The organism is Mycobacterium sp. 852002-51152_SCH6134967, assembly GCF_001667105.1.
Lineage (GTDB): Bacteria > Actinomycetota > Actinomycetes > Mycobacteriales > Mycobacteriaceae > Mycobacterium > Mycobacterium neumannii_A.
In genome coordinates this window covers 1-114782 of record NZ_LZIK01000070.1, presented here as the reverse complement: position 1 = coordinate 114782, position 114782 = coordinate 1, and the positions used below count along the sequence as shown (strand labels likewise).

Annotated in this window: 111 protein-coding genes and 3 pseudogenes; 44 read left to right on the top strand and 70 right to left on the bottom strand. The window is 65.6% G+C overall.

The window, feature by feature from the left end:
• Positions 1–31 precede the first annotated feature (31 nt).
• Positions 32–475 (bottom strand): DUF305 domain-containing protein, encoded by a 444-nt coding sequence (locus A5790_RS23910; RefSeq protein ID WP_064415687.1) that lies wholly within the window; start codon positions 473–475, stop codon positions 32–34.
• A 542-nt stretch (positions 476–1017) separates the two neighbouring features.
• Here A5790_RS23910 and ripC point away from each other — a divergent pair.
• Together ripC and A5790_RS23895 are read left to right on the top strand one after the other, a co-directional pair.
• Positions 1018–2130: a peptidoglycan hydrolase RipC gene (gene ripC / locus A5790_RS23900; protein ID WP_369829814.1), complete on the top strand. Its 1113-nt coding sequence runs from the start codon at positions 1018–1020 to the stop codon at positions 2128–2130.
• Positions 2131–2953: 823 nt separating this feature from the next.
• Complete coding sequence (locus A5790_RS23895) at positions 2954–3622, top strand: DUF305 domain-containing protein (protein WP_064415689.1); 669 nt, start codon at positions 2954–2956, stop codon at positions 3620–3622.
• 200 nt (positions 3623–3822) lie between these two features.
• On the opposite strand, the gene A5790_RS23890 is transcribed toward A5790_RS23895, so the two are convergent.
• Both A5790_RS23890 and A5790_RS23885 read right to left on the bottom strand, forming a co-directional pair.
• Complete coding sequence (locus A5790_RS23890; RefSeq protein WP_064415694.1) at positions 3823–4980, bottom strand: cell wall metabolism sensor histidine kinase WalK; 1158 nt, start codon at positions 4978–4980, stop codon at positions 3823–3825.
• Entirely contained in the window at positions 4980–5735 is a 756-nt protein-coding gene (locus A5790_RS23885) for a response regulator transcription factor (protein ID WP_064415690.1), read from the bottom strand. The genes A5790_RS23890 and A5790_RS23885 overlap by 1 nt, the downstream gene beginning before the upstream one ends.
• A gap of 116 nt (positions 5736–5851) precedes the next feature.
• Here A5790_RS23885 and A5790_RS23880 point away from each other — a divergent pair, with 116 nt between their 5' ends.
• Both A5790_RS23880 and A5790_RS23875 read left to right on the top strand, forming a co-directional pair.
• The gene (locus A5790_RS23880) at positions 5852–6085 is read left to right on the top strand and encodes a hypothetical protein (protein WP_064415691.1); all 234 of its coding nucleotides are present in this window, start codon (positions 5852–5854) and stop codon (positions 6083–6085) included.
• Entirely contained in the window at positions 6078–7592 is a 1515-nt protein-coding gene (locus A5790_RS23875) for a multicopper oxidase family protein (protein ID WP_064416757.1), read from the top strand. Before A5790_RS23880 ends, A5790_RS23875 begins: the two co-directional genes overlap by 8 nt.
• A gap of 86 nt (positions 7593–7678) precedes the next feature.
• On the opposite strand, the pseudogene A5790_RS23870 reads toward A5790_RS23875, so the two are convergent.
• Positions 7679–8127 (bottom strand): annotated as a pseudogene (locus A5790_RS23870) (NlpC/P60 family protein); the annotation flags it as partial.
• Positions 8128–8244: 117 nt separating this feature from the next.
• On the opposite strand from A5790_RS23870, the gene A5790_RS23865 reads away from it, so the two are divergent.
• From A5790_RS23865 to A5790_RS23835, 7 genes are all read left to right on the top strand, one after another.
• Positions 8245–8712: a hypothetical protein gene (locus A5790_RS23865; RefSeq protein ID WP_328586879.1), complete on the top strand. Its 468-nt coding sequence runs from the start codon at positions 8245–8247 to the stop codon at positions 8710–8712.
• An 83-nt stretch (positions 8713–8795) separates the two neighbouring features.
• Complete coding sequence (locus tag A5790_RS23860; protein WP_231987885.1) at positions 8796–9332, top strand: TlpA disulfide reductase family protein; 537 nt, start codon at positions 8796–8798, stop codon at positions 9330–9332.
• Positions 9329–9751 carry a BlaI/MecI/CopY family transcriptional regulator gene (locus tag A5790_RS23855; RefSeq protein ID WP_064412530.1) on the top strand — a complete coding sequence of 141 codons (423 nt, stop codon included), beginning with the start codon at positions 9329–9331 and terminating at the stop codon, positions 9749–9751. The genes A5790_RS23860 and A5790_RS23855 overlap by 4 nt, the downstream gene beginning before the upstream one ends.
• Positions 9748–10650 carry a M56 family metallopeptidase gene (locus tag A5790_RS23850; RefSeq protein WP_231987884.1) on the top strand — a complete coding sequence of 301 codons (903 nt, stop codon included), beginning with the start codon at positions 9748–9750 and terminating at the stop codon, positions 10648–10650. The genes A5790_RS23855 and A5790_RS23850 overlap by 4 nt, the downstream gene beginning before the upstream one ends.
• 303 nt (positions 10651–10953) lie before the next feature.
• Positions 10954–11736 (top strand): L,D-transpeptidase family protein, encoded by a 783-nt coding sequence (locus A5790_RS23845; protein ID WP_082681039.1) that lies wholly within the window; start codon positions 10954–10956, stop codon positions 11734–11736.
• Between the two features lie 163 nt (positions 11737–11899).
• Positions 11900–12289, top strand: coding sequence for a BlaI/MecI/CopY family transcriptional regulator (locus tag A5790_RS23840; RefSeq protein WP_064412531.1), 390 nt, complete (start codon positions 11900–11902; stop codon positions 12287–12289).
• Complete coding sequence (locus tag A5790_RS23835) at positions 12286–13227, top strand: M56 family metallopeptidase (protein ID WP_064412532.1); 942 nt, start codon at positions 12286–12288, stop codon at positions 13225–13227. Before A5790_RS23840 ends, A5790_RS23835 begins: the two co-directional genes overlap by 4 nt.
• Positions 13228–13648: 421 nt before the next feature.
• Here the strand turns inward: A5790_RS23835 and A5790_RS23830 are convergent, their stop codons facing one another.
• Positions 13649–14062, bottom strand: a complete 414-nt coding sequence (locus A5790_RS23830) for a DUF2752 domain-containing protein (RefSeq protein ID WP_231987882.1) — start codon at positions 14060–14062, stop codon at positions 13649–13651.
• 1246 nt (positions 14063–15308) lie between these two features.
• On the opposite strand from A5790_RS23830, the gene A5790_RS23825 reads away from it, so the two are divergent.
• The 5 genes from A5790_RS23825 to A5790_RS23805 all read left to right on the top strand — a co-directional run bounded on the left by A5790_RS23825 (position 15309) and on the right by A5790_RS23805 (position 20042).
• Complete coding sequence (locus tag A5790_RS23825; protein WP_231987881.1) at positions 15309–15740, top strand: hypothetical protein; 432 nt, start codon at positions 15309–15311, stop codon at positions 15738–15740.
• Positions 15741–15850: 110 nt separating this feature from the next.
• Positions 15851–16960: a PLP-dependent cysteine synthase family protein gene (locus tag A5790_RS23820; protein WP_064412535.1), complete on the top strand. Its 1110-nt coding sequence runs from the start codon at positions 15851–15853 to the stop codon at positions 16958–16960.
• A complete protein-coding gene (locus tag A5790_RS23815; RefSeq protein WP_064412536.1) occupies positions 16960–18219 on the top strand; it encodes an MFS transporter in 1260 nt (419 codons plus the stop codon). Before A5790_RS23820 ends, A5790_RS23815 begins: the two co-directional genes overlap by 1 nt.
• Positions 18220–18605: 386 nt before the next feature.
• Positions 18606–18905 (top strand): hypothetical protein, encoded by a 300-nt coding sequence (locus tag A5790_RS23810; RefSeq protein ID WP_064412537.1) that lies wholly within the window; start codon positions 18606–18608, stop codon positions 18903–18905.
• Between the two features lie 678 nt (positions 18906–19583).
• Entirely contained in the window at positions 19584–20042 is a 459-nt protein-coding gene (locus A5790_RS23805) for a rhodanese-like domain-containing protein (protein ID WP_231987880.1), read from the top strand.
• Between the two features lie 578 nt (positions 20043–20620).
• Here the strand turns inward: A5790_RS23805 and A5790_RS23800 are convergent.
• The 11 genes from A5790_RS23800 to A5790_RS23750 form a co-directional block, all read right to left on the bottom strand.
• Complete coding sequence (locus A5790_RS23800) at positions 20621–20947, bottom strand: metal-sensitive transcriptional regulator (RefSeq protein ID WP_064412538.1); 327 nt, start codon at positions 20945–20947, stop codon at positions 20621–20623.
• 176 nt (positions 20948–21123) lie between these two features.
• Positions 21124–21369 (bottom strand): YHS domain-containing protein, encoded by a 246-nt coding sequence (locus tag A5790_RS23795; RefSeq protein WP_064412539.1) that lies wholly within the window; start codon positions 21367–21369, stop codon positions 21124–21126.
• Positions 21370–21461: 92 nt separating this feature from the next.
• The gene (locus A5790_RS23790; RefSeq protein WP_064412540.1) at positions 21462–21674 is read right to left on the bottom strand and encodes a heavy-metal-associated domain-containing protein; all 213 of its coding nucleotides are present in this window, start codon (positions 21672–21674) and stop codon (positions 21462–21464) included.
• Positions 21675–21988: 314 nt separating this feature from the next.
• Entirely contained in the window at positions 21989–23380 is a 1392-nt protein-coding gene (locus tag A5790_RS23785; RefSeq protein WP_064412663.1) for an NADH-quinone oxidoreductase subunit N, read from the bottom strand.
• A 21-nt stretch (positions 23381–23401) separates the two neighbouring features.
• Positions 23402–24892 (bottom strand): NuoM family protein, encoded by a 1491-nt coding sequence (locus tag A5790_RS23780; RefSeq protein WP_064412541.1) that lies wholly within the window; start codon positions 24890–24892, stop codon positions 23402–23404.
• 4 nt (positions 24893–24896) lie between these two features.
• Entirely contained in the window at positions 24897–26636 is a 1740-nt protein-coding gene (locus A5790_RS23775) for a proton-conducting transporter membrane subunit (RefSeq protein ID WP_231987887.1), read from the bottom strand.
• 118 nt (positions 26637–26754) lie between these two features.
• Positions 26755–27057 carry an NADH-quinone oxidoreductase subunit K gene (locus A5790_RS23770; RefSeq protein WP_064412542.1) on the bottom strand — a complete coding sequence of 101 codons (303 nt, stop codon included), beginning with the start codon at positions 27055–27057 and terminating at the stop codon, positions 26755–26757.
• The gene (locus tag A5790_RS23765; RefSeq protein ID WP_064412543.1) at positions 27054–27617 is read right to left on the bottom strand and encodes an NADH-quinone oxidoreductase subunit J; all 564 of its coding nucleotides are present in this window, start codon (positions 27615–27617) and stop codon (positions 27054–27056) included. Before A5790_RS23765 ends, A5790_RS23770 begins: the two co-directional genes overlap by 4 nt.
• A 6-nt stretch (positions 27618–27623) precedes the next feature.
• Positions 27624–28553, bottom strand: a complete 930-nt coding sequence (locus A5790_RS23760; RefSeq protein ID WP_064412544.1) for a complex I subunit 1 family protein — start codon at positions 28551–28553, stop codon at positions 27624–27626.
• Positions 28546–29931: a hypothetical protein gene (locus A5790_RS26330; protein ID WP_231987879.1), complete on the bottom strand. Its 1386-nt coding sequence runs from the start codon at positions 29929–29931 to the stop codon at positions 28546–28548. Before A5790_RS26330 ends, A5790_RS23760 begins: the two co-directional genes overlap by 8 nt.
• Complete coding sequence (locus A5790_RS23750) at positions 29922–30266, bottom strand: NADH-quinone oxidoreductase subunit A (protein WP_064412545.1); 345 nt, start codon at positions 30264–30266, stop codon at positions 29922–29924. The genes A5790_RS26330 and A5790_RS23750 overlap by 10 nt, the downstream gene beginning before the upstream one ends.
• 806 nt (positions 30267–31072) lie before the next feature.
• On the opposite strand from A5790_RS23750, the gene A5790_RS23745 reads away from it, so the two are divergent.
• Positions 31073–31498: a BlaI/MecI/CopY family transcriptional regulator gene (locus A5790_RS23745; RefSeq protein WP_369829813.1), complete on the top strand. Its 426-nt coding sequence runs from the start codon at positions 31073–31075 to the stop codon at positions 31496–31498.
• A gap of 822 nt (positions 31499–32320) precedes the next feature.
• Here the strand turns inward: A5790_RS23745 and A5790_RS23740 are convergent.
• From A5790_RS23740 to A5790_RS23725, 4 genes are all read right to left on the bottom strand, one after another.
• Positions 32321–33274: an alpha/beta fold hydrolase gene (locus tag A5790_RS23740; protein WP_066850048.1), complete on the bottom strand. Its 954-nt coding sequence runs from the start codon at positions 33272–33274 to the stop codon at positions 32321–32323.
• Between the two features lie 199 nt (positions 33275–33473).
• Positions 33474–34844 carry a hypothetical protein gene (locus A5790_RS23735; protein WP_369829812.1) on the bottom strand — a complete coding sequence of 457 codons (1371 nt, stop codon included), beginning with the start codon at positions 34842–34844 and terminating at the stop codon, positions 33474–33476.
• Complete coding sequence (locus A5790_RS26325; RefSeq protein ID WP_231987878.1) at positions 34841–35074, bottom strand: hypothetical protein; 234 nt, start codon at positions 35072–35074, stop codon at positions 34841–34843. The genes A5790_RS23735 and A5790_RS26325 overlap by 4 nt, the downstream gene beginning before the upstream one ends.
• Before the next feature lie 249 nt (positions 35075–35323).
• Positions 35324–35983, bottom strand: a complete 660-nt coding sequence (locus A5790_RS23725) for a YcnI family protein (RefSeq protein WP_197696875.1) — start codon at positions 35981–35983, stop codon at positions 35324–35326.
• 1379 nt (positions 35984–37362) lie between these two features.
• On the opposite strand from A5790_RS23725, the gene A5790_RS23720 reads away from it, so the two are divergent.
• The 5 genes from A5790_RS23720 to istB all read left to right on the top strand — a co-directional run bounded on the left by A5790_RS23720 (position 37363) and on the right by istB (position 42519).
• Positions 37363–38082 (top strand): DUF1326 domain-containing protein, encoded by a 720-nt coding sequence (locus A5790_RS23720; RefSeq protein WP_064412550.1) that lies wholly within the window; start codon positions 37363–37365, stop codon positions 38080–38082.
• Positions 38064–38918 carry a phosphohydrolase gene (locus A5790_RS23715; RefSeq protein WP_231987877.1) on the top strand — a complete coding sequence of 285 codons (855 nt, stop codon included), beginning with the start codon at positions 38064–38066 and terminating at the stop codon, positions 38916–38918. Before A5790_RS23720 ends, A5790_RS23715 begins: the two co-directional genes overlap by 19 nt.
• Before the next feature lie 173 nt (positions 38919–39091).
• Entirely contained in the window at positions 39092–39658 is a 567-nt protein-coding gene (locus A5790_RS23710; RefSeq protein WP_064412551.1) for an MPT63 family protein, read from the top strand.
• Between the two features lie 336 nt (positions 39659–39994).
• Positions 39995–41713, top strand: a complete 1719-nt coding sequence (gene istA / locus A5790_RS23705; protein WP_008720624.1) for an IS21 family transposase — start codon at positions 39995–39997, stop codon at positions 41711–41713.
• Positions 41710–42519 (top strand): IS21-like element helper ATPase IstB, encoded by an 810-nt coding sequence (gene istB / locus A5790_RS23700; protein WP_006246577.1) that lies wholly within the window; start codon positions 41710–41712, stop codon positions 42517–42519. Before istA ends, istB begins: the two co-directional genes overlap by 4 nt.
• 48 nt (positions 42520–42567) lie before the next feature.
• Here istB and A5790_RS23695 read toward each other — a convergent pair whose 3' ends face one another.
• The 5 genes from A5790_RS23695 to merA are packed head-to-tail and all read right to left on the bottom strand — an operon-like array spanning position 42568 to position 46417.
• Entirely contained in the window at positions 42568–43446 is an 879-nt protein-coding gene (locus A5790_RS23695; protein ID WP_082961868.1) for a cytochrome c biogenesis CcdA family protein, read from the bottom strand.
• A 3-nt stretch (positions 43447–43449) separates the two neighbouring features.
• The gene (locus A5790_RS23690) at positions 43450–43974 is read right to left on the bottom strand and encodes a redoxin family protein (protein WP_064412552.1); all 525 of its coding nucleotides are present in this window, start codon (positions 43972–43974) and stop codon (positions 43450–43452) included.
• Positions 43971–44264, bottom strand: coding sequence for a hypothetical protein (locus A5790_RS23685; protein WP_006246581.1), 294 nt, complete (start codon positions 44262–44264; stop codon positions 43971–43973). Before A5790_RS23685 ends, A5790_RS23690 begins: the two co-directional genes overlap by 4 nt.
• Positions 44265–44295: 31 nt before the next feature.
• A complete protein-coding gene (gene merB, locus A5790_RS23680) occupies positions 44296–44955 on the bottom strand; it encodes an organomercurial lyase MerB (protein ID WP_006246582.1) in 660 nt (219 codons plus the stop codon).
• A 37-nt stretch (positions 44956–44992) separates the two neighbouring features.
• The gene (gene merA / locus A5790_RS23675; protein WP_006246583.1) at positions 44993–46417 is read right to left on the bottom strand and encodes a mercury(II) reductase; all 1425 of its coding nucleotides are present in this window, start codon (positions 46415–46417) and stop codon (positions 44993–44995) included.
• A 105-nt stretch (positions 46418–46522) separates the two neighbouring features.
• Between merA and A5790_RS23670 the strand changes: the two genes are divergently transcribed.
• The 3 genes from A5790_RS23670 to A5790_RS23660 all read left to right on the top strand — a co-directional run bounded on the left by A5790_RS23670 (position 46523) and on the right by A5790_RS23660 (position 49331).
• Positions 46523–46912, top strand: coding sequence for a heavy metal-responsive transcriptional regulator (locus A5790_RS23670; RefSeq protein WP_006246584.1), 390 nt, complete (start codon positions 46523–46525; stop codon positions 46910–46912).
• Between the two features lie 806 nt (positions 46913–47718).
• Positions 47719–48126, top strand: a complete 408-nt coding sequence (locus A5790_RS26320) for a four-helix bundle copper-binding protein (protein ID WP_064416756.1) — start codon at positions 47719–47721, stop codon at positions 48124–48126.
• 488 nt (positions 48127–48614) lie between these two features.
• Complete coding sequence (locus A5790_RS23660; protein WP_066850046.1) at positions 48615–49331, top strand: dihydrofolate reductase family protein; 717 nt, start codon at positions 48615–48617, stop codon at positions 49329–49331.
• A gap of 277 nt (positions 49332–49608) precedes the next feature.
• On the opposite strand, the gene A5790_RS23655 is transcribed toward A5790_RS23660, so the two are convergent.
• From A5790_RS23655 to A5790_RS23640, 4 genes are all read right to left on the bottom strand, one after another.
• Entirely contained in the window at positions 49609–53196 is a 3588-nt protein-coding gene (locus A5790_RS23655) for a DEAD/DEAH box helicase (protein WP_064416755.1), read from the bottom strand.
• A complete protein-coding gene (locus A5790_RS23650; protein WP_064412554.1) occupies positions 53186–53950 on the bottom strand; it encodes a hypothetical protein in 765 nt (254 codons plus the stop codon). The genes A5790_RS23655 and A5790_RS23650 overlap by 11 nt, the downstream gene beginning before the upstream one ends.
• 138 nt (positions 53951–54088) lie before the next feature.
• Positions 54089–54361, bottom strand: a complete 273-nt coding sequence (locus A5790_RS23645) for a hypothetical protein (protein WP_231987876.1) — start codon at positions 54359–54361, stop codon at positions 54089–54091.
• A gap of 477 nt (positions 54362–54838) precedes the next feature.
• On the bottom strand, positions 54839–56077 hold the full coding sequence (locus tag A5790_RS23640; protein WP_064412555.1) for a hypothetical protein: 1239 nt from the start codon (positions 56075–56077) through the stop codon (positions 54839–54841).
• Between the two features lie 102 nt (positions 56078–56179).
• Between A5790_RS23640 and A5790_RS23635 the strand changes: the two genes are divergently transcribed.
• Both A5790_RS23635 and A5790_RS25605 read left to right on the top strand, forming a co-directional pair.
• Positions 56180–56536, top strand: coding sequence for an MbcA/ParS/Xre antitoxin family protein (locus A5790_RS23635; protein ID WP_064412556.1), 357 nt, complete (start codon positions 56180–56182; stop codon positions 56534–56536).
• Entirely contained in the window at positions 56533–57099 is a 567-nt protein-coding gene (locus A5790_RS25605; RefSeq protein WP_082681036.1) for an RES family NAD+ phosphorylase, read from the top strand. Before A5790_RS23635 ends, A5790_RS25605 begins: the two co-directional genes overlap by 4 nt.
• Positions 57100–57249: 150 nt before the next feature.
• Here the strand turns inward: A5790_RS25605 and A5790_RS23625 are convergent, their stop codons facing one another.
• Together A5790_RS23625 and A5790_RS26445 are read right to left on the bottom strand one after the other, a co-directional pair.
• On the bottom strand, positions 57250–57399 hold the full coding sequence (locus A5790_RS23625; RefSeq protein ID WP_197696874.1) for a hypothetical protein: 150 nt from the start codon (positions 57397–57399) through the stop codon (positions 57250–57252).
• A 427-nt stretch (positions 57400–57826) separates the two neighbouring features.
• Positions 57827–59452: a DNA methyltransferase gene (locus A5790_RS26445; RefSeq protein ID WP_064412558.1), complete on the bottom strand. Its 1626-nt coding sequence runs from the start codon at positions 59450–59452 to the stop codon at positions 57827–57829.
• Between the two features lie 740 nt (positions 59453–60192).
• On the opposite strand from A5790_RS26445, the gene A5790_RS23615 reads away from it, so the two are divergent.
• The 3 genes from A5790_RS23615 to A5790_RS23605 all read left to right on the top strand — a co-directional run bounded on the left by A5790_RS23615 (position 60193) and on the right by A5790_RS23605 (position 63362).
• Positions 60193–60936 carry an MBL fold metallo-hydrolase gene (locus A5790_RS23615; protein ID WP_066850043.1) on the top strand — a complete coding sequence of 248 codons (744 nt, stop codon included), beginning with the start codon at positions 60193–60195 and terminating at the stop codon, positions 60934–60936.
• A gap of 122 nt (positions 60937–61058) precedes the next feature.
• Complete coding sequence (mbtM, locus tag A5790_RS23610) at positions 61059–62579, top strand: long-chain-fatty acid--ACP ligase MbtM (RefSeq protein WP_066850040.1); 1521 nt, start codon at positions 61059–61061, stop codon at positions 62577–62579.
• Between the two features lie 30 nt (positions 62580–62609).
• The gene (locus A5790_RS23605) at positions 62610–63362 is read left to right on the top strand and encodes a S9 family peptidase (RefSeq protein WP_066850062.1); all 753 of its coding nucleotides are present in this window, start codon (positions 62610–62612) and stop codon (positions 63360–63362) included.
• Here the strand turns inward: A5790_RS23605 and A5790_RS23600 are convergent, their stop codons facing one another.
• Positions 63363–64334, bottom strand: a complete 972-nt coding sequence (locus A5790_RS23600; RefSeq protein WP_066850030.1) for an NADPH:quinone oxidoreductase family protein — start codon at positions 64332–64334, stop codon at positions 63363–63365.
• Between the two features lie 145 nt (positions 64335–64479).
• On the opposite strand from A5790_RS23600, the gene A5790_RS23595 reads away from it, so the two are divergent.
• Positions 64480–65448: an alpha/beta fold hydrolase gene (locus A5790_RS23595; protein WP_066850027.1), complete on the top strand. Its 969-nt coding sequence runs from the start codon at positions 64480–64482 to the stop codon at positions 65446–65448.
• On the opposite strand, the gene A5790_RS23590 is transcribed toward A5790_RS23595, so the two are convergent.
• The gene (locus A5790_RS23590) at positions 65449–66819 is read right to left on the bottom strand and encodes a flavin monoamine oxidase family protein (RefSeq protein WP_066850024.1); all 1371 of its coding nucleotides are present in this window, start codon (positions 66817–66819) and stop codon (positions 65449–65451) included.
• A gap of 28 nt (positions 66820–66847) precedes the next feature.
• Here A5790_RS23590 and A5790_RS23585 point away from each other — a divergent pair, with 28 nt between their 5' ends.
• Positions 66848–67828: a TIGR03617 family F420-dependent LLM class oxidoreductase gene (locus A5790_RS23585; RefSeq protein WP_197696877.1), complete on the top strand. Its 981-nt coding sequence runs from the start codon at positions 66848–66850 to the stop codon at positions 67826–67828.
• Positions 67829–67868: 40 nt separating this feature from the next.
• Positions 67869–69365, top strand: coding sequence for an NAD(P)/FAD-dependent oxidoreductase (locus A5790_RS23580; protein ID WP_066850018.1), 1497 nt, complete (start codon positions 67869–67871; stop codon positions 69363–69365).
• A 9-nt stretch (positions 69366–69374) separates the two neighbouring features.
• Here the strand turns inward: A5790_RS23580 and A5790_RS23575 are convergent, their stop codons facing one another.
• Positions 69375–70139, bottom strand: coding sequence for a helix-turn-helix domain-containing protein (locus A5790_RS23575; RefSeq protein WP_066850015.1), 765 nt, complete (start codon positions 70137–70139; stop codon positions 69375–69377).
• 33 nt (positions 70140–70172) lie between these two features.
• Between A5790_RS23575 and A5790_RS23570 the strand changes: the two genes are divergently transcribed.
• Positions 70173–70547 carry a DUF4345 family protein gene (locus A5790_RS23570; protein ID WP_197696873.1) on the top strand — a complete coding sequence of 125 codons (375 nt, stop codon included), beginning with the start codon at positions 70173–70175 and terminating at the stop codon, positions 70545–70547.
• Between the two features lie 40 nt (positions 70548–70587).
• Here A5790_RS23570 and A5790_RS23565 read toward each other — a convergent pair whose 3' ends face one another.
• Positions 70588–71700, bottom strand: coding sequence for a hypothetical protein (locus tag A5790_RS23565; RefSeq protein WP_066850011.1), 1113 nt, complete (start codon positions 71698–71700; stop codon positions 70588–70590).
• The gene (locus A5790_RS23560; protein ID WP_066850008.1) at positions 71700–72833 is read right to left on the bottom strand and encodes a phosphotransferase family protein; all 1134 of its coding nucleotides are present in this window, start codon (positions 72831–72833) and stop codon (positions 71700–71702) included. Before A5790_RS23560 ends, A5790_RS23565 begins: the two co-directional genes overlap by 1 nt.
• 43 nt (positions 72834–72876) lie before the next feature.
• On the opposite strand from A5790_RS23560, the gene A5790_RS23555 reads away from it, so the two are divergent.
• Together A5790_RS23555 and A5790_RS23550 are read left to right on the top strand one after the other, a co-directional pair.
• Entirely contained in the window at positions 72877–73479 is a 603-nt protein-coding gene (locus A5790_RS23555; RefSeq protein WP_066850005.1) for a TetR/AcrR family transcriptional regulator, read from the top strand.
• Between the two features lie 5 nt (positions 73480–73484).
• Positions 73485–74165 carry a PIG-L deacetylase family protein gene (locus tag A5790_RS23550; protein WP_066850002.1) on the top strand — a complete coding sequence of 227 codons (681 nt, stop codon included), beginning with the start codon at positions 73485–73487 and terminating at the stop codon, positions 74163–74165.
• 213 nt (positions 74166–74378) lie between these two features.
• On the opposite strand, the gene A5790_RS23545 is transcribed toward A5790_RS23550, so the two are convergent.
• The gene (locus A5790_RS23545) at positions 74379–75152 is read right to left on the bottom strand and encodes an enoyl-CoA hydratase (RefSeq protein WP_066849999.1); all 774 of its coding nucleotides are present in this window, start codon (positions 75150–75152) and stop codon (positions 74379–74381) included.
• A 78-nt stretch (positions 75153–75230) separates the two neighbouring features.
• On the opposite strand from A5790_RS23545, the gene A5790_RS23540 reads away from it, so the two are divergent.
• Together A5790_RS23540 and A5790_RS23535 are read left to right on the top strand one after the other, a co-directional pair.
• Positions 75231–76685 (top strand): FAD-dependent monooxygenase, encoded by a 1455-nt coding sequence (locus A5790_RS23540; protein ID WP_066849996.1) that lies wholly within the window; start codon positions 75231–75233, stop codon positions 76683–76685.
• Positions 76682–77287 (top strand): TetR/AcrR family transcriptional regulator, encoded by a 606-nt coding sequence (locus tag A5790_RS23535; protein WP_066849993.1) that lies wholly within the window; start codon positions 76682–76684, stop codon positions 77285–77287. The genes A5790_RS23540 and A5790_RS23535 overlap by 4 nt, the downstream gene beginning before the upstream one ends.
• Here the strand turns inward: A5790_RS23535 and nuoN are convergent.
• The 17 genes from nuoN to A5790_RS23450 all read right to left on the bottom strand — a co-directional run bounded on the left by nuoN (position 77284) and on the right by A5790_RS23450 (position 94317).
• On the bottom strand, positions 77284–78858 hold the full coding sequence (nuoN, locus tag A5790_RS23530; RefSeq protein ID WP_066849990.1) for an NADH-quinone oxidoreductase subunit NuoN: 1575 nt from the start codon (positions 78856–78858) through the stop codon (positions 77284–77286). The two genes, A5790_RS23535 and nuoN, sit on opposite strands and share 4 nt — an antisense overlap.
• Positions 78855–80420 (bottom strand): NADH-quinone oxidoreductase subunit M, encoded by a 1566-nt coding sequence (locus A5790_RS23525; RefSeq protein ID WP_369816185.1) that lies wholly within the window; start codon positions 80418–80420, stop codon positions 78855–78857. Before A5790_RS23525 ends, nuoN begins: the two co-directional genes overlap by 4 nt.
• The gene (gene nuoL / locus A5790_RS23520; protein WP_066849987.1) at positions 80417–82297 is read right to left on the bottom strand and encodes an NADH-quinone oxidoreductase subunit L; all 1881 of its coding nucleotides are present in this window, start codon (positions 82295–82297) and stop codon (positions 80417–80419) included. The genes A5790_RS23525 and nuoL overlap by 4 nt, the downstream gene beginning before the upstream one ends.
• A gap of 7 nt (positions 82298–82304) precedes the next feature.
• Positions 82305–82604, bottom strand: coding sequence for an NADH-quinone oxidoreductase subunit NuoK (nuoK, locus tag A5790_RS23515; protein WP_066849984.1), 300 nt, complete (start codon positions 82602–82604; stop codon positions 82305–82307).
• Complete coding sequence (locus A5790_RS23510; RefSeq protein ID WP_066849982.1) at positions 82601–83371, bottom strand: NADH-quinone oxidoreductase subunit J; 771 nt, start codon at positions 83369–83371, stop codon at positions 82601–82603. Before A5790_RS23510 ends, nuoK begins: the two co-directional genes overlap by 4 nt.
• Positions 83368–83913: an NADH-quinone oxidoreductase subunit NuoI gene (gene nuoI / locus A5790_RS23505; RefSeq protein WP_066849980.1), complete on the bottom strand. Its 546-nt coding sequence runs from the start codon at positions 83911–83913 to the stop codon at positions 83368–83370. The genes A5790_RS23510 and nuoI overlap by 4 nt, the downstream gene beginning before the upstream one ends.
• Positions 83906–85147, bottom strand: a complete 1242-nt coding sequence (nuoH, locus tag A5790_RS23500; RefSeq protein ID WP_066849978.1) for an NADH-quinone oxidoreductase subunit NuoH — start codon at positions 85145–85147, stop codon at positions 83906–83908. The genes nuoI and nuoH overlap by 8 nt, the downstream gene beginning before the upstream one ends.
• Entirely contained in the window at positions 85144–87534 is a 2391-nt protein-coding gene (locus A5790_RS23495; protein ID WP_066849976.1) for an NADH-quinone oxidoreductase subunit G, read from the bottom strand. Before A5790_RS23495 ends, nuoH begins: the two co-directional genes overlap by 4 nt.
• Before the next feature lie 51 nt (positions 87535–87585).
• Positions 87586–88902 (bottom strand): NADH-quinone oxidoreductase subunit NuoF, encoded by a 1317-nt coding sequence (gene nuoF / locus A5790_RS23490; protein WP_066849973.1) that lies wholly within the window; start codon positions 88900–88902, stop codon positions 87586–87588.
• Positions 88899–89762, bottom strand: coding sequence for an NADH-quinone oxidoreductase subunit NuoE (gene nuoE / locus A5790_RS23485; RefSeq protein ID WP_066849970.1), 864 nt, complete (start codon positions 89760–89762; stop codon positions 88899–88901). The genes nuoF and nuoE overlap by 4 nt, the downstream gene beginning before the upstream one ends.
• Positions 89759–91120, bottom strand: coding sequence for an NADH dehydrogenase (quinone) subunit D (nuoD, locus tag A5790_RS23480; RefSeq protein ID WP_066810329.1), 1362 nt, complete (start codon positions 91118–91120; stop codon positions 89759–89761). Before nuoD ends, nuoE begins: the two co-directional genes overlap by 4 nt.
• On the bottom strand, positions 91120–91836 hold the full coding sequence (locus A5790_RS23475; protein ID WP_066849968.1) for an NADH-quinone oxidoreductase subunit C: 717 nt from the start codon (positions 91834–91836) through the stop codon (positions 91120–91122). Before A5790_RS23475 ends, nuoD begins: the two co-directional genes overlap by 1 nt.
• On the bottom strand, positions 91833–92387 hold the full coding sequence (locus tag A5790_RS23470) for an NADH-quinone oxidoreductase subunit B family protein (protein ID WP_015305533.1): 555 nt from the start codon (positions 92385–92387) through the stop codon (positions 91833–91835). Before A5790_RS23470 ends, A5790_RS23475 begins: the two co-directional genes overlap by 4 nt.
• Entirely contained in the window at positions 92378–92752 is a 375-nt protein-coding gene (locus A5790_RS23465; protein ID WP_064394376.1) for an NADH-quinone oxidoreductase subunit A, read from the bottom strand. The genes A5790_RS23470 and A5790_RS23465 overlap by 10 nt, the downstream gene beginning before the upstream one ends.
• A 166-nt stretch (positions 92753–92918) precedes the next feature.
• Positions 92919–93320: a response regulator transcription factor gene (locus A5790_RS23460; RefSeq protein WP_064394377.1), complete on the bottom strand. Its 402-nt coding sequence runs from the start codon at positions 93318–93320 to the stop codon at positions 92919–92921.
• A gap of 15 nt (positions 93321–93335) precedes the next feature.
• Entirely contained in the window at positions 93336–93869 is a 534-nt protein-coding gene (locus tag A5790_RS23455) for a YceI family protein (RefSeq protein ID WP_066849966.1), read from the bottom strand.
• A gap of 55 nt (positions 93870–93924) precedes the next feature.
• Positions 93925–94317, bottom strand: coding sequence for a nuclear transport factor 2 family protein (locus A5790_RS23450; protein WP_066849958.1), 393 nt, complete (start codon positions 94315–94317; stop codon positions 93925–93927).
• A 48-nt stretch (positions 94318–94365) separates the two neighbouring features.
• Between A5790_RS23450 and A5790_RS23445 the strand changes: the two genes are divergently transcribed.
• Positions 94366–94992 carry a class I SAM-dependent methyltransferase gene (locus tag A5790_RS23445; RefSeq protein ID WP_066849954.1) on the top strand — a complete coding sequence of 209 codons (627 nt, stop codon included), beginning with the start codon at positions 94366–94368 and terminating at the stop codon, positions 94990–94992.
• 55 nt (positions 94993–95047) lie between these two features.
• On the opposite strand, the gene A5790_RS23440 is transcribed toward A5790_RS23445, so the two are convergent.
• The 11 genes from A5790_RS23440 to A5790_RS23390 all read right to left on the bottom strand — a co-directional run bounded on the left by A5790_RS23440 (position 95048) and on the right by A5790_RS23390 (position 105040).
• The gene (locus A5790_RS23440; protein ID WP_066849952.1) at positions 95048–95401 is read right to left on the bottom strand and encodes a DUF6285 domain-containing protein; all 354 of its coding nucleotides are present in this window, start codon (positions 95399–95401) and stop codon (positions 95048–95050) included.
• Complete coding sequence (locus A5790_RS23435; protein WP_066849949.1) at positions 95398–96369, bottom strand: phosphotransferase family protein; 972 nt, start codon at positions 96367–96369, stop codon at positions 95398–95400. The genes A5790_RS23440 and A5790_RS23435 overlap by 4 nt, the downstream gene beginning before the upstream one ends.
• Complete coding sequence (locus A5790_RS23430; protein WP_066849946.1) at positions 96366–97604, bottom strand: acyl-CoA dehydrogenase family protein; 1239 nt, start codon at positions 97602–97604, stop codon at positions 96366–96368. The genes A5790_RS23435 and A5790_RS23430 overlap by 4 nt, the downstream gene beginning before the upstream one ends.
• 20 nt (positions 97605–97624) lie before the next feature.
• The gene (locus A5790_RS23425; protein WP_066849943.1) at positions 97625–98245 is read right to left on the bottom strand and encodes a TetR/AcrR family transcriptional regulator; all 621 of its coding nucleotides are present in this window, start codon (positions 98243–98245) and stop codon (positions 97625–97627) included.
• Positions 98246–98251: 6 nt separating this feature from the next.
• Positions 98252–99160 carry a hydroxymethylglutaryl-CoA lyase gene (locus A5790_RS23420; protein WP_066849940.1) on the bottom strand — a complete coding sequence of 303 codons (909 nt, stop codon included), beginning with the start codon at positions 99158–99160 and terminating at the stop codon, positions 98252–98254.
• Positions 99157–100362 (bottom strand): CaiB/BaiF CoA-transferase family protein, encoded by a 1206-nt coding sequence (locus tag A5790_RS23415; RefSeq protein WP_066849937.1) that lies wholly within the window; start codon positions 100360–100362, stop codon positions 99157–99159. The genes A5790_RS23420 and A5790_RS23415 overlap by 4 nt, the downstream gene beginning before the upstream one ends.
• Entirely contained in the window at positions 100359–101588 is a 1230-nt protein-coding gene (locus A5790_RS23410; protein ID WP_066849935.1) for a S9 family peptidase, read from the bottom strand. The genes A5790_RS23415 and A5790_RS23410 overlap by 4 nt, the downstream gene beginning before the upstream one ends.
• On the bottom strand, positions 101585–102691 hold the full coding sequence (locus A5790_RS23405; protein ID WP_066849931.1) for a homogentisate 1,2-dioxygenase: 1107 nt from the start codon (positions 102689–102691) through the stop codon (positions 101585–101587). The genes A5790_RS23410 and A5790_RS23405 overlap by 4 nt, the downstream gene beginning before the upstream one ends.
• A gap of 88 nt (positions 102692–102779) precedes the next feature.
• Positions 102780–103169: a nitroreductase/quinone reductase family protein gene (locus tag A5790_RS23400; RefSeq protein ID WP_064394389.1), complete on the bottom strand. Its 390-nt coding sequence runs from the start codon at positions 103167–103169 to the stop codon at positions 102780–102782.
• 14 nt (positions 103170–103183) lie between these two features.
• Complete coding sequence (locus tag A5790_RS23395; protein ID WP_066849929.1) at positions 103184–104347, bottom strand: acyl-CoA dehydrogenase; 1164 nt, start codon at positions 104345–104347, stop codon at positions 103184–103186.
• Positions 104348–104482: 135 nt separating this feature from the next.
• A complete protein-coding gene (locus A5790_RS23390) occupies positions 104483–105040 on the bottom strand; it encodes a TetR/AcrR family transcriptional regulator (protein ID WP_066849926.1) in 558 nt (185 codons plus the stop codon).
• 310 nt (positions 105041–105350) lie between these two features.
• On the opposite strand from A5790_RS23390, the gene A5790_RS23385 reads away from it, so the two are divergent.
• Both A5790_RS23385 and A5790_RS23380 read left to right on the top strand, forming a co-directional pair.
• Entirely contained in the window at positions 105351–106328 is a 978-nt protein-coding gene (locus A5790_RS23385; protein ID WP_066849921.1) for an esterase family protein, read from the top strand.
• Positions 106329–106392: 64 nt separating this feature from the next.
• Positions 106393–107034, top strand: a pseudogene (locus A5790_RS23380) (zinc-binding dehydrogenase); the annotation flags it as partial.
• Between the two features lie 91 nt (positions 107035–107125).
• On the opposite strand, the gene A5790_RS23375 reads toward A5790_RS23380, so the two are convergent.
• From A5790_RS23375 to hisN, 3 genes are all read right to left on the bottom strand, one after another.
• Positions 107126–108340, bottom strand: coding sequence for an acyl-CoA dehydrogenase family protein (locus A5790_RS23375; protein WP_066849918.1), 1215 nt, complete (start codon positions 108338–108340; stop codon positions 107126–107128).
• A 22-nt stretch (positions 108341–108362) separates the two neighbouring features.
• Positions 108363–109754, bottom strand: coding sequence for an acyl-CoA dehydrogenase family protein (locus A5790_RS23370; RefSeq protein WP_066849915.1), 1392 nt, complete (start codon positions 109752–109754; stop codon positions 108363–108365).
• A gap of 96 nt (positions 109755–109850) precedes the next feature.
• A complete protein-coding gene (gene hisN, locus A5790_RS23365; RefSeq protein WP_066849912.1) occupies positions 109851–110645 on the bottom strand; it encodes a histidinol-phosphatase in 795 nt (264 codons plus the stop codon).
• A gap of 23 nt (positions 110646–110668) precedes the next feature.
• Between hisN and A5790_RS23360 the strand changes: the two genes are divergently transcribed.
• Positions 110669–111025 carry a hypothetical protein gene (locus A5790_RS23360; protein ID WP_066849909.1) on the top strand — a complete coding sequence of 119 codons (357 nt, stop codon included), beginning with the start codon at positions 110669–110671 and terminating at the stop codon, positions 111023–111025.
• Between the two features lie 32 nt (positions 111026–111057).
• Here A5790_RS23360 and A5790_RS23355 read toward each other — a convergent pair whose 3' ends face one another.
• A complete protein-coding gene (locus A5790_RS23355) occupies positions 111058–112422 on the bottom strand; it encodes an FAD-dependent oxidoreductase (RefSeq protein WP_066849906.1) in 1365 nt (454 codons plus the stop codon).
• Between the two features lie 164 nt (positions 112423–112586).
• On the opposite strand from A5790_RS23355, the gene prfB reads away from it, so the two are divergent.
• Positions 112587–113693 carry a peptide chain release factor 2 gene (prfB, locus tag A5790_RS23350; protein WP_066849904.1) on the top strand — a complete coding sequence of 369 codons (1107 nt, stop codon included), beginning with the start codon at positions 112587–112589 and terminating at the stop codon, positions 113691–113693.
• On the opposite strand, the pseudogene A5790_RS26555 reads toward prfB, so the two are convergent.
• Positions 113673–113750, bottom strand: a pseudogene (locus A5790_RS26555) (hypothetical protein); the annotation flags it as partial. The gene prfB and the pseudogene A5790_RS26555 overlap by 21 nt on opposite strands.
• Between A5790_RS26555 and A5790_RS23345 the strand changes: the two are divergent.
• Positions 113713–114663 (top strand): mechanosensitive ion channel family protein, encoded by a 951-nt coding sequence (locus tag A5790_RS23345; RefSeq protein WP_369829815.1) that lies wholly within the window; start codon positions 113713–113715, stop codon positions 114661–114663. The pseudogene A5790_RS26555 and the gene A5790_RS23345 overlap by 38 nt on opposite strands.
• The last annotated feature ends 119 nt before the right edge of the window (positions 114664–114782 follow it).

Genomic DNA, 114782 nt, shown 5'->3' with positions numbered 1-114782 from the left:
AACACAAGATGACGAGAAGTTGCGGCATACATCAGTAGCGGTCGAGGATCCGCTTCATTTCTTCGATCTCTGCTTGCTGACTGCGCACGATCTTGTCGCACAAGGCGATGATCTCAGGATCGGTGATTTTCGATTCCTGACATACCAGGATTGCGCGCGAGTGATGCGGAATCATTGATTTCAGGAATTGCTCGTTACCGACGAATGTCTCCGTGCGTCCCAAGGCGAACGCACCTAGAAACATCACTGCCAGCGCCGTGTACATAGCTATGTTGAGCCGGGTGTTCCCGAACATCCCCGCCATCACAATAAGCATGACGACTCCCATCGCGGCCACCATGATCAGCGCCATGTAGAAGTTGCTCAAGTTGAAATAGAAGTGATCGATAGTCCTGATCATCGACATCGTCAGCACGAACATCAGGATGAGGCTCGCTGCCATCGTGATACCGAACCTGACGTACGGCCGGTTCATAGGTGTTCTCCTTCGTTTACAAGTACAGGTCTCAATGGCGGTCAAAGCGCCGTAGGTCGAAGCGATAGCCGCGCTCGAGAACCCATACCCACTTGAGGCGCCTGTACGCGGATGATCCAAGGGCTACGGTCGAGATCTTGCCCTGGCTCTTTGGGTGTGCCGCGCGGTAACTGCTGAAGCGGCGTCGCAAGATGCTGATCGCGCCGACAAACCCGTCGTCTCTCCCGGCCGTGTCGTAGACGGTGGCAGACGATGTCATTGTGGCTGCTGCGTATTGATGGCGGACCGAAGGCTCGCGCCGTGAGCAGGGATGACTGACTGGTAGAAGGCAAGCGGGCCTACAGCGGCGGCGAAGATCGTCGAACGTCCGGCACCGGGTTGGGGGCCTGCTGTACATCACATCGTCTGAAACCCGCTACGCCGCGGGGTGCGTAACCCGAATTCTGACCATTGCATGGACAAGTTTGATGCCGTTTCGTAACCTATTCGAGACCTACGTACTTTCACCGGACTTCGGCTTGCCGCTGTAGAGGATCGTTGCTTTGTCACTGGACCATGTAGAGCGCATGGGTCGGCGGTGTGGGCGTGCGCTTGCCGGGGCTTTTGTCTCTCTGGCTTTCTTGGGTTCGATGGTGACTGGCGATGTGAGCGCAGATCCAGCCGCCGACGCGCTAGCCAGGCTAAACGAGTTGTCCCGCACGGCCGAACAGACGACTGAGGCGATGCATTCGGCGCAAATGGAGCTCGACGCCAGATTGGCTGCCCAGCGGGCTGCCGAGGAGCGCAAGGCCGCCGACGAGGCGGTGCTGAAATCGGCCAAGGCTGAGCTGACTGAGTATCAGGGCGCCGTCGACAAGGTTGCGGCCACCATGTATATGGGTGGCCGGCCAGATGGTGTATCAGCGATGTTGACCGCCGATTCTCCGCAACAGCTGATTGATCAGCTGGCGCTCGAGCAGGCGATGGCCACTGAGATGACCGACCGGATGCGGGCTTTTCAGAAGGCCGACGAGCGGGCCGTGTTGGCGGCCAAGGCGTCAGCGGCATCGGCCGAAGCGGCCCGTGCCGCGGCGGAGCAGGCGGCCGCGGTCCGCGCGCAGCTGCAGTCCAAGCAAAGCGACCTGCAGCGCCAGATCGCCGCGGTGAAGGCGCAGTACGACGCTTTGACTCCCGATCAGCGCACCGTCTTGGCCGATCCCGGTCCGCCGCCCCCGCAACTGCCGGCAGCACCGGTACCAGCTGACCTGGCGATTGTCGCCATGCCCGGTCAGCCGCCCGTCCAGAACGCCGTGCCGCCGGCGGCGCCTGGCGGTGAGGGAACTGCTGTGGTGCAGGCAGCGTTGTCGCGGGTGGGCTCGCCCTACTCGTGGGGCGCGACCGGGCCGAATGCCTTCGACTGCTCGGGACTCATCAAATGGGCCTTTCTGCAGAACGGTAAGTCCCTGCCGCGGTCGAGTCAGGCGCTGGCCCAGGGAGGTCAACCGGTCGCGATCTCAGACCTGCAACCTGGTGACATCGTGACGTTCTACTCCGATGTCTCTCATGCCGGCATCTATATCGGTGACGGGATGATGGTGCACGCCTCGACCTACGGCACACCGGTGAAGGTAGCGCCCATTGCGAACGCTCCAATCCACAATGCGCGCCGCTACTAGCAGCGCGATAGTCAACCGGGGAAGAAGTCGGCGGTGCGCTGAGTCCATGTCTTGACGTCATCGACGCTGCCGGGATGTGCATTGTCGAGTCGGGGATCAACTGCGCCAGTCGCTCTGCGGTAGACACTGAATGCAGCGGATCGATGTCCCACGCAAGGATCAGAGTGGGATGCGACAATGCGGCGAGTTTCGCCGGTTCAGGCAGGTCGGATTGCCCCACTCCGCGCAGCGCTGAAACACCACAGCATCGTCAACGTCCGGAGTGAACTTCGCGTGCGGATACTCGGCGAAAATCGGTAGCGGCGCCGCCTCCACCTACTGTCGACGCCACGCGGCGGCGCCGAGGTCGTCGATGAGATCAGCCGTGTCGAGGTACCACTGGCGGAGCTGGTCGGGGCCTGGCTCCCACGCCACGGGAGGAATGAGAAGAGCCAGTCGCCGGAACCGATGCGGTGCCGCCGGCGCTGCATAGAGTATCGCGGCTGCGCCCAAGGGAGGAGCCGGCGAAGTCGGTCGGTAGTCGGCGGGACCGGCCACGGCCGGCCCGTCGCTCCGTCTGCCGTGGTGTTGGGTATATGCCAACCGCCGGAAGGATCGCTTGTACCCTGCCCAGCGCGATGGGCTTGTCTGGGCCGAAGTCCGACGTGGCCAGTGGTCTTTACCGATTCTTCATCGAAAATCGAGCCGACCCTTAAGTCTTGGCTCCACGCTGGTAGCGCAAGAGTGGACAGCCCGCAGCCAGGTATCAAGGCGATGCGGTTACGCCCCGCGGATCGTCCACAGGGACAAAACATCAATTTTCATGACTACGAAAGGAATCGGTGTGCACCCTAAGCGGCTAGTTACCTTCGCCGCCGCTGCGGTCGCGGCCACGGTGATTTTGAGCGCCTGTAGCAACGACAATCCGCAAGGCGAGCAGGACATGGCGTCGATGACGACCACGGCGGCCGCGACGCCGTCACCGTCAGCACCAGCGGGAGGTGACACTGCGGCGCCGTCCCACAACGACGCGGACGTCGCGTTCGCGCAGGGCATGATCCCCCACCACCAGCAGGCGATCGAGATGACCGACATGCTGCTGGCCAAGCAAGGCATCGATCCCCGGGTTGTGTCGCTGGCCAACCAAATCAAGGCGGACCAGGGCCCCGAAATCCAACAACTCCAGGGCTGGCTGGCCGACTGGGGCATGTCCACGACGACGACATCGCCGGGCAGTGGCATGCCTGGCATGCCGGGCCACGACATGGGAGACATGAGCGGTGAGGGCATGATGTCTGCACAGGACATGGCCGCGCTGCGTGACGCTCAAGGTGTCGAGGCCAGCCGATTATTCCTGACACAGATGATCGAGCACCACAGAGGCGCAATCGCGATGTCGCAGACCGAGGTCGACAGCGGTCAGTTCACGCCCGCAATCGAGCTCGCACGCAAGATTAGCGCCTCGCAGCAGCAAGAAATCGACGCGATGCAACAGCTTCTCGGATCGCTGTAGGGCCGGGCCCGGGCCGGGACGAGAACTTTCCCCGTGCCGGTGTGCTGTCCTTCCTACACTGACAACGCTTCGGCGCGGGCGCTGCTCGACACGGCGCCGATCAGCGCCGTTGACCGCGAGAAGCGTGCACACGGCGCCGTAGAGCGCTGCTGCAGTTGTGAAAGCTTCGCCTGGCCTAGCTCGCGCGGCTGTGTGCGCGTTCAGGGTGCGCGCTCCAGCGCGCCGGTGTGCGGTGCAGCCGTACTGCGCCGCAGCGGAACTGCAATTGTAAACGTGGTCCCGGTGCCCGGGCCGTGACTGCTTGCGCTGATGTGGCCACCGTGTGCCTCAACGAGCGTCTTGGCGATGGCCAACCCCAGCCCGGAGCCCCCGTGGTCGCGGGTGCGGGCTGCGTCAGCGCGGTACAGCCGTTCGAACACGTGTGGCAAGTGCTCGGCGGCGATGCCTTCGCCGGTGTCGGTGACGTGCAGCACGAGTCGAGGGCCATCGGTGTCGGCATGCACCTCGACCCGCCCGTGCGGCGGGGTATGCCGTAGCGCATTGTCGAGGAGGTTCGTCATTACCTGGGCCAGTCGCTGTTCATCGCCCCACAGCGGCGGCAGCTGGGCCGAAGGCAGATGCGTCGCCAGCGACACCTGCTTGGCACCATAGCGCTCGCGGAGGGCGGCCGCGGTCTTGGCGATCAGCCCGGCGACGTCGATGTCGGCGAACGCCAGCGACGTCGCGCTTTCCTCAACCTGCGCCAGGCCGGCGACGTCCTCGGCGAAGCGGACCAGTCGCTGGATCTGGTCGCGCAGCATCGCGGTGATGTCGGAAGTCAGCGAGCGCACGCCGTCCTCGATGGCCTCGGTGTAGGCCTGCAAGACCGATATAGGGGTGCGTAGTTCGTGGGCGAGATCGGCGAACAGCTGCCGCCGGCTGGTGTCGACGGCCTGCAGCTGGGCTGCCATTTGGTTGAAAGCTTGCGCCAGCGAGTCGAAGTCCTCACCGAGGTGCGGCGGTGATACCCGGATCCCGTAGCGGCCCTCGGCGACCGCTGTGGCCGCCGACGCCACTTCAGTGATGGAGCGCTGAAATCTGCGGCTGACGTACCAGCTGACCGCGAACGCGACCAACGCCGAGACGGCAACCGCGCCGCCGACCGATAGCGCGGTGGCGTACTGATAGGCCTGGTCGGCGTGGAACTCTTCGGCGGAACCGGCAGCCACGCCGGCTTGGTGTAGGTGTTCACGAAACAGCGGGGGCCCCACGATTGCGGCAACCACCCAGGTGGTGATGGCGCCGGCCAGCAGCACCATGGTTTGAGCGATCAGCAGCCGCATACCGATGCCGGGCCGCCGACGCTTCGGCGTGGCCATCACTGCCCGCTTCCCATACGGTATCCGACACCGCGAACGGTGATGACGTAGCGCGGTGCAGCCGGGTCGTCGCCCAGCTTGCGTCGCACATGGCCGATATGGACATCAACGAGGTGTTCGTTACCGACCCAGGGTCCCTCGCGCACGGTCTCCAGCAGCTGCCGGCGGCTCATTACCACGCCCGGGCGCGCCGACAGGGCGACGAGTATGTCAAATTCGGTGCGGGTCAACAGGATAGGTTCATCATCCAGAGATACTTCCCGCGCCGCCACGTCGATACGCAACGGCCCAAACGACAGCGGGGCCGGTACGTCGCCGCCGCGGTCGGTTTCGCGCTCGGGGGTGGCGCGCGGGCGCCGAAGCATCGCGCGGATGCGTGCCACCAGTTCGCGTGGGCTGAAGGGTTTGGCGACGTAATCGTCGGCGCCGACAGTGAGTCCCACGATGGTGTCCATTTCGGTGTCGCGGGCTGTGAGCATGACCACGTAGGCGTCGGAGAAGGTGCGCAGCTGGCGGCACACTTCGAACCCGTCCATGCCGGGCAGCCCGAGGTCGAGGATCACCACGTCGGGGTCGAAGTCGCGGGCCACGGCCACCGCATCGGGACCGTTGTCGACGATGCGGGTGGTGAAGTGCTCGCGATTGAGGTAGCTGGCCACCACCTCAGCCAGCGCGGCCTCGTCATCGACCACGAGCGCCCGGTAGCCTCGTCCATCCTCACCCGAGGGCACTGATGTGTTGCTCATGGAGTTCATGGTGCCGGGTCACCGCTGCGCGGTGATGGCCCGCGGCATTCTTCAACGAACCTTCACACGACCCTTATCGTTTCGGCGGCTTGCGGCTCGCATGCTGGTCAGCGAAGGAGGCCGCTATGAGTATGGGATGGGCGCCCGTGGCGTTCGACGCCGCCGGGGACTGGCAGCTCTGGCTGGCGCTCACCGGTGTACTGGTCTTGTGTTGGGGGCTCGTCGTTGTCGCCACGGCGACGTTGTTCGGCGCAGCGGGCGGTCGCCAAAGTCGCCGAGTCGTCACCTCCGATCGGGGTGTGCGCGGCGACAAACCCGGACAAGATGAGTCGCGACAGGGGCGTGCGGGTCATGGCTGACGTGCGCGGGCAGTGGAGTCGGCGAAGCTTTCTTGCCGCAACGGTGGCGGCCGGGGCGACTCTGGCTGCGTGCTCGCGCGGCAGCAGCGTCGTCGTGCCTAATAACGCGGTTGCCGGCGCGGAGGCACGCCGCCCGCACAGCGGGCGTACCGTGTCGGCCACGCTCACCGCGGATCGCACGGGTGTAGATCTCGGCGGCACGGTGGCGGAGACGGTCTCGTATAACGGCACGGTTCCGGGCCCGTTGGTGCGTGCGTCGGTGGGTGACGAACTGGCCGTCACCGTGCGCAACCGGCTCGACCGCACCACGTCGGTGCACTGGCATGGCATCGCGCTGCGCAACGACATGGATGGCGCGTCGCCGGCCACACCGGACATTGCCGCCGGCCGTGATTTCACCTACCGGTTCTCCGTTCCATATCCAGGCACCTACTGGGCTCATCCGCACACTGGACTGGACGCTGACACGGGCTTGTACTTCCCCGTCATCGTCGACGACCCCAACGACCCGGGCAGCTATGACGCCGAGTGGGTGGTCATGCTCGACGACTGGACCGACGGCGTCGGATCGAGCCCGGCCCAGATCTATGACGGGCTTCGCAATTCAATGGGCGGACACGACATGCCCGGGATGGGCGACATGCCCGGCATGTCCGGAACGGGAACCGTTCCGGGGGTTGGGGGAGCGGGCAGCAGCACACTGCTCGGTGGCGACGCCGGAGATGTCAGTTACCCGTACTATCTGATCAACGGGCGTATTCCGCAGGCCGCCAGCAGGTTTCGTGTCAAGCCTGGTCAGCGTGTGCGGATTCGGCTGATCAACGCCGGCTCGGACACTGCCTTTCGGGTCGCGTTGGCCGGGCACAAATTGACGGTGACCCACACCGACGGCTTTTCGGTCGTGCCCACCGACGTTGACGCGGTGCTGATCGGGATGGGGGAACGCTACGACGTGGTGGTCACCGCGGGCGATGGCGTCTTCCCGCTCGTCGCGGCCGCGGAAGGAAAGAACGCGTCGGCACGGGCACTGTTGGTCAGCGGGGCGGGTTCACCACCGCCCGCCGACTATGCGCCTGCGGAGCTGCGGGGTCGTGTCGGCACCATTGACATGTTCGGCGCTGCGCCGGGTGCGGCGTTGCCGGCTGCGCGCGCCGACGTGGAGCTGCCGGCCGATCTAGGCGGGTCGATGATGCTCTACGACTGGACGATCAACGGTCTGCGGTTCGCCAACACCCGGCCATTGGAAGTTCGTGAGGGGCAACGCGTCACGCTTTCGTTCAAGAACACCTCGATGATGTGGCATCCCATGCATCTGCACGGCCACACCTTCGAGGTGCTCACCACCAACGGGCGTCCCGGCGCACGCAAGGACACCGTGATCGTGCTGCCCATGCAGCAGCTGCGCGTGTCGTTCGTCGCCGACAACCCCGGCGAATGGATGCTGCACTGCCACAACACCTATCACCAGGAAGCCGGGATGATGACCAGCCTCAACTACATCGGCTGACCGCCCCTCGGTACCAGCCTGGTGGTGGCACCTCACAGCCACGCGCGGCGGCGAAGGGGATAAGACGGCCTGGCCACCTGAGGGTGTCAGTACTCGATGAGCCGGGTGACGTAGAGCATCATGCCGCTGGTACGTACCGGCGAGATCTCAACGACCGACCCGGTGTAGGGCGCTTCGATCATCTGCCCGTTGCCGAGATACATCGCCTCATGCTGGCTTGCATTGGGCCCGTAGAAGTTCAGATCGCCGCGTTGCATTTGTGAGGAGGGGATCTTGCGTCCGGAGTTGTGCTGCGTCCCGGAGTAGTGCTCCAGTTTGATGCACACTCCGGCGAAGGCGTACAGGATCAGCCCGGAGCAGTCGAAATCCGACGGTGTTGGCGCCCTGGTCGATACCGCGGGAGGGACCGCCGGCGTTGCCGCCGCCCCAGGAATAGGGCACACCCAGCTGCGACGTGGTCCGGCGGATCACGTATTCGACTGCCTGGCTGCCATACCCGGGGGATGCGCCCGTTGGTGAATCCAGGGTCGGCGGGGGCGGAGGCTTGCCGACCGGACTATCTACTATGGCAATTAGTACTAAGCTGTTGATGTTCTCGCTGAGCGTTCAGGATGGTGATCATGCGATGCTGCGCCGGATGCAATTTCGGCAGGTGACCGTGGCAGTTATGGCCGCAACCATCGTCGCGCTGCTCACGGGGGTGCCCAGTTCGCTGCTGCCCAACCCCGTTTTCGTGCGCATGACCCCGGCGCCGTGGTGGAGCTATGCGGTGTGGGTTCTCACCGCGGTACTCAGTGGAGTCCTGGTCGCCACCTATGTCCGTCACCGGACAGCAGGGTCCTTCTCTGCTGGGCGGACCGCTATCGTGGCCAACGTCGGATCTGTGCTGGCGGTGGGCTGCCCGGTGTGCAACAAGCTCGTGGTGGCCACTTTCGGGGTCACTGGGGCCCTTACCCTGTGGGCGCCGCTTCAGCCACTGATCGGGGCCGCTTCGCTTGCACTTCTGGGTTGGGCATTGTGGCGACAGCTGACGACATCGCTGTCCTGGCCCGTTCGCGACGACGACGCGCTGTTGCCGACCACCGCCATGGTGCTTGCCGCGCCGGAGCGTGACATCTAACGGTGCGGCGTCGGCTCTTTGTCTTGCTGGTTGCTGTGGCGGCCGCTATCGCTGGTGCCGTTGTCAGTCACGATCCGGTATCTGTGCCGGCGACACAGCGGCTGTCGATCGGCGAGGTGAAGTTCGCACAGACAGCTGCGGCCGAGGCCGGCGCCGCGCCATGCCCCGCCCCGAACCGCGGGGCGTCTGCGGTGCCGACACTTTCCGGGGTGATGGCCCGCTGTCTAGGATCCGCGCAGCCCGTGGATGTCGGCACGGCCGTGTTCGGTACGCCGACGCTACTGAATCTGTGGGCTTCCTGGTGTGCACCCTGTCGTGAGGAAATGCCGGTGCTCGACGCCTACAACAACGTCACCGGCGCCGTGCAGGTCATTGGCGTCAACGTGCGCGACCGGTCGTCCTCTGCTGCTGCCCTGGTCCGCGACCTGCGCATCGGCTATCCATCGTTCACCGACGCCGATGAGGTGGCCGGCGCGTTGGGAGCACCCCAACTGCTGCCGCTGAGCTACCTTGTCGGTACCGACGGATCTGTGCGCCGACTGCCGATGGTCGTCTTCCGCGACGTCGACCAAGTCCAGAAGTCAGTCGCCTCCGCCCTCGGCGAAACGCACCAACGATGACGGCCCGCAAGACAACCAGGCGGACATCGCAGCGCACACCATCGCCTCAGGGACGCCCCTCACCCGGGCTGGGCGAATTAAAGCCGCGATTATGGAGGTGTTCTGGCGCCGACGATGTGGTGCGAGTCCGCGACGTTCTCGATCAACTCGAACCGGCCCGCCAGCTCGCCTATACGACCGTGATGACGGTCATGGATAACCTATACCGCAAGGGCTGGTTGAGCCGTGAGCTCGACGGTCGCGCCTACCGCTACCAAGCCACCCGAGACCGCATTCAGGCGGCCACCGACGCGTTGCGCGAGCTACTGGCGGACAGCGGCGGCCCCGCTGCGGCCCTGTTGCACTTCGCGCGCAGCGCCACCACTGCGGAGACGCGGGCCTTGAGCCGCGGGTTGAAGCAACGGGGTCGGCGGCGGTGACCGCGGTGCTGTGGTGGACCGTCGGCGGAATCGCCATCGGTATCCTCGCGCCACCGATCTTGCGGGCGTTGACCCGGCGCGGTACCGACGCGGCAGTGCTGTTGGTCTCGTGGGGACTGCTGGCGTGTGTCACGCTCGCGGCAGTCGCGCTGCCGGGGCTGGCCGTACTACTGCACCGGTGTTGGCTCGCCCTGCACAATGATCCGCCCGGACAAGTGGACACCGTCGCAGGAATCCTCAGTGCTGCCGCGTTGAGCATCGCCGGCATTCGCGGAGGTTGGCAGCTGAGCCGCACCGGCCGGCATCGACGTCGCTTGCATGCCAAACACGTCGAGCTTGCCTGGTTGCTGACCGGCCGCGGCCCGCACGCCGGCGCGGTGCTGTGGCTGCCTGCCGGCGAGCCGCTGGCCTACAGCCTGGCTGGTAGCCCGCCGCTGGTCGTGATGAGCACTGGACTGCGGCAGTGCCTCGACAGTGCCGCGGTTAGCGCCGTCGAAGCCCATGAGCGCGCCCACCTACGCCGGCATCATCACCTGATGATCGCCGTCGCCCAAGCCGCCGCAGCCGGATTGGGATGGCTGCCGCTGATGCGTCACTCTCCGTCATTGGTGCGCGCATGGGTCGAGTTGGACGCCGACGCACATGCTGCCCGCTCCCACGGCCACCTCGGTCTGCACCGCGCGTTGAAGACGCTGCAGAGCGCGCCCGCGCCGGCGACCGCGCTGGGCATCGCCAGCGACTGCACCCAGCTGCGGCTGGCTCGGCTGGCGGGCAGGCATTCATCTGTGGGCCGCTTCGCCGGACTCAACGCGGCCTGGGGCGCAGCGCTAATTCTGGGCATGACCACGCTGCTGACCTTTGCCGCTCTGACAGGGCTAGTGTCCTGCACGGCCGGCTGACGTCGCACCGTCACCACACTGTGTGACATCGACACTCGCCGCGATTAAGACAGCCTGGTCTTGATCGGCGTGGGACCGGCGTCGTTGAGATCGCGTCGCTCAGTGGCGCGATGTCATGCGATCCGCGAGTCAAGCGACAGGCCAAGACGCGCGGCATTGGCCGCGCCCGCGCTTGCGGGACCACGCCAGAGCGGTTCGATGGCGCGACGTCGCCGCAGCCGCGGAAGCTGGAGTCCATTGCCGTAGCAGGCTGTGCACGCGCTGACCAACGGTGCACGTAGTAGATACGTAAGATGATTTTAGATTCGCATTGCGGTGAAGGGAGGCTTCGTGCACGGCACTCTTCGGGGGCTGCTGACGGTGGCCCTGGCGGCTGCGGCGGTGGTGCTGGCGCCACCGCCGGTGGGGTCTGGGTCGGCCAAAGCATGGGGCGTGGACCCCTCAGTGGAGATGCTAAGTCCGGCGCCTGGTCAGGTGGTAGGCGTTGCTCACCCAGTGCTGGTGGGATTCGGTCGCTCAGTTGACGACCGCGCCGCAGCCGAACGCAGCATCACGGTGTCGGCGTCGCGACCGGTGAAGGGTCAGTTCACCTGGCTGACAGATCGTCTCGTGGAGTGGGTTCCGCGGGGCTTCTGGCCCGCGTATTCGACGGTGACGGTTGCAGTCGGGGGCTTGAAGACCGAATTCAGTACCGGAGCGGCGGTGGTGGCTGTGGCCGATATCTCGGCCTACACGTTTACGGTGAGTATCGACGACCAAGTCGTGCGCGAAATGCCGGCGTCGCTTGGTAAGCCCGGCTTTGACACCCCGGTGGGGACGTTCAAGGTGCTGGAGAAGCAGCGCAGTGTGGTCTTTGATTCCCGCACGATTGGGATTCCGCTCGACGACCCCGAGGGCTACCTGATCGACGGGGAGTACGCCGTGCGAGTGACGTGGGGCGGTGTCTACGTGCATTCGGCGCCCTGGTCGGTCGGTTCGCAGGGCTCGGCCAATGTCAGCCATGGCTGTATCAATCTCAGCCCGGAGAACGCCGAATGGTATTTCAACACTGTCAAGGTTGGCGACCCGGTGATTGTGCAGAGCTAGCCGATGCTTGTGTGACAGGATTTTCGGCGCCACCCTCTCGGGCCGACGTGCGATGGCCGTTTCGCCAAACCCGGACACGTTCACGCCGCCATCTGCGGGTCACAGCATGGCCTAACAGGCTGCACCAGGTAGGCTCTGCAACGACATTCCTGGAGGCTAAACGGTGCGTGTACGAGGATTCGGCGAGCTGGAAGCCGTCGTGATGGATCGCGTATGGAATCACGATCCCGAGATGGTAACGGTGCGCGACATTTTCGAAGAGCTTTCGACCGAGCGTCGTATTGCCTACACCACGGTGATGTCCACCATGGATAACCTGTTCACCAAGGGGTGGCTGGAGCGCGAACGCGATGGCCGGGCCTACCGGTATTGGGCCACCATGACCCGTGAAGAACACAGCGCCCAGTTGATGCGTGACGCGCTCGACGGTGGAGGCCGCTCAGAACTGGTACTGAGCTACTTCATCGAGCAGATCGGCCCCACGGAATCCGAGCGGCTCAGGGAAGCATTGCGGCGACTGGCAAGGCGATCGAGCAGGGCCAAGAAACGGTGAACGTCGCGGCGTGCCTGCTGCTCTACAGCCTGGCGGTGATCGTGGCAGGGCCACCGGTGTTGGTTTTTCTCACCCGTGGCGGGCACGCTCCCAGATGCGGAGTCGCGGCGTGGTTGATCGCAATCGCCAGTGTCTTGCTGAGCTGGCTGACAGTTGTGGTGCTCGTGATTGTCGATGTGGTCGCGCACTGGCACGAAGGCGGCTCTTTCGTTGTGTCTTGCGTCAGGTTCCTGTGCGATCTCGCTGCGGGTAAGGCAGGTACAGCACCACAAATGATCCTGCTGGCTTCAGCGGCTGCCGTGGTGGGCGCCGTCGCTGTTATCGGTATCCGGTTCGTGCGCGTCCTTAGGCGGCTACGTGAGCATGCCTCCGGGCACGCAGAAGCTGTTCGGCTGGTGGGCCGGCCGACCGGCGAACGCGACGTGTATGTCGTCGACGCCCCCGAACGCACTGCGTATTGCGTGGGAGGAAAGCCTCCCGCGATAGTCGTCACCACCGCGGCCGTAGGAGCTCTAGGAAAGCGGGAGCTAGCAGCGGTGCTCGCACACGAGCGAGCTCACCTTGATGGCCGCCACCCCAGAATTCTCACGGCGCTGCGCGGCTTGGCGTTGGTTTTTTCCTGGCTGGGACTGATGACGCGTGGTGCCACCGAGGTATCGCGGTTGTTGGAAATGTGCGCCGATGATGCTGCTGCGCGCCGGCACGGCAAGGCTGCCCTACTGGCCGGGCTGATGGCTCTGGCTGCGGGAGCGCCGGCCGCCGCGCTGGGCGCGGCCGATATCGCCGTATTGAACCGTGCTGAGCGCCTTGCCATCCCGGCTGCCCACCATGTCCGCGTGCGTGCGCAAGCCGCGCTCACGAGCGCTACGGCGATGATGGCGATCGCGCCGCTGGGCACACTTATACTCGGTATTTCCGGGGTCCTTGTGTGCGGCTAGGTGGCTGTCGGCGCGTTTGCGGTTTCCCACCCTTCGCGTCGTGGACACCGACGGATCTCGCCGGTAAGGCAGAGGCCACACTCTGTCGGCGAGGTCTGCGCCACGGCGCTCTCAGCGCAGTGCGGTGTGGGAGAGGCCCGGTCGGTGTGGTCGGCCGAGCCTGCGTTGATGTCGGCCGAGTTCATCTGACAGACCGGCGTCCCCTATTTTGCCTAGTACTGAGCAGCTACGCGCACTGAAGCGCGTGCTCGACAGCTGACCGGCGATATGTGCGCGCACGACACGTGCGCGCTCGGCAGCAGTGCTCGCCGGCAGATCCCGACAATTGCGGCATTTCGCCGGGCTCAACGACGGCTGTCGACCCGAAGCTGGCTGGGCCGACCTACATCCAGCAGTGGCCGCCGTTCGCGGTTCTCCCGGGTCAGCCGCCCATCCATGGCGCTGTCAGCAGCGCCACGTTGGACTGCTGATGGACCTGCAGCGCGATCAAAACCACCACGGCGATCGCGATCACTGAGCGGCGGGGCATCTGGACGTGCACCCAGCGTCCGGTCCACCACCCCGCGGCGCCCCGCAAGACCAAGCCGGCCGCCGCAATCAGCAGCAGGGGAGCGGCGGGGTTGTAGCTCAGCGCCGCCGTCCATTGACCGTGCGTGGTCAGATACACCGCGCGTGTCGCGCCGCAGAACGGATCCATGATTCCGGCGTAATGCAGCGGACCATGGATGTCGACTGGCGGGACGCCGAGCGTGGCGAGCACCATGGCTCCGAGTAAGCCGGCCAGTGCCAACCACGTCCACACTGCCGACTCCGGTTGCCGCGCCGCCAGCGACACGGTGAGCCACCTGCTTGGACGAGCGGCCGACGAAGTGGTGAAGCCCATATGGTCTCCCGCGGTTCTGGACTTCTGCCATGCTACGAGTCCCCTCAGTGACAGCACCAGCGGCGCGCGGGGCCGCATCGAGACCGTAGTCGACCAGCGCGTAAAGCATGCAACCACAAGGCTTTCCGCCTCCAGCAACAGCGCGCCGGTGTCCGAGTGGGGAAGCCAGGCGCGTCCGAATGGTGCGGAGCGTCCGATGGTGGTGGGCGGGCAGCTGGTTGCGGTAGTCGTGGCCGTGCGCGTGATCAGGAGAGTGCCCAATTCCCACGGAAAGTCGGCGCCGACAAAGTGGATTGCGTCGTACAAGTGCCTGGCCTGGACCTTCGAGGAGACCACAATTCATCGACAAGCTGCCAGCGGTGTTAGCGACGCGGGCGCCAGGCGACCTTGCTCATCGCCAACAATCCCTACCGCCGGGGCCGCAACCGGCGCACCGCCGAGCACCGGCACAGGGTTGGCACCCATACCCGAGGGCACCGGGATATCGCCACCATCGTGCCACCGATGATGACAGCAACGGGGGAATGCCATCGAGGCGGCGTGAGCCGCCTGCGGCGGTGATCCAAACGGATAGTGCCCGCAGGGGTGGACTGTCCATAGCGGCAGTGGGCGCCGAAGCGGCAGTGTCTGGCGGGATTCCTTACCCAGAGTCATTCCCTTCGACCGCGCTCAACCAGGCCGACTGGCGGCCACCACCCACATGTCCCAACCGCAGAGGACCGGATCCGAGGATAAGTTAGCTGAATCACGGATGCCCTGACCGCGACGATCAGCATCTACCGGTCAGAAGTGTGCCGTGAGGTTTAACGACTTGCCCTGTTCAGAGGTGCTTGAAGACACTCACACAGCTTGCCGAGGCACATGGATCGGCTCGGCGCCGAGCCGATCCCCCTGTTACTTTTGTGGTTGCTGATGCCAGTGTGATAAGCGTCGACTGAACCTAGGACGCGACGGCGGGCCGGCAAGGCGTCAATGTGGGCGTTGTTTGAATATCTGGAATAGCAGAGCACATGAGCTGCACTTATCGGGCCGACAAGGTGGTGTGGCAGAGCTCATTCAGCGAAAAGAACTGCCCCACTGAGACAGTCATCCACATCACACAATGGGTGTGGTTTGGTTTGAACCGTCGAATCGCGACTGAATAACAACACGGACTCGACTTAGGGACCTACGGAGTATGGCCGTACAAGCTGCTACAGTGGGCGACATTGTGAGGTACCACGACGCTCCCACGAGAAGGCGACTGCGGTCGGCGGTAACGCTGGCTGTCGTTTTTTGGGTGCTGCTTGTCGGCAGTAAAGCGGCGTTGCCGTGGTCGGGCGGTCTCGATGATCACCCGCCTCACGCGCCTCACGCGCTGGTGACGACGACGGCAGATGACTTTGCTGCCGTGATGGATCACCCGCACTTACGAGAGTCGGTGGCGTGGTCGCCGGAGATTCTTTCCGCCGCCGTGGTGCCACGGATCGCCACCCTGTTAGTGGCTTTGGGCATGTTCATTGCCGTGGCCGCGGCCTGGTTGTACGGCGGTCACGGGATTTGGGCGGCGGTGCGCGGCCCGCCGCGTGGCATCGGCCATGTCGCACCGGGTCGCCAATTGCTGACCCGCTTCTGTATTTCACGGCGCTGATTAGGCAGCCCAGACCGACCGCGCTCAGGCGGCACGGCCGGTCGCTCACTGCTGCCCATCGTCAGCTGCCGCGCAGTCAAGTCGCGGCTCCAAGCAGAAGCGACACTCATATGAACCATGTCCTATCCGTCCATTCCACCGACCTGCACTTTTCACACCATCGCACGTTGGGCCGAAACCACCGCCTGGCCACCATGGTGGGACACACGCCTGTGCTGCGGATATCGGCGCCCTTCAGTGACGATGAGCGCGGCTTCTGGGCCAAGCTCGAGGGATCCAATCCCGGCGGCATGAAAGACCGTCCCGCCATGCACATGGTGGAGCGGGGTCGCGCCCGCGGCGATCTGCGACCGGGGGCCCGGATCGTGGAATCCACCAGCGGCACTCTCGGTCTGGGGCTGGCCCTGGCGGGTACTGTGTACGGCCACCCCGTGACACTGGTCGCGGACCCAGGAATGGAGCCGATCATGCACCGCATGCTGTCGGCCTACGGCGCCGAAGTCGAGGTGGTAAGCGAACCCCATCCAGAAGGGGGCTGGCAGCAGGCGCGCCGTGATCGAGTCGCTGAGCTGCTCGCCGTGCACCCACACTCCTGGTATCCCGACCAGTACAACAATCCCGACAATGTCGAGGCCTACCAGGGCCTGGCGCTGGAGCTGATTGCCCAGCTCGGCGATATCGACGTGCTGGTGTGCTCTGTCGGCACCGGCGGTCACTCCGCCGGGGTCGCACGGGTGCTACGTCAGTTCAATCCCCATCTCAAATTGATCGGTGTGGATACAGTCGGTTCGACCATTTTCGGCCAGCCGGCGGCGACCCGATTGATGCGGGGACTGGGCTCGAGCATCTACCCGCGGAACGTCGATTACGACGCCTTTGATGAGGTGCATTGGGTGGCTCCTGCTGAGGCCGTGTGGGGCTGCCGCACACTGGCGGCGACACACTATGCCACGGGCGGTTGGAGTGTCGGCGCAGTCGCGCTGGTCTCTGGCTGGGTGACCAGAACACACCCGGTCGGCACAACGATCACCGCCATCTTCCCCGACGGGCCGCAACGCTACTTCGACACCATCTACAACGACGACTACTGCCGCCAACACGATCTTTACGGTTGGCAACCGCCCGACGAGCCCGATATCGTCGCTCACCCATTCGAACGGGTGGTCAGCTCATGGACACGCTGCCTCAACGTGGTCGATCCAGTGCGGAGTGAGCACTGATGGTGGCTGGGCTCAGGCAGTTCACCAGCTTCGGATGGCCCAGCCGGATGCTGATGATCAATCAGTTCGGCATCAACTTGGGCTTCTACATGCTGATGCCCTACCTGGCCGGATACCTAGCCGGGCCACTGGGTCTGGCGGCCTGGGCGGTCGGTCTGGTTCTGGGCGTGCGCAACTTCTCCCAACAGGGCATGTTCATCGTCGGCGGTACGCTGGCCGACCGGCTTGGCTACAAGCCGCTGATTGTCGCCGGCTGCCTATTGCGCACGGCTGGATTCGGGCTGTTGGTCGTAGCACAGTCATTACCCGCCGTTTTGATCGCTTCGGCGGCCACGGGTTTCGCCGGAGCGTTGTTCAATCCTGCGGTGCGCGCCTACCTTGCTGCGGATTCCAAAGAGCGCAGGGTCGAAGCATTCGCCATGTTCAACGTGTTTTATCAAGCGGGCATTCTGGCGGGCCCGCTGGCAGGACTGGCCCTGATGGTGACGGACTTTCGCATCGTCGCCGCTGTAGCGGCCGCAGTGTTTGCCATGCTGACCGTGGTGCAGCTTTTCGCATTGCCGCAACACAGCGCCGAACCGCCCGCCGAGAAGACCGCGATACTCGATGACTGGCGCATCGTGGTGAGAAACCGGTCATTCCTGTGGTTTGCGGCCGCGATGATCGGCTCCTATGTGTTGAGCTTCCAGGTCTACCTGGCCTTGCCGCTGCATGCTGCCGTGCTGGCTCCGCAACATGAATCAATGCTGATTGCCGCAGTGTTCGTCGTCTCCGGGACCGTCGCTGTCACGGGGCAGTTTCGCATCACGCGATGGTTCTCCGCCCGCTGGGGTGCCGGACGGTCGCTGATGATCGGCATGCTCATTCTTTCTGCCTCGTTCCTGCCGCTGCTCGTTGTCCCCACCAGCGGGCGCTTCGGTTCCGTTGCCGCCGTCGTGGCGTTGCTGGTCTCGGCCGGGCTGCTGGCCGTCGGATCGGCAGCCGTCTTCCCCTTCGAGATGGACACAGTGGTGTCCTTGTCGGACAACCGCCTCGTCGCTACGCACTACGGTTTTTACAACACGATTGTCGGAATCGGCATTCTGGCCGGCAACCTGGCCACCGGCGCACTCATGCAGGCCGCTCGTGATGCCGGTGCCGACGAATTGCTCTGGGCCGGATTGGCTTTGGTTGGGTTGGCGGCGGCACTAGCGCTGCATCGACTCGATCGCCGCGGGCATCTAGTGCCCCGGACAGCACTGGCCGATGCGGCGCGATGATGAGATTTCGAGTCGACGAACGCAAGATGTGACTCCAAGCCCGTGCATCGTGCACTTGCACGACAAGGGTGACCAATCGGCTCTCAGTCGGGGCTAGCGATTCGAGGTAACACCCGCCGTTATCGCCGGAGCTGGGAACGCTTTGGTCGTCTCCGGCATTTGCTGAGCGGCGCCCGGCGCGCCAGTTGGAGTGCAGGGCTGAGACGCGGACTAGCCCGATGCTGCCTGCATGAAAGACCCTGCAACTCAAAGCTTTAACCTGTTACCAAATCGTGGCGCGTAAGGCTTGGCATGTGTCTGTAAGCAGGTACCCTAGAGTCATATACGCATTAGCTACGTACTGAGCGCGACCATAAAACGTCTTGGTACGCGAAGGGAGATCAACCGTGAAGAAATCCGCACTGGTGACCATCGCACTTTCAGCTCTCGCGACAGCCATGATTGCCGCAACAGAGCCGGCCGCTGCAGCACCGACCGGGCCCGGCTCGGTCCAGGACACAATCAACAGACTGGAAGGAAACGGCTACAAAGTGATCCTCAACAAGGTCGGGTCAGCACCGTTGGAGAAGTGCACGATCAGCGGCGTGCGCCCAGGCCGAGAGGTCACCGAGTTTCGACAGAACCGGCGCGATCAGCTCGTCGAGCGCGTCCTGTACGAGACCGTGTACGTCGACGCTTCCTGCTAAAGCAGCGGGCGGGGTGTCTTTTCCGGGTCGGCGCCACCCCGCCCTGTCGAATCCACTTCGCCGAACCCGTGACGGCCTCGCCTTGTGCCTAGCGAAAAGTGTGGGGTGCCGACGATGTGGGCCGCTCGCACGTTGATGCACTGATCCGTCATCAAAGATATTGGCCACCAAGGCAACTGCTGGACCACCCAACGGCTGCGGCGATCGTGTCATCGCAGCGCCACTGCTTGCCGCGGCGCCGAGCGGTGTTACCAGCCGTGTCGACGCGTCGCCGACTGAACCGGCATGACCTCGTCGCTTCAGATGCCCGGACACCTCGTGGTCCGCGGGAGGCCGTACGCCATGAAGGCCAGCGCTTATGCGCAGCAGGTGCGGTCGTTTTTCATAGCACGCCGACGCCTGGTGTTGGCGCCAAGCGCGCACATCAGCGCGCACTTGGCGGCCGCACGCACCGCAGGGTGCCGGGCAACGCGCACCAGCGCCCGCTCCGGCTTGACCTCGTTACTCATCCCAGTCTCCTCTCCCGCATCCTATACCCTGCCAGGGTATAGGCGGGATTCGTCTCGCGTACAGGGGACGGCCACCCTGCACGTGTGTGCTTTGATCCCAGGTCAGCGCCGCCAATGCCGAGTCATGGCCCAGTTCTGATCTACTATCACACTTAGTACGCTCAGTCAGGTGGTGTCGTTGATCCGTAATCTCTGCGCCCGTGTGGCCATCGTCGGTGCGGTGCTGACCTTGGCTGGGTGTTCTACTCCCGCCGAACAATTGACGCCGTCGGCGGCACTGCCGTCCGCAGAACAGGCCGACACTGTGCCACACGCACCGCGCTCAGTCGGACCGAGCGAATTTGCGGAGGCGATTGCCGCGCCCGAGCGGGTCACCATCAATGTGCACGTGCCCTACGAAGGCGACATCACTGGCACGGATCTCAGCATTCCGTTCGACCAAATCGAGACCAGCATCGGCAGGCTACCGTCCGTTCGCAACACTCCGCTGGCGGTCTACTGCCGCACCGGACGGATGAGCACAATCGCCGCCACCACTTTGGCCGACCTTGGGTATCACGACGTGGTGGAGTTAGCAGGTGGAATGCAGGCGTGGCAACAAAGCGGCCGTGAGCTCGTCCGGCGCTGACCTTCTGCGCTTCTGCGGATGAGGAGTCGGCATTTTCGTATTTCACCGGGCGTCTGAGTCGTCTCTACGTCTGTATCGATAGGAGCCCACCGGGGCCACGAGGCCTCGGGCGCCTTGGCCAGCTGTGAACGTGGCTGCCAAGCCCATTAGCTGCCATTGGCATTCCCAGCGTTCCTCAAGAAGCTCATCTATCAAAGAGGTGTCGGGGCGGCCACCGAGCCTGCGAATGGCCGCGCTAACCGCGCTGAGCAGTTCTAGTTGGCGGTCGATGGCTTGCAGCCTTCCCACGTCGCTCCGTTCGCTGGACCGGCGGACTGCGGCGCTGACGGCACGCGCCCGGATCTACGGTTCTGGTACACAGATGCTAGTCGATTGGTGCTTGCGATCGGCGCGATTCCTCGGTTGGCACGACCGCAGTCAGCGCAGATGGCCCAAAGCCCAATGCGGCTCTCGTCGACTCTGAAACCTGGGCGTATCGCCGGTATTCGGGCGCCTGGCGTGATGATGGCCAGCGGCCGCGGCGATGGTAGGTCATGACCGCACGGGGCTAGCCCGTCGAGGGAAGGGTATGCGGCGATTCACGATCGCACGAGTCGATTGATGGCGTCGGTGGCCTCTTTGATCTTAGCGTCGGCGTCATCGCCGCCAGCATGCGCGGCGTTGAGCACGCAGTGTTTGAGGTGGTCGTCGAGCAGGCCGAGCGCCACTGCCTGCAAGGCCCGGGTCAGGGCGCTGACTTGGGTGAGGATGTCGATGCAATATTGCTCGTCGTCAACCATGCGGTGCACGCCGCGCACCTGTCCTTCGATGCGCTTGAGACGATCAAGGTAGCGGTCCTTGTCAGTGATGTAGCCATGTCGCGGCGGCGCCGCCGAGGGTTTGCCTTCGGCTGCCGATGTGGGCATGTGTTCCTCCCAGTGGTGTGGCCGAATTTGACGTTCGGGACAAAAGGGCCCGCGCTTAACACCGGATATCTGGGCGTCGCAGGTTCAGAGACATTGTCGCAGGAATTGTGACGATGGGTGATTCTCGCCACGCGCGCCCGCGCGGGGCGCCGAGCCACCCATCGCCGATAGCTGGCTTATGCTGCAGCGTATCTCGCTGGGTCGGCGTCGAACTTGGGGACGCATCCAGCGCAGCACAACCAGTAGGTACGCCCAGCGTACTGGCGCACCCAGCCCTTGGCTTCGGCTTTGGCCTTGGCCACGAACCGCCCAGGCATGACCGGGCACTCGGCGGCGTCGACGCCAGGATCCACCGTGTCGTGGTCGTGGTCGTCGCGGTGGTGATCGTCGCTGGTGCCGGTGGCAGCACGGTGATCTGTCATGGTCGAGGATGTCCTTTCAGGTTCGGTCAGAAGTCCGGGCAACGGTCGCCAACGTGCGGTTCGGCTGTCCCAAGATTTTTAGCGGCGATAAGTCATCCGACGCGCGCCGCGGTGTAGCCAGCTTCGTCGACGGCGGCGAGTACAGCCGCGTCGTCGACCGGCTTAGCGCTGGTGACGACCAGCTTGCCGGTAGCCGCACTGACGTCGACCTGCTCGACACCGTCGATCTGGCCGACTTCCTCACGCACCGACATCTCGCAGTGCCCGCAGGTCATTCCTGTGACCTCATATTCGCTGGTGGCCATGAATTACGCCTTCCTTGCTAGCTGTGAGCAACGACTGTGTTAACAGCGCCTTTCGCCATGCGAAGGCGCCAACCGACAGTCACCTGCTTGTGCACATGACGCGCCTCCTTGCATACCCGGGCGGGGTAACCACACATAGAGACAATATACCCCTGGTGGGTATTCCACCAGGGTGGTCATTCGCCCTCTTCGCACAGCCGACGAACGGATGTCCGCTGGAATCGGGTTGGCGACGCCACGTGGATGATCGCCTGCAAGGATTCCGCGTTTTGTGTGGCCTCATGGCGCGGAGCAACGCCCTGTGTCGACGCGGGTCAGGTGACTAGTTGCCATACCGGTCCGGCGATGATGCCCAGAAGGAGGCTGAGCGTGGCGGCCGACACCGCGGCGCGGGTGGGCCAGTGCTGGGCCGCCGGTTTGTCGGCATCGCCGGTCTCGTGGGGACGCCCGAAGGCGGGGATGATCCAGCGTAGGTAGTAGAACAGGCTGACCAATGTGTTGACGAACACCATGACGGCCAGCCATGCATACCGGCCGTCCCAGGCCGCGGTGGCCGTGGTGACCTTGCCGATGAACACCGCGGTGGGCGGAGTCCCCACCAGACCGAGCAGCGCCACGACCAGCGCCCCCGCCAGCCACGGGTGACTTCCCGCCAAGCCGCGGTAGGAATCGAGATCGTGGCACCCGGGCAGCGCCGCGGTGACCGCGAACGCCGCAATGTTGGTGACGGTATAGCCGACTAGATAGAACAGCAGCGAGGGCAGCGCCAACTCGCTGCTAGCCGCGACGGTGATCGGCACCAGGAGATAGCCGACCTGGCTGACCGTGGACCATCCCAACAGCCGACGCGGGTCCTGTTGCCAATAGGCGGCTAGATTACCCAAAGTCATGCTGGCGACGGCAAATACGCCGATCAATACCGGCCACGCCAGGGTGTCGGGCAGCACGGTGGTGAGGCGGTACAACGCCACCAGAGCCCCGATCTTGGGAATGGTGGTCAGATACGTCGCCGCCGTGGCGTTAGCGCCCTGCGCGGCGTCAGGCACCCAAAAGTGCGCCGGCACACCACCGGCCTCGAACATCAGGCCCGCCAGCACACCGACCACTCCGGCGGCGACCGCTATCGTCGGAGCGCCGCCCAGGACCATCGCCAGCTGCGGGTAGCGCGTCGCGCCGGTGAGGCCGTAGAGAACCGTGACGCCGAGCATCAGCAGGATCCCGAACAATGCGCCCATCAGATAGGCCTTCATGGCGGCCTCGGCCGCGGCGGCCGAGCGGCTCAACCCGATGAGACCGTAGAGCGGGATGCTGGCCAGGAAGTAGCCGGCCACCAGCAACAACAGGTCGTCTGCGCCTGCCAGCACCAGGACCCCGGTGCTCGAAAACATCAGCAGCGCATATGTTTCGGCTTCCCGCGGCGAGGACCGCATCTCAGCGCCGGCCACCGCCCATATCAACAACAATCCGGCTGCACAGGCGATCCGTGCTACACCGGTGGCGGTGTCGACGGAAAACGCGCCCTCGAAAGCCATCTGATCCGGGCCGACCATCTGCACCACTGCGACGCCGATAACACCGACCTGCACCGCGGCCGCCATGACGCCGACCCACCACTGCCGCTGCCGGGGCAGAAACGATCCCGCGATCAGCGCCACCAGACCGGCGCCGAACATGAGCATCTCCGGCCCCATTAGCAGTGGCCGCATCGCCGCCTCGGGATTCACGGATTATCTCCCGACGAGCGCGACCAGCGCTGTCGCGGCGGGTTCGATGAGGTCCAGCAGCGGTCTGGGCAGTAGGCCGATGGCCACGCTGAGCACGAGAAGGATTGACACCGAAGCGGTCTCAGGGACCCGCAGGTCAGTGAAGTCGACAGCATGCCCACGCGTGGGACCGGTGAAGACGCGTTGCAGCGCGCGCAGAAACAGCGCGGCGGTGATCAGGATGCCGGGCAGAGCCAGCGCCGTGACCGGAGAGGCGGCGATGCTGCCGGCGAAGATCTGGAATTCGGCGATGAAACCGGAAAACCCCGGCAATCCCAGTGAGGCGAACGCGCCCACGGCGAACAGCGCGGCGAGTTTGGGCGCCGGGCCGGCCAGTCCGCCGTAGGAGTCCATGTCATAGCTGCCCGCCCGGTCGTAGAACACCCCGGCGAGCAGAAACAGGGCGGCCGTGATCAGGCCGTGGCTGACCATCTGGGTGACCGCACCGACTACCGCGACCTCCCGCGCGTCGGCGGTGCCCGCCGCGGTCAGCCCGGCAGCGCCGACGGCCATCACGATGTAGCCCATGTGGTTGACCGAGGTGTAGGCGATCATGCGTTTGAGGTCGTTTTGGGCCAGCGCGACCAGCGCCCCGTAGATCACCGATACGACCCCGACGGCGATGATGGGCCACGCCCACTCGCGCCATGCCTGCGGCAGCATCGGCATTGCGATTCGCACGAACCCGTAGGTGCCCATTTTCAGCAGCACCCCGGCGAGCACCGCCGACCCGACGGCGGGCGCATCGGTGTGCGCCGGCGGCAGCCACGTGTGGAAGGGGACGGTGGGTGTCTTGACCGCCAATCCGAGCAGGATCGCGGCCAGCACCAGGCTGCCCGCCAGCGGGCTGCGCGCCAACGGTGTGGTCGCCGCCAGCTCGACCATGTCGAAGGTGTGCGGGTCGGCGGCGATGTAGAGGCCGATAAAGCCCACCAGTAGCGCCAGCGATCCCAGGAATGTGTAGAGGAAGAACTTCAGCGCCGAGCGGGTCGCGTCGCCGTGTCCCCAGCCGGTGATGACGAAGTACATCGCCACGATCGACAAATCGAAGAAGACGAAGAACAAGATCAGATCTGCGGCGACGAACAACCCAAGGCTGACGCTTTGCAGGAACAAGAACAACGCGGCCTGCAGCCGGGGCCGGTCCTCGTTGCGCAGCCCGTAGATCGCGCAGGCCAGGAAGATCACCGCCGTCATCACCACCAGCGGCAGCGATAGACCATCGACGCCGATGTGGTAGCTGCTGTTGACGCCGGGAATCCAGGGGACCTGCTCCTCGAACGCCAGCTCGTTCGGCGCCGGCGCGTCGTAGCGCGCCCAAACCCCGACAATGAGCACCAGGTCGATTGACGTGACCACCACCCACATCACGTTGGCGGTGCGGCCGGCTAGCCGGGATGCGGCCAGTAGCACCAGCGCAGCGGCTAGCGGCAGGAACACGATCACACTGAGCATCAGGTCACCTCGCCGTCACGATGAGTACGAAGCCGGCGACCAATAGCACTCCGGCGGCCAAGTAATAGTGATGCAGCTGGCCGGTTTGCGGTCGGCGCGTCAGCTGAGCGAACCGTCCCACTCGCGCGGCTACCGCTTCCACCGCGCTGTCCACACCACCGATGTCGATGCGAGCGGCCCGACCCGCCGCGCGCAACACCGCGATCGCCCCGGCGTCGACCACCCGATCGAGCACCTTGTCATCGAATCGGGCTGCCACCCGGGCGGCAGCCATTGTCGGGGCAACCACCAGCACATTCGCCGCGCGTTGCAGCCCCAACCAGGATGCGGCCCAGCGAGGTTCGGGCACGCCCCAGCGTGCCACCACCGCCACCACGATCAGCGCAAGGACGGCCGAACCGAGCAGCTCGGCCACGCCGGGATGACTGATCGGCTGCTCGCCGTCGAGGGCACGCCCAATGATGGACCCAACCGGTGGCAGGGCCAGCACTCCCGCTACCACCGCCCCTGCTGCGAGAACCACAAGAGGCGCCTTTTCGAGACCGGTGAGCCGTCGTGGGACGGGTCGGGCCGCCGCGGTCGGCGGCCCGGCGGTCTCCTCGGTCGAGGGCAAAGCCCACATCACCACCAGCATCTTCGCCGCATACGCCGCCGACAGCGCCGAGGCCAGTAGTCCCAGGCCGTACAACACGGGGGAGTGCTGCGCGGCAGCGGCCAACACCGCATCCTTGGTAGCCCACAACGACAGCGGCGCGATCCCCGCCAACGTCAGTGCCGCGATCGTCGCCGACCACCCCACCACCCGCCAGCGCCGCGCCACACCGTGCAAGTCGTCCAGACGCTGGGTGCCCAACAGCGACAACCAAGCGCCCGCGGCGAGGAACAAACCGGCCTTGGTGGCGGCGTGCGCCACCAGGTGCGCGGCGCCCCCGCCGACGGCGGCCACCCCGGCGGCCATCACCACGAATCCCAGCTGCGCTGCGGTGGACGCGGCGAGCAGCTGTTTGATGTCGCGCTGGGCGACCGCGACGGCGCCGAGCATCACTGCGGTGATAACGCCCACCCATGCCGCCGCGGTCGCCGCCCAGCCGGTGGCGGCCAGCAAGGGTTGCGTCCGCAACAACAAGAATCCGCCCATCGCCACCATCGCCGCCGAATGCAGCAGGGCGCTAACAGGACTGGGACCCGACATCGCCCGCGACAGCCAAAAGGAGAACGGCAGCTGCGCCGCCTTGCCGAGCGCCGCCACGAGCACGCCGAACGCCATTACATCGCGCCACCCACCCTGGGCATCGGCGAAACTGTTCAGCGCCATCCCAGCGCCGCCGGCCAGCGCGGCACCCGCGGCCAGATACAAACCCAGATCGGCGGTGCGGGTGGTCACGAACGCGGTGAGCCCATCGGAGACGCGGTATTGCTCGCGCCACCAAAACCCGATCAGGGCATAGGACGCCGCCCCCATCATCTCCCAACCCAGCAGCAACGTGGGCAGCGTCGCGGCGGTCACCGTCAGAATGGCGGCCGCGGCGAACACCAGCATCAACCCGTGAAATCTGCTCCGCGCCTGGCGGATGCTCCCGGCAGAAAACATCAGCACCAGCAACGTCGCGGTGGTGACCGCCGGCAGCACGGTCGCGGCGAGCGCGTCGACCCGAAGACCCAATGGCGCGCCCGCCATGAACGCCACTTGCACCGACGGCCGCGCGACGGCCACCACGACCGACACAGCGACGCACCCGAGCATGCTGGCCAAAGAGATCACGTTCACCCACCGATCGTCGCGGCGGGAGATCAACACAACGACTCCCACCGCGGCCGGCGCAGCGACCAGCAGCCACAGCAGCGCCGAGATCACGGGCTGCTCATCGGGAAAGGTCGCTTGCCATGTCGGTCATGTCAACACGACGCTCGCGGTGCAGCGCCGTGGCCACCGCGAACCCCATCGCCATCTCCACCGTCATGGCGGCGATGACCACCAGCAGCAGCACCTGGCCGCTGGGTGCGGGCATCACGAACCACCAAAACCCGGCGGCGGCAAGGATGATCGCGTTGATCATCAACTCCAGGCCCATCATCACCATCACCACAACTTGCTGAGACAGCGCACCGTAGAGCCCGACGCTAAAAATCGCTGCCGCTACCAATAACACCGTCTGCAAGGTCATCGATCGACTCCCCCGGGCTGCGGGTCACGTGCGGGCCGGCGTTTGAGATCGTCACCGAAACGGTCATAACGAGTACGGGCGGCCGCCAACACCACCCCGGCGACGATCGTGGCGACCATCACCGGGCTGATCACCACCATGGTCAGCATGTGCGGGCCCATCAACGCCTCGCCCAGTGCCATGGTGACGTCCGGCGGCGGCTGGCCCTGCCGGGCGGGCCAGTCGATCAGCGCAATCCCCGAAGCCAGGAAGACAAAGGTGGCCCCGGCAGCGACTAGTGCGCGGCGGTTGTCGTGAACCATGCTCATCGGCATCAGCGCCGGGTTCATGCCCATGAACATGACCATGTAGACCGCCATCACCGCCATCTCCATCACCATCATCAAGATGGTGACCACGCCGATGTAGTTCTGCTGCAGCAGCACAACTGCGACACCGACCGCAATGAACGAACTCGCCAGCGCATATGTTGCGCGCGCCATCGAATTGACCCAGAACACCGCGGCACCGGCAGCGACGGCGATGACCGCGAGCAGCCAGAACACGATATGAACAATCATGGTGTGTCAACTCCTCCAGATGGCGATGAGCGCCACCACTAGGTCTTGGGCCAAAACGGCTGGCAACAACACGACCCAGCCGACCTCCATGAACTTGTCGGGTCGCAGTGCTGGAATTGTTCGGCGCAGCCATACCAAGACGCTCAGCAGCGCAAGGGTTTTCACAACTGACCACATCCAGTCCGGCAGCAGCGGACCAGCACCGCCGCCGAGAAACATCGGCACGGCGAACGCCGCGCCCGCGGCCAACAGCGCATAGCGGCCTGCCTGAAACAGCAGCCGGTCTACGCCCGACAGCTCGGAGGTCACGCCACCGGCGATGTCGGCCCCCAGCGCCGGCGCGAAGGGGCCCCCTACCGAAAAAGCGACCACCCCAAGGCAATACACCACGAATGCGACGGGCATCCACACCACGAACCACACGCCGTGCTGGGCGTTCGCCACGTCACCAACCCGCAGGCTACCCGCCGCTACGGCGGGCGCGACCAGGGCGAACATCAACGGCAACTCATAGCCCAACGCGTGGGCGAGGAACCGATAGCCACCGATCAATGCGTGCACCGAATTAGGGCCCCAGCCGGCCAGCCACACCAGCGCCCACATCATCACATCCATGGCGTTGAACCACACCACGCCGACCTCGATATCCAGCAGCGTCCAACGGCCCAGCGGCACAACCACAATCATCAGCAGAGCGACCACGATCGGGCCGGCGCACCCGATGCGCCACAGCAGCGTGTCGGCAGCCACCAGGGTCCGGCGACGCTGACGCATCAGGCGGGCCGCCTCAAACAGCGGTGCGGCCACCGCGCCGCTCGCGCCGTCGGCTCGTGCGGAAAGAGTGCTGTCCAGGCTCGCCGCGAACAGGACGAGCACGGCCAACAGGGCAGCGGCCGCCAGCGCCCACACGCCACTGACTGTCGTCACCTCAGGCATGCTGACCCCGCTCCGAGGGTGACAGCTCGATACCTAAACCGGCGACCACCAGCCGTGCCGTGGCCACGTCTAAACCCTCGACCAGATCGGGCAGTATGTCCTTCACGGCGCCGTGGGGCACGTGCAACTGGGGCGCATCGGCCTCGTCTCTAACCGCACGTTGCACCACGTCGAGCCTTGTGAGCAGCCGATCGTAGGTATCTCCGGCCAGAGCCGCGGGCATTCCATATCGGTCGATGTCATCGACCGCGATTGGGGCGAGATCGCGCAGCGCCCACCGCAGCACCCGGGAGCGGCGCACCACGGTGGCCAACGCGTCGGCCTGCTGGCGGGCGGCGCGGCTGTCGACGGTGTCACCCAGCAGCACCTCGCGTAGCCGTCGTGCGCGCCCCGCCGCGCGAGGCCAGCCGGCCAGTACCAAGAGGTCGACGATATGGTCGGTGTGGCGGGCTGCCTGCATCCAGCTGCTCAGTAGCGGCTGCGGTTGTTCGTTGGAGGCGGCGCCCATCATCTGAGGCTGAGCCGCAGTGATGACATCGCCCTGCAGCGCGCAGCGCAGCACCAGCCCGGCTGGCCAGTACGCGAGGAACGGACCCAGCCGCACGTGCAGCTCGTCCATCTCCAAGCCGTCGCGGTCTTCACCGCCCTGGGCCAACGCGATTCCCGCCGGAGCCATTTCCATATCGCCGTGGTCCATGTGGTGACCGCTGTGGCCCATATCGTGATGACCATCCTCGCCGGGGTCACCGTGTGCGCCGCGGTCGTGGTGCTGGTGTGCGCTGTGGTCAGCCGGCTCGTGGCTGTTCTCCTCGGGATGGTGAAGATCTGAGCCGCCGTGCGGTGAAGCGTCACCTTGCCCTTTGTGGTGATGGGTTGCGTGGTCGTCGCTGCCGTCGTCTCCGTTCGCATCGTGGCCGCCGTGGGCTGTTTCGGAGGGGGCACTGTCGGCCGGGCGGCCGTGCCCGGCGGCGCTGTGGGGCATGTGGTGACCTTCGGCGCCGGCGTCGTGCTGAGGCATCGGTGCGGCGGACTGTATTCGGTCGCGGGCATCTGTGCGCTGCCACTTGGTGTCGACAAGGACGCCGGCCGCGCGGTCCAGTTGCGAGCGCGTCGCCGACAGATCTCGGATGACGACCCGAGCGCGGGGGCCTGGCAGCTGGTCCCAGAGGCGATCGATGAGGTCGGCGAATTCATCGTCGACTGCGGTTCCACAGACCGCCAACACGTCGGCGCCGGCCGGTGAGACGGCTTGCCGCCATCCGCGCGCAGCGATCAGGTTCTGTGTTGCGGCGCGAAGCGCCCAATTGCCTGGCAGCTCGGCGATGAACACATGCGGACGCCGGGCGGCGTACTTGGCCAGCCATCGATTCAGGTCCACCGCAGCGCACCCTCTCGCCATGCCCAGGCGACCGCGACGAGCAGCGCGGCCAGAAACAGAAACATCTCGATGACCGCGGTGGCGCCCATCTCGACGACGACGACCGCCCAGGGATACATGAACAGCATTTCGACGTCGAAGGCCAGGAACACTAGCGTGGCCAAGTACCAGCGGACGTGATAGCGCGACAACGCGTGCTCCTCGGGTAGCCATCCAGACTGGAAGGGCAGCGAGACCAGCGGTCTAGACGACACGGCCGTAAATCGGTGGGCAGCGTAGAGACTGGCCACCCCACTGACGGCGACCAGCAAGACCCCCGTCAACCCGGCATACATACGCACCTCCGGGGTTCGCGATGTCCGAGCCGCGACACGCAATGATTGGTGACGCCCTCTAGACATACCCCGAAGGGGTATCTGAAAGCAAGGGAATGCTGACCGTCAGTTCGCCCTCCGGAAAGGAGCGCACGAAGCCGAGATCCTGCTCGAGCTCGAAGGCGAGAGCCGTATCCGGTCACGGCCGTGGAGACAGCCTGGAAACCTGGCTTTGACGAAGAGCACGACCAGCCGGCCAACCTGTGCACCTGCCATCGCGAACAAGTTCGTCGTGTTCATGCTGTGCGCGCCCGAGGTGCCCGATGATGACGTTCCAGGATAAAGACGAGATCGGGACGCAGGCGCAGTTGCGCCACCCCGCGGCCGCCAGCTGAGCAGGTCACGTCAAATTTCTGTGTCACTGATACTTTCTTCGCTACAGCGGTCGTAGTCGTCGAAGTGAGCTGAATGTTGACCGACGCGTCCGGATAATCCCGCGCTAATCGCACCACCGCGCCGCGATCGGCGCGGTGGCATCGGCATCGCGTTCCCGACAGAGGAAGAAGCCGGCGTCAGCTCCACCCGGTTCGGTACGGTCGGTGGTTCCATAATCTCGGCGAGACGTCAGCGGGCAGCATGGTCTGCCCACTAGGTCTCGTTGACCGGGGAGATCCTCGAACCGTCTCGCTTACCAGGGGAGGTTTCGGACCCGCGCCCATGCCGCCGCGGACGTTGAGCCTTCGAATTGGCCCTCGGTCTCCGCACCGGATAAAACGGCATTACGCTGTGAGTACGTAGACATACGCATTCCGCCGAAGGGGCGCACCATGCGTGACACAGGCTCGACAGGGACAGCCGGGAGGCCAACGGTGCGCGCACGCGGATTCGGCGAACTCGAAGCCGTCATCATGGAGCGCATCTGGAACCGTGGACCCGAGACGACCACGACGGTGCGAGAAATTTTCGAGGAACTAGCCGCAGAACGCGACATCGCCTACACCACAGTGATGTCCACGATGGACAACTTGCATAGCAAGGGCTACCTGGCTCGCGAGCGTGACGGCAAGGCCTACCGGTATTGGCCAACCTTGACTCGGGAGCAACACAGCGCAAGCCTCATGCGGCAAGCCTTGAACTCCGGCGGCCAACCAGACCTGGTGCTCAGTTACTTCCTTGAACAGATCGGCCCCCAGGAGTCGGCGCGCCTACGCGCCGCGCTACGACGACCCAGGAAGCGAGCAGCCAAAGGCTGAGTGGCCGGCTCAGAAGCGAATCGGTCGCCGGGCGCATACGCCAACCCCGGGCGTGATCCGATACCTGAGCACGTCCAACGACGCACCATGCCTCACTCCAGCCTCGTCCCTCGACGTGGCGTTGCCAGTTCATGTGCCACGACCGACCTTCTCCGAGCTAGCGGCCGACTACAACTTGTCGCCGATGACATGCTCTGCATCGGAACTGCAAGACCAGCGACTAGATCCAGTATGCGGCTCCGCGCGCGGCCGAGCGGCAGATCGAGACGCGTTGGCCGCCTTTGAAGCCGGCGATCTGGCGGGGGGGAGGAGTCGCAACCCCGCCAGATCTCCGCCGCGGTTGCCACGCCGCGCAATCTGGTTATCGCAGCAAGTGAGCGACCCGTTAGCGACAAGAGTTGGATTTGTCGGACCTCTAATGGCCAATGTCGAGATTAGGCATCTCGGCGCAATGGTCGAAGGTATGCACCGGTGCAGTACTACTCGCCATAGTAAGTAGTCGGCCGGCTGCACGCATGGCGAAGCCGCTGACAGTCCGAACATGCGTGATTGCAGTAAAGGCAGATGTCTGCCCTGACCGCGAAGTCAACCGTCGCTGTCGAGCCGCAGAGGCTGCGGTGAATCTGGTCGCGTCCGTGCCTCGCCGCCACAAGGAGTTGGCATCTTAGCCCGCTGCCGATCCGCAGCGTTCGCACTGTTCATCGTCGCCGCTCTGCTGACCGGAACCGCCCGCCTGGATCGCCAGAGACGACGGGTCCCAATGGTGACTGGCACGCAGGTGAATATATCCCCAGCCGACCATGTTGAACAGGACCGTCGCGGTCACTGTCTCGGGCCAGAAGCTGCTCGCCGCAGCGTGATTGGACTAGCAATCCACGGATTGGTCACAGAGAAGAGCTGATTAGGGGTACATGTCCTTCCCCAATTCGTTGCCCCCTGGCTGCATCGATTGGCACGAAGAGCCGACAGCGGATCAACGTGAGCCCGATAGGTTTTGAAGGAAGTCGTGGATGGGGGGGCGAACGCCTGCCCCATGTCATCGGCTGTGCTCAGGGCCCGGGACATCCTGACAGGTGCCATGCGCGCATTTGGGATCAGCTTGCTGATGAGGTGAGCAAGCGCGACCGGGTGCCGGTCATCGTCGCCTGGGATGATCAGCACGGGCGTTGTGATGGCCGCGAGTTCGTCGGGCGACTGGAATGCTCGATCGTGGCCGATTGCCGCTGCGGCTGCGACGCTGGCTGCATGGGCTCGCGGGATCGCATCGCGGACGAGATTGGCGATGAGCGGCTGCAAATGCGGCAGGTACAGTTCCCATCCGGCTTCGATGCCGTGGGCGCGGACGCGGTCGGCGAACTCGTCCATCATCGCCGTTTCGGTAGCCTTTGCTTCGTCGTCCTCAATGTCTTCCGGACTGATCACCACAGTGCACCAGATCCGGTCGGGATGCTTGGCACAGGCCCGAAGCGCAATGGTGCCTCCTAGGCCCGCACCGATGAGTCCCGCCGTTTCCACGTCGACGGCATTCATGAGCGAGATGACGTCCTGCACGTACTGATCCCATGTGTGGCGTTCCTGGTCCGCGCAGATGGAGCGCCCGTAGCCCCGGATGTCGGGCAGCACGACGCGATAGCGGTCGGTCAGCTGCTCGGCCAGGGGCTGCATGCTGTGGTGATCAGGACCCCCGCCGTGCAGCATGATCAGAAGTGGTCCCTCGCCCATGCCAGCCGCGTGGAGCCGCCACCCGTCGGAGCCGATGTAGGTCAGTTCTGTCATCGTCGGACCATCGTCAATCTTCTTCTAGATCATGGGGGATTGGGGCTCTGATGACAGGAAGTGTGATGGAGGCGCCAGGTCGGTAATGAGTTACGGCGACAGCTTGCCAGCCAACGAGGTGAAGCTGTCAATGTTGGGTGTTGTCAGTTGCCCGGTGCGCGGCCCGAGATAGCGCGCCGCAAAGGTGGATCCTGCACGGTCACCCACCGAACAACAGGAACAAGCCGGTCAAGGTGTAGGCGACCATCGTGGCCATCATCGCGAGCTGTCCGGTCAGTTGATGGCCCACAGGCAGCGCACGCAACGCCTGATCGTGAGCGGAAACCACGGCGACCACATGCCCGATGACAACGCACGACACCTTGATAGTCCACAGCACCGTGGGATTCAGCGAAAGAAAGTACTGCACATCTTCGGAATCCAGCCCCAGCAAATGCCAGCCTCTGCCCAACGGATCTGCCAACCGCACGATCGTCTCCTGGCCACGCTCCACCAGGTACGAGAGGTAGTGCGCGAAGATGTATCCCACCACAATTGGGATCAGACAGTGAGCGAGTCGGCCCGGTAACTCGCGGCGCTGCTCACGGCTCACACCACCGGTTGCACGGGCAGCAACCGTAAACGTCCCTCCTACAACGAAGACGAAGAGCAACAGACCCAGGGTGCGCAACACCGCGCCCCCCGTCGACTCCGCCACGAGTGGGATGGCCGCGGCATTATTGTCGACGAAATTTCGGAAAGTCTGTGACTGCGAGAAGCTGTCGAAAGCGGTGGAGCCCAGCAGCACCGCCATCACGGCGACCGTGCCCGGACGCACCGGCATGGTCGGCAGATGATCGAGCGGATTCCCCACCACTAGGCGACCGGTCGCAGGGTCTCGCCGAAACGGCGCCAGCCGCGAGACCGTCACACTGTACACCTCAAAGGGGTCGGCCCGCGCGAACCACGTCGAACCGAAAACTGCTGCGCCCAAGAACATCACGACGACATAGGCGAGAATCCAAGTCTTGATCGCTGTCAGCGAGCCAGGGTCGGGGCTCGCCAACTCCAACCACACAAAGGCGAACAGGCCCAGCACTGCTGGCCAGTAGCCCATGCCGGACGGATACCCTCGGCGAGCATCGCTGGTGACCCGGCGGCGAGAGCCGATGCTGACGAGCCGCCACACAGTGCGCACGGGCGAGATCAACCGCCAAATCGGGCCGACGACAATCGATACAGCGACCAAACCCACCCACAACAGCACATAGAACGTGCCTGGAAGCGCGTTGCTGCTATCTTGTGGCCCCCATATCGCCGCCACCGCGACCCACACTGTGAAGACGAGGGCAGCCGCCGCGACGATCCACCGGACGACCGGATTATCAACGGTTCTCGATACCCACGCCGGTAAGACGCTGCCCGGCTTGGCCGGGTCAAATCGCGGAGTTCTCCACGCGACGATCACCACAGCGAACGTGAACACCAACGCCCACACGCCCGCAATTAGTGCGTACGACAGGGGCACCGGCAGATCCGTCGATCCACCTACACCGTGCGCTAGGAACGTCACAGCGGTCTCGGGCATCAAGGCTTGACTTCGATTGTGACGACCGTGCGGTGCAGCTCGTGCAGCTCCACATCGACACGCCCAGGAACTCCGACCATGAACTCGAATCGCTGACCCGGGCGTGCTTCCACGTCGAAGGTGCGTTCCGGAACCGAGTGGACATGGATGCTGTCGACGGCATCACTGCTGACCTCGAGCACGATCGGTTGACCGACCACAGCCTCGGCTTGGGCGTTGACAGGTGTGACCACCCCCTCGGCGATCGTGACCCCGATGACCGTTCCGGCCAGCGCACCGGGTGAAGATGTCGTGACAGCCCCTGTCGGGCCACGAAAGGAGGGAGACCCTGCGGGTAAGGGCGAGGCCGACTGATTTGACCCGCATGCCGTCAGAGCAACGATCACAGCCCCAACCGCCGCAGTCAGCAGAACACTGTGCTTCATATGAAAAATTCAGTCCTGTCGTGATTCACCTGGATTAGCTGCTGTGGTTTGCCTGCATCAGGTGGTGGACGGTTCACTCGCTGCAGAAGACGCCTCGGATGTCGCCGCATTCGGCGCAGCCGATCGTCGAGCGGCCCGGTCGATCGCAAACACTCCGAGTGCGAGTGCGACAACGGACAAGCCTAGCGCCGTCCATGCAATGACGGGAAGCAGATCGCCGCCCCCACTCGCCGCGGCCGGCGCTGCTCCGATGGTCACACTCGGGGCCGGAAACTCCGGATCGCTACCCTCAGGCGCCGGCTGCGTCCACTCGTCGGCTGTGCCATCGGAGAAGGTCTGAACGGTGGGCAGTGCCAAGGTGGCGGACTCCGGCATCGGGCCGGCATCCAGGCCGAACTCGACGAACTGCCCCGGAAGAATCCCGGGACCGGTCGCCGTCCAGGTCACCGAACTGACCACCTCATGCACCGGCGTGCCATCGTCTTTATAGAGGGGCGGGTCGATCTTTCGCTTCGTGGACGCGACTTGCCAGCCCGGCACCGGCTGCACCAGCACGGTCCGCAACTGCACGTCGTCGGGAATGCGCACTTCCACCTTTGTGGTGGCCGCAGTACCGGACTCTGTCGGCACTCGCAACGTGATGAGTCCGAACTCTCCCGGCCCAGCCCCATCGAGATAGGCATCGATATGAGCGGCGGCAGAGGGACTTACAAGCACAGCCACCACCGCACTGACCGAGAAAGCTCCGACAATACGTAGCAGGTATCTAAGCACGGCACCTCCATGTCCGCGGGCTCACAGGCCCTCAGCTGACTGGTCAACACAAGACGGCCATCGCGGCACACCTCGAACCGCCCGAACTTGCAGCGCCCAGCTCAAGTACTGATCAAGCTCAGTACGTATTAGGTCCCGAGAACGATAACAGCCGACATATGCCACCGCAGGTATTGATCACATGGGGAATGTCGGCCGGAACGCTCCACGTCGACGGCTTACCGGTTGATGCTAGCTCCAGCAAATCGAGTGAGTGCCCACATGCGAAGTTGGCGGAAGCGACGCGGGGACCGCGAATGCATGCTGATCCGGCCTTGTATCGGGTCGCCACCTCGAGCAACCAACATCGCACACTCAAGTGGATGCGAAGAATTCCCTAGTGCTTAATGTCGGTCAAGTGGCGGTCGGCCGAGGAACGCAAGCGCTGCGTCTTACCGAAACCGAGCCGCCTCGATTCCATCCTGGTTGGTGTCTGTGAAACGTCGCCTCGTACATCCTGAAACCCTTCGTAGGGCGAGCGGACAGATGCCGCTCGAGATCTGACCGCGACCCAATCGAAGATCTGAGATTCCCATCGAAAGGCGGTCGCCGAATCGCGGAAACCGCACTGACTCATCGGTTGTTGCGCGTAGTTGGCGGCCGGGCCTCACTGGTCCCCAGGGCGACTCGTGGCCTGAAGTGGCCTAAGCGACGCGAAGGGCAGCACCGGTGCGGGTGAACGTTCACTTAGAACCGGAAGCGGCTCGCCTCAGCGACTTTGGGCTGCCCCGCACGGGTTTGTCGTATACAAGGGCTTACTGCTGAGATTGGCGACGTAATGGCCGAACCGCCGTCCGTCGCACGCGAAGAACATTGCACATCTACGGACTTTGATAGTATTTGACTGCGGCTGGGGCGTCGACCCCACCCCTAGCTGGCGTCGCCGCCTCAGTCGCCCACTGTCAACCAGCAGAAGCCGTTGGCATGGGGCCAACCCGCCAAATCCAAGTGAAGGCTCTGACAAGGCAACGACCCTTTGCGGCGCCCATGGCCAACAGCACGTTCACCCTAGGGCCTTAAGGCGAGTGCGTAGGGCCACCGCGAACACGAACGAAGAGGATTTTGACTCGACGCTGCCAATGGCAGGCCCTTGAGTAGCCGATGCCATAGAGCTGCCCAATGGTGACCTGTCGGCCATTCACCATGATCAGACAAGCCACGGACGACGAGGTCGAAGGTACCTCGTCAATACCCCCAGGGGGTACTTGCGGGGAGGCGGCCGGAGAGCTACCCTTTCGTCGTCCCGGGCATTACCCCCCGGGGGTATATGGGAAGGAGTTCTGATGACTACAACATCGGCCACGGTTGACTGGCATCTTCGTGGTGACTGGTTCGACGTATGCAGCTGCAAGCTCCCCTGCCCGTGCAGCTTCGCACAGGAACCAACCCACGGCGACTGCCTTTTCACATTGGTTTGGCATATCCGAGAGGGGCACTTCGGCGGGGTGGACCTCACCGGTTTGAACGTGGTTTCGCTCGGCGAGTTCACCGGCAATATGTGGGTCGGCGACCCCGACGCCATGATGAGGTTGATGTTCTATATCGACTCCAGCGCCGACACCGCCCAGCGCGATGCCTTGGAGCGGATTTTCACCGGCAAGGAGGGCGGCTGGCCGGCCGAATTCGCCAGTCTCATTGAAGATCTTCGGGCCATTGAGTACGCACCCATTACGTTCGAGGCAGCCGATGACCTCGCCTTCTGGCGCGCCGAAATCCCGGGAAAGGTCGACCTACGTGTGGCTGCGTTGACGGGACCGACCTCGGACCCTGATCGCCGTGTGACCACCGCCAACGCGCCTGGTGCCGAAGTCGGGCCCGGCCAAATCGCAACCTGGGGGGTTGTAGAGCGAGACCACGCTGTGGGCTTTGACTGGTCCCACGATCACCGCGGCGGTTCGAGCAAGCATTTTCCCTTCGACTGGCGGCCCAACAGCGCAGGCGAATCCACGGTCACGGCAGAAATCACTTCGGACAAGGCGTCCTCATGCCAGTGCCACGCCTGAGCGCTGATACCGCCCGAAGCATCACCCACCGCCGGGTGGCCGCCCAGAACCTCGACCGTCCTGGGCTGGCCGCCGGTGGCTCAGCCGCTCCACCCGGCTTCGACTACGCGTGGGCTAAGGCCACCGGCGGCGCTTTGACGTCGGCGCAACGCCGCCAGCTGCTGACACCGCTGGCCCATGTCGTGGTGTCCCACGCGATCGGACGGCTTCGAGTGGCGCTGGGTTGGCGCGGCGCTGGGGGCATCGACCTCGACCGTATGCGGTGGCCGGACTCCCAACTGGCCAGAGATGCCGAACAGCAGGCACGCGAGGAGCTTTCACCTCATATGCTCCAACACTCGTACCGCACGTTTCTGTTCGGGCTTGCACTTGCCGCCCTCGATGACGCACCGGTCGACCACGAATTGGTCTACGTCGCCAGTCTGTTGCACGACCTGAATCTCGAGCAACCGACACCCGGCCATTGCTTCGCCGTCGTCGGCGGCGAGCGCGCCGAGCAGTTCGCGCTTCAACGTGGTGTCTCATCCGAGCGGGCGGCGGCGATCGGCGCCGCCATTTCTGGGCACATCACCGTAGGCGCGGCCGGTAATCTGGCCGACCCAGCCGGGTTCGTCTCGGCAGGGGCATTCGTCGACGTAGCCGGGGTGCGGCTACACGAACTACACCCTGCATGGGTCGAGCAGGTACTGCGACGGCATCCCCGGCTGGGCTTTCGAGGCCATCTCCTCACGGCCTTCGCCGCCGAGGCGGCCGCCGTTCCCGATGGACGCATCCATTGGTGCCTGCGCTACGCCGGCTTCAAACCTCTTGTGCGGCTCGCGCCGTTCGCGGAGTAGCAACAACGGCTTACCCGGTTCGGCGGCGCTGCCACACCGAGGACAATCGTATAGCAAAGCCATCGCCGCCCTCACCTACTATCTAACTACATAGATCATCGCCTAGGCTGCCGCATATTGCTTGCGCGATCTGAGCGGTCAACCACCGCACAAACCTTCGAAAAGGAGTTACGATGCGACGACATATCCGGCTCATCACCGCGGTCCTGGCCGCGCTCATGGGTGTGGCCACAGCGGTGGCGGTACCCGCCTCAGCCCGCGACCACGCCCACCATCAGTTCGGGACGCCTCAGCAACTTGTCGACGCCGGCGGCGCCATCGTGCAGGAGTGGACTGTCACGGGTTTGCAGAGATCAACGGCCGCGCTTCCGGGATACGCTGCGCGGGGCCAGATCTGGGAAGCCACTGCTACAGTGCGGGCGGTCACCGGCACTGTGACGCCAATCATCCCGAACCTCCACGCGGTCACCCCTGGTGGTCAGAGGTGGCCGGTGCTATGGCAGATCGCCAACCCGCAAGGACTCCCGGGCGCAACGTTGGCGCAAGGTCAAACTGCTAGCGGGAAAGTCTATTTCGACGTCATCGAAGCAGAGCCAATGGCCGTGATCTACGACAACGGCAGCGGTGAACCGCTGATGTGGTGCTGTGCTGACGGCATGACGATGCCTATGCCGATGGACAACTGCCCCATGTGCGCGACCATGAGCCAACCCTGTCCACACTGCCGCGATGCGATGTAGCCGGCGCGCCTGCACAACCACAGTCGCGACGGCGAGCCGGTCAGCAGTTCCTCGCATCTCGCACCATCGAGACGTCCGAGACGGAACAAGCGGCTTGATCCAGACCATCTCACCAACAACTTCTTTCTGCGGCCTCACCGAATCGACATTCATCTGGTCCCCGGACAGCGCCTAGTCGTGGCGGTGACAGTCTGATTCGGGACCAGTGTGACGGTCTGATTCGGGACCCACCCGGGCTTCGGCGTGGCGTCGTGACGGCTTGATCTGGACCCACTTCCGTGGCGTCAGGAGGACCCGCATCCAGCGGTCCTCGCGGCACCGGAAGTGGGTTTCGGGATGAGGGTGCGTGTGGAACTGTTCGCTGCGATCCGTCGGGACGCCCGGGTCGAGGGCATGTCGATCCGAGCGCTCGCACGCAAGCACCAAGTCGGACGCGGCACCGTTCGCCGGGCCCTCACGTCCGCGGAACCACCGCCGCGGAAGACCCCGGTGCGTTCCTCGCCCCGGTTGGATCCGTTCAAGTCGGCCATCGACGACATGCTCCGCGCCGACCTTGAGGCGCCGCGGAAGCAACGGCACACCGCCCGCCGGATCCACGTCCGCCTCATCGAGGAACACGACGCCATTGAGGTGTCGTACTCGACGGTTCGCGACTACGTCCGCATCCGCCGCACGCAGATCGGCCTCGAAGCTGGCCGCCGGGTCGAAGTCATGATCCCCCAGGAGCACGCGCCAGGCGCAGAAGCAGAAGTCGACTTCGGCGAGCTCTACGTCATCCTGGCCGGGGTGAAGACGAAGGTCTTCCTCTTCACATTCAGGTTGAGTTACTCCGGGAAGGCGGTGCACCGGATCTACGCCACCCAAGGCCAAGAGGCGTTCCTCGAGGGCCACATCGCCGCGTTCAACGAGATCGGCGGCATCCCCGCCCGGCACGTCCGGTACGACAACCTCACCGCCGCAGTCACCCGGGTCGTCAACGCGCGCGGTCGTGAGCGGGTAGAGAACGACCGCTGGGTGCTGTTCCGCTCTCACTTCGGGTTCGACGCGTTCTACTGCCAGCCGGGCATCGCCGGGGCACATGAGAAGGGCGGTGTGGAAGGCGACGTCGGCCGGTTCCGCCGCCAGCACCTCGTGCCCATGCCCGTCGTCGACTCGCTCGACGAGCTGAACGAGAAGGTCCGTGCCTTGGACGCCGCCGACGACCGCCGACGGATCTCGTCGCGGATCCGGACCGTCGGCGAGGACTTCGCGACCGAACGCGAGAACCTCGCGCCGCTCCCGGTCGAGGGGTTCGACCCCGGGCTGATGCTGAACCCGATGGTCGACCGCTCCGCGATGATCACCGTCCGCATGGCCCGGTACTCCGTCCCGGCGCGGTTCATCCACCGCCGCGTCCGCGTCTCCTTGCGCGCATCCGAGGTCGTCGTGTTCGACGGCCGACTCCAGATCGCCCGGCACGCCCGCGTCATCACAAGGGGTGGCCAGTCGGTGAACCTCGACCACTACCTCGAGGTGCTCAAGGGTAAGCCGGGCGCATTGCCAGGCTCCACCGCGTTGGCGCAGGCCCGCGAATCGGGGGCGTTCACGCCTGCGCATGAGGCGTTCTGGGCGAACGCCCGCAGGCGGCTCGGGGATGCGGTCGGCACCCGGGAACTGATCGACGTGCTCCTACTGCACCGCGCCATGGCCGCCGACGAAGTCGAAGCCGGGCTGCTCGCCGCAGTGAGCGTCGGTGCAGTCTCAGCTGATGTGGTCGCGGTCGAAGCACGCCTGCACACCACCCTCGCAGCGCCCACCGGGGCCAGTTCAGACCGTCATCCCGTTGCGCAGCCCAGCGATGGCGAACGACGAGATGGCGACGCCAAGCGCAGCCGGAAGGTCGTGTCCCTCACCGAACGCCTGCTGCTCGACCCGGCCGCGGTCATCGCCGGCCTCCCGCCCGACACCCGGCCGCTGCCGTCGATGGAGAAATACCAGCAACTGCTCGGCCGCCGCACCGGCACCGACCACCACCCCGACCCGATGAGTCCCGATGAGAGCGGAGCACCCCGATGAGCACAGTCACCAGCGTGACCACCACCTTGCGCCGCCGCCGCGGCCTGACCGAGGAAGCCGCCGTAGCGGCGGTCGACCAGGCCTGCCGGAGGCTCCGGCTCCCGACCATGCGGGCCCTGCTTGGCGACGCGGTCGCGGCGGCGAACAAGGACCAGTTGACCTACACCGGATTCCTCGCCGAGCTGCTCCTGGCCGAGTGCGACGACCGCGACCGTCGGTCCACCATCCGGCGCGTGAACGGCGCCGGGTTCCCGCGGAGCAAGTTCCTCGCGGACTTCGACTTCGACGCCAACTCGAACATCAACCCCGCCACCATCCACCAGTTGGCGACCGGCGAGTGGGTGCGGAAGGGCCAGCCGCTGTGCCTGATCGGGGATTCCGGCACCGGCAAGTCTCACCTGCTCATCGGCATGGGGACCGCAGCCGCGGAAAAGGGATTCCGGGTAAAGTACACCCTCGCCACGAGGCTGGTGAACGAGCTTGTAGAAGCAGCCGATGAGAAGCAGTTGGCCCGCACGATCGCTCGTTACGGCCGCGTCGACCTGCTCTGCATTGACGAGCTCGGCTACATGGAACTGGACCGCCGCGGCGCCGAACTCCTCTTCCAGGTCCTCACCGAGCGAGAGGAGAAGAACAGCGTGGCAATCGCGTCCAACGAGGGCTTCGCCGGCTGGACCAAGACCTTCACGGACCCGCGCCTGTGCGCGGCCATCGTCGACCGCCTCACCTTCGGCGGCAACATCATCGAAACTGGTACCGACTCCTACCGGCTGGCGTCGACCCGGTCAGGGAACGCGTCGCGGTGACGCAATCAACCGAGCCTGTTTCGTGCGCACGCCGCACCCGGTGGGCTGTCACTGCGTGCTGTCCCGCGTGGTCATCGGGCGCCCCCGAAGGATCCGGCGGCGTCGCTGGAGAACCCCGAGCGCCAGCACTACCAGCGCAGACGCGGCAGCGAGCGCGCCGATGAGTGTCGCCCGTGTCTGGATCCAGCTGGAGACCACCGCGGAGACGTCAGTGAGTCCGCCACCACGGCCCGCGGCGACCGGGGCGTCGCTGGTGGCCGCCGGGTACCAGTACCAGGCCAGATAGGCGCCGGTGAGCAGCAGGACGACAGCGGTGACCCGTGGGCCATGGCGGGCCAATCGCGCGACGTGGGGGGTGAGTCCGCTGCCTGCCGCGGCGGTGGCCAGGGCGAGCAGCAGCAGGACGGTCGCCGAGCCAGCAGCGTAGACACCGAAGACGAGCAGGAGCCCGGCATAGCTGTAGGTGGCCTGCGCCTGCGCGATGACCGCGAGGATCACCCCGAACGTGCACGACAGCGAAGCCAGCGCGTAGCCGACCCCAAACGCAGCCATCCGGGCAGTGGGTGGGAGTCCCGCGGCTGCCCGGCCGGGGATCCGAGGCACCCGCACCGAGACCGAGCGTCCGGCTAGCATCCACAGGCCGAGAACCACCAGCAGGATGCCGACGGCCAGGCCAAGCGACGGCGCGGCGCGAATCAGCCCTCGGGCGCCGGCGCTGACTACCAGGCCAGCTGCCGCGAGGGTGCCGGCGAACCCCACCGCCAACACGAGACCGGCCCGCAGCGCCCGCAGCAGCCGCACCGGGACCGTTGAGGCATCGGTGTCGCCGAGGGTGTGGGTGATCCAGGCCGGGAGTAGCGCGAACCCGCACGGGTTCACGGGCGCGACCATGCCGGCCGCGAAGGCGAGGGTGAGCAGTCCGCCCATGGGTCAGGCTCCGGCCTTTGCCAGTTCGGCGGTGATCGTCGCGGCGTCGGGGTCGGTGGCGCGGAAGGTCACCGTGCCGTCGGCGTCGACGACGATCAGGGTGGACAGAGCGGCCACCTCGAATCGCCGGGAGAGTGCCGCGCCATCGTCGATTGCGGCCGGTACGTGTTCGGCGTCGACGGACTCCATGAAGCCGCCGATCAGGGCCTTGGATTCGCCGGGGTCCATGTCGACGGCGAGGAAGCTTGCCACGGTGCCGGCGTTCTCGGCGGTGGTGGCGGCCTCGCCGAGGGACCGGACGCCGTTGACGCATTCGCCGCACCCGACGGAGAAGAAGAACACCGCGGTGGGCTTCCCGTTGGCGGGCAGGCTGATCTGCTGGCCATCGACGCTGGTCACGGTGGCGGGTGAACCGGAACCGGCGGTCGCGGGGTCGGCACTGTTGCCGCAGGCGGTCAGGGTCAGCGATCCGGCGGCGAGTACGGCGGCGATCGAGAGCGCGGCGTGGTGGCGGCGGGTGATTCTCATCGGTTCTGCTCGTCCTTCGGGTCGACGTTTTCGTTGGTGGGCATGGGCGGGCAGCAGCCGTGGCCGGCGGTGCCGCCGCCGCGGCGGGAGATGGCAATCAGCGCGAGGATCGCCAGGGCGATCCCGGCGCCGATGACCCACGGGTTGCGGAGGAACGCGCCGATACCGGCGATCGCGCCACCGGCGATGAGGATGGGGAGCAGGGCGCAACAGGCGACCATGAGCAGCGCGGCGCCGGCTCCGAGGAGCAGGCCGCTGCCTCCCGGGCGATCGTCGTGGTTGGACATCATCGGTGTTCTCATTCCCTTCAGTGGGTATGGGTCAGCAGCAGCTGTGGCTGTCGTCGGCCGCGGCGGGCGCCTGGAGGCGGTTGAGCAGGCCGGTGGCGAGGGCGGCCCCGATCCGGCACGCCTCGGCCACCGGGACCACCTCCGCGCCGGGGTGCTCGGCCAGCCAGCCCGCGGCGTCCTCGGGGGAGGTGAAGTAGTGCACCTGGTTGCAGAAGGAGGAACGGATCGAGGTGATCTGCTCCGGGTTCACCAGCGACACCACCGCGGTGGGCGGATCGACGCTGGTTGCACCTTCTGTGGGGTCGACGTTGACCCGAACCGGCTCGCCGCTGACCGGGGAGGCCGACTCCACCTTTGCCGGGCGGTCCAGCAGGGCGGGGAAGATCAGCGTGTCCAGCGCACACCAGGTGTAGAGCTCCTCACCGGCCACGGTGAACCGGTGCGGGGTGGGGCGCAGGGTGAGGCCCTGGCCGATGATCCGGCCCTGATCGTCGTACTCGGTGTCCGGCACCGCCGCGAGACCGCGCCGTACGTCATCGAGGGTGCGGCTCGCAGCCGCGGCGAGTTGCTCGACGGTGACGGGGTCGCCGTCGACGAGCAGCCGCAGCAGCGGGATCAGCAGGCCGGCGTCAAGGCCGGTCTCCTCGGGTCGGGTGAGTCGTTGGGGCAGTTGGGTGCTGAGGTCCGACATCGCGGATGCCTCCTTCGTTGAGTGGGGTGGGTGCGGGTCAGGCGCAGCAGGAGAGCTTGGAGACGTCGGTGGTGAAGGCCTTCGCGACGATCCGGATGCCCTCGGTCATGGTCAGGTAAGGCGCCCAGGCGTCGGCGACCTCGGCGATGGTCTTGCCGATGATGTGGACGCCCGCGGCGGCCAGTTCGCCGGCGTCCTTGGCGACCGCGGTCAGGCCGAGGATCTCGCCGGTGTCGGCGTTGGCGACCATCTTGATGAAGCCGCGGGTGTCCCGGTTGACCAGCGTTCGCGGCACGTATTCCAGCGGGAGCACCCGGCAGTCGCAGCGGATCCCGGCCGCGAGGACTTGGGCCTCAGTCATCCCGACTGCGCCGATCGCGGGACTGGTGAACGTGACCCGGGGCAGCCGCATGTAGTCCACCGACCGCTCGGCGTCGGTGAAGGCGTTCTCGGCGACCACGGTGCCGTGGTGGGCGGCGACATAGACGAACTCGGGGTGCCCGGTCACGTCACCGGCCGCCCAGATCCGCGGGTTGGAGGACTGCAGCTGGTCGGTGACCACGATCTCGCCGACCTCGCCAGTCTTCACCTCGACCGCGTCGAGGTTGAGCCCGTCGGTCACCGGTCGGCGGCCGAGAGCGACCAGAACCTCGTCGGCGCGGAACTCCTGCGCGCCACCGGAGACGTCCGCGGTCACCACCACCTGGCCGGTGGCGGCGTCGCGGGTCACGCGGGTCGGGACCGCTCGGCGGACCACCCGGATGCCCTCATCGGCGAAGACCTCCTGCAGCGCCTTGGAGACCTCCGACTCCTCCTTCGACGCGAGCCGGGACCGAACCAGCAGGGTCACCGTCGACCCGAGCCGGGCGAACAGCTGCGCCTGCTCCAGGGCCACGTAGCCACCACCGAGCACCAGCAGCGAGTCGGGGACCTCGGTCAACTCCATCGCCGTAGTCGAGGTCAGGTACCCGGCCTCCTCCAACCCTTGGATCGGCGGGGCCCAGGGACGGGACCCGGTGGCCACCAGGTACTGCGCTGCCTCGATGGTCTCGACGCTGCCATCCGCCGCGGCGACCTCGAGCAGGGGCGAATCCGGAGTGCCGGCGAACGCGGCGTTGCCGCGGCGGACCTGCCAACCGTAGGAGTCGGCGACGTCGACGTACTTCTCACCCCGCAGGGCCTCGACGAGATCCTGCTTTCCGCCGATCAGGGCCGGCATGTCCACCGCGCCCGCGACGCTGGCGATGCCCGGGAACCGGGTCGGCGCGTCCGCGGCCACGTGCCGGGCCTCCGCGGCTGCGATCAGTGCCTTCGACGGCACGCAGCCGGTGTTCACACACGTGCCGCCGAACGTGCCACGCTCGACCATCACCACCGACTTGCCCAGAGAGGTCGCACGAATGGCCGCCGCGAACGCACCGCCGCCGGATCCGATGATCGCGAGGTCGTACCTGGTCTGCATCCCGATTCCTCCCAGAACTGTTGGGAAACGCTCCTGATGCAGCGATACTGGACCTTCCAGTAAAGGGGAAGGTCAAGCGAGACCTGCGACACGATGGAGGCCGGGATGCGGATCGGAGAACTCGCCGAGGCGGCAGGCACGACCACCAAGACTCTGCGGTTCTACGAAGAGCAAGGGCTGCTGCCCCCGGCCGAACGCACACCGGCCGGCTACCGCGACTACACCCCCGACGCGGTCAGCCGGATCGACTTCGTCCACCGCGGCCAAGCGGCCGGGCTCACCCTCGCCCAGATCAAGCAGATCCTCGACATCCGCGACCACGGCCAAGCTCCCTGCGGCCACGTACGTGACCTGCTGGACGCGCGCCTTGCCGACATCGACGCGCAGATCGCCGACCTCACAACACTTCGCGACAACGTGGCTGCGCTCCGCGACGATGCAGCCCTCCCAGAGCCCGAAACCTGTAGCCCCGATCAGGTCTGCAGATACCTATAGCCCTCGCCACTCGGCAGTGACCACCGAGACCAAGGGCGTGATTAGCCGGTGCCAGGTGGGTCCCAGTCAGGCCGTCATCGTGGTCCCAGATCGGGTTGACACAGCCAGCCTAGTCGACTGTACCGACTTCAGCTGCGCATTAATGGCGGAGTCGTGTGCTTCTCATGGCCATTTGCATGCGTCGTTGGGCCGCGGCTCGCTGTGGCCAGGTGGGTGACAACTAATTGGGCAGTAGGGGAGACCGCCCACTGGATGGAGCTGGTCTCCGGCGCGGGCACCCGGTGTGTCGGGAGTTGTGAGGTACCGTCGCCCTTTCCTCTCGAGCCATTTTTGTGATTGCAGTGGCGATCCCGTAGTCGACAGCTTGATCTCAACCAGTACGCGGCCACGTACCACTTTCACGATTCTGACTCTGACTCATCGCTAGCGGCGGCACTTCCTTACGCCTGTCAGCTCGCTGACGAGGCGGCCCGAAGCTCGAAACCGCATACACGGCTGGCGGCGGCAATGCTCGTTGCGGCCCTCGACAGCTTCGCCAGAAGTGTTAGGCGACCAGTTTTTGCATAACCGTGGTGATACTAACGAAGTCATCGGGGCCTACGCCGACGACCACGCGACGCCCGACCGGCACATGGATTGAGGCGGCACGGTGCCGGCCCGTCTGTAGCGACGGCGAGCCATCCGCACATGACTTATCTGTCCGCGATTCATCTCTACGGGGTTCAACCGTAGATCGTTGGGTATGCGGCTGGTGCCCTACGTTGACGCGTTCGGCACAACTGTTGCGATGGATCGGAGGAGAATTAATGAGCAGCGCAGCGAGAATGCTGGAGACCTACCCTCAAGACCTCGGTGAGGTCGATCGGGCGGCGCTGGCGAAGTGTATCGACGCATGCGGTGACTGCGCGCAAGCTTGCACCACTTGTGCTGACGCCTGTCTGAGTGAGGATTCAGTGCAGGAGCTGACCAAGTGCGTTCGTACGAACCTCGACTGCGCCGACATGTGCGCTACCACGTTGCGCGTCTTGTCCCGACACACAGGGTATGACGCGAACCTCACCACCGCGATCCTCGAAGCGTGCGCCTCGGCCTGCCGTTCCTGTGGTGACGAGTGTGAAAGCCATGCCGGCCACCACGAGCACTGCCGGATCTGCGCAGAGGCATGCCGGGCGTGTGAGCAAGCATGTCGGGAGCTGCTGACGTCACTGGGTTGACGCGGCAACACGACAGCGCCGGCACGACAGCTGGGCAGCTCACCCGGTCGGGCATGCGTTCCATGGATACGCGCTACGGAGTCCTTGCTGCGATGGCCTAAGCGTTTCACGCATGACACAACCAGTTGGAGGGAGTTTGTCATCAGCGCCGTCCCGGCTACGAGTGCAGACATACACTGCGTTGCCGTCAGTGCGGTAATGGCAGGTGGTCTTGTCGAGCCGACAGCCCAACACCGAATCAATCTGCAGGGCCGGGCGCAACAACCGCGCACTAATGCGCCGATATGGAAAGCCCCGAGTGTGGGGTACCTTGTCCACATGCCGGCAGACGGCTGGTGGCTGACGCGGATTACGCCGGAATGTAGCCTGCAGTACGAAGCTGCGAGACCGTCGTCTTGATGTTGCCGCCGTCCTACCAGGTCGAGTCACCAGGCGCATGCATTGCCGTCCCAGCGTTCTGTCGGTGAGCCGGCGAGCCAAAACTGTGAGTGGTTGACCTCGACGGCTACATCGTCGACGAGGCCGACAACCTGGACTGGTTGACCTCTCGTGATGTCGACCAGACGGGGCCATTCAACTACGACGAGTTCATCGCGACCATCGGCACGGTGGTGATGGGATCGGCGATCCAAGAGCGGATCATCGCCATCCATCCGGGCCCGTGGATGCACGAGCAGCTGTCATGGGTGCTGACGCGACGACCTGACATCGTCGCCGACGGGCATTCGGTGCAGACGTTCGACGGCGACGTCACCCGAGTTGCATCCCAAGCTGGGTGTCCGCGGCGTCGGGTAAGGACGTCTGGTCGGGTAAGGACGTCTGGGGTGGTGGTGGGTGGCGGTCACATCGCCGCGCAGTTCGTCTCGGCCGGACCCGTCGACGAGATGATCGTCAACTACGCGCCGTGTTCGCTGGGCGCGGGTTTGCGGGTGCTGCCGGTGCGCTCAAAGTGGGTGCTGGTCGACTCGGCGGTCAATCGGGAGTTCCTCTGCGCCCGGTGGCATAGGGCCCGAGGATCGGCCAAAGTCTTCGGCTGCTGTCGTTTGGTGCGCAGGCCGCCGGGTAACCACGGCGGATTCACACCATTTCGACAATTCAGGAAGGCGGCAGCCTGGTGTTCATTCACAACAAGGGCGGAATGTTCGCCGCGGCTGTCCGGATTCACAGCGAATAGCGGAACCACATTCGTTCGCAACATTGTGTAACCACAAAGTCGTTGAATGCGGCGTCTCATGGATAATAGAGATTATCCATGCGCTCAGGATGCGCTGGGCGGCAACTGGATTGGGACGCGAGCCGCTCGAAACGTCTGTGAGACCTACCGATATATTGCTGCGCAGCTTGCGCGAGTGTGTTCTAAAGTATTGATACTGTGAAGTGGCCTGGAAGGCAGGATAAATTAGTCAGGACTGACCCCTACCTCGGCGGATAGTCTTTACCGTTCTGGACAGAGCGCTCTGCTGTGCTTCTAGATTTTTGTCGTCAGCTACTGCGATGGGTCGGGGCGAGGAGATCTCGCGGACCTCGGTAGTGCAATTTAATTCCTGAAGAACCCGATAGCCGACGGGCGTGCAGAACGCCCTGCCGATGTGGATTGATGTCGACCATCGCTTCGCCTAGAGCGTCAAATCCTGTGGACCACAGAGCGATCCTGCCCGGACCAGCGTCTGTTACGCGCAACCACGCACCCGCCTCTGGGATAGTACTGCGCCAAGCAACTTCCTCAACGCTCTCGACATGGAGTGCCCAACTATTCGAGCGCAGGCGGTCGGCGCGGTTCACAAACTGCTTCCACGCGGCGTGCGACTCAACGGTTGGCCAGTCCGGTGATTCGGTGAGGTCTGGGTCTAACTCTCGGATCCAGTCGCGCATCTCGGACGATGAGCTGAAGGTCGCCTCGGAGTCGGTTACCGCAGCGATCGCCGCGGCGCGGTGGTCGAACCCGGACCGGATGAGCACCGATGCCGACCGGTTGAACGTTCCAGTCTCGATGGCCGTCAGAGCGGTACCGGTAAGCGCTGTGGCGACTATATTTTCGTGAGCAGTCTCGTAAACGCGGGCGGCCTCCATACCCCAAACAAGTCGGTACACGACGTCTGCTTCGATGAACTGCGCAACTTCGACAGGATCCTCACCGAGAAGACCCAGAGGCGCTCCGCTCAGCCAGTGAACAAGGACCGGCTGCCATATGAGCGACGTCTCGGGCTTGAACTCGCTCACGGCAAAGAGGATCGTAGCGATCTCGAGAAGGTTGCCTACCGCAGCGTCGGTGTCGTTCTTTTCGATCGCGTTCTCAGCGTGAAAGATCAGTTCAACGACTCGAGCTGCGGCTAGTCCAAGCTCGTACCCAGACGCCGCACCCAGCCCCGCGAGGTACCAGCCGCGGCGCTGAGCCGCCGTTGAGTTGCTCCACACAAATCGGGCGCGGCTGCTCACGAGTTCGCGTAATGCGTTGGCCGCCTGCTGATTCTCGAGTCGATTGAGCTGACGCTCCCACAGGGAATCCCGCAGCGCATCAGCGATGAGTTGCGTCACTTCATCTGGATCAGACTCGTCTTCGCCACCGATGCTAAGCAGCGCGGTGTCAAGCAGGGCCAGGCTTGAGGACCACGTCTGCTCGGCAGTGTCGCGCACCTCGGTGTCCTCACCAAGGATGACAGGGAAGGCCCAGTCGACCCCTCCGGTGAGGTAGTCGATGAAGGTTTGCAGCTGAGGAGAGCCTGCCGCTGCGTGCATCCGCCGGACTAGGTTTTCCGCCACGGTGATCAGCCCTGAACGCAACGACTTGCCGGCGTCTCCGACAGTCAGGTCGAACCATTCGCGTCGATGGCGTGGGGTCGGCTCGTAGCGGGGGTAGAGCACCAAGCCCTCGGTGTCGACGAACGCTCGACCAGCCCGCCCTATGACGTTGGCGAATTCGGACCCCGTGAGCAGAGCTCGCCCTCGGCGGATGCCGTGAAAGAGCACGACCGATGCGGACAGGTTCAGTCCCTGGGCCAGGGTGGGAGAGGCGACGGTCACCTTGATCACTCCGCGGTGCAGAAGTCGTTCGACCTCGCGGCGGAACGGCCCGGGCAGTGCCCCATGGTGGATGGCGACACCGACCCTGAGACATCCCAGGATCGGATGGTCGGCACCGAACCACTCGGCGCCGATTGCGAGCGCCTCGTCAAGATCGACCTCCGACGGAAGGACTGAGTCAATGAACCCCTGGCCACGGAGTTTAAGGATCTCACGTGCGTATGGCTCAACCGAGTTTCTCTGCGGACAGAAAATGAGGACCGTCTGCCCTTCTTCCACCAGCCGCCACGCGGTCGCGATGACGAGTTCACGGTTGTCATGCGGGAACGGATTTCTACGTTTGCCGCCACTCGGTGTCTTCGCTTCGATGTAACGGGGAATGAAGGACTGTTCTTGTTCGAAGGTCATCGCAAGGCGGGCGTGGTCGGTTAGCCATTCGACGAGCCCGAAGCGCTGGCGAGTGGGTCTCCAGTTTTCGCGGTGGAGTCCGTCGGGCTCGTCGTCTGTCACCCATGCGACAAAGTCGTCGAGATCTGGGCCGGAAGGGAAAACCGCGGAAAGGCAGACGATGCGCCGCGTGTCGGCGTCGGCGCGCCTGATCAGGCGCTGGACCTGAGCCTCGTACCGGACTTCGCGGTCTGATGGCCCGATCATATGTCCCTCGTCGAGGACGACCAGTCCGACGTCGTCGAGGACGGTCCGGTCCGAGCGCAACGCGAAATCGAGCTTCTCGGGCGTCGCCACGACGATCTGGCTTGATCGCAGCGCGTCTTCGTCGACGTCGCTGACGCCCATGCTCCCGTACAGAGTCGAGACTTCGGCGCCCAACGGGGTAAACGTCCGCTCTAGAACTCGTTCGGTCTGAGCGGACAGGGCACGCAACGGCGTGACATACACGACTCGACGCCCTTGGGCCAGGCAAGCGAGGATGCACAACTCAGCGATGCGTGTCTTGCCGGCGCTGGTGGGCAGGGCAACGACGAGATCCTTGGTGTCTTCGAAGATGCGTTGCACCACGTGCAATTGCGATGGCCACAAGTCGATTTCGGACTGCCCTCGTGCGAACAACGCTGATACAAATGTTCTGCGGAGATGGTCCCAGTCGATTTCGCCGGTTCCGGGCGTCTCGTCCGATGCGGTCGCCGCTGGTGGGCGCGGGACAGGGATATTGGCCCTGATACTGGTCTGCCCGAGGTCACCGAACAGGCGCCGTGTAAGCCGGTACACCCACCAGGGCCCCGGAACACTAATCTCTTGCGATGCTTGTTCACCGGTCGCGAGATCCGCCAGTGCTGCCTGCAGCATGTTTGTCTGGTTGTACGCGAGGGCGAACAGTGCGCTGGAGACAGCTGAAAGGTAATGCTCGCTGAGCAGCAGTGCGATGGGTCCCACACCACTCGCATCGCTACTCGTCGTTGCCTCGGAAGTAGGTGTCGTTTCCGGCTTCTCGTCGTCGTCAGTGGGATCGTCGAAGCTTTGCGTCTGTAGGGCGTCGAGGAGTGCCCCGTCTGTGAGTTCGGCAGACGACCGTAGGGCAATCGCGCGCGTCTCGATCTGCGTGAGGTTGCGAAGGACGAGATCGGCGAGTGTGTGTTCCATCGGCGTTAGTCGTCCGGAGTCGATGCTTGTTTGCATCAGGGAAAAGGCGCGTGCCGCATAACCGGCCAAATGGCTTGCAGCCCCGGCGATCAGGCGGTGGAAGGCCATTCCTTCGTCGGGTTCGGCGTTGCGGGTTGCAGCCTCCAGTGCATAGGACGCTTCGATGAAACCAGTCTGCGCCTGTTGTTGCCGCTCCTGCGCTGTCGGAACGCCGTCGCTGTTCTCTGGGTCGCCCGCTTCCAGGAGTTGAAGACTCGTCGCGATCAGCGCGTAACCGTAACTGAGCAGGTCGTCATCGAGATTGGCGCCGAACTGGGGCGCGTCTTCGGGCAGTATCCCGTCGCGCCGGATCATGGACTGCGCCTGCCCTCTGGCTAGAAGCCGCCGACGGAATTCAGGGGCGGTCGCCTCTTGCACGCTCGCCGCGAGGGCGCTGGCATCACGTGTCATCGGCCAGCGCCTTCTCGTAGGCGGTGCGGATGAAGTCTTGGTGGGCGTTGACTCTCAGCGTCATCGCTAGCTGCTTGATCATGCCGTTGTAGGCGGTGAGGTCATTCTGGACGAGCTGGCTCGGGTCACTCGCCGTGAACAAGAACATCACGTGAGTCATTGCACCGGGTCGTACTCCCTCGACCAGCTGCAGTCTTAACACCGCCTCACCCAGCGCGTCGTCCGGGGTACCGAGAAGCCGTTCCGCGAAGTGAGTGAGTGAGTGCGGCGAAGGTAGACCGTCGGTTCGCTGTAGCCCTTCGCGAGCATCCTTCACGACCTTCTCGGTGATCGAAACTCCGCTTTTCGCTTCGACTTTCACCAGGTGTACGCGAGACTGAGCGTCGACGAAAGCCCCGAGAACGTCGTCTCCGCGCATTGCCCACTCTTGATGGTCGCGGTGGATGAGTCGGCTCGGGCCGACAACGTAGTCATGGTCTTCATGAACAAACGCCGTTGCGAGGATCTCCCCCATATCGCCCGACCGCGCATTCGCCTTGGTGGGAAACCTATGCCGAAGAAACTTTGCGACCTCCTGCTTGCCCAGCTTCTCGGCGATGAGCGCAAGAGTCTCGGTTTCCGCGTACTTCTCCGCCAAGGTGGCCGCGACAGCATCGACGCCCACTGAGTCGTCGTTTGACAGCAGCATACCCGCGGTGTGCTTCTTGACTTTCACGAATGCCGCTGGCTGACACCAGCTCTCGAAGTCAGTCACATGGTTGCTCCGCGTTGCCGTCGTGCTCGGCGTGGGCGATATGAACAGAGCCCGCCCCGCTTTTCATTGGATTATCTGACATCAACCCGTAGAGGCAGCCCGGATCGTCCAGGGATTGAGTGGCACGAGGGTGTTCCGTCACTGTACGGCCGCAGGATGTCGGCCCGGGGACACGGTTTCGACGAATGCGCGTGCCGCGGCGGCGAGTTTCGTGTCCGCGGCGGCCAGCGCGTCCGCCTGCAGCTGGGTCAGTGCGATGTACTCGGCCCGGTAGGTATCCGGCCAGTTCAGTTGGGCGGCTGTCCGCCATGCGTGGTCCTGCAGTGCTCGGTCGCCGAGGAGCCGGATCCGCAGCCCACGGTCGTCGAGAACGTTCCGACCGCTCGGTTCGTCGATCTCGCCGCGGTGCACCGTTCGTGCACGAGGGCGAGCGTCTGACGACGCAGCAGTGTGGGAGCCGCCAGGCTGTGTTGTGGTGGAATGGTCGCTCCGCCCGGGGCGAGGTCGATGGCCGCCGCTGCATCGATGACGAATGTTGTCATACCAGTACCTTCGCATGGGACCGCAGTGTTCCGACGGGTTTCCCTGTCGTCGTTTCTCCAGGTACGCGACAGCGGTTGCAGGTGTCGGATCGATGGAGGCCCATCCGCCGGCTCGCTTTGACTTGGTTGGTCTTATGGCGAGCGGGCCCTTGAAGGTGCTCGCTGTTGGGATCCGATCCGGCGTTAGGCTGGCGAGTTGATCGCGATCTGCTCGATGCCTCGCCGCAGGTATGGGAGGCGACGTGCACACGGATCGCAACCGGGGCTTCGGCGCACGCCTGCTGGCTTTGCAAGATGCTGATGGCCAGTGAGCTGGCCTTTCCTTCGAGTGATCTAGCTCGAGTTCTTATCCGGCGCGACGGTCGCTCTGAACGCGAATTGCATCAGCCACTGTAGTTAGCGCCCGAAAACTCGACTCGGGGACTCTCTCCTTGATGTCCGACTTGGCTAGGATCTCGTTAGCTGAGCGGGCGACGTCGGCTGCCCGCTCAGCAAGGCGTGCGACGTGATTGAGCCGCCAGCTTGCATCGGGCATGCGATTGAGCTCATCAAGCTCGCGTGCGCGTGATCGGACGGCATGTTGGCGCCAGTCGGTCGTCATGCTGGACGCCCCGTTCGGACAGCAGGTGGGCTCCGTGCATGTGAGAGTTCCCCGGAGATGGCCGTTATCTATCAGGGCTTGGGCAACGCGGCCAGATACGCTGCGACCAAAGCGGCTCAGGTAGATGTGCCGGGGCATCTTCAGTTCTTTCTTCTCCTTGGGTGGCGGCTTCGGTCGCCGCGCACGGGAAAGCTGTGCAAAGTCGCACCGCTCGTCAATACCGGGTCCCGTCTGGTACCCCACTGCACCGGCGGCGACCGCCGCAAGACCATATTGCCCCTGACGCCAAGCGATGACCGGAACTGCGGCGCCTACATGTCGTACGGTGGCCAAATACGCGCCGAGCCTGTCCTCGGTATCACCATTTAGGGCACGGCTAGAAGACAGGGCTACCGGCACATACCGGACGTTGAGATCGGCCAGGCTGCGTAGGAATTCATCGACGCCAGTATCCCAATACCTTTGAGCCCCAAAGCTTTTTAAGCTACCGACGAAGATCGGTGCGACTGGGAGGTTGATTCGTTCACCTGTAAGGTATTCCGCGGCTTTCCTGTTGGCGGCGAGCTGAACCCGAAACCAGGGATCTGTTGGAGATTTCGCGTAGAAGTACGGGGGCACCAGAATCGACGCGCCATGCTCAAGCTGAAAGGCAAGCGATTTCTGCACCAGCGTGCCCAGTGCTGTCTCCTCAAAGAAATGGTCAGCTGAAAATGCCTTAGCGTCGGCGTAATCGAGCGCAGCCCAGCCCTTATTAGGGACCTGCTCGTCCTGAAACAGATGGGTTAGAGGGTCGACGATGATCGGCAAGCCAGCGCCCTCGGCGGCCTGGCGCAGCGCTGGCTGTGCGACGGCGGTCGGTGCGTCGATGACGAGACCGCGCATCGGCACGCTGCGCCCACCAAAAGGCACGCCCGCAGTGGCCGGCGCCAGAAGTTCGTCGACAACGAGGTTGTCGGATCGGCCGGCGCGCACGAAGAGGTTCACCGCTGCCCTCCTATCCAGTGTTTTTTCCTGTTGATCGGGATCTTTATACGTACTATAGTGCGAAGTGCAGAGTGAAATCTAGCATGAATTCTGAGGAGAAGTATGAACATGGCCGCTGGCAAGGCGCAGTCCCTCGTCTACACCAGGGTTGTGGCTGACGCGCGTCGAGGGCTGACAGTTAGTGAGATCGGCGGGGTCACCGGTGTCAGCGAGCGGGCGGTTCAGAATTGGGCGGCCGGCAAGAGTAGGCCGGAGGGCGAATCGAGGGAGCGCCTCCTTGAGCTCAAGTACGTGATCGAAGGACTAGCAGATGTCTATGAAGACGAAGGGATCGAGATCTGGCTACACTCCCGCCAACGAAGCCTCGGCGGCCGATCCCCGCTAGAGCTGTTGAGGGACGGTCGGTTCACTGAGGTACTAGACGCCATCGACCGACTGGCCGGTGGTCCTAAACGATGAACCGGCCCAGAACGCTGACGGAGCGGGTCGCCGGAGTTGGTGGCGTCGACGTTGCCGGCGAATTCCTGCGCCACGCCGCACCTGATCGTGATGCGTTCGCGGGTGGATACGCTGGTCGCTGGGGCGAGTCGTTTCCAGTCATATATTTGGGCAGGCCGCTCGACAGCTGTGTCGAAGAGGCGTATCGGCACCTCGTGGATGACGCCGGTGTGCCGGCACATTTAGTGAAGCCGCGTGTCTTATATCGAGTGCAAGTGGAGGTCGAGAACGTCCTCGACCTGCGCTCGGCTTATGCGCGTGGGGAAACTGGTTTGGACGACGATGACATCGCTTCGCCGGTAGGAGATTACAGAGCCTGTCAGCGCGTCGCCGCGACAGCTCATCAGCTCGAGTACCACGGGATAATAGCGCCAGCGGCGACTGGCCTGGGTGAAACGCTTGCTCTGTTCCGTCAGCGCGTCAGCATTGTCGAACTTCCGGTGGTTGTGGATCGGCAGCAGTGGAGTCAACTCCCACCGCGGCCCGGTACCGAACCTGCGCGCTTGTCCATCGTGAGCGATTGAGTCACCTCGCGCACACCCCGCGCAACATTTGAACGCGTTGTGACACAAAGCTGTTGGCGCGTCTTAAGTCCCATTGACTAAACAAACCCATGTAACGTACTTCACGCTCCGGCGAGGAGACGCGCGTCGGTTCGTCCCGACGCTCAGGGGTTATGCACGCGTCAGTTCCTCGAGGTTCTGGTCAGCCCACGATTCGGCGAGCGCCACCGCCTCTGGGTGCTTCGACGCCCACTGGTCATGAGCAGCGCAGCGCCGGCGCATATCTTCGACGTCGAGTAGTGATTCGATCCACGCGTTCATCGACTGCTGATCCTAGTCGGCGTTCCGTTTGACCCCATCTTATGTGACTCCCCGCGTTGAGCGGCTCGAACGGTGGTGCTCAGAGCGGCGGACGGCTTGTGCATTTGGATGTGCCCGGCTCGCGTGTATGCCCGACAGTCCACTGCCTGATCGCGTACGGCGCAGCTATCTGCTCTGATGCGGTTGGCAAGTCTGCCAGTGGGGCGAACACGTATCGAAACCCTATCGATATAGCGGTTATCCATGGGGCCGCGGTGTTGGGTACCGGGTTCTCAACCGTCGTCAACAGGTTCGATCGCAGTATCGCGCACCACATATCTTTGCAGGTCAGAAGCGGGTTTCTGGGACTCAAAACAGGCGGCGTGAGCTCGCCGTGAACTCCCGTTCGATCGTGGCCAGGTGCGCGCTCGGGGGTCTTTTTGGGGGCTTATCCGGCCGCAAATAGAGTGGTCTGCTCGAGGGTGACCGTGTGTTTCTGCGCGGCGATGTAGGGCAGGAAGGTCGGGGGTACCTGCGGGCGTTTCTTGGCGAGCAGATCGGCCACGGTGATGTGCTGCAGGCGCGGGTACTGCTCGCCGTTGGCGGGGTGGGCGAAAACGCCTCCGTGGTTGATCGCGTCGGTGACGCCTTTGGTCGCTGGTGCCAGGGTGATGAGCAGACCCATCTGTGCTTTGCGGGCTTCTACGGTGCCGGAGAGGTCGCGCACCATCGACGGGTTGATTGTCTTACCGCCTTTCACCGACACCAGTAGTTTGCCGATCTTGCCGGTGCCGAGCGGGAACCTCGCTACGCCGTCAACGCCTTTGTCTCCGACCTGTTTCTCGTTCGGTTCGGCGTTGACCATGGAGACAGCCCAGCGTTCAAATTCCAGCGGTGACCGGTCAAACAGTGCGCGGGCACCACCGAGATCTTTCGGGATGCCGGAAAGCTCGATGGAGCCGAACACTCCGCCGCCGTACGTGTGCAGCAGCCGTTTGGTGATGACGTCGATCGCGAGGTGGGTGATATCGATACCGATCCACTGACGACCCAGCCGTTGTGCGGCGTCGACTGTAGTACCACACCCGCAGAAGGGGTCCAGAACGACATCGCCGGGGTTGCTGCTCGCTTGAATGATTCGCTCAAGCAGTGCTAAAGGCTTCTGCGTCGGGTAGCCGAGGCGTTCCGCGGCACCGGAGTTGATGGAAGGAATATCAGTCCACACGTCGCCGACGATCACCGACCGTTCGCTGGGCACGTACGGATCTTGTGCACGCTCGCGAGGCATGCCATTCTTCTGCCAATAGAGACGGCCCTCCATATCTAGTTGTTCGAGCGTGGTGTGCCCCACACGCCAATGTCGGCCAGCACCAGTCGGGTTGACGCTGCGCCAGGGTTGTCCAGTTTCTCCCTTCCGCGTTCCCGGACCAGTCAAATCCTTCGTGCGGTAACGATTACCATCGGTCCAAGTCACAATGTCGTGGGGCTCAGACATAGCTCCCGATGGCACCCGAGTTTCGAAGAATGTGCCAATACGACTCCTGCCGTAAAAGAGCAGTGTGTCGTGGAGGCGCGGCGAGATTGCCTGCTTCACGCTGCGGGCATTGTGCCGTTGCCAACTGACCTCATCACGGAAGTTCTCGGCACCGAATATCGAGTCTAGGAGGACTTTGAGGTAGTGGCTCATTGTCGGGTCGCAATGCAGGTAGAGGGATCCGGTGGGCTTGAGCACCCGGTGCAGTTGAAGCAGGCGAGGCGTCATATTGACGAGGTAGGCAAGCGCCTCACTTTCTTCTAGGAGCGTATAGAACCCAGAAAGGGTGTCAGCGACCCGCCGCGGTGCCGTTTGCGACAGTTGACCTAAAAGCACTTCGGTGGTGTGCGTCCACCGCCACGTGTCTTCGAACGCTTGGATCTGCGCCGCCGACTCGTCGACGGCTCGATTTCGCCCGAAGATGACGGAGTAGTTACGGTTCGAATTGAACGGCGGATCCAGATAGACTAAGTCGACGGATCCATCGTCGACGTGCTCGTCGAGCACCTCGAGATTGTCGCCGAAATATAGTCGGTTCACTGACCCACCTCAGCAGGCTGGGCGCGCCCCGCACAATGGGAGTTTTCAATTTGCTGTGAAACGGTTACCTAATTCGCGAGTTTATCAATTTGCTCCGAAACGGATACCTATTCGAGAGCACGATGTGTGCCCGCTCGCGGCGGCGGTAATCGGCTAATCGGATTCCTTCACGGGAGGTCAGGCGGGCGTCGCGCACTACTGGACGACGCCCGCCCGCCTCTTTGTTATCCGGCGGTTCGATCCCAACCGCGACCAGACTCTCCTGACCCGTTCGTGGCAGCGGGCGGTGTCCGCGGCGACCCTCCGGGTCGGGTAGGTGCCCGGCGATGCGTGGGTGGTGCCAGTTTCGACGCCCTGCAGCAGCGTCGCCGACCGGTGGCGGCAAGTGACGCCTTAGGTTGTGAACGAATTTGTGAACGAAACAGGGCGCAACTGCCGTGATGATGTGAGACGCACCGTGATGGCTGGGACGGGCGGTTGATCGCGACCTGCACGTTTCAGACCCGGGAGGCCATGCGAGACCGGAACCGGCCGGCTCATAACCCAGAGGTCGCAGGTTCGAATCCTGTCCCCGCTACTAGGTGGAACGGCCCTCGGAGGACACTCCGGGGGCCGTTCTCATTGGCTTCTCATTGGCTTCTCACTGGCTACGCCACCCCCGCAACCATCGGCCCGATGCTTGCCGCAGGAGAGCCCCGCACCGCACACTTCTCACGTGGACCCCACCGAAGGATGCTGCGATGGCGTTGGTCGTTGATCCGCTCGACGACATCGGGGTGATCCGCCTCTCCCGGTGGATCTTCAACTGCTACCTGATCCGTGGCGACCGCGGCGTTGTCGTGGTCGACGCGGGCATGCCCGGCAGCGCCGACGACGTCGCGGGCGTGCTGTCGGTCTACCGCGGCACCGTCGGCGCGGTCGCAGCCACCCACGGCCACAGCGACCACGTCGCCGGGGCGCCGCGACTGGCCGCCGAACACAGCGTGGCGCTACATCTTCCCGAGGTCACTCTCAGCTATCTGGACGGTACGCGGCAACCCCGCACCCCGGCGCTGAGCAAGATCGTCCAGATCTGGCCGACCCTGATCAGCCAGCCGATGGACCTGACCGGGCTGCGCGGCTTCGCCGACGGTCCGCGCATCGCCGGGTACGGCGGAAGCAAGGGGATGGTCGGTGACGCCCTTGGCGGGGCGCGACCGCTGGCAGACGGTCAGCCGCTGCCCGGCGCGCCGGGCTGGGAGGTGCTGCACGTGCCCGGCCACACCGACGACTCGACCGCGTTCTGGCATGCCGACAGTCGGACCCTGATCTCCGGCGACGCGGTGCTCAGCGCGGGCGGGCAAGCCTGGTTCACCCCCGAGACCGTCGACACCGCCACCGCGAAACGCAGCGAGCCGCGCATGCGCGCGCTGCCCGTCGAACACCTCCTGCCCGGCCACGGTCTGCCGGTGCACCGGGTCGACGTCTGGGCCGATACCCGCTGAAGCTGGCCTAGGAACGAAGCCTCCCACCCCGTAGGATCACCGCAAATTCCCGTAAGTTAGCTTAGGCGATATTTACTAGACGGAAAATCGCGAATTGAGCGGGTAAGTACTGCGAGGTATCTATGAAATCGTTGGCTGCGACCTTTGCCGAGCGGTTGACCAGCTCCGATCACAGCCTCTACGTCTTCGACGACGGCACATGGACGCGCCACCCCTGGCCGGAAGTGCACGCCCGCGCGGAGAACGTCGCCGACTGGCTGCTCAACGAGGAAGTCGCCGCGCTCGGCCTGGCCAACGAGCCCACCGTCGAACTCATCGCGGCCATCCTCGGCGCCTTCCAGGCCGGCGTGCCGGTGACCATCGCGCCCGGCCCCGTCCGCGGCGCCGACGCCGACAAGTGGGCGCAATCCACGGTGGCCCGGTTCGCGGGCATGGGCGTCAGCCACGTGCTCAGCCGGGGGCGTCAGCTGGAGCAACTCGGCCTCGTGGACAGAGCTCCGATCGTCAAGGAACTGGATTCGGTCGCCCCGCTGACCCGATCGACGAACTTCCGGCGCTCCGACCGAGCCGCCGACATCGCGATCCTGCAGGGCACAGCAGGCTCCACAGGCGTGCCGCGCGCGGTGCAGCTGTCACCGGGCGCGGTGCTCGCCAACCTCGACGGTCTGAACACGCGGATCGGGGTCGGGCCGGGTGACGTCGGCTGTTCCTGGCTGCCGCTGTACCACGACATGGGTCTGAGCTTCGTGCTCGCCGGGGCGTTGGCCGGTATCGACGTGTGGCAGGCGCCGACCGCGGCGTTTCAGGCCTCGCCGTTTCGGTGGCTGAACTGGCTCACCGAGAGCCGCGCCACGATCACCGCTGCGCCGAACATGGCCTACGGCCTGATCGGGAAGTACTCGCGACGCGTCACCGACGTCGACCTTTCTGACCTGCGGTTCGCGCTCAACGGCGGCGAACCCGTCGACTGCGCGCTCACTGCGCGCTTCGCCGAGGAGATGGCCCGATTCGGATTCGACGCGGGCGCGCTCGCGCCCTCCTACGGCTTGGCCGAATCCACCTGTGCGGTAACGGTTCCCGAACCCGGTAGCGGGCTGATCGTCGACGACGCCGGTCATGCGCTGCTGGGCGAGCCGATACCCGGCATGGCGGTGCGCGTCGATGAGCGCAGGGACGGAAAGGTCGGCGAGATCCTGATCCGCGGTACCTCGATGATGTCGGGTTACCGCGGTGACGCACCGTTGCATCCCGACGACTGGTTCGCCACAGGCGATCTCGGCTACCTCGTCGACGGCAGCCTCGTGGTGTGCGGTCGTGCCAAGGAACTGATCACCGTCGCCGGCCGCAACATCTTCCCCGCAGAGGTCGAGCGGGTGGCCGCCGTTGCGTCCGGTGTGCGCGAGGGCGCCGTGGTGGCCATCGGGGTGGGGGAGCGGTCGATCCGTCCCGGTGTCGCGATCGTCGCCGAGTTCCGCGGACCCGACGAGGCGCGGTCGCGCGCCGACCTCATCGAGCGCGTCGCATCCGAATGCGGTGTGGTGCCCACCGAGGTCGTCTTCGTCAAACCCGGTACTCTGCCGCGAACCTCGTCGGGCAAGCTGCGCAGGCTCGAGGTGAAACGCGACCTGCTGCAGCAGCAGTGAGCTCGCCGACCACGTGACAGGATGACGCGCGTGGGTGAACGCGTCAGCTTCGCAAGCGCCAGTGGACCCGCACTGGCGGGCGTGATCGATCTTCCCGACGGTGACGTACGCGGCTGGGGCGTCTTCGCCCACGGGTTCACGCTCGGCAAGGACTCGCCGGCGGCCAGCCGGATCTGCAAGCAACTCGCCGCCGAGGGCATCGGCATGCTGCGGTTCGACAACCTCGGTCTTGGCGACTCGGAGGGCGACTGGAGCGACGGGTCGTTCTCGCACAAGGTCGCCGACACCGTGCGCGCCGTGGAGTTCATGAACGACGAGGGCCGCGAGGTGCGCCTGCTGGTCGGGCATTCCTTCGGCGGCTCGGCCGTCGTCGCCGCCGCCCACGACTGCCCGACGGTGAAGGCGGTCGCCACCATCGCGGCCCCCTACGAACCCGCCCACGTCGAACGGATTTACGACGCGGTCGTGGAGCGGATCGAGGAAGAGGGGGAGGCGCAGTTCCGCATCGGCGGCAAGGCGCTGACGCTGAAGCGGCACTTCGTCGAAGACGTCCGCAATGCCGACCTCCGCGAGCGCATCCACAACCTGCGCCGAGCCCTTCTGGTGATGCATTCGCCCACCGACAACACCGTCGGCATCGCCAACGCCAGCGAGATCTTCCAGTGCGCGCGTCACCCGCGCAGCTTCGTCTCACTCGAAGGCGCCGATCACCTGCTCACCGAAAAGGATCAGGCAGCACGTGCGGCGCGGATCGTCAGCGCCTGGGCCGACCCTTACCTATAGTCACCGGACGGCGACGACGACCTTGCCCTTCGCCGAGCGATCCTCGAGCGCGGCGATCGCGTCGGCGGCCCGCTCTAATGGGAACACCTGCGGCTGCGGCGCCGACACCTTGCCCGACGCCAGAAGCGGTTCGAGTTCGGCCCACTGCTCGGCGAGGTAATTGGGGTGGGTGAAAGTCCAAGCGCCCCAACCGACTCCGACCGCATCGACGTTGTTGAGCAGCAACCGGTTCACCTTGACGGTGGGAATCTCGCCGCCGGTGAAGCCGACGACGAGCAGCCGTCCACCCGGGGCCAGCGAGCGCAGCGAGTCGGTGAACCGATCCCCGCCGACCGGATCGACGACGATGTCCACACCGCGGCCCTCGGTCAGCTCCTTGACCTTGTCCTTGAACCCCTCGACCGGCACGACGTCCGTCGCGCCTGCCGCCGTGGCCACCGCACCCTTCTCCTCGGTGCTCACCACCGCGATCACCCGAGAGGCACCCCATGCCGGCGCCAACCGCAGCGTCGACGTGCCGATGCCGCCTGCGGCCCCGTGCACCAGCACGGTCTCGCCCTCGGCCAGCCGGCCGCGGGTACGCAACGCGTGGTGCATCGTGAGGTCGTTGAAGAGCAGGCCCGCACCGGCCTCGAAGGAGACGTTGTCGGGCAGCTTGAAGACGCGCTCGGCGGGCAGTGCGACGACCTCGGCCATCGCGCCGCACAGCATCGTCAACGCCGCGACGCGATCGCCGGCCTTCACATGTGCGCCGTCCGGCGCGCTGCGCACCACGCCGGCGACCTCACCGCCCGGCGTGTAGGGCATCTCCGGCTTGTACTGATAGAGCCCGCGCGACTGCAGCACATCGGGAAACGCGACCCCGGCCGCGTGCACTTCGATGACGACCGCGCCGTCGCCGTCCGGCTCGTCGACCTCGACGAGTTTGGCGGCTTGTGGTCCGTCGAGGCTGGCAATCTGAATCGCGCGCATGCCCGCAATTTAACTCGACTCGACTGCCGGGCCCCCGCTGCGGCACCGATAGTCGCCAAAACGCGGCGGGGGGTGCCGCAGGAAGCGCACACTGTTAGATAAGCTCACTTATCCGGCAACGTTGCCGAGTTCGAACGGAGCGCACATGAGCAGTGGTCCCCGCAGCCGGTCGAGGGTTTCGGCCTTCGCCCCCGCTCAGTCCCTCCCGCCCGGACACGCCGTGGAGGTGCGCTCCAGGGACGGCATCCGCCTGCACGCCGAGGTCTTCGGCCGCGAGGACGGTTATCCGATCGTGTTGGCGCACGGCATCACCTGTGCGCTGCGGGTGTGGGCCCATCAGATCGCCGATCTGTCCCGGGACTACCGCGTGATTGCGTTCGACCACCGCGGCCACGGCCGCAGCGCGGTGCCGGTGCGCCGCGGCGCCTACAGCCTCGACCATCTGGCCGCCGACCTCGACTCCGTGCTGGATGCGACGCTGGCGCCCGGTGAACGGGCGGTCATCGCCGGCCATTCGATGGGTGGCATCGCCATCACCTCGTGGGCCGAGCGCTACGCCGAGCGGGTGACCGAACGCGCCGACGGCGTTGCGCTCATCAACACCACCACCGGCGACCTGCTGCGCAACGTCAAGTTGCTGCCCGTGCCCGCGCCGCTGGCCAACGTCCGCGTCCGCACCGCGGGGACCTTTCTGAAGACGTTCGGTGCGACGCCTCTGCCGCGCGCCATCTACGGACCGAATCAGCGCTTCGTCTCGATGCTGGCGGTCGGCCGCGACGCCGATCCCGCGATCGCCTCGTTCGTACATGAACTGTTCGCGGCGACCTCGCCGGTCGGCCGCGGCGGCTGGGCCCGCACGCTGGTCGACCATCTCGGACCGCAACACATCGGGCTGAACAACCTGGTCGTGCCGACGCTGGTGATCGGCAGCCGCAAGGACCGGCTGCTGCCGCTGACGTCGTCTCGTCGGATCGCCGAGGTGGCGCCCAATCTGAGCGAGTTCGTGGAGTTGGCCGGCGGGCACTGCGCCATCCTGGAGCGTCCCGACGAGGTGAACATGCATCTGCGTGGCCTGATCGAGTCGGTGACCGCCGAACGCCGCGTCAGTTCCTGATCAACTACTCAGCGCGCGATGCACTTCGTCTGCGGCGCGCCTGCCGGACCGGACGGCGCCGTCCAGGAAACCCGTCCACGCGTCAGCGGTTTCGGTTCCCGCCCAATAGATCCCGTCGATCGGCTTGCGCAGCCACGGGCCGTATGTCGTCCACGAGCCGGGCGGAACGGCCGCCGTCGGCCCTCCCGGCGCGAAATCCTCTGCACCCCAACAGTGGTCGAGATAGTCGATCGGGTCCAGCGCGGCGTTGCCGAACAGCCCCGCGAACCCCGTAAGCGCCCGCTCCCGGCGCTGCTCTGCCGGTAGCGAGTCGAACGAGCGTGAGTCGACGAAACCCAGCAGGATGCCGGGTCCGCCCCCGTTGCCGGACCCATCGTCGGAGGGGCTGACGTCGAACGTGATGAACACCGGTCCTTCGTCGGAAAGCGCCTCTCCCGAAAGCCCTTTCGCGCGCCAGAACGGCTTCTCGTACGCGGCGTACGCCTTGCTCAGATTGCCCTGCGGCCAGTGCTGCGCCAGCTTGCCGTACTCGGCGGGCAGCTCGGGTGAGAATTCGATCGCCTGGCGGTGTTCGGGCGGGATGGCGACGACGACGGCCTTGGCGCGCACCGCACCCCGATCGGAGGTCACGGTGAGCGTGCCGTCGCTGTGGCGTTCGATGCTGCGCACCGCGGCGTCGAGTACGACGCGCGAGCCCAACTCCTCGGCCATCCGGATCGCGATCTGCTGGGTGCCGCCAGGGAACCGGCTCTGCTGGGCGCCGCCTTCGACGTCGAGCATGCGGTCGAGACCGCCTGCGGCCCTGACGTAGCGCACGGCGTGCAGCATCGACACCGCGTCGGGCTCACAACCCCAGGTCACCCGAGACATGATCGCCATCAGATCCCGCGTTCCGGCGCTCGCGTGCACCGACTTCAACCAGCCGTCGAGCGACAGAGAGTCCAGTGCGTGCGCGTGCGGGGCGGTCCACGGCGCCTCGACGGCCACCCGCCGACATGCGCGCTCGAAGCGCCACTGGATGCGCGACACGTCGAGCAGTTCGATGATCGACAGCCGGGGAATCGTGCTGCGATACGAGCGGACCCGCCCCCGCCACCGGATCAGGTTCTTACCACCGCTGAAGGTGGGCACCGTCTCACAGCCCAGTTCGGCAGCGAGTTCTTCGACGGCGTCCTGCGTGGGTCCGATGAAGGTACCGCCGAGGTCGACGGGCACGCCGGCGATCGTCGCCGTCGACGACCGCCCGCCGACCCGGTCGCGGCCTTCGAGGACGACGACGTCGTAGCCGAGCCGATCCAACTCGCGCGCCGCCGCCAAACCGGCGAATCCGGCGCCCACGACGACCGCGTCGGCACTGGCTTGGATGGTCACGCGATTAGGCTCTCACGCCGTGAAGGTCATGACAGCGTTGTTCGGTCCAACCGATGCGATCGAGCGGGCGCAAGCACTGCGCGACGCGGGGGCCAGCGGGGTGTTCACCTTCGAAGGACCCCACGACGTGTTCGCGCCGCTCACGTTGGCGTCGACGGTGGGCGGTCTGGACCTGATGACCAACGTCGCCATTGCGTTTCCGCGCAACCCGATTCAGCTCGCCCACCAGGCCTACGACCATCAGGTGCTGGCCGAGGGCCGCTTCACGCTGGGTCTCGGAACGCAGGTGCGCACGCAGGTCGAGAAGCGATACGGCGCGGCGTTCGATCGCCCGGTCGCCCGCATGAAGGAGATGGTCGCCGCGCTGCGGGCGGTGTTCACCGCATGGGAGACCGGCGAACGTCTCGACTTTCGGGGCGAATACTTCCGGCACACGCTGATGACACCGACGTTCAACCCGGGCCCGAACCCGTATGGCCCTCCGCCGATCTATCTCGGCGCGCTCGGCCCGAAGCTGACCCGCGCGACCGCAGCGGTCGCCGATGGCCTGCTGGTCATGCCGTTCGGCTCGAAGCGATTCCTGCACGAGGCGACGATGCCCGAGGTGCGCGCAGGCCTGTCGGAGTCGGAGCGGTCCCTCGACGACTTCGCGCTGGTGCCCGAGATCATCGTTTCGGTCGGTACGCACGATGCCGACCACGACGCCGCGCGCCGGCTGTTGGCGTTCTACGGCTCCACTCCCGCCTACCGCCCGGTGCTCGACGTGCACGGCTGGGGCGAACTGCAGCCCGAGCTCAACGCGCTGTCCAAACAGGGCCGGTGGCAGGAGATGGGCACCCTGATCGACGACGAGATGCTGCACACCATCGCGGCGTGCGGCACCCCGGCCGAGATCGCCGCCCACATCCGCGACCGCGTCGGCGGGGTGTCCGATCGCGTCTGCCTCTACCAGCCCGGACCCATCGCGATCGATGCGTTGGCCGAGATCGTCGACGCACTGACAGGTTGACTCCTATGGTGGTACTCAGCGGGACCAAAGGAGGTTGCGGATGAGTGCCAATGGGCGCGAAGAGCGTGTTGACGACTACTCCGATGTGCTGATCATCGGGGCGGGCATCTCGGGGATCGGCGCGGCCTACCGCCTGCAGGAGAAGAACCCGCACACGTCCTACAAGGTGCTGGAGCGGCGGGCACGCATCGGCGGCACCTGGGATCTGCACCGCTATCCAGGCATCCGGTCCGACAGCGACATCTTCACGCTGAGCTACCCGTTCGAGCCGTGGACCCGGCCGGAGAACGTGGCCGACGGACCTGACATCCGCGAGTACCTGGTCCAGACCGCCCGCAAGCACGACATCGACGAACACATCCGGTTCAACACCCACGTGTTGTCGGCCGACTGGGACTCATCCACCGATACGTGGACGGTGCACACCGAACAGGACGGGACACCCAAGACGTACCGGAGTCGCTTCCTGTTCTTCGGCACCGGTTACTACAACTACGACGAGCCCTACCGTCCGGATTTCCCCGGCCTCGATGAGTTCAGCGGCGGCGTCGTGCACCCGCAGCATTGGCCGGAGTCGCTGGACTACAGCGGCAAACGCATCGTGGTCATCGGCAGCGGCGCGACGGCGGTGAGCATGATCCCGTCGCTGACCGAGAAGGCAGGCCACGTGACCATGCTGCAGCGCTCGCCCACCTACATGCTGAGCGGACCGCGGATCAACCCGATCGTGCAGGCGCTGCGCAAAGTGCTGCCCGGCCGGGCGGGTTACTGGGGTGCGCGCATCTACAACACCATCTTCACGGTGTTCATCTATGCTTTCGCCAAGGCGGCGCCCAAGCTCAGCAGGCGCTATATCCGCAACTACGCCAAACGCAATCTGCCCAAGGGCTATCCGGTCGACAAGCACTTCAAGCCGCGTTACGACCCGTGGGACCAACGGTTGTGCGCGATGCTCGACAACGACTTCTACGACGCGATCAACACGGGCCGCCTCGACGTGGTGACCGACCGGATCGACCACATCGATGCGTCCGGCGTCGTGCTGCGGTCCGGACAGCGGATCGACGCCGACGTGCTCATCACCGCGACCGGCATCCAATTGCAGGCGCTGGGCGGGGTTTTGATCAGCATCGACGGTGAGGAGGTCAAACCGCAGGACCGGTTCGTCTACAAGGAGCACATGCTCGAGGACGTGCCCAACCTGGCCTGGTGCGTCGGCTACATCAACGCGTCGTGGACATTGCGCGCCGACCTGACCGCTCGGGCTTTCGCAAAGCTGATCTCCTACATGGACTCTCACGGCTATACGCACGCATACCCGCATCTCGGGGACAAGCCCATGGCGGAAAAGCCCGCCTGGAACATCAACGCCGGCTACGTACAACGTGCGGGACATGTGCTGCCGAAGTCGGGCACGCACCGGCCGTGGAACGTCCGGCACAACTATGTGCTCGACGCGATCGACCACCGCCTCGACCGGATCGAGGAGTCAATGGTGTTCGGCCGCGCGCCGGTGCGGGTGACACCGGTCGCCTGAGCGCACAGGCTAGTTCGGCACCCTGACCGCCACACCGGCTGCCAGAAGCGTCGAGGCGGACAGTCCGAACGTCGACCTGAAGCGGTCGGACAGATGCGAGGGGCTGGCGAAACCGGTCTGCATCGCGGCGTCGGTGAGGTTCATGCCGTCGGCCACGGCTCGGCCCGCATCCAGTAACCGCAGCCACAGCCGGTAACGGCGGACGGTGGTGCCCAATTCGTCGCGGAACAGATGAAGGAACCGCGACTCCGAAAGACCTATCTCCACTGCTAGTTCGCGCGAGGAGACCGATCCGGCCGGATCCTCACGAATTCGGTTGGCAGCGCGCATGATACGCGGATCGATACGCCGGTCCGCTGCGGGTGCGGCCACGTCGAGCCAGTGGGACGCACCGTCGTCGTCGAGCGGCACGAACTGCAGGCGCTCCTCGTCGACGTGTCCGGTGCCGACTTCTCCGTTGCCTTCGCCGACCTTCGCGCGACAACTCTGGGCGCGGTCCGACATGGGCTCGAGGTAGCACGACACCAGACCGGTGCCGTGGCAGGTCAGTCGGTGCGTGAGCCGCGGCGGGATGAGCACGCTGCGTGCGTCGACGCGCTCGCGGTGTTGGCTCTCGACGGTGAGCGGTCCACCGATACCGACCGCCAGACACCACACCGAGCCGGAATGCGGCGCGAGCTTGAGGCTCGGTCCGGCGTACAGGGCCTGGCCGGGCCACAACCACACCGTCGGACAGCAGGTTTGTGGAAGCGCGTCAGCCGCGTATGCGGTCATGCTGGCCTCCTGGTCGATTGACGGGAGGCTACCGTGGCAGACGCGGTCGTGGCGATGATCGCCGTGTTCTTCGCCGGGATGGGGATCTATGCGCTCGCCGCACCCGAGGCGCTTGTCCGGCCGTTCGGCACTACGCTCGGCGGCGCCGCGGCGCGGGCGGAGGTGCGCGCGGTCTACGGGGGTTTTGGAGTGGCCGTCGCCGGTGTACTGGCGTATGCGGTGGTCGACGACGGGGCACTGCGCACGGGTGCGGTGTTCACGGTCGGGGCCGCGCTGGCCGGGATGGCGTTCGGTCGCCTGGTGTCGGCGGTCGTCGACCGCCGAACGTCGTTCTACCCGAACTGGTTCTACTTCTTGGTCGAGGCGCTCGCCGCGGCCGCCCTCATGGTGATTTCGGTGCGCTACTGATCCCGCAGCGACGGTGAGCGCACCGAACCGCTCAGTCGGCTCAGTCGGCCAGGGTCAACCAGTCCTTGAAGCCCGACGGGTCATGTCGGCCGAGTGCACCGTGTTCGAACAGGCCCCACCCTTCGCTGGTCTTGCCGCCTTCGGTGCACTCGGCGCGGCCGACGTGGTCGATGACGCCGAACATGGCGCGGCCGTTGACCGCCGGATCGGTCATGTCGTAGGTGAGGCGCTCGGTGAACTTGTCGCCCTTCCACACCCCGTGCAGCCAATCCGAGTCACCGCCGTATCCGCCGCCGATGTGGATTGGTACCGCCAGCTTCGACTCGACCTCGAACACCACCGGCGACCCGTCCGGGGTGGTCGCTTCGATGGTGGCGCCGTAGGGGATTCGGGTGCCCGAGGTGTAGTGGATCTTCACTCGCGGCCAGCCGAGCTGTTCGACGCGGCCGTCGCGCCAGATGCGGGTGCAGTCGTTGAGGCTGCGGAACCCGGTCGGATCCTCCTGGATGATCAGGCAGATCCCGAAGTCGTCGAACGCCATCGGCACGTAGAGCCACCACATGCCCTCGAACGGGGGATCGGCGGGGCGGCCGGCGGGTTCGGCCTCGCCGATGGGGCGGATGCCCCACGACCGGTCGCGGCTGCCGATCCACACCTCCGGGTCGACGGTGATGTCCTCTCCGTCGATCGAGATCACCCCGCTCCAGGACCCGACCTGCGCGAATCGCTGGGCGTCCAACGTGATTCGGGTGCCGGTGCGTAGGACGTGCCGCTGCTCCTGGATGGCGTCGAACAGACCGTTCCAGGTCAGGTCGACGGCGATGCCCTCGGTCTCCTCGAGCACGATCCGCAGTTTGCGCAGCGGTTCGGTGACCTCGACGCGGTAGCCGAGCACGTGCTGGTTGAGCCGGTCGGAGTCGATGCCGTCCGACAGATGCACGGCGGTCTGGGTGTCGCCGCGCCTGGCCAGGACGAAGGCGTCCTTCACACCCAGGTTCGGGTAGTACCCGATGCCGGTGATCACGAAGATGTCACCGGTGCGGTCATGGGCGTTGAAGTAGGACCGGTCGTAGAAGTTGCGGTCGGACGATCCCGGCCACGCTATCGGTTGGGGGATCTGGTGAATCGGGAATTCGTCGGTGGGACCGAGCATCAGGAGTCATCTCCAATGAGTCGTTTCAGCAGCGCGCCGTGATAGAACAGCGATTCGACGTCGTCGGGTTGTTCGATCTCGCCGAACCGCACTCGCCGCGCGCTGGTGCGCATGAACACACACGCCCAGATCACGCCGGAGTAGACGTAGAACCAGTTCAGGTCGCCGAGTTCGACCCCGGTCAGCGCCGCATAGGTCTTCTTGACGTCCTCCTCGCGCATGAAGTCGGGCAGCCCCGGCAATCCAGCAAGGCCGGCCAGCTCCTGGAAGACGTTGTGCGCGAAGATCATCCACGCCGCATCCATCTCGCGCGGCCCGAGTGTGGCCATCTCCCAGTCGAGGACGGCCGCCGGCTGGTAGCCGGAGTACAGCACGTTGCCGACGCGGGAGTCGCCCCAGACCAGGACGGGGTCGTTCGCTGCGGCGTCGGCGGGCCAGTTGGCCTCCAGCCAGTCGAGCGCGCGCTCGACCAGCGATGAGCGCCCGATGTCGGGGACAGCGAACTGGTACCAGTCCTGGAGCCAGTTGAGGTTGCGCCGCAACGCATTCTGATCGGATTCGTCGTCGAGAAACCCGAACACATCCTCGGGTTCGGGAATCGAATGCAGTTTGGCGATCACGCCGACGGTGGCGTCCTGCAGTTCGCGGCGTTGTTCGGCGGGGGAGTCGGCGAACCAGTTCCCGCCGAACGTGTACGGCATGACATCGGGCGGCACTCTGCCGTCGACGTAGTCCATCAGGAAGAACGGCGTACCGAGCACGTCGCCGCTGTTCTCCAGCCAACGCACCTGCGGCACCGGAACGTCGGTCTTCTCCTGCACCAACCGGATCACGTCGAATTGGTGATCCATCCGGTACGACGAGAACACGGGAACGTCCTCGGTGGTGGGCGCCACCCGCGCCACCCATTTCTGGGCCTGCGGTTGCCCGTCGACGGACCATCGTCCGGTCAGGATGATCGTCTCCGAGGACATCCCATTGGCGTCGACGCCACTTTCCACGGTGATCTCTGGCGCTGCTCCGTCCGGCAGGACGGTCGACAGCCATCGGGACATCACACCGGGCAGGGTGGACAGATCGCGACTTGAATGTTCGAGGCGGCTGACGTCTTCGACAGCCGGTTCGTTGGCCACAGCCTCTTCTTTCGCCGATAATTACGATACGGTGGGTAGCGTTATGAAACCAGACGCGTCACCGGTTGACAAGACCCCGGGCGCCGGGCGGCCCCGGGATCCACGCATTGACGCTGCCATATTGCGCGCGACGGCGGATCTCCTTGCGGAGATCGGATATTCGAATCTGACGATCGCCGCGGTGGCCGAGCGGGCGGGCACCACCAAGACCGCGCTGTACCGCCGGTGGTCGAGCAAGGCCGAGCTGGTGCACGAAGCGGCGTTCCCCGCCGCGCCGACCGCGATCGCCACCCCGCCGGGGGATATCGCCGCCGACATCCGCGCCATGCTCACCGCCACCCGCGATGTATTCGCCTCTCCGGTGGTGCGGGCGGCGTTGCCCGGTCTGATCGCCGACATGGTCGCCGACGATGAGCTCAACGTCCGTGTGATGGACCGGTTCACCGGTGTGTTCGCGGCCGTGCGCGACCGGGTGGCCGACGCGGTTCGGCGGGGTGAGGTCTATCCCGATGTCGACCCGGACCGGTTGGTCGAGGTGATCGGCGGGGCGACGCTGCTGCGGATGCTGCTGCGGCCGGGCGAGCCGCTCGGCGACGACTGGGTTGAGCAGACCACCGCCATCGTCGTGCACGGTGTGGTGGCATAGAGGGCGTGTTTGACGCGTTCCCCTCCGACTGGCGTTCCGCGTTGGTGCTGGTGCCGCACCCCGACGATCCGGAGTACGGGTGCGCCGCGGCGGTGGCGAAGTGGACTTCTGAGGGCAGGCGGGTCCATTACGCACTGGCGAGTCGTGGCGAAGCGGGCATCGCGGGGATGGCCCTCGAACAGGCCGGCCCGCTGCGAGAGCACGAACAGATGCGATCGGCAGCGGTCGTCGGTGTTGCCGACGTCCGGTTCTGGGAGTTTCCGGACGGCGAGATCCGCAACAGCCCCGAACTGCGGGCCAGGATCGTCGAGGCGATCAGTGAACTCCAGCCTGATGTGGTGATCAGCATCTACGGAGGTCCCGAGTGGTCGCCCGGCGCGCCCAACCAGCGCGATCACATCGAGTTCGCCGCGGCCGTCGTCGAGGCCTACGACAGCCTGCCCCACCCACCGCGCTGGTTGTTTCAGAACGGGCCGCAGGCAACTCACGTCGAGGTGATCGACGACGGAGCCTTCGAGCGTGCGGTCACGTCACTGGCCGAGCACAGGGTTTACCTGTCGGTGCTCGACCCGCACACCCCGATCACGGTGCACGCGCGCAAACAGGTGGAGTCGACGACGGCCCCGCGCCCCGAGCTCGGCGGCAGCCGCACAGTCGAATTCATCCTGCTGCGCCAACGCCGCTAACCCCCTGTTGTGCCCGTCGCGCCCGTCCCCCCTCTTGTGGCGCGAGCGTGCGGGTCTGCACACGACACGCCGCGAAAACTCGACACTTTGCGCACGTTCGACGCCCGCGAGCGTGCGAAAACCGTCGCAGAACGCCCGCGTGTCGTCAGCAGACACGCACATTCGCGGCACGGAAGGCACAGAAGGCACAGAAGGCGCAGAAGGTACAGAGCGTCAGCTGTCGATCTGGCGCTTGTTGCGCTCCGAGATGGCCTGGAACCGGTCGCCGAGGCCGGCGAAATCGCGGTGCTGGGCGAACGCGATCTTCTCCTCGGCGGCCAGCGCGGGATCGATCACCGCGGCCGCGCCCGTCGTGTAGATCTCCTTCAGACCGATCATGACTGACGCAGGCACCTCGGCGATCTGCGCAGCCAGTTCGACGGCGCGGTCGACCAGCCGGTCGTGGGCGACGACCTCGGTGATCAGGCCGATGCGCTCGGCGCGCGCGGCATCGACGACCTCACCGGTCATCGAAAGCCGTCGTGCCATCGCCAGCCCGACCACCTGGGGGAGTCGGGCGGTCATACCGCCTCCGGGCAGGATGCCGACCCTGGCGTGCGTGTCAGCGAACACGGCGCGTTCGGAGGCGATGAGGAAATCGCAACCCAGCGCCATCTCCAGCCCGCCGGTGAAGGTCGCGCCGTTGATGGCGCCGACGATCGGTGTGCGCATCTTGCCCGTCGCGGCGATGCAACTCTGCGACCGAAACTCCTCGAAATAGCTCAGGCCGTCCCGTTGCGCCTCCTTGAGGTCGACGCCGGCGCAGAACGCGGGGTCTGTGCCGGTGAAGACCACGGCGTTGACGGACTCGTCGGCGTCGGCCTCGGTGAGCGCGCTGTAGGTGGCCCTGATCAGTCCGCGGCTCAAGGCGTTTCGAGCCTCCGGCCGGTTGAGGGTCAGCACCCGCACGGGACCACGGTCGTCGACGAGCACCAGCGGTTCGGTCATGGGAACCGAATCTAGCGTGCGGCCGGGTTATCACCTACAGTATTTACGAAACGGTGCCGTAACGGAAAGAGGGAGGCGATGGGTTTCGACGTTCTCGTGGTCGGGGCAGGGCCGACGGGTCTGGCGGCGGCGTGTGGTCTGCTGCTGCAGGGTGTCCGTGTCCGGGTGATCGATGCGGCGGCCGCGCCCGCCACCACGTCGCGCGCCAACTTCCTGCACGCCCGCGGCTCCGAGGTGCTCGACCGTCTGGGTGCGCTCGGCGACCTTCCCGAAAAGTCGGTGCGGGCGATGAGCATCCTGACCTACCTGGGCGACAAGCCGATCATGCGCATCCGCTTCGGCGACCCCGGTATGGATACGGCCGCACCACCGATGGTGATCTCCCAAGCGGCGGTCGAGGCCGCTCTCCGGGACCGGTTCACCGAACTGGGTGGCCAGATCAGCTGGGACACAGAGCTTACCGATGTCCACCAGCACGGCGGGACCGTCACGGCCGTCCTCGCCGGTGGGAACGACCTCACCGCCGACTGGCTGATCGGCTGCGACGGGGCGAGCGGCGCCACCCGCCGCGCCGCGGGTATCGACTTCCCCGGAGTGCGCCTCACCGAACGCTTCCTGCTCGCCGACCTCCGCATCGACTGGGATCTCGACCGCTCAGGCACGACCGGCTGGCTACATCAGGACGGCATGCTCGGAGCGATGCCGATGCCAGGCGGTCTGTGGCGCATCATCGCCTACGATCCGCATTCGGGGCAGCAAAAGCCCACGGACGACGAGATACTCGCGCGATTGAACCGGATCATTCCCGAGCGCACCGGCCGCTCTGCGCCGGTCGAGCACGCGGAATGGCTGTCGATGTTCAGCGTGCACCGCCGGTTAGCGACAACATACCGGCGTGGCCGGGTGCTCATCGCAGGGGACGCGGCGCACACGCATGCGCCGTTCGGCGGACAGGGGATGCTGACGGGTCTCGGGGACGCCGAGAACCTTGCGTGGAAACTGGCGCTCGTCACGGCGGGCGCCGCCGACGAGAAGCTGCTCGACTCATACGAGGCTGAACGACGTCCGCTCGCCACGGAGGTGTTGCGCAACACGAGCGCGGTCACCAAAGTCAATGTGGCGCAGAGCAGCATCGGCCGCTTCATTCGCGACCGTGTCGTGGTCCCGGTGATGAACCTGCCCGCAGTACAGCGTTGGGTGACCTACCGCACCTCGCAGTTGTGGGTGACGTACCGCCGGGGTCCGTTGGCGGATCGGTCTTGCCGGTTGTCAGGCCAGCGTCCGGGGGACCGCGTGCCCGGGATCTCGGGCGACGAACTGCACGGGTGCTGGGGGCTTTTGGGGGCCGACCACAATCTGGCGAGGATCGTGACCGAGCACCTCGGCGAGACCCGCGTCGCCGTCATCGATCGGCGCATCGATGGCGATCCGATGCTGGTGCGCCCCGACGGCCACCTCGCCTGGCGTGGAAGACAGCCAAAGGCGTTGCGCCGATGGTTGAGTCGTGCGCTGGCAACAGGCAGCGTGCGATGACGACGCCAGGTCCGGGCCGGCCGCGCAGCAAGGACCTCGACACCGCCATCTTGCGGGCGGCGCTCGACATGTTCGTCGAACGCGGGATCGCGGGTATGAGCATCGAGCAGGTGGCCAAACGCGCCGGCGTCGGCAAACCCACGATCTACCGCCGTTGGTCGGGAAAGGAGCAACTCGTCGCGGATGCGATCGAAACGCATGTGAGCACGGACATACAGTGGCCCACCCGCGAGGAGATCACCGCCGGCGGCATCCATGATCTGGTGCGACACAACATATCCGGAGCCGCTCGCACGGCGACCGATCCTCGCTTCCGCGCATTGATCGCGCAGATCTACGGGTCGGCCGTCGCGCATCCGGAGCTGTTGCGGACGTACTGGGACCGCTACATCCAGCCCCGCCGTGACCTTGCCTTCGCCATGCTCGAGCGCGCGCAGCGCGACGGCGCGGTCGACGAGGACGCCGACCTCGACGTTCTCGTGGACATGCTGGCCGGCGCGGTGACCTATCGGGTTCTGCAACCGAATCCGCTGACCGAGCGGCAGATGCGGCGCTACCTCGAATCCGCCTACCGTCAGGTCGGCCTGCTGTCCCGCGACTAACGCAGGAACTGGTCGGCGTTGTTGGCCAGATCCAGAAGCGGTTGCGGCAGCGCGCCCAGTGCGAACGTGACCGCCGCGGTCACCGTCACGACCGTCGTGCTGAGCGCACTCGGCACCACCAGCGTCGGGGGGTTCTCGGGCGGATCGGTGAAGAACATCAACACGATCACCCGCACATAGAAGTACGCGGCGATCGCGCTTGCGAGGACGCCGACAACCACCAACGGCATCGCTCCGCCCTCGCCGGCTGCCTTGAACACCGCGAACTTCGCCACGAAGCCGCTGGTCAGCGGGATCCCGGCGAACGCGAGGAGGAACAGCGAAAACACCACGCCCACAATGGGGTATCGCCGCCCGAGGCCGGCCCACCGGGCCATCGCGGTGTCCTCTTCGCCGACACCGTCGCGAACCAGGCCGACCACGGCGAACGCTCCCACGGTGCTGAAGCCGTACGCGAACAGATAGAACAGCGTCGACGACAGTCCCGCTTCGTTCGCGGCAATCACACCGGTGAGGATGAAACCGGTGTGCGACACCGCCGAATACGCCAGCATCCGCTTGACGTCGGCCTGGGTCACCGCTGCCACAGTGCCGACCACCATCGTCAGGATCGCGATCGCCCACAGCACGGGTCGCCAGTCGTCGCGCATTTCGGGCAGCGCGACGTAGAACACGCGCAGCAGCGCGCCGAATGCGGCGATCTTCGTCGCCGCAGCCATGAACGCCGTGATCGGAGTCGGCGCACCTTGATACACGTCGGGAACCCAGCTGTGGAACGGGACGGCACCGACTTTGAACAGCACGCCGACCAGTACCAGTCCGATCCCGATCAGGGCCAGCGATGTCTTACCCGATCCCGCGGCGACGGCCTCCGCGATACCGACCAGATCCAACGTACCGGCGTATCCGTACAGCATGGCCACGCCGTAGAGGAAGAACGCCGACGAGAATGCACCCAGCAGAAAGTATTTCAGCGCTGCCTCTTGGGATAGCAGGCGACGCTTGCGCGCCAGACCGCACAACAGGTACAGCGGCAGCGACAGGATCTCCAGCGCGATGAACATGGTCAGCAGGTCATCGGATGCCGGGAACAGCAGCATGCCGCCGATGGCGAACATCGTCAGCGGGAAGACCTCGGTCTGGATCACGCCGGCCTTGGTGGCCACTTGTTCGGCGACGCTGCCGGGTACGGCCGACGCCTGGGGCGTGAATCCGTCCAGGCCGCGGCGACCACCGTCGGCGACCTCGGTGCCGACCTGTCGCTCAGCGATCAGCAGGACGCCGAGCACGCCGACGAGCAGGATGGTGCCCTGCAGGAACAGCGCGGGGGCGTCGATGACGACCGCACCCATCACGGCCGAGCGGCCGATGGAGCCGTGCAGGCTACGTGCGAGCACCACCACGGCGACCAGGGCGGCCGCCAGGCCCCCGAAGCAGAGCACCAGTTGGCTCGCGTACCGGTGCTTCCGCGGCAGGAACGCCTCGACGAGGACGCCCGCGATGGCGACCCCGAACACGATCAGCATGGGGCAGACCAGACCATATTCGACGGTCGGCGGGGTGAGGGTCATGGTCTCGGCCCTTCCGCGACTCTGGGTACGGGATCAGGTTGGTCGATGGTCGTCAGGGTGTGATCGACCGCGGGGTTGATGACGTCGAGTGCGGGTTTCGGATACACCCCCAGCACGATCAGCAGGGCGATCAGCGGTGCGACGACGACGAGTTCGCGCGGCACCAGGTCGCGCACCCGCTCGTTGCCCTCGGTGACGGCTCCGGTCATCATCCGCTGGTACATCCACAGGATGTAGATCGCCGACAGCACCAGCGCCGTGGCCGCGAACACCGCCAGCACCGGGTACCGCGTGAATGTGCCGATGAGCACCAGGAATTCGCTGATGAACGGCGCCAGACCAGGCAGCGACAGCGTCGCCAGTCCGGCGACGAGGAACGTGCCCGCCATCACCGGTGCCACCTTCTGGACGCCACCGAACGCCCGGATCAGTCGAGTGCCCCTGCGCGACACCAGGAACCCGGCGATCAGGAACAGGGCGGCCGTCGACAGACCGTGGTTGATCATGTACAGCGTCGAACCGGACTGGCCCTGGCTGGTCATCACGAAGATGCCCAGGATGATGAACCCGAAGTGGGAGATCGACGTGTAGGCGATCAACCGCATCACGTCGGTCTGGCCGATCGCGAGGATCGCGCCGTAGACGATGCCGATCACCGCCAGCGTGACCACCAGGGGTTGGAAATACGTTGACGCGTCGGGGAACAACTGCAGGCAGTACCGCAGCATCCCGAAGGTTCCGACCTTGTCCATGACCGCCATCATCAGCACCGCGCTGGCCGGGGTGGCCTCGACGGCCGCATCGGGCAGCCAGCGGTGGAACGGCCACAACGGCGCCTTGACCGCGAACGCGAACATGAAGCCACCGAACAGCAGGTTCATTACCGCGGGGTTGACGGCGAACTCGCCGCTGGACACCGCGGTGACGATCTCGCGGAAGTCGAACGTGCCCGCGGCGAACGCGTCGCTCGAGGCCGTCACCACGTACAGCCCGATCACCGCGGCCAGCATGATCAGGCCGCCGAACAGGTTGTACAGCAGGAACTTCACCGCCGCCTTGCTCCGGTTCTCGCCGCCGAAGCCGCCGATGAGGAAGTACATCGGAATCAGCATCGCTTCGAAGAACACGTAGAACAGCAGGATGTCCAGCGACACCAGCGACATCAGGACCATGCCCTCGACGGCCAGCGTCAACGCGAGGTAGGTCTGCACCGACCGACCGCGCAGGCCGGTCTGGGCGTCGGCGTCGTTCCAGCCCGCGATGATCAGCAGCGGCACCAGGACCGCGGTGAGCACCACTATCGCCAGTGCGATGCCGTCGACACCGAGGATGTAGCCGGTGCCGAATGACGGGATCCAGCGGTGGGATTCGACGAACTGGTACTGCTCACCACCGGGTTGGAAGCCGACTGCGACAACGGCGGTGATCGCCAGGACCGCGATCGAGACGGCCAACGCGAACCACTTGGCCAGCACCCGCTGGGCGGCAGGCAGCAGGATCGTCAGGGCGGCGCCGACGGTGGGCGTCGCCCACAGCACCGTGAGCCAGGGGAAGTTGTTCACCAGAGTTGCACCGCCAGGATCGCCGCGACCACCAGAACCGCACCTGAAAGCATCGAAAGCGCATAGGAGCGGGCATAACCCGTCTGTAGGCGCCGCAGACCCGTCGACAGGCGGCTGACCAGCCCTGCCAACCCGGTGGCCGCGCCGTCGACCGCCTCCTCGTCGATCTCGACGAGCCCGCGGGTCAGCAGTTGGCCGGGCCGCATCAGCGCCGCCTCGTTGAACGCATCGCCGTACAGATCGTTGCGCGCCGCGACGGCGAGCGCCGAACCGTCCGGGACGTCCTCTGGCACAGGCTTTCTTCCGTACATGCGGTAGGCGACGAGAATGCCGACGGCGACGACGGTCAGGATCACCGTCGTCACCACCCAGACGGGTGCGACGTGGTGTACCTCGTGCGCGCCGACGACCGGTTCGAGCCAGTGCTCCAGCGTGCCGCCGATCGCGAACGCCGCTCCCGAGCCCACGGAGCCGATGGCCAGCAGGATCATCGGCCAGGTCATCACCGCCGGCGCTTCGTGCGGATGCGTATTGGGAGCCCAACGCTTCTCGCCGAAGAACGTCATCAACATCACCCTGGTCATGTAGAACGCGGTGATACCGGCGCCCAGGATCGTCACGCCGCCCAGGATCAAGCCCTTGACGCCGCCGGCGCCGAGCGCCGCTTCGATGATCCCGTCTTTGGAGAAGAACCCGGCCAGCGGCGGCACCCCGATGATCGCGAGGTAGCCCAGGCCGAATGTGACGAACGTGATCGGCAGCGCTTTACGCAGGCCGCCGTAGCGTCGCATGTTGACCTCGTCGTCCATCGCGTGCATCACCGAACCGGCGCCCAGGAACAGGCCGGCCTTGAAGAAGCCGTGGGTGAGCAGGTGCATGATCGCGAACGCGTAGCCGACGGGCCCGAGTCCGGCGGCCAGCACCATGTAGCCGATCTGCGACATCGTCGACGCTGCAAGCGCTTTCTTGATGTCGTCCTTCGCGCAGCCGATGATCGCGCCGAACAACAGGGTGACGGCGCCGACGATGACGACGCCCAGTTGCGCGGTGGGTGCGAGGTCGAACACCGGTCCGGAGCGCACGATGAGGTACACACCCGCGGTGACCATGGTGGCGGCGTGGATCAACGCCGAAACCGGTGTCGGACCCTCCATCGCGTCGCCCAGCCAGGACTGCAGCGGCACCTGCGCCGACTTACCGCACGCGGCCAGCAGGAGCAGCAGGCCGATCGCGGTCAGCACGCCCTCGCCGGCGTTCGGCGCGGCGGCGAAGACGCCCGCATAGGAAATGGAGCCGATGTAGGCGAACATCACCATCATCGCGATGGCCAGGCCCATGTCGCCGACGCGGTTGACGACGAACGCCTTCTTTGCCGCCGTCGCGGCCGACGGTTTGTGCGCCCAGAAACCGATCAGTAGGTAGGACGCCAGACCGACGCCCTCCCAGCCGACGTAGAGGCCGAGGTAGTTGTCGGCGAGCACCAGAAGCAGCATCGCCGACAGGAACAGGTTCAGGTACGCGAAAAACCGTCGCCGCCCGGGGTCTTCGGCCATGTAGCCGATCGAGTAGATGTGGATCAACGAGCCGACACCGGTGATCAGCAACACGAAACACATCGACAGCGGATCGAGTTGCATCCCGAAGTCCACCTGCAGCCCGCCTACCGGAACCCAGGAGAACAACGCCTCGTGGATCGCGCGCTGTTCGGCGTCACGGCCCAGCATGTCGACGAAGAGCACGGCGCCGACCACGAACGACCCGAGGGCCGCGGCACAGCCCAACAGGTGGCCCCACGCGTCGGCCCGTCGTCCCCCGAGGAGCAGGATCGCCGCGCCGGCCAGCGGCAGCGCGATGGTCAGCCAGACAGGAATCGTCATCGCGCCTCTAGTTCTTCAGAAGGCTTGCGTCGTCGACCGAAGCCGACCGGCGGGTACGGAAGATGCTCATGATGATCGCCAGCCCGACCACCACCTCGCAGGCGGCGACCACCATGGTGAAGAACGCGACCACTTGGCCGTCGAGGTGGCCGTGCATGCGGGAGAACGAGACGAACGCGAGGTTGGCCGCGTTCAACATCAGCTCGACGCACATGAACACCACGATCGCGTTGCGACGCAACAACACTCCTGCCGCGCCTATCGTGAACAACAGCGCCGACAGATAGAGATAGTTGTCGGGATTCACTCCCCGCCTCCTCGGCCGTTCGTCACGGTGACGGTCCGCTTCTGCAGGATGGGGCTGACGGACAGGTCCGAACCGGAACCGTCAGGTAGGCGGGCGGCGATGTCGACGGCGTTGTTGCGCGCGAAGACACCGGGATTGGGCAGCGTCGTCGGATAGCCGCCCGGTTTGAACCGTTCTTCGGCGAGTTCGCGCTGGGTCTTGCGGCGTCCGAAGCGTTCCCGGTGTGCCAGCACCATCGCACCGAGCGCGGCGGTGATCAGCAGCGCGCTGGTCAACTCGAACGCCCACAGGTAGCGCACGAAGATGAGCGCCGCCAAGCCCTCGACGTTGCCACCCGCGTTCGCCTGCGCCAGGCCGGTGAAGCCGCCGACCGAGACGTTGCCGATGCCCGCGATGAGCAGCAGACCGAAACCGACACCGATGACGACACCGGCAACCCGTTGCCCGCGAATCGTTTCCACGAGCGAGTCCGACGAGTCGACACCGATGAGCATCAGCACGAACAGGAAGATCATCATGACGGCACCGGTGTATACCACCACCTGGACCACACCGAGGAACAGCGCACCCTGGGCGATGTAGAACACCGCCAACACAATCATCGTCATGGCCAGAAACATCGCGGAGTACACCGCTTTCGGTGCGGCGATCACCCCGAGCGCACCGACGACCGCCACGATCCCCAACACCCAGAACAGCACGGCCTCGGTGGTCGTGGTCTGCCCTGGGTTGTCGGCGGCCACGGCCGCGAGCAGGTCGAGCCTCATCGAACGTCCCCGGTGACCTTCTGGGTTTCCTGCTCGACGGGTCCGATGTTGCCCAGGTAGTAGTCCTCGTCGGTGGCGCCGGGGGCCATCGGATGCGGCGGCGGCAGCATGCCGGACCGCAACGGCGCCAACAACTTGTCCTTACCCCAGATCAGGTCGGCGCGGTTGTCGTCGGCCATCTCGTAGTCGTTGGTCATCGTCAACGCCCGGGTGGGGCAGGCCTCGATGCACAGGCCGCAGCCGATGCAGCGCAGATAGTTGATCTGATAGACGCGCCCGTAGCGCTCACCGGGGGAATACCGTTCGTCCTCGGTGTTGTCGTCGCCCTCGACATAGATGGCGTCGGCGGGGCAAGCCCAGGCGCACAGTTCGCAGCCGATGCATTTCTCCAGACCGTCCGGGTACCGGTTCAGTTGGTGCCGGCCGTGATAGCGCTTGGCGACGGGCCCCGGCTTTTCCGGATACTCCTCGGTGATCGGCTTTTTGAACATGGTTCCGAAGGTGACCCCGAAACCTTTCAGCGCGTCGAGGAACTTAGGCATCGGCTGGCTCCTTGGTTGCGGTCTGCGTGCTGCTCGGCAGGGGCGGGGTGGGGAAGATCTCCGGATCCAGGTTCTGCCGTGGGATGGCGCGAACGTTGCGTCGGCGCGCCGACCGCCACAGCGCCACGGCGATCAGCAGGACCGCGATGGCGCCGAGCGAGGCGAGCGTCGTCGTCACCTGACTGAAGCCCTCGTTGCGGAGCGCGCGCGCCGTGGCGACGATCATGATCCAAGCCAACGAGAACGGGATGAGCGCTTTCCATCCCAGCCCCATGAACTGGTCGTAGCGCATTCGGGGCAACGTGGCGCGCAGCCAGAAGAACAGGAACATGAACCCCCACACCTTGGCAACGAACCACAGCAGTGGCCACCACCCGGTATTGGCGCCATCCCACATGTTGATGGGCCACGGGGCGTGCCAGCCGCCCAGGAACATCGTGGTCGCCAGCGCGGAGACGGTGGTCATGTTGACGTACTCGGCGAGCATGAACATCGCGAACTTGATCGACGAGTACTCGGTGTGGAAACCGCCTACCAGTTCACCCTCGGCTTCGGGGAGATCGAAAGGCGCACGGTTCGTTTCGCCCACCATCGAAACCATGTAAACCAGGAACGACGGCAGCAGCAGGAAGATGAACCAGGTGCCGTCCTGGGCGGCGACGATGCCGGAGGTCGACATCGTACCCGCGTAGATGAACACCGCCACGAACGACAGTGCCATGGCGATCTCATACGAAATCACCTGCGCGCTCGAGCGAATGCCGCCCAGCAGCGGATACGTCGACCCCGAGGCCCACCCGGCCAGCACGATCCCGTACACGCCGATGGAGGTCGCCGCCAGGATGTACAGGACGGCGACGGGCATGTCCGTCAGCTGCAATGCGGTGCGGTGGTTGAAGATCGAGACCTCGCCGCCCATCGGGATGACGGCGAAGGCGATGAAGGCGGGCACCGCGGCGATCACCGGTGCCGCAAGGTAGACGAACTTGTCGACTCCCGCCGGGACCAGACCCTCCTTGAGCGCGAGCTTGACGCCGTCCACCAGCGACTGCAGCAGTCCCCTGGGGCCCACACGGTTAGGTCCGAACCGCATCTGCATGCGGCCCAGCAGTTTGCGCTCGATCAGGATCGCCGAGAGCACCGACAGCATCAGGAACGCGAAGATCGCGAGCGCCTTCGCGAGGATCAGCCACCACGGGTCATGACCGAACAGGGTGGGATCGGGATGGATCACGGTTCGGCCCGTCCGATCGACACGACATCACCGGTGGACACCCCGAGGCTTCGATGCACCGCCGAACCCGGCGAATTCAGGGGGAGCCAGATCACGCGGTCACCCATGTCGGTGATGGCCAACGGCAGCGTGATCGTTCCTCGCGGTGTCCTTGCTGTGACCAGATCGCCCTCCGCGGCGCCGATTTCGGCCGCGGTGGCGGCGGAGAGCCGTGCCACCGGAGCACGGGCGGTACCCGCCAGATGCGGTTCGCCGTCTTGTAGTCGGCCTTCGTCGAGCAGCATCCGCCACCCCGCGAGCACGGCTTGCCCCTCGGCCGGCGGCGTCCGCTTCGGCGGAGCAACGTTGGGCGCTTCGGGCCGTCGACCCGCCCACATTCCCAAGCGCGATATCTCGTCCCCGGCGGCCGCTGCGGTCGGCAGGTTCAACGCGACACCGATCTCGTCGGCCAGAAAGGTCAACACCCGCAGATCGGGGATGGCGTTCGTCTCCAGTGACGGCTCGAACGGACGAAGTCGGCCCTCCCAGTTCAGGAATGAACCGGCTTTCTCCACTACGGGCGCGATGGGGAAGACGACGTCGGCGACCGCCGTCACCGCGCTCTCCCGCAGCTCGAGGCTGACGACGAACGGTGTGGACTCGATCGCGGCCAGTGCCGCTTCGGGATCGGGTAGATCGTCGACCTCGACGCCCCCGACGAGCAGGGCGCCCAGTTCGCCGCTGCGCGCTGCCTCCAGGATCGCGGTGGTGTCGCGACCAGGATCGGTGGGCAACTCGCTGACGTGCCATGCCGCCGCGGTCTGCTCGACGGCCGCGCTGTCGGCGATCGGCCTGCCACCGGGCAGCAGGTTCGGTAGTGCGCCGGCCTCAGCCGCGCCTCGTTCGCCTGCCCGTCTCGGCACCCACGACAGCCGAGCGCCGGTCGCTTCTGCCAATCTGCTTGCCGCAGAGAGGGCTCCGGGCGATGTGGCCAGGCGCTCGCCGACCATGATGATCGCGCCTGGCAGCCGTAGCTGCGGGTCGTCGGCCAGCGCGTCGAGGGCGGCTGCCTCGTCGCCCGGGGCCGCGGTGACCAGGCGGCCGCGCAGCTTGGTCAGGGCGCGGCTGGCGAAGGGGGCGACGGAGATGACCTGCAGCCCCTTGTTGCGCGCGGCCTTGCGCAGCCGCAGGAACACGATCGGGGATTCCTCTTCCGGCTCGAAGCCGGCCAGCAGCACCGCCGGCGCATTCTCCAGATCGGTGTAGGCCACCGTCATCGGCTGTCCCGCGACATGGGCGGCCAGGAAGTCGGCCTCCTCGGCGCTGTGCGACCGGGCCCGGAAGTCGATGTCGTTGGTGTTGAGCACGATCCGGGCGAACTTGGAGTAGGCGTAGGCGTCCTCGACGGTCATCCGGCCGCCGACCAGCACGCCCGCGCTTCCGGCGGCGGCCGCCAGCCCGGTGCCGGCGACCACGAGAGCCTCCGACCACGAGGCGGGGCGCAACTTGCCGTCCTCGTCGCGGATCATCGGGGTGGTGATGCGGTCGCCCTGGGTGGTGTAGGTGAAGGCCCAGCGACCCTTGTCGCAGTTCCATTCCTCGTTGACCTGGGGTTCGTCACCGGCCAAGCGGCGCATGACCTTTCCGCGCCGATGGTCGGTGCGCTGGGCGCATCCCGATGCGCAGTGCTCGCACACGCTGGGGCTCGACACCAGGTCGAACGGCCGGGCCCGGAAGCGGTAGGCCGCCCCGGTCAGCGCGCCAACCGGGCAGATCTGCACGGTGTTGCCGGAGAAGTAGGACTCGAACGGTTCATCCGTCGCGATGCCGACCTGTTGCAGCGCACCGCGCTCGAGCAATTCGATGAACGGATCGCCGGCGATCTGCTCGGAGAAGCGGGTGCAGCGCGCGCACAGCACACAGCGCTCGCGGTCCAGCAGCACTTGCGAGGAGATGTTGATCGGCTTCGGGAAGGTGCGTTTGACGTCTTCGAAGCGAGTTTCGGCGCGGCCGTTGGACATCGCCTGGTTCTGCAGCGGGCATTCGCCACCCTTGTCGCACACCGGGCAGTCCAGCGGATGGTTGATCAGCAGGAACTCCATGATGCCCTGCTGCGCCTTGTCGGCCTCCGGTGAGGTGTACTGCGTGCGCACCACCATGTCCGGGGTGCAGGTCGTTGTGCACGACGCCATCGGTTTGCGCTGGCCCTCGACCTCGACCAGGCACTGCCGGCAGGCCCCCACCGGGTCGAGCAGTGGATGGTCGCAGAATCGCGGGATCTGGATGCCGATCAGTTCTGCGGCCCGAATCACCAACGTGCCCTTCGGAACGCTGACGTCGAAGCCGTCGATGGACAACTGGACCATCTCGACTCCGGTGTCTTCCCCGGTGTCAGCGGTCTGCGTCATTGCGCCCCCTTTTCGCCGCGAACGTGCGGCCACTGCAGACAATCGCCCCCATCAGGCCCCGACCCCTTCCGCCGCCATCAGCGTGGAGGCGTGCGGATCGAACGGGCACCCGCCGTCGAGGTGGGCGATGTACTCGTCGCGGAAGAACTTGATCGACGACATGATGGGTGCTGCCGCGCCGTCACCCAAAGCGCAGAACGCTTTTCCGAAGATGTTGTCGGAGATGTCGAGCAGCTTGTCGATGTCGGCCTCGGTGCCCGCGCCCGTCTCCAGGCGCTCGTAGATCTGAGCCAGCCAGTAGGTGCCCTCGCGGCACGGTGTGCATTTGCCGCACGACTCGTGGGCGTAGAAGTCGGTCCAGCGGCGCACGGCGCGCACCACGCAGGTGGTCTCGTCGAAGATCTGCAGCGCCTTGGTGCCGAGCATGGTGCCGACGCCGGCCATGCCCTCGTAATCCAGTGGTACGTCAAGGTGTTCATCGGTCAGCAGGGGAGTGGAGGAGCCGCCGGGTGTCCAGAACTTCAACCGGTGCCCGGAACGGACTCCGCCCGCATACTCCAGAAGTTCGCGCAGCGTGATGCCCAGCGGCGCCTCGTACTGTCCGGGGTTGGTCACGTGGCCCGACAGCGAATACAGCGTGAAGCCCGGAGACTTCTCCGAACCCATCGACCGGAACCAGTCGATGCCGTTGAGCAGGATGGGCGGAACGCTGGCGATCGACTCGACATTGTTGACCACGGTCGGACAGGCGTACAGCCCTGCGACGGCGGGGAACGGCGGCCGCAACCTCGGTTGTCCGCGTCGGCCTTCGAGCGAGTCCAGCAGCGCGGTCTCCTCACCGCAGATGTAGGCGCCCGCCCCGGCGTGCACGATCAGTTCCAGGTCGAAGCCCGACCCTTGGATGTCGTTGCCGAGAAAACCGGCCTCGTGCGCTTCGGCGACCGCGGCGTGCAGCCTGCGCAGCACCGGCACCACCTCGCCGCGCAGGTAGATGAAGGCGTGATGCGCCCGGATCGCGTAGGCCGCGATGATCGCACCCTCGATGAGGAAGTGCGGGGTCGTCAGCATCAGCGGAATGTCTTTGCACGTACCGGGTTCCGACTCGTCGGCGTTGACCACCAGGTAGTGCGGCTTGGCTCCGGCGCCGGTGTCGCTCTGCGGGATGAACGACCACTTCGTGCCGGTGGGAAAGCCCGCGCCGCCGCGACCCCGCAGACCGGACTCCTTCACCAGGGTGATGAGCTCGTCCGGGTCCATCGCCAGGGCCTTCTCCAGGGCGCGGTAGCCGCCGTGGCGGCGGTAGGTGTCCATCGACCATGGTTCCGGCTCGTCCCAGAACCGGCTGAACACGGGTGTCAGATCTGTCATGCGCGGGAATCCGTTGTGTCTGGGTCGGTTTCGACGGTTTCTGACTTCGGCGGGACGGTCGCCGACGGGCCGGGCGCGGACGCGTTCCTGGTGGCCTCGACACCCGCCGTTTGGTCGTCGAGCGTCTCGGTGGAAGCGGCGGAGGCGTCGGCGTCGGGCGCCTGCATGCCGCGTTCACGCGCGACCCGCAGCCCCGCCAACGTGGCGCCGCCGATGTTGTTGCCGAACGAGCGTGGGTCGGGCAGACCCGCGAGTGTGCGCGCGGTCTCCCGGAATGTGCACAGCGGCGTTCCCCGCGTGGGTTCGGGAGGTTGACCCTCGCGCAGCGCGTCGACGAGGTCGCGCGCCGAGGACGTCGTCTGGTTGTCGAAGAACTCCCAGTTGACCATTACCACCGGCGCGTAATCACACGCCGCGTTGCACTCGATGTGTTCGAGGGTGACGCGTCCGTCCGGAGTCGTCTCACCGGCATGGACGCCCAGATGTTCCTGCAGCGCTTCGAGAATCGCGTCACCGCCCATCACCGCGCACAGGGTGTTGGTGCACACGCCGACGAGGTACTCGCCGGTCGGCGTCCGCCGGTACATCGAGTAGAAGGTCGCCACCGCGGTGACCTCGGCGTCGGTCAGCCCCAACTGCTTGGCGCAGAACGTGATACCAGCGGGTGTCAGGCATCCGTCCTCCGACTGCACGAGATGCAGCAACGGCAGCAGCGCCGAACGCGACTGCGGGTAGCGCGAGATGATCATCTCGGCGTCGGCAGTGAGCCGGGCCACGACGTCGTCTGAATATGACACCGGCCCGTTGATCGGCGGGCCGGGTTCCTCGGGTCGCTGACCGAGCTCGAGGAATACGCTCACCTGTCCACGCCTCCCATCACCGGGTCGATCGACGCCACCGCGGTGATCAGATCGGCGACCATGCCGCCTTCACACATCGCGGCGACGGCCTGCAGGTTGTTGAACGACGGGTCCCGGTAGTGCACCCGGTAGGGGCGGGTGCCGCCGTCGGAGACCATGTGCACGCCGAGTTCGCCGCGCGGAGACTCGACCGCGACATAGACCTGCCCTGCGGGCACCCGGATTCCCTCGGTGACGAGCTTGAAGTGGTGGATCAGCCCCTCCATCGAATGACCCATGATCCTGGCGATGTGCTCGGGCGAGTTACCCAGCCCGTCCGGGCCGACCTTCAGATCAGCCGGCCAACCCAGCTTCTTATCCTCGATCATCACGGGCCCGGGCCGGAGTCGGTCCAGACACTGCTCGACGATCTTCAGCGACTCGTGCATCTCCTTGACCCGGATCAGATACCGGCCGTAGGAGTCACAGCCCTCGTCGGTGATCACGTCGAAGTCGTATGTCTCGTAACCGCAATACGGTTGGGTCTTGCGCAGGTCGTGCGGCAGCCCGGTGGAACGCAGGCAGGGCCCGGTGATCCCGAGCGCCATGCACCCGGTCAGATCGAGATAACCGACGCCGACCGTGCGGCCCTTCCAGATGTAGTTCTCGTTGAGCAGGTCCTCGAGGTCCTTGAGCCGCTTGGGCATCAGCTCGAGCACCTCACGGATCTGCGGCACTGCCTCGTCGGGAAGGTCCACCGCCACCCCGCCCGGACGAACGTAGGCGCTGTTCATCCGCAGGCCCGTCACCGTCTCGAACACTGACAGGATCTGCTCGCGCTCACGGAATCCGTAGAACATCGCGCTCATCGCGCCCAGTTCCATCCCGCCGGTCGCCAGCGCGACAAGATGCGAGGAGATCCGGTTGAGCTCCATCATCATCACGCGGATGACGCTGGCGCGCTCGGGGATCGCGTCGGTGACGCCCAGCAGTTTCTCGACGCCCAGACAGTAGGCCGTCTCGTTGAAGAACGGCGACAGATAGTCCATCCGCGTGACGAACGTGACGCCCTGCGTCCAGTTGCGGAACTCGAGGTTCTTCTCGATTCCGGTGTGCAGGTAGCCGATTCCGCAGCGGGCGGAGATGACCGTCTCACCCTCGATCTCGAGGACCAGCCGAAGCACGCCGTGGGTGGAGGGGTGCTGCGGACCCATGTTCACGACGATGCGTTCGCCTGCGTGGGCCGCGGCCGCATCCTTGGCGGCCTGGACCACTTGGTCCCAATCCTGGCCGCCGACAACGATTACCGTCTCGTTGTTGTCCGACGCGGCCGAGGATGAAGCGCCGCCCTGCGTGGGCGGGACGTGCGAAATGCTCATCAGCTGTAGGCCCTCCGTTGATCGGGCGGAGGGATCTCGGCGCCGTGATACTCCACCGGGATGCCGCCCAACGGGTAGTCCTTGCGCTGCGGGTGCCCCACCCAGTCGTCCGGCATCTCGATCCGGGTCAGGGCGGGATGCCCGTCGAAGATGATGCCGAAGAAGTCGTAGGTCTCGCGTTCGTGCCAGTCGGTGGTGGGATAGACCTCGAACAGCGACGGGATGTGCGGGTCATCGTCGGGTGCGGCGACCTCGATCAGGATCCGCCGGTTGTGCGTGATGGACATCAGCGGATACACCGCGTGCAGTTCGCGCCCGACTTTGTCGGGGTAGTGCACCCCACTGACCCCGAGGCACAACTCGAAACGCAACTGCGGATCGTCCCGCAGCGCACGGGCCACGATAGGCAACTGATCACGCTGCACCTCGAGGGTCAGCTCGTCGCGGTGCACCACGACCCGCTCGATCGATGCCGCGTAACCGTCCTCGCCGAGCACCTCGGCGAGCCGATCGACGACCTCGTCGAAATAGCGGCCGTAGGGACGTGGCGAGCTGCCGGGCAGCGCGACGGGCCGCACCAGGCGCCCGTAGCCGGAGGTATCGCCCGATCCCTTAACCCCGAACATTCCGCGGCGGACACTGATGATCTTCGGTGCGTCCGCTTCGGCGCCGTTGCCGTTCGTCGCGTTCTGCTCTTCACCCGGGCCGCTGGTCATCGCAGCAGCCCCTTGAGCTCGATGGTCGGCGTGACGGCCAGCGCGGCCTGCTCGGCCTCGCGGATCGCCTCTTCGCGGTGCACGCCGAGCGGCATCTCCTGAATCTTGTCGTGCAGCTTCAGGATCGCGTGCAGCAGCATCTCGGGGCGCGGCGGGCAACCGGGCAGGTAGATGTCCACCGGGACGACGTGATCGACACCCTGGACGATCGCGTAGTTGTTGAACATCCCGCCCGAGGACGCGCACACCCCCATTGCCAAAACCCACTTCGGCTCGGCCATCTGGTCGTAGATCTGCCGCAGCACCGGCGCCATCTTCTGGCTGACTCGCCCCGCGACGATCATCAGGTCGGCCTGGCGGGGCGTGGCCGAGAACCGCTCCATGCCGAACCGGGAGATGTCGAACCGCGGGCCTGCCGTGGCCATCATCTCGATCGCACAGCACGCCAGCCCGAACGTCGCAGGCCACAGCGAGCCCTTGCGGATGTAACCCGCCACTTTCTCGACCGTGGACAGCAGGATCCCGCCCGGCAACTTCTCCTCTAGTCCCATGCCAGACCTCCCCGTCGCCACACATAGGCGTAGGCCACGAACACCGTCGCCATGAACAGCAGCATCTCTATCAGCGCAAACAGTCCGAGATTGTCGAAAGCAACCGCCCACGGGTACAGGAAGACGATCTCGATGTCGAAGATGATGAACAACATCGCGGTCAGGTAGTACTTGATCGGAAACCGCTGGCCGGTCGGCTGACCGGACGCACCCCCGTGCGGCACCGGCTCGATGCCGCATTCGTAGGCCTCGAGCTTGGCCCTGTTGTAGCGACGCGGACCGACCAGCAGAGCAATGGCAACCGAGCCGACCGCGAACGCCGCCGCAATAGCGCCAAGCACCAGGATTGGCGTGTACAAATCCATACCGAGCAAACGCTCCCTCGTGGGCTGTTCGATGTGAGCTTACCCACACCCTAGCGCCCTTTGGGATGCGCGCCACACCTTTTGGTTAGTATCGCTATTGGCAACGCGTGGCTATGTCGTCATGCCTCGAATAGGCAAGTGCGACAGGGGTTTACGTGTTTTCTGGCTATTGCACCAGGGTGCGCAGCAGCGAGGCCACGGCGTCGCCGAGTCGGATCGGATCGATCGGGTGGGGAACCGCGGCTTCCGCGCGCGACCAGCGGGCCAGCCACGCGTCATCGGGACGGCCGGTGAGCACCAGGATCGGCGGGCAATCCTCGATCTCGTCCTTGAGCTGCTTGGCGATTCCCATCCCGCCGACGGGGGTGGCCTCGCCGTCGAGGATCACCAGATCGAACCCGCCTTCATCCATCTGGCGGATGACCATGGGGCCCGTCGCCACCTCGACGTAGGTCAGCTCTGGCAACTCCGGATGCACCCGCTTACCGAGCGCGAGTTGTACCTCTTCTCGGGTCCTGGGGTTATCGCTGTAGACGAGGACCCGCAGCGGACGCGATGACTCGGCCATGTCGTGATCGTACGGCTAGCGGGTGTGCCGGAACACCAAGTCGCCGGAGATCGTCGACTTGTCACCGATCATGCCCACCAGGTTGCCGTCGACGCCGAAGTCTCGCCGGTTGACGGTGGCCTCGGTGACCAGCCGCATCCCGCCGTCGCCGACCGGTGTGACCTTGGTTCGCAGCGTCAGGGGTTTGGTCGTGCCCTTGATGGTCAGTTCGGCGCGCAGGTCGATGGTGTCGCCGTCGATCGCGTCGGCCCCGGTGATGAGCACGCTGATTTCCGGATGGGTTTCTGCGCCAAAGAAATCGGCGGAGTGCAGATGTTCGTCGCGCTTGCGGATACCGGTGCGCAGCGACGCGGCGTTAATCTCGATGTGTCCGGAAACCGTTTGCGGAGCCGATAATTGGCCGTCACCGCTGAACTCGGTGAACCGGCCCTTGACGGGTACCAGGCCCCACATCGACTTGCTGCGCACCGCGATCGTGGACTGAGCCGGGTCCAGCTTCCACGTTCCTGTCGAGGCGGGATCGCTGAAAAGTTCGCTCAGGCTTACCATGTCGTCTCCTAGCTCGGTTTGTCGGATCGGCTTGTGGCCGGTGTGGCCGGCCGGGTCACGTGGTGGGCTCGAGCAACGGAGCGATCTCCGTTGGGTCGAAGTACTCGTCGATCCGGCTGATCAGCCCGTCGGCGCCCAGCTTGATGATGATGCCCACGCGCATCGCGATGACGCCGCCGTTGTGTCCTGTCGCGTGTAGGATGTGCTGCTGGACCAGCCCTCCGTCGAACAGCTGACGATCGATGACCTCGTATCGGCGTTGTGAGGTGGTGTCGATGAACCAGTGCAGGACTCGAAGCGCCCGGTCCTTGTCACGGTCGCGGTCGGCGACCTTCCAGACCACGACGTCGTCGTGCCACAGCCGCGAAATGGCGTCGCGGTCGCCGGTCTCGATCGCCGCGAACAAGCGATCCGCCACGTCGGTGACAACGTCGTGGGCAACGGTCACGTGATCCTCCTTGACCTCAACACCGATTGAGCTTGAACACTGGCGGGCATGGATGTGACACCTACTCTCTCGCTATTCGACGACGCCTACAAGAGCGGAACCGCACCGTGGGTGATCGGCGAGCCGCAGCCGGCGATCGTCGGCCTGGAACGCGCGGGCCTGATCAGGGGCGCGGTGCTCGACGTCGGCTGTGGCGCCGGTGAGCACACGATCCTGCTCGCCGGCCTCGGCTACGACGTGCTCGGCGTCGACTACGCACCCTCGGCGGTCGAGCATGCCCGCAGAAACGCCGAGGCCAAGGGCGTCGACGCGCGGTTCGAGGTCGCCGACGCGATGGATCTCGGGGAGGCCGCCTACGACACCATCGTCGACAGCGCGCTGTTCCACATCTTCGACGACACCGATCGCGCCAGGTACGTGCGCAGTCTGCACGCGGCGTGCCGGCCGGGCGGGCTGGTCCACGTGCTCGCGCTCTCCGACCGCGGCCGCGGGTTCGGCCCGCAGGTCAGCGAATCCGACATCCGCGGCGCGTTCGGAGACGGGTGGGTTTTCGAGTCGCTGGGGGAGACCACCTACCGCGGCATCGTTCAGCCGGCTCAGGCCGACGCGATCGGATCGGCGCCCGGAACTCTCGTCGACGAACCGGCGTGGCTGGCCCGAATCCGCCGCCCCTGACGCGATTTGTGCACGATCGGGAGCGCTCACCGCTCCTCGATGTGCACAAATCGCGTCAGTAGCCGGGGTGGTTGACGTCCAGGCGGTGCCGGACGATCGTCCGCAGCACCGGCAACAGCTCTGCGGCGCGGCTGTCGAGCTCACCCGAGCGGATCGCCGCGGCCAGTTCGGGTTCGTCGTGGTAACCGATCTCGCGCAGAGCGTCGGTGACCTCCCCGGACGACGTGTCGAGTAGTTCGCGTTCGACGATGCGCAACACATTGGCCGCGACGCGGGCGTGGAAGTTGACCTGGCCGGCATCGGCCACCCCGCTGTCGGGGCCGGTGATGTTGCGGACGTCGTTCTCGAGGAAGCCGGCGACGGCGGCGATGAGTTCAGCCGCCGTCGGGCGGCCGTACAGCCAGGTCATCGCGGTCCTCCTCCTTCGAGCAGATCCAAAACGTCCCATTCGGTTTCGCTGACGCGCCGTCCGATCGCGGCCAGCTCGACCGACTCGGCCTGCCCCGACAGATGACGTTCGGCCTGGTACCTGCAGATGACGCCCCACCGCAGCGTGGCAACGGTCAACCACCACCGGAACGCCTCCCGATCGAGGGTCGTGTTCGCGGCGGATTCGTAGGCGGCCAGGAAGTCCTCGACGCTGCCCAACCCGCCGGCACCGTGATGCTCCGGCGCGCCGAAACGCCATGCCCGGATACAGAACCAGGCCAGATCTTCATAGACCTCACCGACGTGCACGAGCTCCCAGTCCAGCACCGCGGCCAGCCCGTTGTCGTCGACGATCAGGTTGCCCATCCGGAAGTCACCGTGCACCAGCACGTGCGGGGACGGAGCCGGCCGGTTGGCCTCAAGCCAGCGGAAGGCCCACTCGAACGTCGCTGTGGTGTCGCCCATTTCGTCGAGCCGGACGCGCCACTCCGACAGCTGGTCCGACGGTGGCACGTCGATGCTCTGACGGTCTGCACGGTGAACGGCGGCCAGCGCCTCGGCGCACTGGTGCAGCAACCGTTCACGACCGGAGTCGTCCAACGAGCGATAGATCCTGCGCACGATCGTCTCGCCACCGATGGCGTCGCAGATCAGGTACGGATTGCCCAGTGCGGCAGGGGAGTTGTCGGCGGCGAGAATGTGGGGCACCGGTGCCCCCGCGGCGGCCGCCCGCTGCTGAACGGCGGCTTCCAATTCCATGCTCGCGTGGATGTCGTCGGGCGGGCCCGTACGCAGGATCAGGGCGCGACGCGTATCGGTGACCGCATCGAACGCCCACGTCGTGCGGCTCGCGCCGCCGGTCAGCGCGTGCAGATTCTCGACGGTCACGGCCTCGCCGAGCACCGGCCCGAGGACGCCAGTGAGGCCTTCGGCGAGTAAGCGGTTCAACGCTTGCCGAACCCGAACAGCCGCTGTGCCACCCGCCGGATCTGAATCTCCTCGGCTCCCTCGGTGATCCGGTAGCGCCGGTGATGCCGGTAGATGTGTTCGAACGGTTCGTGTCTGCTGTAGCCGACGCCGCCGAACACCTGCATCGCGCGGTCGGCCGCTTCGCAGACCAGCCGGTTGGCGCGGTAGTTGGCCATCGACACCTTGTCCGAAACCTCCATGTGGTGGTTGCGGTCCAACTCCGTTGCCGCGTAATACACCAGCAAACGCACCATCTGGGCCTCGGTCTGCAACTCCACCAGCGGCCACTGCACGGCCTGGTTCACCGCCAGCGGTTTGCCAAAGACCTTGCGGTCGTTCGCGTATTGCACGGCGCGGTCGATGCAGAACTGCGCGGCGCCGAGGCTGCTGGCGGCCTGGCGAATCCTGTTCTCGTGCAGGAATGTCTGGCCCACCTCCAGGCCTCGGTCGATCTCACCGAGCACCGCGTCGGCGGGCACCCGGACGTCCTTAAGCTCGACCTCGCCGTGGTCGGTCGGCATGTTGAACGACCACCAGTAGTACGGCACCGTGAATCCGGGGGCGTCGGTGGGCACCAGGAATGCGGTGATGCCGCGGGCCTGTCCGGCTTCGCCGGAGGTGCGGGCGAACACCAGATCGTGGGTGGCGCGGTGCACACCGGTGTTGAATCGTTTGGCGCCGTTGATGACCCACTCCTCACCGTCGCGCACCGCGGTGGTCTCCATCCAGGTGGCGTCCGAACCGTGTGCGGGTTCGGTGAGGCCGAAAGCCATCGACCGTTTTCCGGTGATCAACGCCTCGGTCCACTCGGCCTTCTGCGCGTCGGTGCCGAACCGGTCCATCATGATGACCTGCGGGAAGTTACCGACGATCGACGACTCGTTCTGCAGGTCGTTGTGCAGCCCGAGACCCTTGTGCGCCAGATGTTCGCGGATGACGGCCATGTCGATGTTGCTGCCGTCGCGGCCACCGAACCGGGACGGCAGCCCGTAGCGCAGCCAGCCCGCCGCGTCCGCGCGCCTGCGCATCTCGTCGAGCAGGTCCTCCCATTCCCGCCGGGGGATCCCGTCGTTGTCCCAATCCGTACGGGCATGTTCGCGACGCTTGTCGAAGTACTGGATGTTCTCGCGTTCCAGCGGTTTGATCTCCGCCTCGATGAAGGCGTCCATCTCGGCAAGGAGTGCGGGCAGATGGTCGGGCAGGGCGAAATCCACGGTGATTTCCTTTCCGGGGTTCAGAAACCGTACAGCGTCTTCTTCCAGATCCTCGACAGCGTCGCGATCGCATCCTCGTCGGTCAGCTCGATGCCGAGGCCCGACGTTCCGACGAAGACGGTGGTGAAGTTCTCGAACAGCAGCGCGATGGCCGCCGCGGTGTGCTCGGGGTTGAGCTCGGCACCGTAGCCCTGCTCCTGTGCGCGCCGCACCGACGTGGCCACCACATCCATCCCCAACCGGCGAAACTCATTCTGCACGGCGGCGAATCGCGGTTGGGTCGTAGCCAGTTGTGCGACCGCGATCATGATCCCGATGTTCTGTTTGAACATGTTCCAGTAGCCGGTGACCACGGTGCGGAAGAACGCGTCGTCATCCGGCGATTCGGGTAGGTCGAGCGCTCCGCCGGATGGTGCCACCACCTCGCGCAGAAACGACTGTGCGAGCACCGCCAACAGGTCTTCCTTGTCCGCGAAGTAGCGGTAGAACGATGCGGGTGACTTACCGGCCGCCGAGGTGATGTCGCCGAGCGTCGTACCGTGGAAACCGCGTTCTGCGAACAGTTTCCGCGCGGCCTTCTCGATGGCCTCGCGGGTCTGGCGGCCCTTGGCGCTCAGTGTCGGCGACGGTCCGGTGGGCACGTCTGCTCAGTTCAGGATTCGGTCGCCGGCGCGTAGCAGCGCGCTCGGAAGATCGTGTCCGACCAGGCGCTGCGCCACGCCGGCCGCCTCGATCGCGGTGTCCAGGTCCACGTCGACCCCGATCCCGCTGTCGCGCAACAGGTATACCAGGTCCTCGGTGGCGATGTTGCCGCTCGCACCGGGCGCGAACGGGCAGCCGCCCAGCCCGCCCACCGACGCGTCCAGCCGGGTGATGCCCGCCGTGACCGCCGCATAAGCACTGGCCAACCCGGCGCCGCGGGTGTTGTGGAAGTGGGCGCCCAGCGGGATCTCACCGACCAGCGGACGCAACGCCTCGATCGTCTCGGTCACCCGCCGGGGGGTGGCGGTGCCGATGGTGTCGGCGATCGCCAACCGGTCGACCTCGCTCGACAACGCGGTCGTCATCACATCGACGACGCGCTGATGGGGCGTCGGGCCGTCGAACGGGCAGTCCCACGTGGTGGCGACGATGACCTCCACGCTGGCCCCGCTGTCGTGCGCGATCGAGATGATCTCCGGAATCAACGCCGTCGCCTCTGCGGAGGTGCGGCCCACATTGGCCTGGCTGTGACCGTCGGCGGCCGAGACCACGTACTCGATCGACGACAACCCCGCCGCGATCGCGCGTTTGGCCCCGTTCGGGCTGGCCACCAGCGCGGAGAACTCGATGCCGTGTGAGTCGCGGTACTCCTGCAGATGCGTGGCGAGGTCGGCGGCGTCGGCCAGGGCGGGCACCTTCGACGGCGAGACGAACGCCGTCGCCTCCATCTCGCGGACCCCGGTGGCGGCAACGGCGGCCAACAGTTCGAGCTTGGCCGACAACGGAATCGGGTCCTCGATCTGCAGTCCGTCACGCAGCGAAACATCCCGTATCTGCACGTGTTCCTGGTTCACAGCACTCCTTCCGCCCTCAGCGCGTCGAGTTCGGCGGAGCTCCTGCCGAGCAGGCCGCAGTAGACCTCGTCGTTGTGTTGACCGGGTGCGGCGGGCCCGGCGTAGCGCACGGTCCCGGGCGTCTCCGAGAGCACCGGCACGACGCCGGGACCCAGGACGGACCGTCCGACCCGCTCGTCCCAGTGCTCGACCAACATGTCCCGGGCCCGAAGCTGCGGATCTTCGACGACTTCGGCGACGGTGTTGATCGGCCCGGCGATCACGCCTGCGGCACTGAGGGTTTCGATGATCTCATCGGGTTGGCGTTCGGCGGCCCAGCCACCGATGATCTTGTCCAGTTCGTCCTGGTTACGGCCGCGCGCAACGTGATTTTCGAACCGGTCGTCGGTGGCAAGTTCGGGACGACCCATCGCCTCACACAGCCGGCGAAAGACGGTGTCCTGGTTGGCCGCGATCACCACCCAGCCGCCGTCGGCGCTGCGGTAGATGTTCGACGGGGCGATGCCCTCCAGTCGCGTCCCCGACGGGCCGCGCACCACACCACCGACGTCGTAGTCGGGGATGGTGGATTCCTGGACCGCCAGGCACGCCTCGGTGAGCGCCGCGTCGACGACCTGGCCGTCGCCGGTCACCGAGCGGCGGTACAGCGCCGCCAACGCGCCCTGCGCGGCGAACATGCCCGCGAGGCTGTCGCCCAGCGACAGCGCCAGCCGAGGCGGCGGGCCGCCGGGAAAACCGTTCATGTGCCGCAGGCCGCTGGCCGCCTCGGCGACCGAGGCATATCCGGCCTTGTGCGCCTCGGGTCCGGTCTGCCCGTAACCGGACACGCGGACCAGGATGATGCCCCGATTGCGTTCGCGCAGCACGTCGTAGCCCAGGTTCCACTTCTCCAACGTGCCCGGCCGGAAGTTCTCGACGATGATGTCGGAGTGCTCGACGAGGTCGAGGAACAGGGCGCGGCCAGCTTCGGTCCGCAGGTTCAGCGTGACGGCTTTCTTGTTGCGCGCGTGCACGGTCCAGAAGAAGTGATGCCCGTCGAGCTCGGCCTGGCCCCATGTGCGCAGCGGATCCGGCGCGCCCGGCGGCTCGATCTTGATCACTTCGGCGCCCATGTCGCCGAGCAGGCGTCCTGCGAACGGCCCCGAGATCAGCGTGCCGACCTCGATGACGCGGATGCCGTCCAGCGGACCCGTCACGCTCACTGTGTTGAACCCCGGGTCGCTTCGCTCCAGCCCGCCGATGAGAAGCCGTGCCTGTGCAGCCAGTCGGTGACGACGCCGACGGCTTCGCGCAGCTTGTCGCGCTGGTCGGCGCCGGCGTAATAGTGGTTCGCGCCCGGAATCTCGTGCATCTCCTTGTCATGATGCCCGATCGCCTCGTACAGCCTGCGCGTGTGGCTCGGTGTGCACGCGTCGTCGGCGAGGTTGCCGATAACCAGGGTCGGCACCGCGATGTCCGGGCCGCACGCCACGGCGTCGCCGTTGGCGTCGTCGTAGCTCCACTGCGACAGCCAGCTGCGCAGTGTGCAGAACCGGGCCAGCCCGACCGGGCTGTTGTTCACCACCTGAGGGTCACCCAGGTAGCAGGTCCCGGGGGTGCGTTCGTTCGGGTCGACGGCGGGGTCGAGCCAGCGGGGGTCGGCCATCGTGCCGTGCACGACGAACGCGAACTCGTCCTCGGGCCGCCCCGCGGCCTTCAGCGCGTCCAGTTTTCCCTTGACCCACTTGGTGATTCGTCGGTTGCGGTCGATCTGCGCCTTGCGGTAGCGGTCGAGGAACTCCTGCGAGTAGGGCGGCTGGTTCGGATTGTCCGGGTTGTACAGATCCAGTTCTGGATCGCGCTTGGTGGGATCGGACTCGTCGAGGATCGACGCGTCGAGCCACTCGGTCAGGGTGCCGTGGCGGCTGATGTGGGCGGCCAGCAGCATCAACCCGTCGGCGGGTATGAGGTCGAGCTTGGTCAGATCCGGCCCGTCACCCGACGGGCTGGCGGTGATCGTGGGGTGCTGGGCCTGCTGCTGGTAGAACGCCGACAGTGAGCCACCGCCGCTCCATCCGGCCAGCACCACCTTCGAATAGCCCAAGCGGTTCTTGGCGTCCTTGATGCATTCGCCGAGGTCCTCGACGACCTTCTCCATCAGCAGCGCGGAGTCGGTGCCGCGAAATCGACTGTTGCAGTAGATGACATGGTGTCCCGCCCGTGCGAGCCCGTTCATCATCGGCAGGTACGCGCCGCCGCCGATCGGATGCATGAACACCAGCACGGTATCGGAGGGTTTGTCCTTTGGTCGCAGCAGGTGGCTTTCGAGCACCACCAATTCGGCCACCCCGCCGTACACGTCGCGCACACCCGAAGTGTTCTGGTAGGCAACGAGATAGGGGATGCGGTCGTATTCGTAGCGCACCGGCGCTTCGGTCGTCCGGGTCATGCGTGCTGGCCCAGATCATTGGCGAGCACCTCTGCCGAGGGTGTCAGCCGCCGGGTCGTGTCGACGGAGATGACGTACCAACCGACGCGGTCCTGTTCGTCGAACTTGCGTCGCGCACGCTCGCGGGCCTTCTCCGGTGCGCCGTGGTGCACACCCTGCGGGGCGTGGCTGACCAACCCGGGCGGCATCGGGATACCGAACAGGTCGCCGCCGTGGAAGAAGGAGACCTCGTCGAAGTCGACGTTGCGGTGGTACCACGGCGGACGCTCGGTGCCGGGAACGCTCTCGGCGGGCCGGGGCAGGAAGTTCATCACCGCCACACCCGTCGCCTCCATGAACAAATGCACGGTCGGCGGCAGGTGCACGCTCTCGCTGGCGATCACGTTGTAATCGGCGATGTTGAAGGTGAACGGGAAGTTGTCGCCGCGCCATCCTTCGACGTCGATCGGATTGTGTTGGTAGAACAGCGATGTCGGCCCACCCTCGTGGACGAGGCGGACTTCGTATTCTCCGTCGACCTGTGGGCCGTGGCCGTCGTCGAGCGGCTGGGGTTCGGGCACCGTCGTCTGTGACGGGTCGAACGGGAAGTGCCTGCCGAGCGGCCCGGGCGGTGGGACGCGGAACTCGGCGGTGGCCTCGATCATCAGCAACGTCGTTTCCTCGTCGGGAACCTGGCGCCACGTCGTCGCCTTCGGCACGTAGACCCAGTCGCCCTCTCGGTAGCGCAGCGGTCCGAACTCCGTCTCGAGCCGACCAGAACCCCGGTGCACGAACGACAACAGGTCCCCGTCGACGTGCCGCACGTAGAACGGCATCTCCTCGCTGCGCCGGCTCAACGAGATGCGGCAGTCGGGGTTGCTGAACAACAGCAGCGGCGTGCCCGCGGCGTCGGTGGCGTCGCTGGGCTTGAGCTCGCTGGTCATCACATCGACCGGACGCAGCGGTCCCGACGCCCGGTATGCGGTGGGGTCGTGGCGGCGGTAGATGTTGGCGGTGCGGCCGACGAATCCGCCACGGCCGAGTTCGTCGTCCTTGAGGCCGTCGAGGTCGGCGTGCAAGCGCTTGGGAGTGCGGCCTTTGCGCAGGTGGACAAACGATTCCATGATTGGCTCCATCGACGATGACGGCGGGGCGCGGGGGACACCCGCGACCAAGAACTAAAACTGACTTTAGTTTTACTTACGCCGCCAGTCAATCCTCGAGATCGACGCGGATGGTGAGCAGGTTGGTGCCGAAGGTCCGCACGCCGAAGCTGTTGAACTGCGGCAGCGAGCGCAACCGCTCACGCGCGTCATCGTCGGCCACGATGTGTGCGGTTCCCTTGTGCCACTTGCCGTTCAAGCGAACCCGCACGGCGGGATCGGCCTGAATGTTCTTGACGTATTGCGACTTCTCGCCAAACTCGGAGACGAACCAGAACTCATTGCCCACCCGCCGCCCACCCAGCGGAGTGCGACGAGGTTGGCCGCTCTTGCGACCCGTCGTCTCCAGCAACGTCTGGAACGGCAGGAGCCGCATCATCGGGTTCATGACGTTCTTCTGGAACATCTTGGTGACTTGGTCGCGCAAGTCCTCGGCCATGGGTTCCCCTCCGATCACACCATCGCGGTTCGTGACACTTTCATTCCCAATCTCAGGGCTCCTGCGAGCTCTCGGCTCGTGTCGTAGTCGAAGACCACGTGCCCGGCCACCACGTCGACGTCGCGCTTGATCCGTTGCAGCGGGTTGTCGACGAAATGCGCGCTGGCACCCGACGCCTCGAGCAACAGCCCGATCACGTGTCGCGACTCGTGGACGATGTGCGCCGCGGCCATCCGGGCCGCCCCGCGCACCGGTCTCGGTACCGGATCGCCGGTCGCGACGATGGCCTCGATCTCTGCGATGGTGTCGGCCAGAAGGCCGCGCAGCGCCCGCAGACGCACCTCGGCCTCTCCGAGGCGGGCCTGCGCGATCGGCTTGTCCTTCTGCATGACGCCCTCATACGCGAGCGCCCGTTCCGACAACCGCTCGGCGTAGATGTCGGCGACACGTTCGGCGCCGCCCAGCGCCGGCATCGCCGCCAACAGCGCCAAGGCGGGCACCATCGGCCAGCGGTAGGTGTCGGCATCGTGCAGCGCCGCGCCGGGCGCGGTACCGGTGTAGATGTCGACGACGCGGACCAATCGGTGTTCCGGGACGAACGCGTCGCTGATCACGACGTCGTTGGAGCCGGTGGCGCGCATGCCGTCGGTGTGCCACACGTCCTCGATCGCGACGTCTTCGATGGGCAGCAGCGCGAGCGCCGGGAAGATCGCGTCGTCGGGGCCACACAGCGCACCGACCATGATCCAGTTGCCGTGCATCACGCCAGTGGCCCACGACCAGCGGCCGCTCAGTCGGATCCCGCCGTCGGTGGGCAGCCCTCGACCGGTCGGCGCCAGGGGAGCTGGGGCGAGAAACGGTCGGTCCGCGAAGGCCTCTTCCTGGGCCCGCTCGTCGAACAACGCCAAAATCCAGTTGTGCAGGACATAGAAGCCGATGGTCCACGCGCTCGACGCGCAGCCGTGTGCCATTCGTCGGACCGGATCGAGGATCGCCGGCAGCGGCGCCTGCATGCCCCCGTATCGCGCGGGCACCAGCAGGTCGGTGAGCCCCGATGCGGTCAGTTCATCGACCGTCGCGACCGGCAACTGGCGCAGCCGCTCGGCCTCCGGTGCCCGCTCGGCGAGCCGACCGACGAACCCGGCGTCGACAAGGGGGAGAGCCGGAGCGGCCGTCATGGTCGAACGCTACCATACTTTTTTGTATGGAGCGCAGGCCCCGCCCTCGACCGGCCGAGCGGGCATGTCTGCACCCGACACGCCGCCGAATACCGACGTCATGCGCACGCTCGTCGCGCACTGAGCGTGCGCGAACTACCGCGTGAGCATGATGTCGAGGAACCGTTCCCGCCGCGCCGCAGCCTTGCTGCTGGCTCTCGCGCCGGACAGATGCAAGAAACCGATCCCCGCCGCGAAGGTGGCGTTCGCGCGCAGATCGGCCTCATCGGGGTCGAAGCCGTCGTCGACGAACGCCTCGCGCACCGCCTCGAGGATCCGCCGATCCGACGCCCGCACCCCCGCGGCGACCTCTTCGTCGGTTCGCGCCCACTCCCGCATCGCCCGTTCCAGCGTCCGATGCCGGGCATCCACCAGCGCACTCATCATTTGCGAGAGCCGCTCGCGCGGCGGCAGGTCGCTCAGCGCCGCGAAATGGCGCCGGTCGTCGTCGCGCACCTCGCCCCACGCCCGAACCAGCGTGGATCGATAGCCGGCCATATCGGGGAAGTGCCAGTAAAAGCTGCCCTTGGTGGCGCCGACACGCTCGCACAGCGCATCCAGCTTGAGCGCCTTGATGCCCTGCTCGGCGAGAATCTCGTATCCGGCCTGAATCCAGTCGTCGACCGACAGTCGCGGCGTGCGGGCCGGTGCCATGACCGCAGCCTACGGGTGCCGCGATCGGCCCATCGATGCCCGGTCGTAGCCATTTCCGACCGTCGTATCAGTGGTAATTTGCTCGCAAAATCCGGCGCGCCACACGGCCCTGGGTTTCTCCTGCGCTGATCATCATGTTTTACTGCACACGCGACAACTGAAATTTTCTCGGTCCGCTCGACGGCCCCGGGCTCAGTCGAGCGGGCATGACAACGCAGTGCACACATTGCTGCGGTGTCGATGGCGATCGCTCGATCGCAGACGGAACGGCCTCCAAAGTGGCAAACCGGAAGATGGATGGACTTGCAGTATGAGCTTGATTGACAAGATTCGCGGCCCATGGGCGCGTCGCTTCGCGGTGGCGGCCATCGCGGCGGCCCTGCTACCGGGATTCGTGAGCCTGGCCGGCCAGTCAGCCACCGCTGGGGCGTTCTCCCGGCCCGGCCTGCCGGTCGAGTACCTGATGGTGCCGTCCCCGTCGATGGGACGCGACATCAAGGTGCAGTTCCAGAAGGGCACCGGCTCCAAGGCGGTGTACCTTCTCGACGGACTGCGTGCTCGCGACGACTACAACGGCTGGGACCTGGAGACCCAGGCGTTCGAGTGGTTCTACGAGACGCCGCTGTCGCTGGTCCTGCCGGTCGGCGGCCAGTCGAGCTTCTACTCCGACTGGTATGCGCCGGCGTGCGGTAAGGCCGGCTGCCAGACCTACAAATGGGAGACGTTCCTGACCAGCGAGCTGCCGCAGTGGCTGTCCGCCAACAGGGGCGTGTCGACGACGGGCAACGCCGCCGTCGGCCTGTCGATGTCCGGCAACTCCGCGATGATCCTCTCGGTCTATCACCCCGACCAGTTCGTTTATGCCGGGGCACTGTCGGCGTTCCTCAACCCGTCCGAGGGCCAGTGGCCGTTCCTGATCAACATGGCCATGGGCGACGCGGGCGGTTTCGACGCCAACGACATGTGGGGCCGCACCGAGGACCCGAACAGCGCGTGGAAGCGCAACGACCCGATGGTTCAGATCCCGGCACTGGTGGCCAATGGCACCAGACTCTGGGTCTACTGCGGTAACGGCACGCCCAACGAGCTCGGTGGCGCGAACCTGCCCGCCGAGTTCCTCGAGGGCCTGACCATCCGCACGAACATCACGTTCCGTGACAACTACATCGCCGCGGGCGGCAACAACGGTGTGTTCAACTTCCCGCCCTACGGCACGCACAGCTGGGAGTACTGGGGTGCTCAGTTGCAGGAGATGAAGCCTGACCTGATCTCGCATCTCGGTTCGTAAGACACGTCAGGAGTCCCCGGACGCGGCACGCGTCCGGGGACTCTTGCGTTCCCCGGCTTGCGCGTTGACGACGGCGGAGGCCGCCGCGATCGGCACAGCCGGCTTCACCGCGGCCATGAGCGTCAACGCAATTCGCGACCATGGCGTGCGACCGCAGGACGGGCCCGTACTGGTCACCGGTGCGACCGGAGGCGTCGGCAGCATCAGTGTCGACCTGCTGGCCGGTCTGGGCTACGAAGTGATCGCATCCACCGGGAAGGCCGAGGCGCACGACTATCTCATGGGCCTGGGCGCCTACCAGGTGATCGGACGCCTACCCGAGGAAGGGGAGAAGGTCCGCCCGCTGGGTAAGTCGAAATGGACCGGCGTCGTCGACAGCGTCGGGGGCGACACCCTCGCATACGCGCTGAGCACCCTCAATTACGCGGGTGTCGCGGCGATCTCGGGGTTGGCTAGGTCGGCCGACCTTCCCACAACCGTGATGCCGTTCATCCTGCGCGGCGTCACCTTGGCGGGCATCGACTCCGTACAGCTCGCGATCGGGCCGCGTCGTGAGATCTGGAAGCAGATCGAGGGCGAGCTCAAGCCGAAGCATCTCACCGACATCACCAGGGACGTCCCGGTGTTCGAGGCGCCGCACACCTTGCGCACGATCATCGGCGGCGTCACCGGCCGCACCCGTGTGGTCGTGCACGACGGGTTCTAGAGAGTTCTAGGCCGGTCATGCGCCAATTATGAAATCAGCCACGCTTTTTCGGGATTTCCGTCGCCAGATTCACAAACGGTGGGCCAGCCGCCTACTTGAGCTCGGCCGACGACAAGCCGAGCAGTCGGCGCGCCACCACCAACAGCTGAATCTGCTGGGTGCCCTCGAAGATGTCGAGGATCTTGCTGTCGCGGGCCCACTTCTCCAGCAGGGTGACCTCCGAGTACCCGACCGTGCCGGCCAGTTCGACCGCCTTCAGCGTGACGTCGCTGGCCACCCGGCCGGCCTTCGCCTTGCCCATCGACGCTTCCTTCGAGTTCGGAATGTCGTTGTCGGCCTGCCACGCCGAGCGCACCATCAGCAGATACGCGGCCTCCCAATCGGATTCCATGCGCAGGAACTCCGCGGCGGGTGCGCTCTGTGCGTGCGACGGCTTGTCGTAGGAGATCTCGATGCCGGCCTCGGTGAGGATCTTGCGCAGCTCCTCGAGGGCGGCGCGGGCAATGCCGACGGCCATCGCGGCGACCACGGGCCGAGTGTTGTCGAAGGTCTCCATGACCCCGGCAAAACCCTTCTCCACGTGGATCTCCGGGCTACCCAACAGGTTGTCCTTGGGGATCCGGGCATTGTCGAATCGGATCACCGCGGTGTCGGAGGCCTTGATGCCGAGCTTGTCCTCGAGTCGTTCGACCGTCACCCCGGGATGTTCTCGCGGAACGATGAACGACTTGATCGCCGCACGGCCCAGCGACTTGTCCAGCGTCGCCCACACCACGATGTGGGTGGCGCGGGACCCGGCCGTGACAAAGATCTTCTCGCCGTTGATCACGTACTCGTCGCCGTCCAGCCTCGCCGTCGTCGACACCGCCGCTGAATCGGAGCCGAAGTCCGGTTCGGTGATCGCCATCGCGGCCCACACGTCCTTGCCCAGCCGCTCGAGCTGTTCGGGCGTGGCCACGCTGGAGATCGCCGCGTTACCGAGCCCCTGGCGCGGCACCGACAGCATCAAAGCCACGTCGCCCCAACTGATCTCCATCACGTTGAGTACGGCCGACATGTTCGCGCCGTTGTGGTTGGCGTCCCTGGGCTCGTCACCGCCCGCGAACGCCTCGGCGCCTGCGAACGCGAACGCCTTGGCGTCCTGGATGCCCTCGAACAGGGTGGCCAGGGTGTCCAGCTCCACCGGATACTCGTGCTCGCGCAGATCCCACTTGCGAGAGATCGGGCGCAGCATCTCCGCGGCCCCCTGATGGGCCTTCTCGATGACCGCCTCGAGCTTGCGCGGCAGCTCCAAGTTGATTGCCATGATTCGACTTCCGCTCGTGAGACTAGATAACTACGACACCCTCGGCGACGCCGATAGCGCGCAGATCGCGATACCACCGCTCGACGGGATGTTCCTTGGTGTAGCCGTGGCCGCCGAGCAGCTGCACACCGTCCAGGCCGATCTGCATGCCCTTGTCGGTGCCCAGCCGTTTGGCCAGCGCGGCCTCGCGGGCGAACGGCAGACCCTGATCGGCTCGCGACGCGCCGCGCCACGTGATCAAGCGCAGACCGTCGAACTCGATCGCCATGTTGGCGCACATGAACGCGACCGCCTGACGGTGCGCGATCGGTTCACCGAAGGCCTTCCGTTCCTTGACATATGGGACGACGTAGTCGAGCACCGCGTGAGCGGTGCCTACGGCGAGTGCCGCCCAGCCGAGCCGCGACAGCGCGAGCGCCTCCGAGTAGTCCTCATCCGTTGCGCCGTCCTCGCCGAGGCGGGCCGACAGCGGCACCGTGACCCCGTCGAGCGCGACCTGGCCGGTCGCCGCTCCGCGGATACCCATACCCGGGTCGGGCGTGATGCTCAGACCCTTCGACGACGACTCGACGATGAATAGCGCGGGCTTGCCGTTGAGTTGCGCTCCGACGATGAACAGTTCGGCATTGGCGGCGGCCGGCACAAGCGACTTGACCCCGTCGAGGCGGTACCCGCTCGGGGTGCGGACCGCGGTAGTCTTCAACGCGGTGGGATCGAACAGCGCTCGCGGTTCGGCGATCGCCACGCAGGACTGCGGAACGTTCTCGCCCGCAAACTCTTTCAGATAGGTGGCCTGCTGATCGGCGCTGCCCCAGTGCGTGAGCGCCGACGCGACACCCGCGGGGGCCAGGATGGGCAACGCGAGGCCCATGTCGCCGTATGCCAGTGCCTCGGCGACCAACACGTTGGTGACGGCTGCGCGGTGCGCGGCGATGCCCTCGAAGTCCTCGGGCACGTTGATCGCGGTGATGCCGAGTTCGGATGCCTTCGCCACGAGGTCGACGGGGTAGTCGGCTGACTCGTCGGCCTCGCGCGCCGCGGGACGGATGACCTCCTCGGCGAACTCGCTGACCGTCTCGACGATCATCTGCTGTTCGTCGTCGGGGGTGAGGTCGAAGTAATCCGAACCGCTCTTCTTCAGCCGCGTCGGTCCGCTCTGGTTACCCGACACTCGCTTGAACTGCCTGCTGGCCGCGCCCGCGAACGAGAACACCTGCTTGACGCCGTACTTCAATCCACGGTTGAGCGGATCGCGCAGGTTGTGGCGGTCCAGGAACTCCTGGCCGACCAGGGGAGTGACCAGCGCCAGACCGAGATCGGTCGCCGACCGCTTGTGCTTCTTCAGGCCGACTGCGCTTTCTTTGTCGCTTCGCTTCGACTTGGATCCGTTTTTCGACGGCAGGGCTTTACTCATTTCGACTGCCTCGCTTCGATTTGTGACGTCCGAACTCGTCGAACTGACTCCAGAGTAAGGTATCGGAACTGACTCATCGGTAAGTTGTTGTCGAACTCACAGCTCAGGTGCCGACAAGCTGCGCAGCACGGCGTCGTGCAGCAGCCCGTTGGTCGCGACCGCGCTGCCGCCGTGCGGACCGGACTCACCTGTGAGATTGGTGAAGCGGCCGCCGGCCTCGCGCACCAGGACGTCGAGCGGCGCCAGGTCCCACGTCGAGACTTCGGGCTCCATCGCGATGTCGACGGCGCCCTCGGCGACCAGGCAGTAGTTGTAGAAGTCGCCGTAGCCGCGCACTCGCCACACCGCGTCGGTCAGCGCGACGAACCGGTCGCGGATGCCGCGGTCGGCCCACCCGGAGAGGCTGGAGAACGCCAAACTCGCCGAGCCGAGGTCCTGAACCTTCGAGACGCTCAGCCGTCGCTGCGGCTGCCCGGACACCTGCGCGTACGCACCCCGCCCGGACACCGCCCACCACCGTCGGTGCAGCGCGGGTGCACTCACCACGCCGAGCACGGGTACGCCGTCGCGAAGCAACGCGATCAGCGTCGCCCACACCGGTACCCCGCGGACAAAGTTCTTGGTGCCGTCGATCGGGTCGACGACCCACTGCCTGCCCACGAACTCCTTCGTGCCGCCGAACTCCTCGCCGAACACCGAATCGGCCGGGCGCTGCTCGCCGAGTCGCTCCCGGATCATCGATTCGACTTCGAGGTCGGCATCGGTGGCCGGCGTCAGGTCGGGTTTGGTCTCGACGACGAGGTCGACCGCGCCGAAGCGGGCCGTGGTCCGAGCATCGGCTTCATCGGCCAGAGCGAGCGCCAATGCCAGATCGTCCGCGTCGGGATCCATGCCTGTCGTCCTACCATGTCGGGATGTGGGAATTCGCGGTGATACTGCTGATCGTCGGTGCGCTGGTGCTGCTGGCCCGACCGATGCTGATGCGCCGTCGCGGCACACCGACTGACTGGCCCTCGGGTCAACTGCTGGTCACCGGCGTCAGCCCGCGACCAGCCGAGGTCACTGGGCCGCAGTACGTCACGATCACCGGCGTCATCAACGGGCCCACGGTCAACGAGCATGTCGTCTACCAACGGCTCGAGGTCGACGTCGACGACTGGCCGACGATGGGCCAACTGTTTCCCGTCGTCTACTCGCCGAAGAACCCGGACAACTGGCGATTCGCGCCGCAAGCCCCGCCACCCGAGGCGCCGCCACCGCCCTATTCCTGAGGCTTCAAGCGTGGTGCACGACGAGCCGATGCTCAGCCGTGCCCGATCCTCAACATCGCGGCCACGGTTGTCAGCTTTACGCGCGGACGCCCGTGCGGTTCGCCTGCTGACCGCTCGTACTCGTCGATCAGCCGCCAGTGGTCATCGGTGATCACCTTCGGCTGCCGTTCGACCAACCATTCGGCCAGCCGCCGCGAATGGTCCTCGGCGAAGTCGGCGAGTTGTGCGGCCGACAGGTCGGTGATCAGCGTGTCGACGGTCTCCTGCGAATCGCTCTTGTTGCTGCCGATGACACCCGTCGGCCCGCGCTTGATCCAGCCGACCACGTACTCGTTGCGGCTGCCTTCGACGCGCCCGTGGGTGTGCGGGATCGTGCCGCTGCGCTCGTCGAACGGCAGGCCGGGCGTCGGAACCCCGCGATAGCCGACCGCGCGCACCACGAGCTGGGCCGGCACCTCCTCGCGTTCACCGGTGTCCTTGGCCACGATGCGGCCGTTCTCCTCGACCAGCTCGTTGCGGCCGAGCACGATCGATTCGACGCGACCGTCTCCCTTGATCTCGATTGGGGAGGTGCGGAAACGGAAAACGATGCGCCGCTTGGCGTTCTTCGGTGTCTGTTCCCCATAGCCGCGCAGCACCTTGATGTTGTTGCGTACGGTCTTACCCGCCGCTTCGAGGTCGTCGTCGGTGATGTCGGCGAAGTCGGCGGGATCGATGATGACGTCGACGTCGCCGAGCCCCTCGAGGTGCCCGAGTTCGCGCAGCTCCAACGTGGTGAACGGCGCCTGCAACGGCCCCCGTCTCCCGATGACGAGGACCTCCTCCACCCCGCGGTCGTGCAGTGACTTCAACGCGTGGTCGGCGATGTCCGTCGCGGCCAGCACGTCGGGATCGGTGACGAGAATCCGCGCCACGTCCAAGGCGACGTTGCCGTTGCCGATCACCACGGCGCGACCGCTGGAGATGTCGGGTGCGATCTCCTCGAAATGCGGGTGGGCGTTGTACCAGCCGACGAAATCGACGGCGGCGACGCTGCCGGGCAGGTCCTCACCGGGAATCCCCAGCGCCCGGTCGGATTGGGCGCCGACGGCGTAGATCACCGCGTCGTACTGTTCGGCCAACTCGGCGGGGTGCACGTGCTCGCCGACCGCGACGTTGCCGAAGAAGCGGAATCGCGGATCCAACGCAGTCTTTTCGAACTGGGCGCTGATCGACTTGATCTTCGGATGGTCGGGTGCCACACCCGAGCGCACCAGCCCCCACGGGGTCGGCAACATCTCGAGCATGTCGACGCGCACGTCGGCGTCGTCCTGGGAATCGGCGAACTTGAGTAACGACGCCGCGGCAAAGTAACCCGAAGGCCCTGAGCCGACGATCGCCACGTGGTAGGGGCGCATGGACACCTTTTGTCGAAGCTTCCTTCTCGCTGCCCGGCCTCGCTGCAAGGGGCTGTCGCGTCGGGGCCGGCTGGTTACGCATCCGATGCTAGAACGCGGACGGGCCTCGTTGCCGCCAGTCGCGAGAACCGGCGCGTGTCGGCTCACAGGTAACCTGAACTCCCGTGGATCCTGACCGTCAAGCCGACCTCGCTGCCCTCGACTCCACCCTGACCACGGTGGAGCGGGTGCTCGACGTCGAAGGCCTCCGCGGTCGCATCGAGAAGCTCGAGCACGAGGCCTCCGACCCGAACCTGTGGGACGACCAGACGCGCGCTCAGAAGGTCACCAGTGAGCTGTCGCACACCCAGGGGGAGCTGCGGCGCGTCGAGGAACTCCGGCAGCGCCTCGACGACCTGCCGGTGATGTACGAGCTGGCCGCCGAAGACGGCAGCGAGGAGGAACTCGCAGAGGCCGACGCCGAGCGGGCCAAGCTGCGCGAGGACATCGAGGCGATGGAGGTGCGCACCCTGCTGTCCGGCGAGTACGACGAGCGCGAGGCCGTCGTCACGATCCGCTCGGGCGCCGGCGGGGTGGACGCCGCAGACTGGGCCGAGATGCTGATGCGCATGTACATCCGCTGGGCCGAACAGCACGACTATCCCGTGGAAGTCTTTGACATCTCCTACGCCGAAGAGGCGGGCATCAAGAGCGCGACGTTCGCGGTGCACGCACCGTTCGCCTACGGCACCCTGTCGGTCGAGCAGGGCACCCATCGCCTCGTGCGCATCAGCCCGTTCGACAACCAGAGCCGCAGGCAGACGTCGTTCGCCGACGTCGAAGTGCTGCCGGTGGTGGAGACGACCGACCACATCGACATCCCGGAAAGCGATGTGCGCGTTGATGTCTACCGCTCCAGCGGCCCCGGTGGCCAGTCGGTCAACACCACCGACTCGGCGGTCCGGCTGACCCACATCCCGACAGGCATCGTGGTGACCTGTCAAAACGAGAAGTCGCAGTTGCAGAACAAGGTTTCGGCGATGCGGGTCTTGCAGGCAAAGTTGTTGGAACGCAAGCGCTTAGAAGAGCGCGCCGAGATGGATGCCCTCAAGGGCGACGGTGGCAGCTCGTGGGGCAACCAGATGCGGTCCTACGTGCTGCACCCCTACCAGATGGTCAAGGATCTGCGCACCGAGTACGAGGTCGGCAACCCCGCCGCGGTGCTCGACGGCGACCTCGACGGGTTCCTCGAGGCGGGCATTCGTTGGCGCAAGAGTCAAGACGATGGATAACAGTCTGATCGCACTGTCCCTGGGGGAGCGCTGGGAAGGCTTCTGGAAGGGCAACATCGGCAACTGGATTCTCGACCGCGGTGTGACGATCGCACTGCTGTTGATCGGCGGACTGCTCGCAGCGCGGTTCATCAACTGGGCGGCACAGCGGATCGTGAGCCGCATCGACGCCGAATACCTGGAAAGCGATCAGCTGGTGCGTTCGGAGAGCGCCAAGCACCGGCAGGCCGTCGCTTCGGTGATCTCGTGGGTCACGGTCGCCTTGTTGTTCATCATCGTGGCAGTGCAGATCACCGACACGCTCGCGATCCCGATCGGGTCGCTGGTCGCGCCCGCCGCGGTGCTGGGCGCCGCGCTGGGCTTCGGTGCGCAGAAAGTGGTCCAGGACCTGCTGGCCGGTTTCTTCATCATCACCGAAAAGCAGTACGGCTTCGGCGATCTGGTGCAGCTCAGCATGGTCGGTGCACCCGAGGAGTCGCTCGGAACGGTCGAAGAGGTGACGTTGCGGGTCACCAAACTGCGCACCGCCGAAGGTGAGATGTACACCATCCCCAACGGCAACATCGTTCGATCGCTCAACCTGTCGAAGGACTGGGCGCGCGCGGTCATCGACATTCCGGTGCCGACGGGATCCGACCTCAACGAGGTCAACGAGCTCCTGCACACTGTCGCGCGCAAAGCAACAGACGATCCGCAACTCAGCGCACTCATGCTCGACGCGCCCCAGCTGATGGGTGTCGAGAGCATCGGGCTCGAGACGGTGAACCTGCGGATGGTCGCGCGCACACTTCCCGGTAAGCAGTTCGAAGTCGGCAGGCGTATTCGCGTGTTGGTGGTCGCCGAGCTACGCCGCGCCGGGATCGTGTCGCCGACCGACAGTGTGACACCGACGGTGGGCGCCATCGTCCACCCGGCGACAGACGGCGGCGCCGGCAATGAGACGCAGGGCTCCGCGGAGCAGAAGAAGTGAGGAACTGGCTGAGCGCCCGTTTCGGCCGGATGCGGGTGTCGACGGTCGTGCTCATCGCGGCGTTCGTGGCGCTGTTCTGGGTGAACCAGACGTTCGAGCCCAAGCCGCCCGAACCGCCC

Bases quoted from the DNA above. Each gene is read 5' to 3' on its own strand.
- A5790_RS23910 (WP_064415687.1), bottom strand. From the start codon at position 475: ATGAACCGGCCGTACGTCAGGTTCGGTATCACGATGGCAGCGAGCCTC.
- A5790_RS23890 (WP_064415694.1), bottom strand. From the start codon at position 4,980: ATGGCCACGCCGAAGCGTCGGCGGCCCGGCATCGGTATGCGGCTGCTG.
- A5790_RS23885 (WP_064415690.1), bottom strand. From the start codon at position 5,735: ATGAACTCCATGAGCAACACATCAGTGCCCTCGGGTGAGGATGGACGA.
- A5790_RS23880 (WP_064415691.1), top strand. From the start codon at position 5,852: ATGAGTATGGGATGGGCGCCCGTGGCGTTCGACGCCGCCGGGGACTGG.
- A5790_RS23875 (WP_064416757.1), top strand. From the start codon at position 6,078: ATGGCTGACGTGCGCGGGCAGTGGAGTCGGCGAAGCTTTCTTGCCGCA.
- A5790_RS23855 (WP_064412530.1), top strand. From the start codon at position 9,329: ATGACGGCCCGCAAGACAACCAGGCGGACATCGCAGCGCACACCATCG.
- A5790_RS23820 (WP_064412535.1), top strand. From the start codon at position 15,851: ATGAACCATGTCCTATCCGTCCATTCCACCGACCTGCACTTTTCACAC.
- A5790_RS23815 (WP_064412536.1), top strand. From the start codon at position 16,960: ATGGTGGCTGGGCTCAGGCAGTTCACCAGCTTCGGATGGCCCAGCCGG.
- A5790_RS23800 (WP_064412538.1), bottom strand. From the start codon at position 20,947: ATGCCCACATCGGCAGCCGAAGGCAAACCCTCGGCGGCGCCGCCGCGA.
- A5790_RS23795 (WP_064412539.1), bottom strand. From the start codon at position 21,369: ATGACAGATCACCGTGCTGCCACCGGCACCAGCGACGATCACCACCGC.
- A5790_RS23790 (WP_064412540.1), bottom strand. From the start codon at position 21,674: ATGGCCACCAGCGAATATGAGGTCACAGGAATGACCTGCGGGCACTGC.
- A5790_RS23785 (WP_064412663.1), bottom strand. From the start codon at position 23,380: ATGCGGCCACTGCTAATGGGGCCGGAGATGCTCATGTTCGGCGCCGGT.
- A5790_RS23780 (WP_064412541.1), bottom strand. From the start codon at position 24,892: ATGCTCAGTGTGATCGTGTTCCTGCCGCTAGCCGCTGCGCTGGTGCTA.
- A5790_RS23775 (WP_231987887.1), bottom strand. From the start codon at position 26,636: ATGCTCGGGTGCGTCGCTGTGTCGGTCGTGGTGGCCGTCGCGCGGCCG.
- A5790_RS23770 (WP_064412542.1), bottom strand. From the start codon at position 27,057: ATGACCTTGCAGACGGTGTTATTGGTAGCGGCAGCGATTTTTAGCGTC.
- A5790_RS23765 (WP_064412543.1), bottom strand. From the start codon at position 27,617: ATGATTGTTCATATCGTGTTCTGGCTGCTCGCGGTCATCGCCGTCGCT.
- A5790_RS23760 (WP_064412544.1), bottom strand. From the start codon at position 28,553: ATGCCTGAGGTGACGACAGTCAGTGGCGTGTGGGCGCTGGCGGCCGCT.
- A5790_RS23750 (WP_064412545.1), bottom strand. From the start codon at position 30,266: ATGTATGCCGGGTTGACGGGGGTCTTGCTGGTCGCCGTCAGTGGGGTG.
- A5790_RS23745 (WP_369829813.1), top strand. From the start codon at position 31,073: ATGCGTGACACAGGCTCGACAGGGACAGCCGGGAGGCCAACGGTGCGC.
- A5790_RS23740 (WP_066850048.1), bottom strand. From the start codon at position 33,274: ATGACAGAACTGACCTACATCGGCTCCGACGGGTGGCGGCTCCACGCG.
- A5790_RS23720 (WP_064412550.1), top strand. From the start codon at position 37,363: ATGACTACAACATCGGCCACGGTTGACTGGCATCTTCGTGGTGACTGG.
- A5790_RS23715 (WP_231987877.1), top strand. From the start codon at position 38,064: ATGCCAGTGCCACGCCTGAGCGCTGATACCGCCCGAAGCATCACCCAC.
- A5790_RS23710 (WP_064412551.1), top strand. From the start codon at position 39,092: ATGCGACGACATATCCGGCTCATCACCGCGGTCCTGGCCGCGCTCATG.
- istA (WP_008720624.1), top strand. From the start codon at position 39,995: ATGAGGGTGCGTGTGGAACTGTTCGCTGCGATCCGTCGGGACGCCCGG.
- istB (WP_006246577.1), top strand. From the start codon at position 41,710: ATGAGCACAGTCACCAGCGTGACCACCACCTTGCGCCGCCGCCGCGGC.
- A5790_RS23695 (WP_082961868.1), bottom strand. From the start codon at position 43,446: ATGGGCGGACTGCTCACCCTCGCCTTCGCGGCCGGCATGGTCGCGCCC.
- A5790_RS23690 (WP_064412552.1), bottom strand. From the start codon at position 43,974: ATGAGAATCACCCGCCGCCACCACGCCGCGCTCTCGATCGCCGCCGTA.
- A5790_RS23685 (WP_006246581.1), bottom strand. From the start codon at position 44,264: ATGATGTCCAACCACGACGATCGCCCGGGAGGCAGCGGCCTGCTCCTC.
- merB (WP_006246582.1), bottom strand. From the start codon at position 44,955: ATGTCGGACCTCAGCACCCAACTGCCCCAACGACTCACCCGACCCGAG.
- merA (WP_006246583.1), bottom strand. From the start codon at position 46,417: ATGCAGACCAGGTACGACCTCGCGATCATCGGATCCGGCGGCGGTGCG.
- A5790_RS23670 (WP_006246584.1), top strand. From the start codon at position 46,523: ATGCGGATCGGAGAACTCGCCGAGGCGGCAGGCACGACCACCAAGACT.
- A5790_RS26320 (WP_064416756.1), top strand. From the start codon at position 47,719: ATGAGCAGCGCAGCGAGAATGCTGGAGACCTACCCTCAAGACCTCGGT.
- A5790_RS23655 (WP_064416755.1), bottom strand. From the start codon at position 53,196: ATGACACGTGATGCCAGCGCCCTCGCGGCGAGCGTGCAAGAGGCGACC.
- A5790_RS23635 (WP_064412556.1), top strand. From the start codon at position 56,180: ATGAACATGGCCGCTGGCAAGGCGCAGTCCCTCGTCTACACCAGGGTT.
- A5790_RS25605 (WP_082681036.1), top strand. From the start codon at position 56,533: ATGAACCGGCCCAGAACGCTGACGGAGCGGGTCGCCGGAGTTGGTGGC.
- A5790_RS23625 (WP_197696874.1), bottom strand. From the start codon at position 57,399: ATGAACGCGTGGATCGAATCACTACTCGACGTCGAAGATATGCGCCGG.
- A5790_RS23615 (WP_066850043.1), top strand. From the start codon at position 60,193: ATGGCGTTGGTCGTTGATCCGCTCGACGACATCGGGGTGATCCGCCTC.
- mbtM (WP_066850040.1), top strand. From the start codon at position 61,059: ATGAAATCGTTGGCTGCGACCTTTGCCGAGCGGTTGACCAGCTCCGAT.
- A5790_RS23600 (WP_066850030.1), bottom strand. From the start codon at position 64,334: ATGCGCGCGATTCAGATTGCCAGCCTCGACGGACCACAAGCCGCCAAA.
- A5790_RS23595 (WP_066850027.1), top strand. From the start codon at position 64,480: ATGAGCAGTGGTCCCCGCAGCCGGTCGAGGGTTTCGGCCTTCGCCCCC.
- A5790_RS23585 (WP_197696877.1), top strand. From the start codon at position 66,848: ATGACAGCGTTGTTCGGTCCAACCGATGCGATCGAGCGGGCGCAAGCA.
- A5790_RS23580 (WP_066850018.1), top strand. From the start codon at position 67,869: ATGAGTGCCAATGGGCGCGAAGAGCGTGTTGACGACTACTCCGATGTG.
- A5790_RS23575 (WP_066850015.1), bottom strand. From the start codon at position 70,139: ATGACCGCATACGCGGCTGACGCGCTTCCACAAACCTGCTGTCCGACG.
- A5790_RS23565 (WP_066850011.1), bottom strand. From the start codon at position 71,700: ATGCTCGGTCCCACCGACGAATTCCCGATTCACCAGATCCCCCAACCG.
- A5790_RS23555 (WP_066850005.1), top strand. From the start codon at position 72,877: ATGAAACCAGACGCGTCACCGGTTGACAAGACCCCGGGCGCCGGGCGG.
- A5790_RS23545 (WP_066849999.1), bottom strand. From the start codon at position 75,152: ATGACCGAACCGCTGGTGCTCGTCGACGACCGTGGTCCCGTGCGGGTG.
- A5790_RS23540 (WP_066849996.1), top strand. From the start codon at position 75,231: ATGGGTTTCGACGTTCTCGTGGTCGGGGCAGGGCCGACGGGTCTGGCG.
- A5790_RS23535 (WP_066849993.1), top strand. From the start codon at position 76,682: ATGACGACGCCAGGTCCGGGCCGGCCGCGCAGCAAGGACCTCGACACC.
- nuoN (WP_066849990.1), bottom strand. From the start codon at position 78,858: ATGACCCTCACCCCGCCGACCGTCGAATATGGTCTGGTCTGCCCCATG.
- nuoL (WP_066849987.1), bottom strand. From the start codon at position 82,297: ATGACGATTCCTGTCTGGCTGACCATCGCGCTGCCGCTGGCCGGCGCG.
- A5790_RS23510 (WP_066849982.1), bottom strand. From the start codon at position 83,371: ATGAGGCTCGACCTGCTCGCGGCCGTGGCCGCCGACAACCCAGGGCAG.
- nuoI (WP_066849980.1), bottom strand. From the start codon at position 83,913: ATGCCTAAGTTCCTCGACGCGCTGAAAGGTTTCGGGGTCACCTTCGGA.
- A5790_RS23495 (WP_066849976.1), bottom strand. From the start codon at position 87,534: ATGACGCAGACCGCTGACACCGGGGAAGACACCGGAGTCGAGATGGTC.
- nuoF (WP_066849973.1), bottom strand. From the start codon at position 88,902: ATGACAGATCTGACACCCGTGTTCAGCCGGTTCTGGGACGAGCCGGAA.
- nuoD (WP_066810329.1), bottom strand. From the start codon at position 91,120: ATGAGCATTTCGCACGTCCCGCCCACGCAGGGCGGCGCTTCATCCTCG.
- A5790_RS23475 (WP_066849968.1), bottom strand. From the start codon at position 91,836: ATGACCAGCGGCCCGGGTGAAGAGCAGAACGCGACGAACGGCAACGGC.
- A5790_RS23470 (WP_015305533.1), bottom strand. From the start codon at position 92,387: ATGGGACTAGAGGAGAAGTTGCCGGGCGGGATCCTGCTGTCCACGGTC.
- A5790_RS23465 (WP_064394376.1), bottom strand. From the start codon at position 92,752: ATGGATTTGTACACGCCAATCCTGGTGCTTGGCGCTATTGCGGCGGCG.
- A5790_RS23460 (WP_064394377.1), bottom strand. From the start codon at position 93,320: ATGGCCGAGTCATCGCGTCCGCTGCGGGTCCTCGTCTACAGCGATAAC.
- A5790_RS23455 (WP_066849966.1), bottom strand. From the start codon at position 93,869: ATGGTAAGCCTGAGCGAACTTTTCAGCGATCCCGCCTCGACAGGAACG.
- A5790_RS23445 (WP_066849954.1), top strand. From the start codon at position 94,366: ATGGATGTGACACCTACTCTCTCGCTATTCGACGACGCCTACAAGAGC.
- A5790_RS23440 (WP_066849952.1), bottom strand. From the start codon at position 95,401: ATGACCTGGCTGTACGGCCGCCCGACGGCGGCTGAACTCATCGCCGCC.
- A5790_RS23410 (WP_066849935.1), bottom strand. From the start codon at position 101,588: ATGACCCGGACGACCGAAGCGCCGGTGCGCTACGAATACGACCGCATC.
- A5790_RS23405 (WP_066849931.1), bottom strand. From the start codon at position 102,691: ATGGAATCGTTTGTCCACCTGCGCAAAGGCCGCACTCCCAAGCGCTTG.
- A5790_RS23400 (WP_064394389.1), bottom strand. From the start codon at position 103,169: ATGGCCGAGGACTTGCGCGACCAAGTCACCAAGATGTTCCAGAAGAAC.
- A5790_RS23395 (WP_066849929.1), bottom strand. From the start codon at position 104,347: ATGACGGCCGCTCCGGCTCTCCCCCTTGTCGACGCCGGGTTCGTCGGT.
- A5790_RS23390 (WP_066849926.1), bottom strand. From the start codon at position 105,040: ATGGCACCGGCCCGCACGCCGCGACTGTCGGTCGACGACTGGATTCAG.
- A5790_RS23385 (WP_066849921.1), top strand. From the start codon at position 105,351: ATGAGCTTGATTGACAAGATTCGCGGCCCATGGGCGCGTCGCTTCGCG.
- A5790_RS23375 (WP_066849918.1), bottom strand. From the start codon at position 108,340: ATGGCAATCAACTTGGAGCTGCCGCGCAAGCTCGAGGCGGTCATCGAG.
- A5790_RS23370 (WP_066849915.1), bottom strand. From the start codon at position 109,754: ATGAGTAAAGCCCTGCCGTCGAAAAACGGATCCAAGTCGAAGCGAAGC.
- hisN (WP_066849912.1), bottom strand. From the start codon at position 110,645: ATGGATCCCGACGCGGACGATCTGGCATTGGCGCTCGCTCTGGCCGAT.
- A5790_RS23360 (WP_066849909.1), top strand. From the start codon at position 110,669: ATGTGGGAATTCGCGGTGATACTGCTGATCGTCGGTGCGCTGGTGCTG.
- A5790_RS23355 (WP_066849906.1), bottom strand. From the start codon at position 112,422: ATGCGCCCCTACCACGTGGCGATCGTCGGCTCAGGGCCTTCGGGTTAC.